Source organism: Peribacillus sp. Bi96 (assembly GCF_918698115.1).
Taxonomy (GTDB): Bacteria; Bacillota; Bacilli; order Bacillales; family DSM-1321; genus Peribacillus.
The window spans coordinates 1-99,161 of the sequence record NZ_CAKKLV010000020.1; the positions used below are offsets into that span (position 1 = coordinate 1).

The following is a 99,161-nucleotide window of genomic DNA, read 5'->3' on the forward strand; positions in this document are numbered from 1 at the left end:
TCAAGATGAGATTTCCCATGGCGCAAGCTAGTAAGATCCCTGAAAGATGATCAGGTTGATAGGTCAGAGGTGGAAGCGTGGCGACATGTGGAGCTGACTGATACTAATAGATCGAGGACTTAACCAACGCTTTTTAAAAAAATGAAATACCTTCTTATTATCTAGTTTTGAAGGAACAACGTTCCTGATATGTTTGGTGACGATAGCGAAGAGGTCACACCCGTTCCCATTCCGAACACGGCAGTTAAGCTCTTCAGCGCCGATGGTAGTTGGGGGTTTCCCCCTGTGAGAGTAGGACGCCGCCAAGCCATTTTAAAGATCAGCCATCCGGCTGGTCTTTTTTTTTGTCTCTTTGGTTTGATATGGGGATTAGTCGAGAATGAAAACTAATAACATTACGAAATAATGGTGAATAAGCATCTTATTCGTCCTAGACACGATAGAATTCGACAAACAGGCGAATTTTGTATGGAGTCACGAATGTTCGATGAACAAAAATATGTGATGTTCATACTTCCCCAAGGGGATGTCTCGGAACCTCAGGAAGCCATCCAACAAGTTTGGAAATTATATTTGGACAATGATTTCCGTATATGGGTTATATAAGCAATCAGGAGAAACCGAATGGCCGAAGAAAGTCGAGCTGAAAATGGAATTATGTACCGCAATCATAGAGAACAGAGCAGTGGTTTAGTTTGAAGAGGATTAAATGAATAAGAAGGGGCGGAGGTCGGGATATTGAATAAATGTACAGTGGATGATGATAGGGCCCTTTTTTTGCGGCAGAAGGGGCTGAATTAAGCGTTAATCACGTCTTTTTCTGTGAAGTATATGTATTAGGGACATACAAGGGAATTCGAATGGAAACATCTATTGAAATTGACCTTGCCTTTACTTGTTCTTTTCATTATACTAGGAAGAATTTATTAATGATTATATCCAAGTTGGGTGCTAAGGGAGAATGCAAACAATATAGAATTTTGGAAGGGATCGGTATTGTGAGTAAAAAGAGTAAGGAAAAGTTTGAAGTTATCGAGGGAGAGACCATCGATGCATGTTTAGATCGAATAAAAGCAGCAGGTTACTTCCCTGTAAGGCGAACGGAAGAGCCCATCTTTGCCGAGAGAATTGAGAATGGTAAAGTCCATTATGTGCCAGTTGATCGAAAAATTGTATTCGAAGCAAAGTTAATTGAGTAAAACACGAACGATTCATTAATATCATGTAAAAATATTCGATTTTAACTTGACATTAAAATAGCCGGAAGGTAAGATGAAGTTACATTAATACATCTCATATAATCATGGGGATATGGCCCAAAAGTTTCTACCTGATGACCGTAAATCATCGGACTATGAGAAAAGCATCTGACTAATTCGGAAACTAGCCAAGTCTTTTTGAGTTTTTTCTTCAAAAGGGCTTTCTTTTCCGGGCAGGTTGCTTTCTCGATGAGAAGCAATCTGTCCGGTTTTTTAATTTAAAATGTAATAGCTAATGATAAGCGTCCAGCTGCATACTCGGGACGCCATAATATGAGTGTTGGAGGGAATGATGATATGAAACCGCAAGTTGGGGTTATTATGGGAAGTGTCTCGGATTGGGAAACGATGAAATACGCTTGTGAATCATTGGAACAGCTTGAGATTCCCTATGAAAAAAGAGTCGTTTCCGCCCACAGGACGCCGGATTTACTATTTGAATATGCAGAGAGTGCAAAAGAGAGAGGCATTAAAGTGATCATCGCCGGGGCAGGCGGGGCGGCCCATCTTCCAGGTATGACAGCGGCCAAAACGATTGTCCCAGTGATTGGCGTGCCGATACAATCGAAGGCATTAAATGGAATGGATTCGTTATTATCGATTGTTCAAATGCCCGGTGGCGTACCGGTTGCGACGGTAGCAATCGGAAAATCGGGAGCAGTGAATGCCGGTTTGTTCGCGGCTCAAATATTAGCAGCTTTCGATTCCGAGATTGCTGATCGATTGGAAGCTTTACGAGACGAAACCAGAGAAAAGGTGTTAAGCAGCAGTGAACAACTTAAATAATACAATCATTTTACCGGGACAGACCATTGGAATTATCGGCGGTGGGCAATTGGGCAGGATGATGGCCTTATCGGCGAAGGCATCGGGATTTAGGATAGCTGTCCTTGAGCCGACGGCAGATGGTCCATGTGCGCAAGTAGCGGATATTGAAATCACTGGAGCTTATGATGATATAGATGCGTTGAAAAGGTTAGCTGAGGTCAGTGACGTCATAACTTATGAGTTTGAAAATATCAGTTCAGAAGCTTTGGATTGGTTAAAACAACATGCATTTCTTCCACAGGGTTCAAAATTATTAAAGCTTACACAGGATCGACTTACTGAAAAAAAAGCCATATCTGATGCAGGAGCTTCGGTTGCTCCATATCAGGAAATACAGGATATTTCAGAAATTCACCTTCATATAGAAAAATTAGGGTACCCTAGTGTGTTAAAAACGACCCGGGGCGGTTATGATGGAAAAGGGCAGTTGGTCATTAAGGAAGAAGCCGATATTAAAAAGGCTGAGACCCTGCTCAAAACAGGTGTATGTGTGCTGGAAGCCTGGATTCCTTTCTTAAAAGAAATCTCCATTATCGTGACGCGTAATGCAAATGGCGAGATAAGTCATTTTCCGATAGCGGAAAACATTCATATTGAAAACATTCTTCATAAAAGTATTGTTCCCGCCCGTATTAGTAAGCAAGCTGAGCGGAAGGCTATTACTGAGGCTTTACAGCTTGCAGAGAAACTTGATTTGGTGGGGACATTGGCAGTCGAGATGTTTTTAACGGCTCAGGATGAGATCATCATTAATGAATTGGCGCCAAGACCTCATAACTCAGGCCATTATACAATGGAAGCATGTGAGACATCACAGTTTGAACAGCATATAAGGGCTGTCTGCAATTGGCCGCTTGGAAATACGGCGTTATTGAAGCCTGTGGTAATGATTAATATCCTTGGTGAACATGTCGGGCCATTAATGGATGAAATTCCGACGCTTTCAGATTGGAAGGTTCACCTTTACGGTAAGAAAGAAGCCAAGATTAAGCGGAAAATGGGTCATGTGAATATTTTACGTCCAACGATTGAGGAAGCTCTTTTGGAAAGTGGTCGAAGCAAAATATGGAATCAACAGGTTGAAACGGAGGAAGTAAAATGATTGAACGTTATACCCGCCCAGAGATGGGGAACATTTGGACAGAAAAGAACCGCTTTAATGCGTGGTTGGAAGTTGAAATCTTAGCTTGTGAGGCATGGTCTGAACTAGGTGTCATTCCAAAAGAAGATGTGAAGCTACTTCGTGAAAATGCTACGTTCGATGTGGAGCGTATCAATGAAATCGAAAAAGATACTCGCCACGATGTTGTTGCGTTTACACGTGCGGTTTCTGAAACGTTAGGTGAAGAACGGAAATGGGTCCATTACGGATTGACCTCTACTGATGTGGTCGATACAGCTCTTTCATATGTGATTAAGCAAGCGAATGATATCCTTGCCAAGGATTTAAATAATTTCGTTGAGATCTTGAAAAATAAAGCGAAAGAACATAAATACACGGTTCAAATGGGACGTACACATGGTGTTCATGCGGAACCGACCACTTTTGGTTTGAAACTGGCACTTTGGTATCAAGAAATGAAACGCAATGTCGAGCGTTTTGAAGAAGCTAGAAAGAACATAGAGGTTGGGAAAATCTCTGGAGCTGTCGGAACTTACGCAAACATTGACCCGTTCGTTGAAAAATTCGTTTGTGAAAAGCTTGGCCTTGAAGCAGCACCAATTTCAACACAAACATTGCAACGCGATCGCCACGCACATTATATGAGCACATTGGCTTTAATTGCGACATCAATCGAAAAGTTCGCGGTGGAAATTCGCGGCTTACAAAAAAGCGAAACACGCGAAGTGGAAGAATTCTTTGCAAAAGGTCAAAAGGGATCTTCGGCAATGCCTCATAAACGGAATCCAATTGGTTCTGAAAATATGACGGGACTGGCTCGAGTAATCCGCGGTTACATGATGACAGCATATGAGAATGTGCCATTATGGCATGAACGTGACATTTCACATTCTTCTGCTGAGCGCATCATCTTGCCGGATGCAACGATCGCTTTAAACTACATGCTGAACCGTTTCAGTAACATAGTGAAGAACTTGACTGTTTATCCAGAAAATATGAAACGCAATATGGACCGTACGCTGGGATTGATTTTCTCACAACGTGTGCTGTTATCCCTTATCGATAAAGGACTTGTCCGTGAAGAAGCTTATGATACGGTTCAGCCGAAAGCGATGGAAGCATGGGAGCAACAGGTTCCATTCAGAAGCCTGATCGAAAAGGATGATAAAATCACAAGCTTGCTTACGAAAGAAGAACTTGATGATTGTTTCGATCCTACACATCACTTGAAAAATGTTGATGTAATCTTTGATCGTTTAGGTTTATAAAATGAAGGCGGCAAACATAGTACCATTAGCCGGTATTATGTTTGCCAAGCCTGACAAATGATAGGAAGATTCATAATATTCACAATGCGGGGGTCTGGACAGATGGAAAAACGAGAATTGTTGTATGAAGGAAAAGCGAAACAGATTTTTGCAACGGACAACAGTGAAATAGTATGGGTGGAATACAAGGATTCGGCAACGGCGTTTAATGGTGAGAAGAAGTCAGAGATTGCCGGAAAAGGTAAGTTGAATAATCAAATTACTAGCTTACTATTTTCAAAGCTTGCCCAAGAAAATATCCCATCCCATTTTATTGAACAGCTTTCCGACCGGGAGCAGCTAGTCAAGAAGGTATCTATCATTCCGCTTGAAGTCGTCGTTAGAAATACGGCTGCCGGCAGTTTCTCTAAAAGGACTGGCATTGAAGAAGGCCAGCCGCTCAAGAAAACGCTGATTGAGTTTTACTATAAAGATGACGAGCTCGGCGATCCTCTGTTAACGGAAGACCATATTGAAGAATTGGAACTTGCAAGCAAGGAAGATGTAGCCATTTTAAAAGAAAAGGCACAAGAAATAGGCAGCGTCTTAACTTCCTTCTTTAAAGAGTTGGACATTAAATTGATTGATTTTAAATTAGAGTTCGGTAAAACCTCGAATGGGGAAATTTTACTGGCTGATGAGATTTCACCTGATACCTGCCGATTATGGGATGTAAAAACGAACGAAAAGTTAGACAAAGATGTATTCCGTCGTAATTTAGGAAGTTTAACAGATGCTTACGAAAAAATTCTAGCAAAGTTGGAGGGTACTCAACATGTATAAGGTTAAGGTATATATCACACTACGCGAAAGTGTACTAGATCCACAGGGAGCAGCAGTTCAACAATCACTTCATAGTTTGACATATAACGAAGTAAGTGATGTTCGAGTGGGGAAATACATTGAACTTACAATTGAAGATACAGACCGTGATTTAGATCAACTTGTGAAAGAAATGTGTGAAAAACTATTGGCCAATACGGTAATTGAATCTTACCGTTATGATGTTGAGGAGGTTATCACCCAATGAAATTTGCTGTCATAGTTTTCCCTGGTTCCAATTGTGATGTCGATATGTACCATGCGATTAAGGATGCACTAGGGGAAGAAGTGGAGTATGTATGGCATTCCACAGACAATCTAGATCAGTATGATGGGATTCTCCTTCCTGGAGGCTTCTCTTATGGAGATTATTTACGCTCTGGAGCAATTGCCCGTTTTTCGAATGTAATGGCCGAAGTCGTAAAAGCGGCACAGGCAGGAAAGCCTGTTCTTGGAGTATGCAATGGTTTTCAGATTTTACTTGAAGCAGGACTTTTACCTGGAGCGATGCGCCGTAATGATGGCTTGAAATTCATTTGCCGTAATGTAGGATTGAAGGTTAAAAATAATCAATCGATGTTTACGACAGGCTATGAATTAGGTGAAACGATTACGATCCCGGTCGCCCATGGTGAAGGGAATTACTATTGTGATAATGAAACATTGGCTGAATTGAAACGAGATAACCGCATCTTGTTCACATATGATGGTGAAAATCCAAACGGAAGCTTGGAACAAATAGCGGGAATTACAAATGAACAAGGAAATGTCCTCGGAATGATGCCTCATCCCGAACGTGCTGTTGATTCACTGCTTGGCAGTAAAGACGGCTTAAAGATTTTTCAATCCATCGTAAAAAACTGGAGGGAATCACATGTTATTACAGCTTGAACCAAGTCCGGAAAAAATTAAATCGGATCGTTTATATGCAACTATGGGACTATCCGATGAAGAATTTGCAATGGTGGAGAAAATCTTAGGCAGACTGCCGAATTATACGGAAACAGGATTGTTTTCGGTTATGTGGTCAGAGCATTGTTCCTACAAAAATTCAAAACCCATCTTAAGGAAATTCCCGATTACAGGGGAGAAAGTGCTTCAAGGTCCTGGTGAAGGGGCAGGAATCGTTGATATCGGTGACGATCAGGCTGTCGTTTTTAAAATTGAAAGTCATAACCACCCATCGGCAATCGAACCTTATCAAGGTGCCGCTACTGGTGTCGGCGGAATTATCCGTGATGTTTTCTCCATGGGTGCCCGTCCGATTGCGATGTTGAACTCTCTTCGTTTCGGTGAGTTAGATAATGATCGTGTTAAATATTTATTTAAAGAAGTGGTAGCCGGGATTGCAGGATACGGGAATTGTATCGGAATTCCAACTGTCGGCGGTGAAATTCAATTTGATCCATCGTATGAAGGAAATCCTTTAGTCAATGCCATGTGTGTCGGTTTGATCGATCATAAGGACATTAAAAAAGGACAAGCGCATGGAGTGGGCAACACAGTGATGTATGTGGGTGCAAAAACTGGACGTGATGGTATTCATGGTGCAACATTTGCATCTGAAGAGCTATCAGAGTCTTCAGAAGAAAAGCGGCCTGCCGTACAAGTGGGCGATCCATTCATGGAGAAACTGCTTTTGGAAGCATGCCTTGAATTGATTCAAAATGACGCTCTTGTTGGCATTCAGGATATGGGAGCAGCGGGTCTTACAAGCTCATCTGCCGAAATGGCGAGTAAAGCGGGTTCAGGCATTAAAATGAACCTTGATTTGGTACCGCAGCGTGAAACGGGAATGACAGCTTATGAAATGATGCTTTCTGAATCACAGGAGCGGATGTTGATCGTAGTTACTAAAGGACGTGAACAAGAAATCGTTGACTTGTTTACGAAATACGATTTAGAGGCTGTATCTGTTGGGGTAGTAACGGATGATAAAAATCTAACACTTTCTCATCAAGGTGAAATCGTTGCTGAGGTTCCGGTTGATGCTTTGGCTGAAGAAGCTCCGATTTATAACAAGCCATCTGCAGAACCGCAATATTTCCGTGACTTCCAAAGCATGACGGCAGAAGTTCCAGTCATTGGGGATTATAAAGAAACACTAGTGTCACTATTGAAGCAACCGACAATTTCGAGTAAAGAATGGGTCTATGACCAATATGATTACATGGTCCGCACGAATACAGTTGTCTCACCTGGATCGGATGCAGCGGTAGTACGTGTCAGAGGCACGAATAAGGCTCTTGCGATGACGACGGATTGTAACTCCCGTTATATATATTTGGATCCTGAAACAGGAGGTAAAATCGCTGTCGCTGAAGCAGCTCGTAACATTATTTGCTCCGGTGCGGAACCTTTAGCGATTACGGATTGCTTGAATTTCGGGAATCCAGAAAAACCTGAAATATTTTGGCAATTGGAAAAAGCGGCAGACGGTATGAGTGAAGCTTGCAGAAGTTTAAGTACTCCTGTAATTGGAGGAAATGTGTCGCTTTACAATGAAACGAATGGTGAAGCGATTTACCCTACACCTGTAGTTGGGATGGTCGGCCTTATCAGTGATCTTCAACATATCACTACGCAATCGTTTAAAAATGAATCCGATTTGATTTATGTTGTCGGCGAAGCAAAGGTGGAATTTGGCGGCAGTGAATTACAAAAAATGCTCGAAGGAAAAATCTTTGGACGTGCACCAGAACTTGATTTGGCCGTTGAACAAAAACGTCAGCAGCAAATCCTTTCTGCGATCCAAACTGGACTTGTAGCATCAGCCCATGATCTTTCGGAAGGCGGTTTGGCAGTCGCTTTAGCAGAGTCTTTATTCGGGGCAAACAAGCTTGGGGCAAAAGTGAATATATCCGGCGAAGCGGTATCCGAACTATTCAGTGAAACGCAATCACGATTCCTGCTATCCATCAATCCTGATAATCAAGCAGCATTTGAAGCACTTGTTGAAGATGCGGTATGCATAGGCTCGGTAACTGAGGATAATAAATTGGTCGTGACGGCAGATAATGATGGCAAAGTATTGGAAGCGGCAGTCGAAGAGTTACAAACAGCTTGGAAGGGAGCTATACCATGCTTGCTGAAATAAGAAGTCTAAACGAAGAGTGTGGCGTAGTTGGAGTCTGGGGACATCCCGATGCAGCACAGCTTGCTTATTACGGTTTGCATAGCTTACAACATCGTGGTCAAGAAGGAGCGGGCATCGTCGTGACGGACGGTGAGCAAATGTCCATCTCTAAGGGTGAAGGTCTTGTTACAGAGATATTCACGGCTGAAAAAATGCAGGCTCTTTCCGGTACTGGAAGAGCTGCAATCGGCCATGTACGTTATACAACGGCAGGCGGCGGCGGGTATCAAAATGTACAGCCTTTCTTGTTCAATTCACATACAGGAGGGCTTGCCCTTGCCCATAATGGGAATATCGTCAATGCCCATCAGTTAAAAGCACAGCTTGAAGGACAAGGAAGCATTTTTCAAACGACTTCTGATACCGAAGTTCTGGCCCATCTGATTAAACGGTCCGGCTACTCAGATGTCAGAGATTCCGTGAAAAACAGTTTAAGCATGCTTAAGGGAGCTTACGCATTTGTCATCATGACAGAAAACCAAATGATCATGGCGAGAGATCCGCATGGTTTCCGTCCGCTTTCCTTGGGGAAAATAGGCGATGCATATTTCGCTGCATCCGAAACATGTGCACTTGATATTGTAGGTGCAGAATTCATTCGCGATATAGAGCCGGGTGAACTCGTTGTCATTAATGATGAGGGGATCACATCCGAATACTTTTCACTCTCAAGTCAACAGGCGATGTGCACGATGGAATATGTGTATTTTTCCCGTCCGGATAGCAACATTGATGGGATCAATGTTCATACTGCACGAAAGAACCTTGGCAAGCAAATGGCGCTGGAAGCTAAAATTGAAGCTGATGTCGTTACAGGCGTACCTGATTCCAGCATTTCAGCAGCGATAGGCTATGCTGAAGCGGCAGGCATTCCCTATGAAATGGGTCTAATTAAAAATCGTTATGTTGGACGGACATTCATTCAGCCATCACAGAGTCTTCGTGAACAAGGCGTGAAGATGAAACTTTCACCTGTAAGAGGTGTCGTAGAAGGTAAGCGGGTCATAATGGTTGATGATTCAATCGTCCGCGGGACAACGAGCAGAAGGATTGTCCGCATGTTAAAAGATGCAGGCGCTAAAGAAGTGCATGTTGTAATCAGCTCACCACCGATCAAGAATCCTTGTTTTTATGGCATAGACACGTCCAAAAAAGAAGAATTGATCGCAAGCTCAAAATCGGTGGAGGAAATAAGAGAAATCATTGGTGCTGATTCCTTAACTTTCCTAAGTGTCGAAGGTATGGTCGAAGCGATTGGCCGCCCGTTTCCTGGAGAAACGCGCGGGTCATGTCTAGCTTGTTTCACCGGAAATTATCCGACTGAAATTTTTGAATACGAACGAGAAAAAACAAAATGTTAATCATGTCGGAATTGAAGATTGATTTTCGGAGGGGGATTTCAAATGGCTAATGCATATAAACAGGCTGGTGTTGATATTGAGGCTGGTTATGAAGCGGTAAATCGGATGAAAAAACATGTGAAGCGGACATTTCGTCCAGAAGTAATGAATGGTCTGGGCGGTTTCGGGGGCATGTTTGATTTGTCTTCCTTGAACCTTAAAGAACCTGTGCTCATTTCAGGTACGGATGGAGTGGGTACGAAACTTTTGTTGGCGTTCATGATGGATAAGCACGATACAATTGGAGTGGATTGTGTAGCTATGTGCGTCAACGATGTTGTCGTTCAAGGTGCTGCACCTTTATACTTTTTAGATTATATTGCTTGCGGTAAAGCGGATCCAGAACGAATCGAAATGATTGTCAAAGGAATTGCAGATGGGTGTGAGCAGGCGGGTTGTGCATTAATCGGTGGAGAAACGGCGGAAATGCCAGGCATGTACGACACGGAAGAATACGATGTGGCAGGCTTCACTGTAGGTGCAGTTGAAAAATCACGTCTAATTACTGGTGAGGAAATCTCTGCTGGTGATGTTGTGATTGGACTTGCTTCAAGCGGCATCCACAGTAATGGATATTCTCTCGTTCGTAAAATTCTTCTTGAAGATTCAGGTATGGACCTTCATGAATTCGTACCGGAATTGGACTGCAAGTTAGGCGAGGAATTATTAAAACCGACAAAAATCTATGTGAAATCGATTTTATCTACATTGGAAAAATTTGAAATTAAGGGCCTTGCCCATATTACTGGTGGCGGGTTCATCGAAAATATCCCGCGTATTCTACCTGAAGGAGCCGGTGTGGAAATCGAGCTTGGAAGCTGGGGAATTCCGCCAATATTCTCATTCCTTGAAGAAAAAGGAAACCTTGTAAAAGAGGAAATGTTCAATATTTTCAATATGGGAATCGGAATGACGGCTGTCGTGAAAAAAGAAGAAGCATCAGCTGTGCTAGCCCATCTAAAGTCTTGCGGTGAAGAAGCATCGGTTATTGGAACGATTGTGGATGGAAATGGAGTGTCGTTTAAATAATGAAGCGCCTCGCTGTCTTCGCGTCAGGTAACGGTAGTAATTTCCAATCAATTACTGATGCAATTAAAAGTGGAACGTTGGAGGCTGAAATCTGTCTTGTCGTTTGCGATCGTGAAGATGCTTATGTACTTGAGAGAGCTAAGCTTGAGAATATCAATCTTTTCTCCTTTTCACCGAAGAATTACGCTAACAAGGCTGAGTTTGAAACGGAAATCCTGGAGAAACTTCGCCAACACGATGTAGATTTTATCATTCTGGCTGGATATATGCGTTTGATTGGTCCCACATTATTACAAAAGTACTCACAGAGGATTGTAAACATCCATCCTTCACTTCTGCCTAGTTTTCCAGGCAAGGATGCAATTGGCCAGGCTTTTGACGCCGGAGTGAAGGAAACAGGGGTCACGGTTCATTATGTTGATGATGGAATGGATACAGGACCGATCATTGCCCAAAAAACAGTGCCAATTCTTGATGGGGATACGAAAGATATTCTTCAAAAAAGGATTCAGGAAACGGAGCATGACATGTATCCGTCAGTTTTGCAGCAGCTATGCCAAAAGAAACTTACTTAATGGAGGGACCCACAACACATGAAGAAACGTGCTTTAATAAGTGTATCGGATAAAACAGGTATCGTAGAATTTGCTCAAGGACTAATTGAGACAGGTTTTGAAATTATTTCAACAGGCGGTACGAAAAAAACGCTGCAGGATAATGGCGTTGATGTGATCGGAATCAGTGATGTCACCGGTTTCCCGGAAATCTTGGATGGTCGCGTTAAAACGCTTCACCCGAATGTCCATGGGGCAGTGCTGGCAAAACATGATGACAAGGACCACGCAGCACAGCTTGCAGAGCATAATATTGAACCGATTCAACTTGTCTGTGTAAACCTATATCCATTCCAAGCGACTATTTCCAAACCGGAAGTCACTGTGGAAGATGCCATTGAAAACATCGATATCGGTGGACCGACAATGCTTCGTTCTTCTGCTAAAAACCATGAATATGTGACCGTTATCGTTGATTCCAATGATTACCCTACCGTATTGGCTGAGCTGAAAGAAAACGGCGGCGTATCAAAAACCACGAATCGCCGTCTGGCTGCAAAAGTCTTCCGCCATACAGCAGCATATGACGCTGTTATTTCGGAGTATATGACAGAGCTTGCCGATGAAGAAAATCCTGAATCATTGACTGTTACCTATGAATTGAAACAGTCGCTTCGTTATGGGGAAAATCCACATCAAAAAGCAGCATTCTATAAAAAACCGCTTGGTTCCGTTTTTTCAATTGCTGAAGCGAAGCAATTACATGGAAAAGAGCTTTCATACAACAACATTAATGATGCTGATGCAGCACTTCAAATTGTTAAGGAATTCAATGAGCCGGCCGCTGTTGCAGTCAAGCATATGAATCCTTGCGGCGTAGGTGTCGGAGAGACCATTTTAGAAGCATATGAAAAAGCTTATGAAGCAGATTCCACTTCCATTTTCGGTGGAATCATTGCTTTGAATCGTGAAGTCGATAAAGCGACTGCGGAAAAACTACATGAAATTTTCCTTGAAATCATCATTGCGCCTGGATTTACGGATGAGGCAGTGGAAGTATTAACAAGCAAGAAAAACCTTCGTTTATTAACGATCGATTTCGATGCGGTTAAAAAGCCTGAGCGTAAATTAACTTCCATTGAAGGCGGATTACTTATTCAAGATCGCGATGCACATAGCTTAAAGGATGCAGAAGTAAAGGTGGCAACGAAACGTGAGCCTACCCCTGAAGAGTGGAAAGCCTTGGAACTTGGCTGGAAAATCGTGAAGCATGTAAAGTCGAATGCAATAGTGGTAAGTAACAGCCAAATGACATTAGGTGTTGGCGCAGGCCAAATGAACCGTGTAGGAGCGGCAAAAATTGCTCTTGAACAAGCTGGGGAAAGAGCAGCAGGCAGTGCATTGGCATCGGATGCTTTCTTCCCAATGGATGATACAGTTGAGGCCGCAGCGAAAGCGGGCGTCACGGCAATCATTCAGCCTGGTGGCTCTGTTAAAGATCAAGATTCAATCAAGAAAGCTGATGAATATGGGATTGCGATGGTATTTACAGGAATTCGTCACTTTAAACATTAATCAAAAATGAGGTGCGATAATGAATGTTTTAGTAATTGGCCGGGGTGGCAGGGAGCATGCTATAGCCCGCAAACTATTTGAAAGTAAACGGGTTGGGAAGGTTTTTGTAGCACCAGGAAATCCAGGCATGGCTGATGTAGCGACCCTTGTTCCAATTGAAGAAAACAATCATGAGGAATTGGTTGCCTTCGCTAAGAAAAATGCCATTTCATTGACGGTGATTGGGCCTGAAACGCCATTATTGAACGGACTTGCTGATGACTTTACGGAGGCAGGCTTACAGGTATTCGGACCAAATGGCCGTGCCGCAGTCATCGAGGGAAGTAAATCCTTTGCAAAAGATTTAATGAAAAACTACAGCATACCGACTGCCGAATATGAAACGTTTTCTGATTATGATTCAGCAAAGGCATATATTGAAAAAATGGGTGCCCCTATCGTCATAAAAGCGGATGGCTTGGCTGCGGGGAAAGGTGTCGTTGTTGCGATGACAATGGAAGAGGCGCTAGACGCCATCCATGATATGCTCGTCGGAGCAAAGTTCGGGGAAGCTTCTGCCAAAGTCGTCATTGAGGAATTTCTTGATGGAGAGGAATTTTCTTTGATGGCATTCGTGAACGGGGAAAAAGTGTATCCGATGGTCATTGCCCAAGATCACAAGCGGGTTTTTGATGGAGATAAAGGTCCGAATACAGGTGGAATGGGTGCTTATTCACCGGTGCCGCAAATTTCCGATGAAATGGTTCAGACTGCAGTCGAAACCATTCTTCAGCCCACGGTGAATGCAATGATTTCAGAAAACAGGAGTTTTACAGGTATATTATATGCCGGATTAATCGCTACTGAAAAAGGCACAAAAGTCATTGAGTTCAATGCTCGTTTTGGAGACCCGGAAACGCAGGTTGTTTTACCGCGCCTAAAAACGGATTTCGTTGATACACTTGAAGCGGTCCTTTCTGGGGAGGATTTACAGCTTGAATGGCATGATGAAGCAGTTCTTGGAGTGGTCGTGGCAGCTGAAGGATATCCTGGGGATTATAAAAAGAATTCAATCATTAAAGGTTTGGACAAGATTGAATCGGATGCCCATATTTATCATGCTGGAACAGCTCTCAATAGTGAAGGGGACTTTATCTCGAGCGGCGGACGTGTTCTTTTGGTTGCTGCAAAAGGGAAAGATTTAGCCTCTGCCCAAGCTAAAGTATATAAAGAGTTGGGGCATGTTGAGAAAGACGGCTTATTCTGGCGAATGGATATTGGCTACCGTGCAATACAATAAAATTTTCCTGATAATATGAAAGAAGCTGACTCCAATCGGAGTCAGCTTCTTCTTTAGAAAAAAACTTAATAGGAATCAGAAGGATTGGAGTCATATTCTTGGTTTTGCTCTTTCTTCATAAAGGTCTGCCCATTCTCCATAGCATCCACGATTGGACAATAGCGAAGAATGCCCTCGCCTATTTTCATGGCAGAAATCATGACGACGACTAGATAAGATTGGTTTTTCCATGGTTTTTTAACCATCTTGGCCGTGGCCCATGTTAGAAAGGTAAAGCCACATGTAATTCGCATTAAGGCATTGATTATACTGATATTTTGTTTAAACTTCATTTAAAGTACATCCCTTCACAAAAATTTAACAATATTCTGGGTAACATTACTGTTCTATTGAGGCAAGTATGTTACTATGAAATAAAATTGGATTGAAAATGGTTTTTTTAAAACTTTGTTTCTAAAAAATTATGGGGGAATGTTTTATGCTTGAACAGCGCTATAGATGGAAAAATAAACATCTAAGAGAACATATAGATGTGCTGGATGGCAATAGGGCACCACACATTCTGCTTAAAAATACGACTTATTTAAATCAGGCTTTGCGAAAATGGGTGAAAGCGAATATATGGATATATGATGATCGCATCATCTATGTTGGCGAAAACCTTCCTGATAACATAGACAGCTGTGAAATTGTTGACTGCACAAACCAGTACTTGGTCCCGGGTTATATTGAGCCGCATTCACATCCTTCTCAATTATATAATCCCCTTTCTTTTTCACGTTATGCATCTCATTTTGGCACAACGACATTGATTAATGATAACTTGCCGTTTCTTTTGCAGTTAGATAAAAAGAAAGCGTTTTCTCTTTTGAAAGAATTACGTAACATTCCTGTTACAATGTACTGGTGGAGCCGTTTTGACGGCCAAACTGAATTGATCGATGAAGATGTGGTATTTTCCCATGGGGCCGTTAAATCCTGGCTGGAGCATGATGCCGTTTTACAGGGCGGGGAACTGACCGGCTGGCCTAAGCTTCTCGATGGGGATGACATGATGCTGCATTGGATTCAGGAAGCCAAGCGGATGAGGAAAAAAATAGAGGGACACTTTCCAGGTGCTTCAGAGAAGACTTTGGCAAAAATGACCCTGTTCGGCGCCGACTGTGATCATGAGGCAATGACAGGTGATGAAGTCATGTCCCGATTGCTGCAGGGCTATTATGTGTCGCTACGGCATTCTTCGATCCGGCCGGATCTTCCTAAGATGATATCTGAAATCCATGAACTCGGCATTGATCATTACGACAAATTCTTTTATACCACAGATGGATCGCCGCCTTCTTTTTATGAAGATGGATTCATAGACTGTTTAATAAAGATTGCAATAGAGCATGGCGTTCCGGTCATAGATGCTTACAATATGGCAACTATCAACATCGCACGATATTATAATATTGAATACCTTCATGGCAATATTGCTACTGGAAGGGTGGCGAACATCAACTTCCTAACCGATGTAAAGGAACCTGCACCGGTTTCGGTAATGGCAAAAGGGAAATGGGTGAAAAGGGATGGTGAAATCATTTCCGATTCACAGGAAATCGAATGGAGTGATTTTGATTTTAAACCACTTGATATTGATTGGGATCTTAGTTTAAAGGAAGATTTTGAATTCTCGATGCCGTTTGGAATTGAATTGGTCAATAACGTAATTACGAAGCCGTACTCCCTTGCCAATGATGTTGGTCATGAAGAGTTGAACTTTGAGGATGATGAGTGCTTTTTCATGCTCATTGATCGGGAAGGGAAATGGCGCATCAATACGATATTAAAGGGATTTGCAAATAAACTTTGTGGCTTTGCTGGCTCTTATACGAATACCGGAGACATCATACTGATCGGTAAACGGAAAAAGGATATGCATTTGGCATTTAACCGGTTGAAGGAAATTGGCGGTGGCATCATTTTAACCGAACACGGTAAGGTGATCCATGAACTTCCTCTAAAATTAAAAGGAGTCATGTCCACCAAGGAAGTACCTGAACTGATCGAAGAAGAGAATGAGTTGAAAAATTTGCTGCGTGAAAGGGGCTATCGCTTCGACGACCCTGTGTACACCATCTCGTTCTTTTCGACGACCCATCTGCCTTATATAAGGCTAACTCAGCGAGGAGTATATGATGTCATGAATAAAACTATACTCTTTCCTACTATAATGCGTTAAAATATAAGAGAAGAAATAGCTAATAAATCAGAGGAGTGGAAGGATGAATTTTAAGAGAATTCTTTTCATGATGATTTCTATTTTACTGCTGGCAGGCTGTTCGACGAAAGAAGAACCTGCAACGGATGACAGTAAGCCGAAAGACCAAGCTGTCATCAAAAATACAGATGTGAAAAATGAGCCTTCCAATAAGTTCCCACTTACTGGTATAGCCACCGATGAAAGCAGTGAGCAAAGGGCTGTTGCAGTGATGATTAATAATCATCCAAAGGCACGCCCACAATCGGGCCTATCTCAAGCCGACTTAGTCTACGAAATGCTCGCAGAAGGTGACATAACCAGATTTTTAGCTATCTTCCAAAGTGAAATGCCAAGCCAGATCGGTCCGATTCGGAGTGCAAGGGACTATTATATCGAACTGGCTAAAGGCCTGGATTGCATCTATGTGTGTCATGGGAATAGCCCAGAGGCAAAAAACATGCTGGACAAAGGGTATATTGATAACTTGAACGGATTATATTATGATGGAACTTTGTTTCAACGCTCGGCGGATCGAAAAGCACCGCATAATTCTTACATTTCTTTTGATGACATCCAAAAGGGTGCGAAGGAAAAGGGATATGACATGAACGGTGCACCTGAGCCATTTACTTTCCTTACTGAGGATGAGGAGGCTGGTCTTCAAGGGGAACCGGCACTGAAAACCAAGATATCCTACGGATCGGAAGAGTATGATGTAGAGTATGAATACGAGGCCACGGAAGAGAAATATAAACGTTATTCGAATGGTGAGCAAACAGTCGAACATAAATCGAATAAGCCTATTTTACTGGATAATATATTGATCATTGAGGCCACTCATCAAGTGATTGACGATAAAGGGCGTCGTAAAATCGATTTGAAGAATGGTGGAAAAGGTTATTTACTTCAAAAAGGAAAAGCGAATGAAGTAGAATGGGTTAATAAGGATGGTCGGATTATTCCAGTGAAAAACGATAAAGAGGTAGGGTTGATTCCAGGAAAAACCTGGGTCAATATAATTCCGAATCAACCTGGTTTAGTAGGGGACGTCTCATTTTGATACCCATGAAATTGAGGGGGAGTAACATGCAAATTGATAAGTTAAGAGGAAAAGAGACGGATCAGCTGTTTAAGTCGATTCTTTCCTTGCGCGATTTAGACGAATGTTATCGATTTTTTGATGATTTATGCACAGTTAATGAAATTTCCTCATTAGCTCAGCGACTTGAAGTAGCTCGGATGCTTGAAGAAGGTAAAACCTATCATAAGATCGAAACGGAAACGGGTGCAAGTACCGCTACGATTTCAAGGGTCAAGCGCTGTTTGAATTACGGAAATGACGCTTATTCCATGGCTCTTAACCGTATTAAAGAAAACGTTGAGGAAACAACTGAATCTTAATGCACAGGATTTTTATATGGTGAATGAGAAAAAGCCGAGGAATTCATTTCCCGGCTTTTTATTTTGATTTTTTTGCGCTTTCTTTGTCAGCTGTCTTTCAGTCGTATCCGTGTTATATTGGATTTTAGATTCAGTGGTTTCCAATTGGTAAACATTTTATCGATACTTCTCTTTTTTAATGAAAAATCTTAATGCTATAATGGTGTAATGGGAAGTGTGAATGGAGGATTATAATGTACGATTTTCGCGAGTGGAAACATGTTTTCAAACTCGATCCAAATAAAGAAATAAGTGATGAGGCTCTGGAAAAAGTCTGCGAATCCGGTACTGATGCAATCATGATCGGGGGAACGGATGGAATCACACTTGAAAATGTGCTTCATTTAATGGCACGGGTCAGACGTTACACCGTGCCATGTGTGATGGAAATTTCATCAGTTGAAACGGTGACGCCAGGTTTTGATTTATATTTTATTCCGAGTGTCCTGAATAGCACCAATCCGGATTGGATGATGAAGCTGCATCAGCAAGCAGTCAAAGAATACGGATATCTTTTGAATTGGGATGAAATTTTCGTTGAAGGCTACTGTATCCTGAATCCTGATTGTAAGGCGGCCGAATTGACAAAAGCAAATACGAGTTTGGATATGGATGATGTGGGAGCTTACGCGCTGATGGCAGAAAAGATGTTCAACCTGCCTATTTTTTATCTGGAATACAGCGGTGATTATGGCGATGTCCAGATGGTGGAAGCGGCCAAAGAGAGTTTGGAGAATACCGTGCTGTTTTATGGCGGTGGGATAAAGTCGGTTGAACAGGCCAAAGAAATGTCGGAGTTTGCAGATGTTATCGTTGTTGGTAATGTGATATATGAAGATTTGAAAGTGGCACTTGCAACAGTTCCGGCAGTTAAATGAAATCATGGAATAAATGTAGTATACTAAAACGGAAACGAATGTTCGTATAGGTGGTGTGATAATGCAATATTTAGCGGAAAAATTACTAATAGGTTTGAATGAACAGCAGCAAAAAGCAGTAAAATCGACTGATGGCCCACTTTTAATCATGGCTGGAGCGGGAAGTGGAAAGACGCGTGTGCTGACTCACCGTATAGCTTACTTGATGGTCGAAAAGGAAATAGCACCTTGGAACATCCTTGCCATCACGTTTACCAATAAAGCGTCACGTGAGATGAAGGAGAGGATTCGTGCCATACTTGGCGGTGCGTCCGAAGATATCTGGATTTCGACTTTCCACTCGATGTGTGTCCGCATTTTACGAAGAGATATTGATCGGATCGGAATTAATAGGAACTTCTCGATATTGGATACGACAGATCAGCAATCGGTCATTAAGCAAATCATGAAAGAGCGTAATATGGATACGAAGAAATATGATTACCGTGCCATTTTGGGCAGCATCAGTTCAGCAAAAAATGAATTGGTCAGTCCGGAAGAATACCTGAAGACGGCATCAGATTTTTTCACTAAAGTAACTGCCGATGTATATACGGAATACCAAAAACGGCTGCGGAAGAATTCAGCGCTCGATTTCGATGATTTGATCATGATGACGATTCAATTGTTCCAACTAGTACCGGAAGTGCTTGAATATTATCAGCGCAAGTTTCAATACATTCATGTGGATGAGTATCAAGATACGAACAGGGCTCAATATATGCTTGTGAAACTACTAGCTTCGCGTTTTCGTAATTTGTGTGTTGTTGGGGATTCAGATCAATCGATCTATCGTTGGCGAGGTGCGGATATTGCAAATATCCTTTCTTTTGAAAAAGATTACCCGAATGCTAACATGATATTCCTCGAACAGAATTACCGCTCGACGAAAAAGATTCTTGAAGCGGCGAATAAGGTCATCGATAACAATCAAAACCGGAAACCAAAGAATCTTTGGACTGAGAATGCAGATGGTAATAAGATATTCTATTATCGTGCAGACAATGAACAAGGGGAAGCGCAATTTGTTGCCGGAAAGATCAATGAGTTAGTTATGGACGGCAGTAGAAAATATGCCGATATAGCAATCCTTTACAGAACAAATGCACAATCCCGTGTCATGGAGGAAGTTCTGCTTAAATCCAATATTAACTATGCAATCGTCGGCGGCACTAAGTTCTATGACCGTAAAGAGATCAAGGACCTACTAGCTTATCTTCGCCTTATTGCGAATCCTGATGATGACATCAGTCTTCGCCGTGTAATCAATGTACCAAAACGCGGCATTGGTGCAACCTCAATGGACAAAGTGGCAGATTATGCAGTTCAGTATGATGTTTCCATTTATAAAGCACTTGAATCAGTGGAAATGGTAGGGATAAGCGGGAAGGCTACCAAAGCAGCTAGGGAATTCCATACGTTAATCACTAATTATACAAATCAGCAGGAGTACTTATCCGTGACTGAGCTGGTGGAAGAAGTCATTAAGAAAACTGGTTACCGTGAGATGCTGCAGGCAGAAAAAACGATTGAATCACAAAGCCGGCTTGAAAATATAGATGAGTTTTTATCTGTTACGAAAGCATTCGAAGAAAACAGCGAGGACAAATCATTGGTTGGCTTTTTAACTGACCTGGCATTGGTTGCAGATATAGATCAACTAGATGAGAATTCCGAAGAAGCTACAAACACGGTAACGCTGATGACACTTCATTCTGCGAAGGGACTAGAGTATCCGGTAGTCTTTTTACTGGGTCTTGAAGAAGGTGTTTTCCCTCATAGCCGCTCGCTCATGGATGAAGAGGAGATGGAAGAAGAACGCCGTCTGGCTTATGTGGGGATTACAAGGGCTGAAAATGAGCTATTCATAAGTAATGCCCAAATGAGGACATTGTATGGACGGACGAGCATGAATCCAGTTTCACGTTTCATCGGAGAAATACCAGAGGAACTTCTTGAAGATCTTAAACCAAAACCTGCTCCTAGAGCTAGGCAAACACCTTTCAGTTCTTCGTCGAGAAGCGGATCTCCTGCAGCACCTTCCGGAAGAAAAGTGCCGGCCTTTGGAAAAGCTGTTTCCGCACCATCTGCAACAGGCGGTGAAGAAATCGGCTGGGCTGTCGGTGATCGTGCATCCCATAAAAAATGGGGTATAGGAACCGTGGTGAGCGTAAAAGGGGAAGGCGAAGGAAAGGAACTGGATATTGCATTTCCTAGTCCAATCGGCATCAAACGCTTACTGGCGAAATTTGCACCAGTTGAAAAAGCTTAAGCTATTTTTATGCGTCTACTGGCAAAGAATAGGGATATCTGACTTTAGACACCGCTCTTCCATAGAAGTGCGGTGGAGTCTTCTTTAGAAAGGATTGAACGTATGGACTTACAAGCTGCAGAGAAGAAAGTACTAGAACTGCAAACATTATTGAACCAATACAGCTATGAATATTACGTGATGGACCAGCCATCAGTACCTGATGCTGAATATGATAGGCTACTCCGTGATCTTATTGAGTATGAGGAGAAATTTCCTGAACTGAAAACGGCGGACTCACCAACACAACGTGTCGGTGGCGCCATTTTGGATATGTTTGAAAAAGTGGAGCATACCTCACCGATGCTTAGCTTAGGCAATGCTTTCAATGAAAGTGACTTACGGGATTTCGACAGAAAGGTCCGGCAATCCGTAGGTGACGATTTTTCCTATGTATGTGAATTGAAAATAGATGGTCTTGCCGTCACGCTTCAATACGAGAATGGATATTTCGTAAGAGGGGCAACCCGTGGAGATGGAACGATCGGGGAGGATATTACAGCTAACCTGAAAACGATCAAGTCGATTCCATTGAAGGTGCGGGAGCCGGTTGCCATAGAAGTGCGCGGTGAGGCATTCATGCCAAAAAAATCATTCGAATCCTTAAATAAAGCTAAGGAAGAACGTGGTGAAGAACCTTTTGCAAACCCACGGAATGCTGCTGCTGGTTCCTTAAGGCAACTTGACCCAAAGCTTGCTGCGAAACGGAACTTGGACATTTTCCTTTATGCGATTGCTGATTTGGGCGAAACAGGGGTCCAATCCCATAGTGAGGGTCTTGATTTATTGGACCGACTGGGGTTTAAGACGAATAAGGAAAGAAAAACATGCACGAATATAGAGGAAGTACTGGCCTATATAGTAGAATGGACGGAACAACGTCCAAACTTAGCTTATGACATTGATGGAATTGTCGTAAAGGTGGATTCCCTTGAACAGCAGGATGAATTAGGTTTTACTGCAAAAAGTCCGCGATGGGCCATTGCTTATAAATTCCCAGCTGAAGAAGTCATTACAACCCTAAGGGATATCGAGCTGAATGTCGGCCGTACGGGTGTTTTGACCCCGACCGCCGTTTTGGATCCCGTCCGGGTAGCAGGTACGACTGTTCAGCGAGCTTCCCTGCATAACGAAGACTTAATCCGTGAAAAGGACATCAGAATCGGAGATCAAGTTGTCGTGAAAAAAGCGGGTGATATCATTCCAGAGGTGGTCAATGTACTGGCAGAGCGCCGTACAGGGGAAGAAATCGAATTCCAGATGCCGACTGAGTGCCCGGAATGCAGCAGTGAACTTGTTCGGCTAGACGGGGAGGTTGCTTTACGCTGCATAAACCCGAAATGTCCTGCACAAATACGGGAGGGCTTGATTCACTTTGTATCCCGGACGGCCATGAATATAGACAGTCTTGGTGAAAAAGTGATTAGCTTGTTGTTCAAAGAAAAACTCATACAAGACGTGGCTGATATTTATAAGCTTACATACGATCAACTGATTGCATTGGAGCGGATGGGGGATAAATCGGTCAATAAACTCCTTCAAGCAATTGAAGCTTCGAAAACCAATTCTTTGGAAAAATTACTATTTGGACTAGGTATTCGTCATGTTGGTTCGAAAGCGGCGAAAACGCTAGCACAAGAGTTTGGGACGATGGAAGCCTTAAGTAAGGCGAGCCGTGAAGAACTGACATCCATTAATGAAATAGGTGATAAGATGGCCGATTCCATCGTAGCGTATTTTGAATTGGAAGAGGTCCATGCGCTATTGAACGAGTTGGAAGCATACGGTGTGAATCTCACTTATAAAGGGCCAAGAGCTATTCCCATTGAAGACATTGATTCCTATTTTGCCGGTAAAACGGTCGTTTTAACAGGTAAATTGCATCAGCTAACACGTAATGAAGCAAAAGAAAAATTAGAGGCGCTAGGAGCTAACGTTGCTGGAAGTGTCAGCAAGAAAACCGATTTGGTCGTGGCTGGCGAAGATGCCGGTTCCAAACTGGAAAAAGCGGAAAGCTTAGGCGTATTGGTATGGGATGAAGAGAGACTGGTTGAGGAACTAAAAAAATAAGAGGTGTAGCTATGAGGAAACACTCTATTTTGGGGATGATTCTTATACTGCTTCTTGCTGGATGTGCACCTAGTTTTGAGGATAAGCAAGAGGTAGTTCAAGACTCCAAAAGCAAAAAAGAAACGGCAATAATTCCGAAGTATAAAATTTCGGATGAATATTATCAAACAATCCTTCCGTTTGAACCATCAAAAGCACGCGGGTTAGTCGTATCGAATTTAAATACCCGATATGATATTGAAGAATTCGAAAATGGTCTTATGCGGTTGGCACAAACACAATTTGATCCTGACGATTACCTATTTCAAGAAGGGCAAATGCTTAGTAGCTCCACGATATCTTCCTGGCTGAACAGAAAATATACCAAAAGTCAGTTGAAAGAAAAGGACATGAAAGCCTCGGAGAACCTTGGCTTGAATCCGGTTGATCCTGGTAAAGGTGACATCGATAAGCGGAATGAAGAAAATCCAATCTATCTTGCTCATATTTTAGAACATAATTATTTAGTAAAAACAAAAGATAATTCAGTGAGCCTTGGTGGAGTGGTAATAGGTCTTGCGATGAATTCAGTGCATTACTATCAAAAAGAGGCATATGGTGCCACATATGAACAGAAAATCGATAGTAATAAGATAAAGCAAGAAGGGGAGAAAATTGCTGCTGAAGTTTTAAAAAGGCTGCGTAACACAGACAAGCTGAAAAATGTTCCGATTACGATTGCCTTATTCGAGCAAAATGAAAAATCCTCTGTAGTGCCTGGGAATTTCATTTCCTATACGAATGTCGGACAAAATTCTGATAGTATTGGAAAATGGACAGACTTGGACGAAGAGTATTTCTTATTTCCTTCTGCTAGTGCTGAAAAAAAATATAGGGATGATGTCAATACTTTCACGAACTTTAAAGAAGATGTCGAAGAGTATTTCCCTAATTTTAACGGAGTCATCGGCAGGGCGTTTTATATGGATAAACAATTACAAAGTCTGAACATCGATATTCCCATTCAATTTTATGGGAACTCGGAAGCGCTTGGGTTTACCCAATATGTAGCTGGGCTTGTAATGGAACGCTTCCCTAACTATATTTCCGTACAAGTATCCATTACCTCTGTAAATGGGCCTGAAGCGCTCATTGTCCGTGAAGCAAATCAGGACGAACCAACCGTGCATATATATGAATGAAAAATGAAAAAGATGAAGCTTAACAGCTTCGTCTTTTTTTTGTATTCACCATCCGCTAAATGGTGAATGTTTAATCGATTCTTACACGAAACGAGCACGACATAAATTAAAAATGCATCGGAGTCACCTATGGACGCAATGAGTAAGTAAATAATCCTTAACATGCTTTTGCAATCATACCAAAGAGAGTAAAACCTTCCATATTAGGAAACGCTTCCTGATATTACAGACGATCTTTTGTCGAATTCTAGGGCCATCTTGTCATTTCCCCGGAAATTTCGGCAACTTCCCCATATTTCCCGGAAAATATCTCTTTTTCCTTATGAAATATTTGAATTTCGACAATGTATCTCTTGTTGCTTTACTGTGTAATAGTTTGATATGATTTAAACGATGATTTTATGGATAAAAGCGGCGAAATTCAGTCGATTTGGATATTTTTTCGGAGGTGAAGAGAATGTCACGTATTTCTATGGAACAAGTTAAACACGTTGCCCATTTGGCCCGTTTGGCAATTACGGAAGAGGAAGCACAACAGTTTCAACATCAGCTTGACCAAATGATTTCATTTGCGGAGCAGTTGAATGAGCTTGATACAGATCAAGTAAATCCGACTTCTCACGTTTTGGATATGAAAAATGTAATGCGCGAAGATGTCGCAAAGCCAGGATTACCAGTAGAAGAAGTAGTTAAAAATGCACCGGATAGCAAAGATGGATATATCCGTGTACCATCTATAATTGAATAAGGAGGGACAATGATGTCGTTGTTCGAACAAAAGGTTTCTGAGCTTCATGAACGCTTACATAAGAAAGAGATCAGTGTCACTGATCTTGTTAACGAATCATATGAGCGAATTGGACAGGTAGAAGACAAAGTAAAGGCATTTTTGACACTTGATGAAGAAAACGCTCGCAATCAAGCAAAACAATTGGATGACCAATTAGTAAAAGGCGAGAACGAGGGCTCTTTATTTGGTATGCCAATCGGAGTGAAAGATAATATTGTCACAAAAAATTTACGGACGACTTGTGGGAGCAAAATCTTGGAGAACTTTGATCCAATTTATGATGCAACCGTCGTTCAAAAGTTACAGCAGGCAGAAACGGTGACGATCGGAAAATTGAATATGGATGAATTTGCGATGGGTTCTTCAAATGAGAATTCCGCATATCAGGCAACACGCAATCCTTGGAATCTGGATTATGTACCAGGTGGTTCATCAGGCGGTTCTGCTGCATCTGTCGCTTCCGGTGAAGTCTTATTCTCTTTAGGCTCCGATACGGGTGGATCGATCCGCCAACCAGCGGCATATTGTGGAGTTGTCGGCTTAAAGCCTACATATGGACGGGTTTCCCGTTTCGGACTTGTAGCATTTGCGTCTTCATTAGACCAAATCGGTCCGGTTACTAGAACAGTAGAAGATAATGCCTACTTGCTTGGAGCGATATCTGGTTTAGATCCAATGGATTCCACTTCTGCTAACGTTGACGTACCGAATTTTGTGAATTCATTAACAGGCGATGTAAGAGGAATGAAAATTGCAGTCCCTAAAGAATATCTCGGTGAAGGCGTTGGCGAAGAAGCTCGTAATTCCGTTCTTGAAGCGTTAAAAGTATTAGAAGGACTTGGAGCTGAGTGGGAAGAGGTATCCTTGCCACATTCCAAATATGCCCTAGCTGCATATTATCTGCTTTCTTCATCGGAAGCTTCAGCTAACCTTTCCCGTTTTGACGGAGTGCGCTACGGACACCGTACAGATAATGCAGAAACACTTATAGAAATGTATAAGCAAACTCGTGCAGAAGGATTCGGTGACGAAGTGAAACGCCGTATCATGCTTGGAACTTTCTCCTTAAGTTCAGGTTATTATGATGCTTATTATAAAAAGGCTCAAAAAGTACGTACATTAATTAAAAAAGACTTTGAAGATGTCTTTGAAAAATATGATGTCATCGTTGGGCCTACTACACCTACGCCTGCATTTAAAATTGGTGAAAAAGTCGATGATCCATTAACGATGTATGCGAATGATATTTTAACGATTCCAGTCAATCTTGCTGGTGTACCAGGTATATCCGTCCCATGTGGATTTGCAGCTAATGGGCTCCCGCTTGGACTGCAAATGATTGGGAAGCATTTTGATGAAAGCACGATTTACCGCGCGGCTCACGCATTTGAGCAAGCAACAGATTTTCATAAACAATTTCCTAAGCTGTAAGGGGTGAAAAAAATGGACTTTGAAACGGTCATTGGTCTAGAAGTACACGTAGAATTAAAAACGGATTCAAAAATTTTCTCAGCGAGCCCGAATCATTTCGGTGCCGCTCCAAATAGTAACACGACTGTAATTGACCTAGGTTATCCAGGCGTATTGCCTGTCGTCAATAAAAAGGCTGTTGATTTTGCAATGAAGGCTGCAATTGCTTTGAATTGCGAAGTGGCTGAAATAACGAAATTCGACAGGAAAAACTATTTCTACCCGGACAATCCTAAAGCATTCCAAATTTCTCAGTTCGATCAACCGATCGGTGAGCATGGTTGGATTGAAATCGAAGTTGGCGGCAAGAAAAAGAAAATCGGCATTACCCGCATTCATATGGAAGAGGATGCAGGCAAGCTGACACATAAGGGGAACTATTCACTTTGCGATTATAACCGCCAGGGAACTCCTCTTGTCGAAATCGTATCTGAACCGGATATCACTTCTCCTGAAGAAGCATATGCTTATCTGGAAAAATTAAAATCCATCATTCAATACACGGGTGTTTCCGATTGTAAAATGGAGGAAGGCTCACTTCGCTGTGATGCTAACATTTCCTTGAAACCTGTCGGGCAAAAAGAATTCGGTACGAAAACCGAATTGAAAAACCTGAATTCATTCAACTTCGTTCGCAAAGGGTTGGAGCATGAAGAAATCCGGCAAGCGGAAATTTTGAATGAAGGCGGCATAATCGAGCAAGAAACACGCCGGTTTGACGAAGCTACAGGCAGAACGGTTCTAATGAGAATTAAGGAAGGTTCCGATGATTACCGTTACTTCCCGGAGCCGGACTTATTGACAATCCATATCGACGAAGAATGGAAAGCACGCATCGCTGCCGAGATTCCAGAACTTCCGGATGCCAGGAAAAAACGTTATGTCGAAGAATTTGGCTTACCGGAATATGATGCGGCCGTTTTAACAGTAACGAAAGAAAGTGCTGATTTCTTTGAAGCGACTGTTGCTGCAGGAGCGGATGCAAAACTTGCATCTAACTGGATCATGGGTGAGGTTTCCGCTTTCTTAAATGCAGAAGGAAAAGAACTGCATGATGTCGAATTGACTGCTGATTCATTGGCAGGAATGATCGAGCTGATTGAAGATGGCACGATTTCTTCTAAAATAGCTAAAAAGGTTTTCAAAGAATTGATTGAAAACGGTGGGGACGCAAAAACGATCGTCAAGGAGAAGGGACTTGTCCAAATTTCTGATGAAGGCGCGTTGCGTACTGCAGTTGAAGAGGCATTGAATAATAACCCGCAATCAATCGAAGACTTTAAGGCCGGTAAACAAAAAGCAATCGGCTTCCTTGTCGGGCAGATTATGAAAGCGACAAAAGGACAAGCTAATCCGCAACTTGTTAATAAAATCTTGGTGGAAGAAATCAATAAGCGTTAATCTGGACCGTATCACTTTTAAAGTGGTACGGTTTTCCCATGATTAAGAAGAGCGTTTTACGAGAAAAATAAACGAACCTGTGCAAGCGAATAAACTTTTTGATTTTTTTTGGAGTTATCTGTAGGGGTAGCTCCTTTTTGCGTCGTCTATTACATGAATGCTTAAAAGGGAAGGAGGAAGAGAAGTGACGGATGAGTTAGTTGAGAGGGTCAGGGCTGGGAATGATCATGCATTCCGAATATTGATTGAAACGTATAAACAGACGATTTTTAGAACCGTCTATTCCGTTTTACGCAATCAAAAGGATGCAGAAGATGTCACCCAGGAGGTCTTTATCAAAATCTATACTTCTCTTCCTCAATATAAGAATCAAGGTTTCAAAACTTGGATTACCCGTATTGCAGTCAATCATGCAATAGATTTAAAGAGAAAAAGGGAACGCCAAAAGGAAGAAACGCATGAGGAATATTCATCGGAAGCTAAATTGGGCTTATCTGATGATGTCGAGGCAGTATTTTTTCGGAATGAAAGAAGAAAGCAAGTATTACGAAAGCTGAATGAACTTCCGGAGGGGTATCGGGACGTTGTCTATGGCTTTTACATAAAGGAAAAGACATTCAAGCAAATTGCAGAGGAACAGCAGATTCAAGTTAAATCTGTGGAGGTAAAGCTATATCGGGCAAGAAATTGGATGAGAAAACATTGGAAAGAGGAGGATTTTTCATGAATCATGTTCCAGAAACAGGATGGGTTGCTTATTTGGCAGATGAAATAACTGAGGATTTAAAATTAGAATATGAAAATCATCTATACTCCTGTGACGAATGTTTATCAGCCTATATGAACGCGATGGAAAAAGAAGAATCCATTCTGGACGCTGAAGGATTGGATATTGCAGGTGCTGTCATGGACTCAATCAACCTCTTGAAAGGCGAATCTCTTGAAGAGACAAAGCAAATCCGAAAAGAGAAATCTCTTCGGACGATCACAAGACATTACCTGATCGCAGCCGGGTTCACGATCTTATTAATGGCAGGCGGAGTATTTCAATCATTGACAAAATACGTCGATTCTGTGGAATCCAGCAGTGTTAAGGAAACACAATCATTAACGGATGGCCTTATTGATAAAACATTTAATTGGATGGACTCTATTGAAAAGAAAAATAAGGAGGGGTTTAGAAATGAATAAAAGTCCGGTTTTAGCTTTCTTGTTATCGTTTCTGCCAGGTTTCGGACACTTTTACCTAGGAAGGAAATATAAAGGTTTATTTTATTTTCTTGCCACGGCTGGATTGGGGCTTGGAGGTCTTTTTCTAGCATTGATCAGTCAAACGGATTCTTTTCTGGTCATTTCCATGATTGGAATGGTTTTTTATCTCATCAGTATATTCGACTTGGTGGTCACCTCTCTAAGAAATCCTAAAAGTGAAACGGAAATAGAGGGAACGGCAGATCAGCCGGAAGCAGAAAGATTCTATGTTATCATCCTTTCATTCATTCCAGGGTTAGGGCATTTTCAGCTGGGGCTCATGAATCGGGGACTCATTTTTCTCATTGGCTTTTTAGGCCTTGGCATTATGGTGATATTCATCAGTGTGATGACACAAATGGAAGGTCTGTTAATATTTCTGGCTTTATTGCCGGTAATCTGGATTTACAGCTTTTTTGATTCTGTTCAACAGCTGAATAAGAAGCAAAGTGGTGAGGAGCTTATCGATCGGACCGTTTTGGAAGATTTCGAGGAGAGACGGGAATCCGGGAAAAAAAGTAAATCGGTCGCGTCTTTATTCGCGATTTTCCCCGGCGCTGGTCACTTATATTTAGGCCTGCAAAAACGCGGTATCCAATTGATGGCCGGCTTTTTATTCGCCATTTACATACTGGATTTACTTCGTTTAGGTTTCTTCTTTTTCCTTATTCCGATCATCTGGTTTTATAGTTTTTTTGATGGATTGCAAAAGGCCTCAAAAATGGAGGAGGGGCCTGTTGAAGATACGCCCATTATTTCAGGAATCGTCAATCAAGAAAAATGGGTAGGAATTGGTTTAGTGGGACTTGGTATCTATTTCTTGGCAAGTAATATAATCGTTCCGGCAATTGCTCCTTATTTAGATGACTGGATTGGCAACAACTTGGAATATTGGTTTAGAGATTATTTTCAAAAGGGACTGGTATGCATTCTGCTTATAGGTGGGGGAATCAAGTTGCTGGCAGGGAGCAAAAAAGCGCAAGTGAAGGAGGAGACAAAGTGAGAACATGGAGAGTCGGAACGATTTCAATGGGTGTCTCCCTCGTTGGTTTGGGTGTGGTTTTAATGGTTTCTCAAATTACCGAAATGAATTTGACGACGATTCTGCTATCTTGGTGGCCGTTGCTGTTCATAATTTTGGGAGCGGAGATTCTTTTCTATATTTATTTTTCCAGAAAAGAGAGTTCTTTTGTTAAGTATGATCTTCTTAGTATTCTTTTCGTGGGATTAATTGGCACGACGGGGATTGCTTTAGTTCTGCTAACATCAAGCGGATTGATGGATCAAGTCAGGGCAGCCGTGAAAAGTGAAGAAAAAACGGTCAATTTGCCTGGTTTCAATGAAAAGGCTGGGAAAGGCATACAGAGAGTTGTCCTGGATTCTGGATCATACCCATTGACGATTGAAAGTGGTGCTGATGCGGAAGTTTCCATTTTTGGAACATACGATGAGCGGGTAATGGAAGATACAAGTTCATTGTTGAAAAAGAAGGAAGATTATTTAATGGTTGAGAGAATTGGAGATACTCTTTATATCAGGTTCAAGGATTTACCGATTCAAAATGGACTTTTAGACAGCGGGACGATGAATCTTAAGGCCACTCTTATCATCCCTGCTGAATTGGCATTAGAGATAGAGGGACAAAATACCGACCTTGTCTTGAAGCCTAGGCAGCTTATGAATGATTGGAGTGTAAAGGATAGTGGGAATGTTAGTGTATTCCTTCAAAATGATAGTGATATCAAGATAGATGCAAGAGGGGTCGAAGAACTTGAAGGTCCCGAGAACAGTTGGAAGATGACTGAAGAAAAAGAAACAAGTGATACTGTAAAAAAGAATGGGATATTCAATATGGGAAAAGGGAATCATATTTTAACCGTCACAGATACGTTTAACGTGAAAGTTCATTATCCATGATTGAAATCATTTACTAGAATAAAATTGTAAAAAGCTTTATAATTTCCCTGATAAGATTTCTAGTAAAATGAATATAAAGAAATGGACCGAAATACGGTCTCTTTTTTTCGAATATTGCTTTTCATGTAATGAAGGATTAAGATGTAAATTATGGAATCAATATGTATAAGGATGATGGGAAATGAAAAGAGCAAGGTTGATTTACAACCCGACTTCGGGACGGGAAGCCATTAAGAAGAGCCTGCCAGGTGTGCTAGCCAAACTTGAAGAAGCTGGTTATGAGGCTTCTGCACATGCGACGACAGGTGCTGGCGATGCGACGAAAGCGGCTAAGATTGCGATTGAACGCGGCTATGATATTGTCATTGCTGCAGGGGGCGACGGAACGATTTATGAGGTTGTTAATGGACTGGCCACTGCAGAAAAGCGCCCGAAACTAGGAATCATTCCGACTGGAACGACTAATGATTTCGCGCGGGCACTGCATTTACCGAAGTCAATCGAAGGGGCAGCCGAAATTATTGCCAGTGGGCATACGATGCCGATAGACATTGGTAAAATGAACGATAAATATTTCATCAATATCGCTGGCGGTGGCCGATTGACTGAGTTGACCTACGACGTGCCAATCAAGCTTAAAACCATGCTAGGGCAGCTAGCGTACTATATTAAAGGAATTGAAATGCTGCCTTCCATTAAACCGACGGAAGTTTCCATTGAATATGATGGAAAGATTTTTGAAGGAGAGATCATGCTTTTCTTAGTGGCTAACACGAATTCGGTCGGAGGATTTGAGAAATTGGCTCCAGATGCATCTCTGAATGATGGTATGTTCACGTTGCTCATTTTGAAAAAAGCCAACCTAGCTGATATTGTCCGTGTCGCAACATTGGCAATGCGCGGTGAACATATTCATGATAAAAACGTCATTTATGAAAAAGCCAATCGAATTAAAGTACAGGCCAAAAACGACATGATGCTTAATTTGGACGGAGAGTTTGGCGGAATGGCCCCAGCTGAATTCGTAAATCAGTACCGCCATTTTGATGTATTCATTCCACAAGGATTACTGCCGGACGATCCGGCAAATAAATAGGAAAAAAAGGTCACAGAAATCGGGTGGCCTTTTCAGCTTAATTCAGTAAGGAGTATGTGTAAACATGTATATCAGGAGAGCGACACCGGAAGATGCGGAGAAGTGTGCTGTATTGACCCGGTTAGCGATTAAGGAAATTGCAGAGGCATTGACCGGCGAAACGGAAGAAGAAAGAGTACTTGCCGTTCTTGCCGAGTTGTTCAGGAAAAGTGGAAATCGGATCAGCCATGAAAATACGTTCGTCAGTGAACATGATGGACAAGTATCGGGATTAATCATTGCTTACCATGGCAAGGATGCTGAAAGCTTGGATGAACCAATCGTCAAACAATTAAGGTTGAAAATGAAAGACCCAAGCGTTACGCTCGATAAGGAAGCGGAAATGAGAGACTTCTATTTGGATACAGTAAGCGTTGACCCGACTTTTCAAGGAAAAGGAATTGGCAGTGCACTGATTCAATATGTTGAGGGATACGCTAAACATAAGGGATATCCAAGGGTTTCCTTAGTCGTTGAAAATGAAAATGAAGGGGCGAATCGTCTCTATAACAGATTAGGTTATAAAAAAATAAAAACGATTACGATTAGCGGTTTTGAATTTGGCTATATGGTAAAAGAAATGGAAGAACCCCCTGTTTGACAGGGGGTCCTTTTTTGTTTTTTTTGATATTTGACAATACCATGTTAATACGTTTTTTTGCTCGTGTAATTACATCTGCTGTCCGTTCATGGCAGCCCAATCAGCGTATTCTCCACTACCATTACAGCCGGGACAGTCGTGTATATCGGAAAAATGATATTCCGTTGGTACGAAGGAGCTGTATCCTCGCCCGTAACAATCCGGACAGAGGCCTTTTTCCTCCATACTTACACGATGTTTTTCTAACCTTGTTGCATTCCAGGCTGATATAGAGTTAAATAAACCCATTTCCTCACCTCATCTATTTTTCCTTATTTTTCTTATTTTGTTGAGTTTTTATACATGGAACTATGAAAAATCCGTAATTCCTTCCACTATATTTTATGAAAACAAAGGTAAATTGGTGAGTCGTTTTGTGGCAAGGCTCCTATTGTGGTAAAATACAGGCTAGCATAAAAAAGAAAAGAGAAGATGATATGAAAAAAACAGCACCTGTTGCTAAGAATGATATTATAGAGGTTTTATTCGAAGATTTAACACATGAAGGAGCTGGAGTGGCTAAAGTTGATGGCTACCCGATCTTTGTACAGAACGCCCTTCCTGGTGAAAAGGCAAAAATAAAAGTGATGAAGGCAAATAAAGGTTATGGCTTCGGACGGTTAATGGAAATTATAGAAAATAGTCCATACCGTGTTGAGGTCACCACTGAAGATTTCCATAAATACGGTGGTTGTCAGCTGCAGCATATGAGTTATGAAGGACAGTTGGAATTCAAGGAAAAGCAAGTACGTGAAGTGATGACGCGCATCGGAAAACTTGAGGATGTGAAGGTTCACCCGATCATAGGGATGGAGAATCCAACTCATTATCGCAATAAAGCTCAAGTACCTGTTGGCGAAAAGGATGGCAAGCTAATAGCGGGATTCTTTAAACCGCGGACACATGAAATCGTTGAAACGAAAGAAAGCATTATCCAAAACGAAGTGATCAGTGAAGCCGTTCAGGTTGTGAAAGAGATTTTCAGTAAACTTGGTATTCCTGCTTACAATGAGGAATCTCATAAAGGTGTATTGCGCCACATCATGGCCCGTTATGGCAAGCAAACAGGCGAATTAATGATTGTTCTCGTTACAAGAACAAATAGTATCCCTTTCATCGAAACTATCGTGAAGGAAATCGCTGAACGTCTTCCACAAGTGAAATCCATCGTTCAAAATGTGAATTCCAAGAAAACGAATGTTATCTTAGGTGATAACATGACAATCCTATGGGGCGACGAAGTGATCCATGATATGATCGGTGATGTGAAATTTGCCATTTCTGCAAAATCCTTTTATCAAATCAATCCAGACCAAACGAAGGTCCTTTATGATAAAGCCCTTGATTATGCAGGGCTTACGGGTGAAGAGACGGTAATAGATGCTTATTGCGGCATTGGTACCATTTCTTTATTCCTAGCTGGAAAAGCGAAAAAAGTCATCGGTGTCGAAGTGGTGTCAGAGGCGATCGAGGACGCACGCCGCAATGCTGAATTGAATGAAATCTCAAATGCAGAATTCATCGTTGGCGATGCAGGTAACGTTATTGCCGAATGGTATCAAAAGGGCAACACGGCAGATGTCATCGTCGTCGACCCACCTCGTAAAGGTTGTGAGGAATCCCTTCTGAACACAATCATCGAGATGAAACCGAACAAAGTCGTATATGTGTCATGCAACCCAGGCACTCTGGCGCGTGATCTTCATATCTTGGAAGAAGGCGGATATAAGGCCGTTGATATTCAACCTGTTGATATGTTCCCGATGACGACACATGTTGAAAATGTAGTGTTATTAGAGTTAAAATAATGTGAAAGAACTCAGGTCATTAGACCGGGTTCTTTTTTTGTTGAAAAGGAAATGAGCAAAATCTTTGTGTTCCCTTTTTTGGGTGGTTTAGCCGAAGAATAGTGGTAAGGGTCATTGCGAATTTTTTTTTTGCATGCATATTCTTGATGCTCCAACTTGGACATATATTATAGAAAATGGAATGGGAGGTAAGGTGATTTTATTAATTTTCAAAAAGCGGTGGCTGTAATTGTTGGTAGTTTTTTGGTGGGTATTGGAATCAATGCTTTTTTAGTTCCTCATCATTTAATAGATGGCGGCGTTATTGGAATTGCACTCATCCTTCATTATTTCTTTGGTTTTCAAACGGGGCTATCCATGTTAATTCTTAGTGTTCCTATATTTTTATATGCCTGGTACTATGAACGTCCCTTTTTCTATAGCAGCATCCACGGGTTACTTTTGACATCCCTTTTTATGGATTGGCTAAGTCCATTGAAAAGGGTCTTCTCCATTTCGATACTGACTAGCTCCTTGATTGGTGGGGCGATCATAGGAATGGGCATAGGGCTCATGCTTCGATATGAGACAAGCAGCGGGGGAACGGATATGTTAGCCAAAATCATTTCCAAATCTTCCACATTAGATATTGCTTTAGCCATTATTATTATAGATACACTTATCATTTCAGCCGCTGCCTTCACATTGGGTATGGAAATTTTCCTTTTTTCATGTGTGACGATCTTCATCATTGGACTGATCACTTCGGTTATGAAAGTGAGGGATTGAATTCACGGTCATCAGTTTTTCAAGATATGGGCTACATCATCTATTGCCTTTTGCAGTTTTTCGCTATTTTTACTATACATTTCTTTAGCTTCCTTTGATTCAGTTCCAAGGGCAAACAACTCTAGGTCCGCTTGGCATTTTTTCAAGGTTGCTAGCATTAAAGGCTTTTCTTGAGGAGAAGGAACTTTAAGTTTATCATCAAAAAGGTCCACAGTTAATTCACCGTTTGAATTCGCTTGACCAAGAAAAACATTCTCGAGGGTTACGCCCAACTTATCCAATTCAGTATGAAGCCAATTTCGGTTCAGTCCAATCGTGGAAAGTGGTTCATCAAGTATGCTGCCGTCCATAATGATAGTTTGTGGTTCCTTGACTGCAGCAACTGCCAAGTTAATGTCCTTAGCTGTTAAGGGTTGATTTTGCTTTTTTAGCATTACGGAAAAATCCCCGTTCGCTTCCAATAAGGCAAACTCGACTTCTGAGATATCGAAGACATCCTTTTTTCGGAGTAATGCCAACAATTCATCAATGGTATATTTCTCTTTTTTTAAATTGTCTTCCATGACTTTGCCATCTTTGATGAAAACCGATGCTTTTCCTTCCACAAGGTCACGGAACGTTTTACTTTTTAAAGATATAGAACCTGCAATGAAGGGTGCTAAGGCAAAGACGAGGATGGACAGTACTCCATGTATAACATTTCCTTCGACCTTCGTAGCTAATTCGGCCCCAACATTACCAATGGTTATCCCCGTTACATATTCAAAAAAGGAGAGCTGGGATAATTGTTTTTTACCTAACACTTTCGTGATTACAAAAAGAACGATTAAAAAGAATAGTGAACGCAAAATAATTTCTAACCAACCCGGCATTACTTCACACCTCCTGCATAGTCATTTTGTTATTAGAAACCTTTATATTGTGGTTCTTCCCGTTCTAACTCACCCACTCGCTTTTGTACTTCCTTCATCACTTCATTCACCTCCAGCATCGTTTCATGCAAGATGCGTTTCGATTCATCGTCTTGGGTCCGAAGTGCTAAGCTGGATAAACCTGCTTCAACTCCTTTAAGGCTAGAGACACATTGTTTCACTTCAGAAGCTATCGTCATGCTGCATCCTCCTTATCCTTTAGGTTTAAAAATAATGGCTCCTATCATTCCAAAAATGATCGCCGCTGAAATCCCGGCACTGGTCACTTCGAACATGCCTGAAATAACACCGATCAATCCATGCTTTTCCCCTTCTGCCAACGCTCCGTGTACAAGGGAATTTCCGAAACTCGTAATGGGTACCGTTGCTCCTGCACCTGCAAAATCAATGAATGGTTCATATAAACCAAAACCATCCAACAGTGCTCCCGCAACAACAAAGGTACATAAAGTATGAGCAGGCGTGAGTTTGAATACGTCAAACATGATCTGCCCGATTACACAAATTGTGCCCCCGACAACAAAAGCCCAAAAGTAGATCATGGTTGGGGCTCGCCGCCATATTCAATCGATACGGCATGGGCAATACATGGAATCGTTTCACTTTGTTGAAAGGATAGAGGAGATAACAAGGCACCGGTAGCTACGACAAGCATTCGTTTGATTTCTCCCTTTTTCATGCGGTTTAATAAATGACCGTAAACGACGGTTGCCGAACATCCGGCACCGCTTGCTCCTGATAGGACAGGTTGCCCATCCCGGTATATCATTAATCCGCAATCCCTATACTGCTCTTCCTTAACTGGAGTACCGTGCTTTTTTAATAATTCCAATGAAACTTCATGTCCGATCTTTCCTAAATCCCCAGTTACAATTAAATCATAATAGGAGGGGTCGAGGTTCCGTTCTCTTAAATGGGCTTCAATCGTATCAACAGCGGCCGGGGCCATGGCACCGCCCATATTGAAAGGGTCGGTCAATCCCATATCGATTACACGGCCTATTGTAGCTGAAGTGACCCTTGGGCCAGCCCCTGCATGGCTTAATAAGGCCACGCCGGCCCCCGTAACGGTCCATTGGGCAGTTGGAGGTTTTTGCCCGCCGTATTCAGTTGGGTAACGAAATTGCTTTTCAACGGCTGCGTTATGACTTGATGCACCTGTCAATAAGTAATCTGCCCCTTTGGTATTGACAAGGTATGCACCTAGAGCAAGTCCTTCCATGGAGGTAGAGCAAGCTCCAAATAAGCCAAGATAAGGAGTACCCAGCGTTCGGCAGGCAAAACTTGTAGGGGTTATTTGATTGATAAGGTCGCCCCCAAGGAAAAATTGAATCTGTTCTTTCTGAAGGCCAGCCTTTTCGATTGCTTTTGTACAAGCTTCTTCCAATAAAACTTTATGTGCTTTTTCATAGGTATCTTGATTTATCCATAAATCGGAATGAAGGAGATCGAAATCATCAGCGAGCAATCCGTTTGCTTCAAATGGTCCACCCACAGTTCCTGTGGAGATGATGACAGGCTTTTGGTCAAACACCCATGTGCGATGCCCGGTAAGCATTATAAACCACCCCATTGTATGAGTATTGTTTTTACCAGTGCTACGATAAATGCAGAAAATACGCCGAATAAAATAACGGAACCAGCCAATTTAAATATGTTGCCACCGACTCCTAAAACGAAACCTTCTGTTCGGTGTTCAATGGCTGCCGATATAACCGCGTTCCCGAATCCTGTCAGCGGCACAGCAGAACCTGCCCCTCCAAATTGGGCAATTCGGTCATACACTCCAAATCCTGTGAGGAGCATGGCGATGAATATTAAGGTACCAGCCGTTGGATTTCCAGCTGTCTGGTCCGTGAAGTCGAAGTAACGGATATAAAAATTTGAAATGCTTTGACCCAATAAGCAAATTATGCCGCCTGTCATAAAAGCTTTTAAGCAATTTAGCAGTACAGGTCTTTTGGTTTCCAATTGGGTTTGAAGCTGCTGATATTCCTGTTGGACAGGTGTCAGCTTTTTCTTTTTATTATTTGACATCTTCTTATCACTTCTTCCATTTGTTACGTTTTTTCATTCAACAAGGCTTTGAGTCTTTTGAAATCTTTTTCTAAAGATTCAACCTTGGTATGATCCGTTTCCACTTTTTGCTCGAGTTGATCAAGTTCTATAAACATCTTTTGATCTGTCGAGACCAGTATTTTATAATAGGGAAACGTATTTTCCAATTCGGTTTGCGCTTTCTTTTCAATCTTTTTTAAGCGAAGGCGATTGAAGTTATCCACCTTAAGGGCCACCAGCAATTCCTTATTGGAATTCACAGCTTTTACATTCGTGACTCCGTCCGCATTCGATAGCGTATCTTTAGCTTGATTGGCCACTGATTGGTCAATGGGATTATTGGTATGTACCTTTCTTATTTTCAAGTCCTGATCCTTGTTGTCGATTTGACTTGAGTTTGGCGAACATCCAGTTATAAGCAAAACGATGATAAGAGAAAAAATGGGAATGTAACATTTTAACTTATAGGGCAAGATAGCGTCTCCTTATAGATGAATTAAAGATATAAAAAAGGTTGGTTGTCCTCAACCAACCTTTTTTATATGAATAATCATTGTTTATATTGAGGTTCCTCACTTTGTATCTCATTAATGCGAGGGGTGATGCTGTCTACAATCGTTTGTGTTTGTTGGGCAGCTTGTTGATAAAGTTGTTTGGCTTGCTCATTATCTGTGGAAAGTGCAAAGGTTTCAAAGCTTGCTTGAGCACTTTTGAGTCCCGCTAAAGTTGTTTTGACATCATTGATTACTGTCATGAAGGGTACCTCCTTGTTTGTAACTGCCTTTTTAGAATAAGGAAAAAATGATTATATATACCTTCCAAATTTTATCTGGATAATTGAAGTTGTAAATTTGATCTATCTCTCCATTAATCAAACGTTTGATTAATGAAGAAAAAACAGGTAGGAAGGCATTGGTGACTTCCATTAAATACGATTCATTCGTTACGTTTTTGTTTGTGTGTAAATATTGACTGAATTCAGAATTATGCATATAATTATAGAAAATATAACGTGATTGCGTGAGGTGATATGACATATGATGATTGTGGATGATTTGTATAATAGAGTTGTTTTTGAAATTTCATCTTTAGAATTGATAAAAGGATTGCTATTCCTTAAAAGCAAACAAGAGTCGGAAATTGAATCGATCAAAAACAAAATTCATAAGTACGAGCAGAAACGAAGTGCTGAGGAAGCATGGTATCAATCTCTATCACCGTTTAAACGTTTTTTTACAGGGCGTGCTCCAAGTCATCACCAGGCCGTGGAGCAGTTGGTGAATGTTAAAGATAGATATAAAAAAATCGAGAAGATTAAACGTAAGGTCGCTTTATTAAATGAGGTGATCATTTTACTTGAAGCAGAACCGGAAAAACGAAAAATGAATTTACCATCAGACATCATTAAAGAGATAATGGCCTGGCAGAGAGAGGATGGACTACCAAGATGACAATCGAAACGTTAAACGCTGGCTTGGATACAATTTGGGTTGTCCTGACAGCAGCCATGATCCTATTGATGGAGGGCGGGTTTGCCTTATTGGAGGCAGGGTTCGTTCGTACAAAGAATAATGTGAACATCATCATGAAGGTTTTTGCTGATATCACGATTGGGACGCTTTGTTATTTTGTCGTTGGTTTTGGCTTAATGTATGGAACGGATATATTTGGCACTATCGGAGCAAGCGGCTTTCTGCTGAAAGGTAACCTGTCGCACATCGACCTTACGATTTCCATAGATGCATTTTGGTTATTTCAAGGGGCATTCGTCATTGCTGTCATTTCCATTGTTTCCGGAGCCGTTGCGGAACGGATTAATTTTCGTGCCTATCTTATTTTTGTCGTAATGATGACGGCATTCATCTATCCGATTGCCGGTCACTGGGTATGGGGGGGAGGCTGGTTAAGTGAGCTGGGCATGCAGGACTTCGCAGGCTCTGCGGTCATTCATGCGCTAGGCGGATTTTCGGCACTCGCAGCTGCCATTGTCATTGGGCCGAGAGCAGGTAAATTCACTTCACGAGGCACTAGTTCCATTTCGTTACCAAGTAATCTCCCGTTGGCATCTGTTGGGGCATTCCTCCTATGGTTTGGCTGGTTTGGGTTTAATGCAGGAAGCACTTTGCAGGCTACAGACGGACGGATTGGCCATATTGCCATTGTCACGATGCTCTCAGCGGCATCAGGGGGAGCTGCGACAATGCTTTATACACTGTTTAGGTATGGACGCTCGGATGCCCCTTCCGTCATCAATGGCTCACTTGCAGGCCTTGTCGGGATTACGGCAGGTTGTGCATTCGTCAGTGATCTGGTGGCAATCCTGATTGGAGCAGTATCTGGAATGCTCATGTTGGCTGCGACAAATTGGTTGGAATCAAGGAAGATCGATGATCCGGTGGGTGCCTTTCCTGTTCATGCGGTATCCGGCATGTGGGGTACGATAGCGGTAGGGCTTTTCTCCTCGGAAGACGGTTTGTTTACAGGCGGGGGATGGCATTTGCTTGGGGTTCAATTGTTAGGATTAATAGTGCTGTGCATTTGGGGCTTTTCATTGACATGGATCGTGTTTAAAGTTATGAACATTTGGGTGCCTATAAGATCGACTGATGAAGAAGAAGAACTTGGATTGGACATCAGTTATCACGGCATCATGGCCACACATACATCGCCGGAGTTCATTAAAGTAGAAGACTATTATAAGCAGGATGAAGAATTGAAAAGATAAGGACATATATATATACTAATGGCAAAGTTAAGTAAGAGGTGGAGTATAAATGGGTACATGCAATCTTAATCATTCACAGCAAGATGTCAGGCTGAAGTTTGAGAGTCAAAAGGCATTTTTACCAACGGAATTGGGTCAATCAATTAATCTTTTTTTAGAAAATGAGCATTCACAGGAAATGTTGAATGAACTTTTTCATCTGTTAAAGAAGTATGACTTGTCCTCCAAGGAAGAACAAGAATCTAGAAATGAAAAGTTGAATCAAATAATGTTGTGAATTTGAAAGAATGGGAGCGCAAGTATGGCTCCCGTTCTTTTTTGTTTTGCCTCGGACCATTCTTGGAATAGCCGACATTCAAACGATGCTAAAGGGAAGAAGGGTGTTCCCTTTATTTAAGGAGTGTTAATGATACTATCTCATGAAGTTTTTACATACTTATACAGTGGGTGAAGGGAAAGCTTACTCTATATTAGTAATCAAAAATATCAGAGAATCGATTTGAGGTGAGAAATTGAGAAAAGGACATTCAAATGCGCCTAAGAGAAGGTCTGAAGTACTTATTATTTCTGCATAATCCGATAAATGGAACATAAATTGTAGGCTTATATATTGTAATGAGTAAGAAAAGGGAGAGCGACATAAAAAATGAAAAAATGTAAATCATGCGCGCATCCTGTTAGCGAGAGTTCTCGATTTTGCACATTCTGTGGTGCGCCTATAGTTGGTGAAATAACTGAAGAGGAAAAGTCTTCTAAAAAGCATTTTAAGAAAAAAACGTTAATCATTACAGCAATATTGGCCTTTATCATGATTTTCAGTGCATCAGCTATTATTCTCCATAAAACCCCGAAAGAGCTGTATCTTCTTTCTGAATATAAAACGTACAAGAATGCGAAAGAAGGATGGGACGATAAGTTTGGCGATACAATGGAATTTCAAGAGAGAATGAAGAAGGAACCTTCAAGTTCAGAGGTGACGCTAAGCGGAAATGTCAAAATGGATTCATTAACGAATGATCCAGACATAGAGATGGTTCAAGAATTATTGACCCAAGCATCGTTCACTGCCAAAGCTGAACAGGATCCAATAAGCAATCAAGGTTATTACAAATTAGCCTTGAATGTTGATAAGGAAAAGGCAATGGATGTAGAAATGTTCCAAACTAAGGGGCGACTGGGTATGAAGGTGCCAAAGTTATATGAAAAATTCTTCTATCTAAATTTAAACGAATATGGTGAGTTTCTGCGGATGTTAAACCCATCATATTCTGGCCCTGAAACGTTGGAAGTATCTGACCTTGAATGGCAAGACTTGAAATTAACGGAGATAGAACAGGAATACATCCAAAAACGATATGGGGCATTTATGTTGGACCGGTTGAAAGAAAAAAACTTCAAGCTGAAAAAAGGCCTGGATTATAAACATGAAGGCGAAACGAGGAAAGTAAGGGAACTGACACTTAAACTATCTTCTTCCGAAACTAAAAAGCTTGTAAATGATTTTTTGGACCATTTAATTAAAGATGTAAAGCTTCATAGCATGATAGTTACTAGGGTACAAAAAGTATCAAACACCGGCACAATGACAGATGAAGCTAGGAGTTCTGATACTAAAGAAATAAAACGGCAATTGGTCGATGGTTTAAAACATGTAAAAAATGAAATCAAGGATAATAGTTTTCCTAAAGGATTTTCTTCCACATTGCTTATCGATAAAGATGAGCAAGTCATCGACCGTAAAGTAACGACGGCTTTTGGAAGTAACCATAACCAAGTCAACGTGGAAATGAAAAGCAAAAACGTTCCATATGGCAACAATCAAGTTTTCAAAGAATTTAGCGTGGCACTAGCTCTTGAAAAAGATGAGGAATCAAAGCTTATGTTCCTGGTTACGAATGATGTGGCTTATAAAAAAGATACACGGATTGAGAATCTTAAGGCTTTCCTTGAATTTGAAGAGTATGGGGAACATGAGGAAATCAAACTTTCGATGATTAGTGATATTGAAGGAGAAAACGGAGAAAAGCAGAAAATCAAAAGGAATTTCAATCTAAATTTCGTCAGTGGCCATATCTCTTATTTGCCATCCTCTTTTAAAGGGACAATGAAACAAACGAGTGATCTTAACTTAAAGAAGGACTATTCCTACGAGAAAGTCGAATTGAAGCTTGGGATAGAAGATGTGGACTCAGGTATGGTCACGGTCAAGTTGGATGCTAAAACGAAACTGAAAGATAAGCTGGAAATGGCGGACTTGAAAATTAACTCTGGTGAAGGCGTAAGCTTAGTAAACATTCCCGAAGATGAAATGGATGAAATTCAAGAAGAAATAGGAATGAATTTAATGGAGTTAGCCGTTAAATACGGAATTGTGCCAAAAGGTGTTTATCAGTTTGACGGCTATGATGAAGCTAGTTATGACGGCTATTATGAAATAGAAGATGAAGATTCTAAAGGGAAGTTCTAGCTTGGGTGTGTTTTTTATAAGAAACACGTTAGTTAAACGCCGCAGGGATGTAGCTGACTAAAGGTTACCGGGAACGGCCAACGGCTGAGCTAGCCCTACATGATATGGAAAGCTGCACAAAGCGGAATCCAATGCTCGAAATTAATCAATCGTTTGATTAATTTTCTTGTACAGTACTGATTATCAAGTATTTGCTCCATGAGGAAGGCACAAATTCACGAGTAAATAGTCGAAACTAATGAGGCAGGCACAAATTCACGAGTAAAGAGCCGAAACTAATGAGGCAGGCACAAATTCACGAGTAAAGAGCCGAAACTCACGAGTAAATGCACGAAACTCACGAGTAAACGGCCAAAACTCACGAGTAAATGCACAAAACTCACGAGTAAACGGCCGAAATTCACGAGTAAACGGACGAAATTCACGAGTAAATGCACGAAACTCACGAGTAAACAGCCGAAACTAATGAGGCAGACACAAACTCACGAGTAAATGCACAAAACTCACGAGTAAACGGCCGAAACTCACGAGTAAATGCACGAAACTCACGAGTAAATAGCCGAAACTAATGAGGAAAGCACAAACTCACGAGTAAATGCTCCCAATTCACGAGTAAACAGCCGAAACTCAAGAGAACGCACAAACAGCAAAGCAGATAAAAAAGCAGGGCTCATAATGAGCTCCTGCTTTTTTATTAAAAGCCATCATCTGTTGCGGTGAAGGGGATGTTTAGGTTTCGTTCAACGGCACGAAGTCTTTGATTTAGTCGATTCAGCCTATTCGTATGGCGTTGATCATTTTGATTCAGTCTGGTTATTTCCTGGTTTACACGGTTCACTTCTCGATTTATCCTTGTAATTTCTTGGTTCTGCCGAGTGAGTTCCCTCGATTGACGCTCGTTTTGACGTTCAAGTTCCCGGACTCTTCTTTCAAGTTGCTGAGTTTGCGGCTGTTGTCTATCTATATCTAACGGGTCGGACACTTGGGTGTATGAATTTTCTTGAACTTGCTGATAATCCCAATCTCTCTGATAATCCCAATCCTGCTGCGGGACATAATCAAATCGTTCCGGTTGTTGGAAATATGGGTTGTAATTAGGTTGAATGTACTGGTGATTTCCATTTTGTTGTGGAAAAGGATAAAATCCGTATGAATTCATAGTCAACTCTCCTTTTAAAATCGGGATGGTACGTTATAACTTATGTAAGTTCCAGATAAGTGACTAGGCGATAGCCCATATGAGCGAATCACGAGGTATGTTTTTTAAAGAAAAATTTCAATAAATTTGCAGAAATCATCCTGTTCCTATATCGTTTAGGGTAAGAGAAAATCTTTTTTTATCATGAAACCAATCAAAAGGATAATCCGTATATATAGAAAAGAGTGTAAGTCAGGAGTGTAATGATCATGAATCGATTTCTAGCTGGTTTTGTTCCGATATTGATTGGATTTCCAACGGTTTTACCAGTTTGGCTAATTAGCTATTTTGTATTGAATCAACCGTTTGTTTTGTCTGTTGCCATTTCCTTAGCGGGAGGGACGCTTGCATACTGGCTAAGTTCCGTTTATTTTTCCTCGCGCTTCCTCAAAAAACATGAATTGACGAGAAAAGAATATCAATATATAAAGAAAAATTTAAGTGAAGCAAAACCGAAAATATGGCGAGTGCAAAAGGCGCTAATCTCGGTCAGACATATCTCTTCTTTTAAACAGAGGAAGGATATGATTAAAATGATCAGAAAAATATATAGTCTGACTAAAAAAGAACCGAAGCGATTTTACCAGGCGGAACAATTTTATTATTCGCATCTGGATTCTGCCACGGAGCTTGCGGAGAAATATGTTTTTTTATCACAGCAGCCAAGAAAGAATAAGGAACTCGAACTATCTTTAACAGAAACCCGCAAAACCTTAAAGGAACTCACTAAAACGATAGAAAAAGATTTATACAAAGTGATTGCCGATGATATCGATCACCTTAACTTCGAATTGGACGTTGCAAAGCAATCGATTAAAACTAAAAAAGAGTCACAAGTAATTGATGAAAGCAGGAGGTTAAAATGAATAACAATGATCCAAACCTGTTGAATAAAACGAATAATGCCAATTTGATGGATGATCTTTTAGCCAATCCCTTTAATGAGGTGCAGGAGCTGGAGAAAGCGTCTCCCAAGGAAGCGAAGCCGGTTAAACTGATTGATGTCATTCCAGAAGAGAACCGGGCCAAGGCTTATCAGCTTGCTGAACAAATTGACCCAACGAATCATCAAGCGATGATATCCTATGGTACACCCGCCCAATCAAAGCTCCTGACTTTTTCGAATTCGATGCTTGAGCATGTACAGAAAAAAGATGTTGGTGAAGTAGGCGACATTATCAGTGATTTAATGAAGAAGTTAAACGAGCTGAGCCCTGATGAGCTTAAACCGGATAAGCCCTCATTTTTTGCGCGGATGTTCGGGAAGCTCTCGGGAACTGTACAGGAAGCGCTTTCCAAGTATCAAAAAACGGGTGCCCAGATTGATCGCATCAGTGTGAAGCTCGATCGGAGTAAGAATATCTTGTTATCGGATATCGTAATCCTTGAAAAGCTATATGAAACGAATAAGGAATATTTCCAGGCGTTGAATGTCTATATTGCGGCGGGGGAAATTAAACTCGAAGAAATTCATGAGAAAACGATTCCTGAGCTAAAGAAATCTGCGGAATTGAGCAATGATCAAATGCAGTTTCAAGAAGTCAATGATATGCGCCAATTTGCTGAACGGTTGGATAAAAGGCTGCATGACTTGAAATTGAGTCGTGAAATCACGATTCAAAGCGCACCGCAAATCAGGCTGATCCAAAACACGAATCAGGCGCTAGTCGAAAAAATACAATCTTCGATCATGACGGCGATTCCACTTTGGAAAAATCAGGTTGCGATTGCATTGACCCTAATCAGGCAGCGTCATGCTGTAGAAGCGCAAAAGCAGGTTTCCAAAACCACGAATGATTTGTTATTGAAGAACTCTGAAATGCTCAAAACAAATACCATTGAAACGGCTAAAGAAAATGAGCGGGGAATTGTCGATATTGAAACTCTAAAGAATACCCAAGCTAACTTGATTTCTACACTTGAAGAAACCATGCGGATCCAAGAGGAGGGCAGGCAAAAACGCCGACATGCCGAACAGGAATTGGCGTCCATGGAAAATGAGCTGAAACAAAAACTATTGGAGATTAAGGGATAAGGGGAGATAATATGGAAACTATCGAAGCTATAAAAACGAGAAGAAGCATTGGGATCGTTAAGCAAGATCCGGTACCTAAAGAAATGATTGAGCAAATTATTGAAGCTGGAACATATGCACCTAATCATCATCGGACGGAGCCTTGGCGTTTTTTTGTTTTGACTGGAGATGGAAGAAATAAACTTGGGCAGGTATTCGAAGAAATAACGCGAATTGAAAACGCGGATGATACTCCGGAAAATTTAATAAGTAAGCTTGAAAGGCAAAAAAAGAATCCCCTTAGGGCTCCGGTCATCATCGCCGTGGGCATAGAGCCTAGTGATAAGAATAATGTCCTCGAAACCGAAGAATATGCGGCAGTGAACAGTGCTATCCAAAATATGCTTCTTGCTGCACATTCCTTAGGGCTGGGGGCAGTGTGGAGAACGGGAAAAATAACTTATCATGAAAAGGTCCGGGAATTTTTCAATTTATCCTCAAAAGGAGAAATACTGGCATTCATTTACTTGGGCTACCCTGACATGGAGCCGAAGCCTGCTAAGAAAACACCGATTGATGAATTGACCACATGGATCGGATGATGGATAAAGGGGGCAGCTGCATCAGTGCAAACACACTGTTGCAGCTGTTTTTTATTGGATTGTTTTAATCCTTTTACCAAAAAGGGACTTATCCTAGTCACGCTTCGTTTCAAGTGACGATTGAGGATTTAGGTTGTACAATACATAGGAAGAATAAATTTTGATGAATTAGGATGTGTCTATAGATGAGAACGATTGATCCATTTGAGATACTTGATGGAAAAGCGATAAAGTATTTGGATGTTTTTGGCGTTGAGGATGGAATTGCTTTAAAGAGTAAGTACGAAGACAAAACGTATTGGATATATGATTACTATTGCATGCATCAGACATGTGATTGCCAGGAAGTATACCTTGAATTCGTTGAGGAGAGCAAGTCCAATAAACAGGCAGGACAGCATTTTGGAGTGAGGGTTTCTTTCGGGGATAATCAATTTACCCTAGAGGATTATAATATTTCCAAGCAAAAGGCAATGGATATTGCGGAGGACACGTTAAAATACAGTAAAGACGTAATGGATTTATTTAAACAGCGATATCAGCAAATGAAGGAAAAAGGCACGCAAATCATCATGGAAAGTGCAAAGGCAGCTAAAATGCCTCATGTTCATACGGAGCCGGTCATCGGCAGGAATGAACCATGTCCATGCGGAAGCGGAAAAAAATACAAAAAATGCTGCGGCGCAGCTTGATCATTCATGGAAGTTGACTCGATTAGGAGTCACTTCTTTTTTTTTGAAAATCGTAACGGTTGAAAACGAATTGTGTAATAAATAAAAAAAACATGGTGTTTTACGAACGTTTGTTCTATAATAAGAGTACCAGATAATAGCAGTAAAAGAAATAAAAAGTAGTCATTTAGATGGAATTTTCCGAAAACTTCTTTATTATTTTCAAAAATCTGGTATATATAAGGGAGAAGAGTTTTTTGATCTCATCTCTTTCAACGGTAGACGGCAGCCAGACGGGATGAAAATCCCTACAATGATGGCAGTTTAACTTTGAACGAAGGAAGGGGTAATCAAATGACAAGAGAAAAAAGATTAATACCGTACAAAGTTCTTGAAGTAATGGAGACTGTGAAAGAAAAGATTCCTGAGGGTGTCGAACTTGTGAAAGCCCCGGCAATTTGGGAAAAAAGCAATCATGGTGAGGGCGTGGTAGTTGCCGTCATCGATACAGGCATTGATAAGGGACATCCAGACCTCAAAGAAAGAATCATTGGTGGGAAGGATTTTACCAATACCGGTGATTATCAAGATGATAACGGGCATGGAACACATGTGAGTGGTACGGTTTTGGCGGCCATTAATAGTGTTGGTGTAGTGGGAGTGGCCCCGAAAGCGAGCATATTAGCGTTAAAGGCCTTAAATGGCCAAGGTCAAGGTGATATTAATTGGATCAATGGAGCTTTAGAGTATGCGATCAATTGGCGGGGACCGAATGAGGAAAAGGTTTCAGTTATTTCACTTTCACTTGGAGGTCCTGCGGATGAAGCAGAACATAAGCTCATTCAAAGGGCGCTTCAGGAAGATATCCTAGTTGTCTGCGCAGCTGGAAATAGCGGGGATGGGCGTCATGAAACGGACGAATTGGATTATCCGGGTGCATATCCAGAAGTGGTGGAAGTCGGTGCTGTGGATTTAAGCAGAAATTTAGCGGATTTTTCAAATACAAATGATGAAATAGACTTGGTGGCGCCAGGGGTTGATATTCTCTCTACGTATCCAGGAAATAAATATGCTAGGCTGAGCGGAACGTCAATGGCTACGCCTCATGTAAGCGGTGCAGCAGCTCTCTTGAAAGTGATTGCTGAAAAGGAGTTTGGCCGCACGCTAACTGAAGCGGAATTATATGCACAGCTAGTGAAAAGTACGGAAGATCTCGGAATAAGCAAAAAAGCACAAGGGAATGGACTGCTTAACTTAACTATAGCGGAACAAAGGGTTAATCAATCCATTAAGGTTTCACAGAAAACCTTCTAGTTCCCGAGTAAAACGATGGTTATGGAATAGTAGAAGTGAAAAAAGGTGTCCCAAGAAAATTGGGGCACCTTCCTTAATGATTATTTTTTCCTTAGAGCCGCAAAAAGCGCTACAATGGAGAGTATTAGTGATATGACAGAAAGGGTGATGATCAGCGTTTCATTGCTATCATCTTCTGTCTGTACCGTATCCTTTGAATTGTCAGTTGCCTTGGTATTATCCGTATCAGCTTCATCTTTGTGACCATGGTCCGTAGATTCTGCATCAGCCTTAGGAGCTAGTGAAATTTCCGTTACAGAATGCGGTAGATCTGAGCCTTCGTCACCGCTCCATTCAACAATTTCACCATCTTCGTAATATTGAAATGCATCCCAGGCCACATTCGTTTCTTCTTTAGGGTTTTGGGCAACGAATGAGAATTGCTGGAACTGTCCAGCTGCAATTCCTTCATCCGTTGCAGTCCAAGTTACCGTTTTAACATGCCCATTTTTGTCTTCGGTGGTTACTTTCCATCCTGGTACAGGCTGATAGCTTTCAAAAGTAACCCCTTCAGGTATTTTTAAGGTCACTTTTGTTGTGGCCGTTTCTTTTTCAACGGGCACTTTAATTGTATAAGTTTCCCACGCTTCAGGGGCAGATGAACTAGGCTTGACTGTAACGTGTGCATACGCCGAACCGGAGAAAATGAATAATGCAGCAAATGTAGAGATCAGTAGCTTTGAAAAGTTTTTCATTTTTATAAAATCCCTTCTGTTATGAATTTCCTATGAAAATTGTAAAATCAGCATTGATTGAATCGAGGCTTTCAGTTAATCCGTGAATATTGATTTTCCATTTTCCTGGCATGGTTAATAAAGACTTTGATGTAAATGTACCTGTAGTTTTTTCTTGCATTTGCAGCTTTAGTTCACCGCCAGGCGTATCGATTGGCTGCATCGTGATTGTAAGCTGTTCTATTTCAGCAATTGGCTTGCCTTCATTGGATAAATCAACTTGAATCAGATTGTCCCCAACTTCATTTGGAGTCACCAATAATGTAACCTCATTTTTTTCTTCCGTCATTACCGTTTTCTCAATTGGCCCAGGGGAAGACATCGCAGTTTGGACATTTGTCAATAGAGCCGCAACAAGGAGTACGACGATCCCTAAACCAAATTCCATTCCCACACTAAAACCAAGTTTTTTCGCTTGCGTTTTCCCCCTGAAAAAATGAAAGGCTCCTAAACCGATCATGACTAACATAAGACCGATTTTCGCAAGTAATAATTGTCCATATGTTGTGTTTAACAATGAATGGAAAGTCGGTACATGTTGAAAGCTGCTATATATCCCGCTAATGATCAGTATGATTACAAATAAAAACGCCCATCTGGAAAACCTATGAATGATCGACCAGTAAAATGTTTTCTTATCTTTTTGGACTGCCTGTCGATTGGCAAGCCCAGGCAAAATAACCAATAAGGCCATAAGGCCGCCAAGCCATAAAGCCATGGACAGTAAGTGGAGGAAATCCATTACAACAGCCAGAATGTGATTAGGAACAGCAGCTGTATGTCCTGTGAATGCCTTACAGACCATCAAAATGGCTATAATGATAAAAGAAAAGATGGGTAATGATTTAATCAAGGAGTTCTCGAGCATGAAATAAATAGCTAAAAATAGAAGGAGCAACATTAGAATTTCAATGACCCAGATGTTTCCGAAGTTTGTAGCATTCAATACTTCTTTTATATAAGTCACATTAAACGCATCCGTCCACCCTACACCAGCGTCAATCGTCACTTTTAAAGGCAGACTGCAGAAGACGGAAAGTGCCAAGCTTGCATATGACACCCAAAGGTATAGACGTGCTCTCCTGCTAGCTTGAAAAAGGTTGGTATCCTTCGTTAAAGATAATTGGAAAAAAAGGACGCCTGAAAGAGCTGCGAAGCTTATGTATTGTAGACTTTGTAGGAAAATGATGATGGAATTCGGAAAACCTGCGTTCACTTCAGAAATGTCTTGATCTGATAGGGCGGTCGAGTTTCCGAATTGAAAGGGGATTGTCCCTTCGATGGGGTGGCCATCACTCGAAACCACTCTCCATTTTATGTAGTAAATCCCTTCATCGATTTTGCCTTTCCACTTAGCTTCCAGTATTGTTTCACTTTGTTCCGAAATTTTACTGTCTTGAATTTGAATTTTGTCCCCATTCTGGCTGAATACTTCAAGCGAATGGAAAGCTGGTTGTATATTCTCACTGAATTGAATGCTGATCTTTTCAGGCAGATTTTCCATCGCTTCATTTGGGCTAGGGTTAGAGCCTATTACTGTAGCGTGACCAGAAGCCATTGCCGGGTATAAAAGTAAACTGAATAAGCTTACTACCACCCATAAATAATTCTTCATCTTGGTGTGCCATCACCCTTTCATTAGCTTATGTAAGATTATTATAAGAGCAAAATGTGAAAAAACAGTGAAATTAAATGAATGATCTAAAGGCAGTTTGAGATTCAAAAGAAAAGGGATAACGATATGAATAGAATAGCCTACCTCCCAACATTATAGACATGTAAATAATCAAAAGGAAATATTGGTTTGGAATTCCTTTGCATGATGTTGTTGATCATTAGGGGTTGGATAGTTAGTGCAACAGCCCATTAAGAAATAATTAAGGTTTCTTTGTTACTATGACCCTATCGTGTTTGCAGGAATTATAGGGGGGATAGGCTTTGCTAAAGAAGGGGTTAAAAGAAAAAAGCGTGAAGGTGGTCTTGGTTTGTTCTCTTGCGGGGATAGGAATATCATTTTATATGCCTGCCGCATACGCTGAGGAGGGGACAGCCGTCATTCAGGAAGATGACCGAACGGTGAATAGTCTTTCGAAGCTAGAAATAAAAGATATTGCATTGGATCAAAAATTTGCAGAAGATGTACTCGACTATAGTGCAACAGTGGCGAATGAAGTTGAAAAGATCACCTTGCTTGCTGAGAGTATCAATGAGAATGCCACCATATCCGTGAATGGCGTCAAACTGACAAATGGGAAGGCCAAGGACCTAGCTCTTCAAACTGGCATCAATACATTCAAGATCACAGTCAGCGATGGAATAAATGAAACGATGACCTATACCGTCAAAGTTGAAAAACTTGAAAGTGATGACAACCTTTTAACTTCGATTGGATTATCAAGCGGCTCGTTACCGTTTGATTCTAAAGTGACGGCTTATAATGTTTCTGTGGAGAATGAAATCAAGACAATTACTGTGTCTCCGACATTGAGTGATAGTACTGCAAATGTAAAGGTGAACGGAACGGCTGCAACGAGTGGAGGTGTAAAGGTACCCCTTCGAATTGGTAAGACAATGGTGAAGATTATCGTTACTGCAGAAAATGGGGATGAAAAAACATATACGCTAACGATTACACGGGCTGCAGCTAAGAAAACGGAATCGAAGGATAAGGATGCCGAATCTAAAGAGGATACAGTTCAAAAGGAACCTATTACTGGGGCGAATAAAACTCAGCCATCCGCGTCTAAAGGAGATAAACCATCTTCCACCCCTGTTGATTCATTTAATAATGTAAAAACAAGCAATGGCAGCAAAGTATCGAAGGTACAACAGAATGAAAACATTTCAACACAAAAAACGAAATCAATTCCTGTAGAGGAGGTAGTATCTGCTGATTCTTTAGGTGAAGAAGGTAAAACCCCGCCATTTTTGAACAATCTGACAGTATCAACTGGAGTATGGAACAAGCCTTTTGATTCGAATGAGCATACCTATCATGTCAAAGTCGATAATGATATTACCTCAGTCGAAATGAATGCTGCTTCAAGTGCTAGTGGAGCCACGGTTGAATATGAAGGTGAGAGCAGTAGGAATGTAAAGATCAAGGATAAAGCGAAGACGGCCATTTCAGTTACGGTTTCAAAAGATGGGAACCGGCGTACTTACGTTATTGTTTTCGAAAAGGATATGGATGTGGAAATGGATGAAGAAGAAACCGTGGACGATATCAAAACAAATGAAACAGAAGTTGAGGCAACGCAAATGAGTACAGCTGGTAAAACGGAGACTGTTCCATCGAATGACAAAGTCGTGCAGGGGATGTTGAATGGGAATGAGCCTGCAGCGGCGGGGTCATTCTGGGGGAAGGTCAAGGCGTTCTTCACTTCCCTTTTTTAAATGCACCAAAAGTTATTTTCGATCATGCAAAAAAGGACAAGTACTAACACTTGTCCTACGCTTTATATGGGCAAAATGATTTGAACTTCGGTTCCTTGGTTTAGCTCGCTGTTAAAATGGACCTTTCCCCGATGTGCCTCAATGATTCGGCAACTGACTGTCAATCCTAAACCGGTTCCTCTTTCTTTAGAAGAATAAAAAGGTTCCCCAAGATGCTTTAACCGATTTTTTTCTATTCCGCTGCCATTATCTTTGATGGTAATGGAAAGGTTTTTGTCCATATGCTCGAAATCAATCCAAATGTGATCGGCAGATGCTTCCATGGAATTTTTGAGCATGTTTATGAATACTTGCTTTAGTTGGTTTGCCTCACATGAAAGCAGGGGGATTTCATTTTTTACGGATATTGATATTTGGGTTGGATAAGAGTCTGCCTCCGGTTTCAATAAGGTCTTGACTTCATTCATCAGTCCGATGATTTGATGTTTGCTGAATGGAAGTTCCTGTGGTTTTGCCAGAACGAGTAACTCGCTTACAATAAGATTGATCCGGTCCAATTCGCTTAACATGATTGTATAGTATTGTTCAAATGGATGATCGTTCTTTTTAAGCAGCTGGACGAATCCTTTTAACGAAGTTAACGGGTTACGGACTTCGTGGGCTACACTGGCGGCAAGTTCGCCGACTATCGATAATTTTTCCGTTCTTCTTAATCGTGCTTCCGTTTCTCGTATTTGAGTGACCTCTTTAGCATAAGTAATGATTCCGACTAATTCCTCACCAATCATCATCGGGACAAACGTACAGGAAAGCAAGATGGACTTCCCGTATTTCGTAAGGAATTCAATATCTTTCCCTTTCTTGATCCCTTTATGGTTTTCCACGACATATTGGCAAGAGGTACGGATCAGTTCTTCATCCTCCTCTGAAAAGTTCAACTGTATGAATGAGGCGCCATGGATTTCTTCTTGTTGAAACCCTGTTACCGTTTCAAACCTAGGGTTTACGGTAGTGATCATACCGTTTAAATCAAGCATGAGCATCGGATATGGGTTGTGTTCAAACAATGATTTATAGCGTTGTTCACTATCGAATAATTGATTCTCTGCGACAACTCTTTGAGATATATCCCTGCCTATTACGACTAAGCCTTTTCGGGAACCATCCTCAAAGAACAATGGGACTTTGATCGTATCAAAGGTTTTGTGATTGCCATCGGGAAGAGGGATGATTTCCTCACACCTTGTGATTTCCCCTTTAATCCATGTTTCTTCATCGGAAACTTCACAGTAGATCAACGACTCTTTATAAAATTCGGTGTATTCTGCGAGCTCGCTGTCTTTTTTGCCCTTATAGTCTACATGCTCCAATTGAAATAATTGCAGTCCGAAGGCATTGGATTCAAGCCAACGGCCTTCACCATCCTTGAAGTTAACGAAATCCACCATTGAATTAATGAGTGTACGCCGACGTTGTTCCGCTTCTTTTAATTGTTTGAATTCTTCCCTTTTAGCTAAATAAAGGTATAGGACCAAGCCTATTGATAAAAGAAAGACAATGCCTTCCGCTCTTTGAAGTTGAATGAAAACCACTTTGTTGTGGATATTTGTAGTTAAAAAATAGTCGAACACGACTAATGTAAAAATCCCGGAAAGGATATATATTGCTAAGATGGAGCGTTTGGACATGGAGATTCTCCCTGATTTTAAGACATTTCTAAGGTAAAATTACATACACATTTTAACAAACTATCGGAGAAAAATATATGCAGAATCATAAATAAAAAACAGGGACCAATGCGGTCACCTGTTTTTCCTGAAGATGGTTAGGGCTTTTTTCTTTTTTAAACGTTTATAGATAATGATAAATAGTAAGAAGAGGATTGCGAGTGCAGCTACCGTGTACAGGTTCATTTCAACAGATAGGAGTCCATATGAGATTAGCGATAGAAAGAAAAAGTATATAAGGTTTCCCAGTGCTGTCGCAAATAAAAAATCCTTGAAAGTGACGGTACTGACTCCAGCAGCCAAGTTAATTAAACTCGTTGGGATAAGCGGGAAAATCCTCCCTGTAAATACGTACATAAAGCCATGCTCCACAACGGTTTCTTGCCATTTTTCGCCCATCTTCTTTAAGAGTGGTTCCTGAAACCAGTTTCTTGCTGCATAAAAAATCAATCCGGACGCAACAACACTTGTAAACCAACTCCATAGATAGCCATATATGAACTCGAATATCGTGACATTGATAGTAAGGAGCAAAATTAAGGGGATGATTGTAAATGAATTCTGGATAAACATCAATACGAATGTCACGAAAAAAGTGAGCAAAAGGTTTTCCTTCAATATGTTAATGACTGAATCAAGATCACTTTTCCAAACCAAAGTAAACAATTCCGCATTAGAATAAATGAATATTGCGATTACCAGAAGACCGATTAAGGTCAGGACTTTTTTCAAAGGGTCACCACCATTCTTACTAATAGTTTATCATTTTCAGGCTCATTGGTGAAAAAAAGAGCTGTCGCATGATGCACACAGCTCTTTTACATTATAGTGGGTTTACGAAGCGAAGATTCCTTTAAAGCCACTTTTCAAACTGAATTCTTTTGTTCATTCCATAAATAATTGGCGCACCAATCAAGAGGACAACGAACTCACCGACAGCCGTGGTCATCCAGCTAAACCAGAATGGTAAGCCAAAGGCAAGGTTCAGTTCAATTGCAATCAAAAACATAGTGAATGTGAAAAAGATAATCGTTGCGATCATCCGCCCTTTAATGCTTTTTATGAACCGCGATACAAAAATGACCAGCAATAAGGCGAGCACGGATTGCCCCACCCCAAAAATCAAATCATACGGAACCATCGGTGAAAAGAGCAGATTCGATATGAAGACTCCGCCGACGATACCGTAGATATACTTTTTATTGAATACAATCAGATGATTCAACATTTCCGGAACTCGAAATTGGAACATCTCAAAAGCGATTGGTTTAAACACCAATGAGACCGCCACATACAAGGCAGCCAATAACCCGTTTATCACGAGTGTACGAACATTCATTTTATTCTCTCCCTAGTTTTTTATCGTGGGATGGTTACGAACCACGTTTAGGCTTTTTCCCGAAGATTAATAGTAGCCCATATATGCTTGTTGCGTCAATTTGTAAAGAATGGTTTTTAAATGATAACTCATCATGCAGTGAAAGTCTAAAAGGATTTTGATTTATTGCAATGAAGGATGATATTATTTTTATATGTACTTCAAAGGAGTGAATATAATATGTCGATCGAGAGTGTCAAAAGCCATTTTAAACAATGGGACCGGGAAGGCGATGTAATGGAGTTCGAAACATCAAGTGCTACGGTGAGTGAGGCAGCAGAAACCATCGGCGTCATCCCTGCTCGGATTGCTAAGACTCTTTCTTTTAAGGGGGAAGGTGAAAATGCGATTTTGGTTGTAGCAGCTGGGGATGCAAAAGTGGATAATAAGAAGTTTCGCCAGATGTTCGGATACAAGGCACGAATGCTGTCACCTGAGGAGGTGCTTGAACAGACCGGACATGCAATCGGGGGAGTTTGCCCATTTGGACTTGCAAACGACCTAGATGTTTTTCTTGATGTATCAATGAAGCGTTTTGAGTCATTGTTCCCGGCATGCGGCAGTGCGAACTCAGCAATAGAACTTACAACCACGGAATTATTTGAATATTCGAACGCCGAGGATTGGGTGGATGTTTGTAAGGCTTGGGAAGAAGAAGGGAATGAGGAAACGGCGGTAGGCAATGCAGTAGATTCGCAATAAATAAAGTCCACTTTGTGTGGACTTTATTTATTGATGACCGTTTCTACTTTGTTCCACTTCTTTTGAAATAGCTACACCAGATGCAAATTAACGGTCTATAATTGGTGGTAGGCAATCGCGGAGAAAGTTTATAAGTGGAGGGTGAAAGATGTTAAAGGGAAGCGATAAAAAAAACAATAGCAGCTATCTTAGTCTTAAAACTCTTTATGAAGAAAACATCACGGTTAAGAGCATAGCCCAGGAACTTGAGTTTTGCCATAAAAATGATGAAGCAACTGACATACAAAAAGCGTTGGAAAAAAAGAATTTCGATATAATGGCAGTGCAAGATCAAGGGGAAATCATCGGATATATCGAAAGGCAAGAACTTGGTGAAGGGATCATCTCGGAATACTTGAAAAGTTTTTCACCTAGGGAAATGGTTTCGGATTCAACCCCTTTGATACAACTTCTTCGTATTTTTAAGAATAAAACAAGGGTGTTTGTGTTAGAGAATAATTCTATAAAAAGCTTAATTACGCATGCCGACCTTCAAAAGCCCCCAATCAGGATGCTGATATTCGGATATATTACCCTATTGGAAATGAGGATGAGCGATATCATCATGCATAGGTTCGGTGATGGCATCTGGTATCCAATGATCAGCGAGGACCGTTTAGAAAAGGCAAACGAATTATATAGGAGGAGAATCGATAAAAATGAAGATATCAATTTAATAGAATGCCTGCAAATCAGTGATAAATTCGATATCATTCATAAAGATAAGGAATTGAGGGGGTTCTTCCAAATTCCTTCGAAAAGCAAGGGGAAGAGGGAGGCAAATGCCATCCGGAAATTAAGGGATAAGATTTCCCATGCTAATGAACTGGGGCTGGACATGTCGTGGATGGAAATCATTGAGGTGGTCGAATCCTGTGGCCAACTTCTTGAAATCTCTGAATCCTATCAGTATGAATAATAAGGATCCGGCTATCATGCTGGGTCCTTTCTCCGCGTTTTTGATCCAAAAGAAAAAAACTGCCCATTTCAGGCAGCTCCCTCAAAAAGTCAAAATTCCGGTAGTTGATCCAAGTTATTTTCTTTTATCCCATCGGGCTCACTTCGCAATATATCACGTCCATATTTATGGAAGACGTCGACATTGGCAAGGTTGCCTGCTTTTGCTTCGGAAAGGGCAGTGGGGTAGTCTAGTTCGCGACCAGAGTTCGTCTTGATTGCGATAATATTGTCCTCTTCATTTTTCCTTACTGCTATGATTTCTTCTTTTCCAGATGAATCAATTTGGTTTGCTTGCGGTGTACCCTGCTGTTTATAGGTTTCATAGGCTTTTTCAAATTGGTCCATGTTTTGGACACCTCCTATTTATAGGGTGAGCCATTTGTTCTGCAATATACAAACCGAATTTCGTCTAACTTGAGCCGTTACTTTGTCAGGATGTGCCGATTTATCGGCACGCTTCATGAGCGAAGCCTGTCTTCTTGTCCTTTTTGCTCTGGCATGGCACTTGAATAAGTGGAAGTGTGAAACTATATCCACTTAATAAAGGGAGGAATATGAATCCAAATCATAAAAAAGGGAAAAAGGTGAAAGCTCCGCATTTAATTGACGAAAAAGAATTCAGATCATGCATAAAAAAAGAGGAGGAAGCCTGTTTCTTTTTTTATGTTTAAAAATGGAAATTCAGGGGTAGAAAGTCTAATTCGGAATTGGTTTTGATGAGAAGAATTTCCTAAATACCTAGCGTAAATAGCTTATTTATCCCTATTTAACTGTAAGACTATAATCCTTATAATAAAAATTATGAAAAATATGACAGTCTACATAATGAGATCTTTGAGGTGATTTTTTAAGTGTATGCAAATTCATTGAGTGAAATTCACTCAGCCCTCTCCAGTAAAACGTCCGATGTGAATGAAAAAATCAATCGTTTGGAGCAGGCAAAAAGACAAATCAAAGAAGAACAGAATGCTTGTCTTGGGGAAATCGCTAAAATTAAAAATCCGGATTTGGAAAAAAGCTGGACGGGAAACCGTGCAGAGGATTTTCAAGATGCCCGCAGTGATGCATATAAGGCTATGTCCACGATCATTCATGATGATTATGACGACTACCAAGAGAAAATCGAGGGAAAGATCACGATACTGAATATAGAGAAAATAGCTCTGAGTGCAGCAGGCGCGATAGCGCATGAAGCGGATGTCCTTTTAGGTAAAGGGGAAGCCGTCATACATCAATTGGAAAGTAAAATATCGTATTTAAAAGGGTGGTTGTTTTAATGACGACAATCAAACTGAATCATCCTGCCGTAACGAAGCAAGTCGATCAGGTGAAAACGGCGCTTGGTACAGTCGCGTTTGGAAATCTGCCGGCAGGTGAGCTTGGAAAAAATAAATTACAATTCACCTCAAAATGGATCGACCGGGAAACGAACCTCGAGAAGGTCTTTGAGCAATATATTAAAATCGTCCAGAAAAATGTGGAAGATACCCGTGCCAACATTGACTTATTAAAAGAACAGGATGAAGCCATCGCCCATACGTCTTCACATGGGTATCCTACGCGATGAAAATATATGAAGCCAAGACATTGACGGCCGCAACCAAGTCGCGTGCCAAGCAATATGAAGAACTAAAGAAGGAAGTCACAGCCCTGAAAAAGGAATTTCAGGGTATTGTCGGCCTGGAAAACGAGTTTCAGGGAGCCGGTGCAGCTGCCATCAAAAGCTTCTATGAAGCGCAAATCGAGGTGGCGGACGCCTGGATGGAACTATTCACTACCCAGATCAGTTTTTTGGAGGGTATTCCGGCCAGTCTGGAAGAGGCGGACCTCTCCGGAAATACGGTGGTCGAGGTTCCCTTTTTAGATGGCGAAGTCTCAAATGGCATAAACCAAGCAAAGTCCCTTGTCGATGAACAAGCGAACGATCTTCAAAGGATCCTCGACAGCATTGATGATATCCTGCCTCTTGATACGTTCGACCAAAAAGACTTTAATGAAAAAATCACGCTGGCCGGCCAGAGACTGGATGACACCGTGACAAAGGTCGAGAATGTCGACAGGCAATTGGTCGAGGAATATGATGTATCCGTCGGCCAGGAAAACGTGGCCGTTGGCCTTTTCCGCGCCTTACTAGATGCCACCAAACAGGATGGCAATGTTTCGCCGATAACGTTCAACCAAACGGCCTTTAAGAATAGTGACATCTATCGAGTGAAGGATGAAGTCGCCGGTCAGATGAAAGACTATCAGACCTTTAAAAAGCAGCAAGCCGATGCACGGAAAATCGAACGCGAAATGGAAGAGCTCGAAAACCGCCCATGGTATGAAAAAGCCTGGGATACGACAAAAACCTTTACAGGGGAATTCACCGGATATTATGATTCTATCAGGGCAACGACCGGAGTCGATCCAATAACGGGCCGCAAGCTGTCCGATGCCGAAAGAATCGCAGCAGGAGCCATGGCCGCAGCCGGATTCATCCCCGTCGTCGGCTGGGCTGGCCGGGCCATCAAGGGCGGAAGCGCCATCTACAAAACGGCCAAAGGACTCAACGCAGCGAATCACGCGCTCGATGCCTATAAAACGACAAAAGGCTTTAGCCTCCTCCAAAAAACCGAATACGGGATATACGGACTCCTCGCAGCCAACGGCCTTGGCGAAGCAGTTACAGGCAAGGACATGTTCGGCAACCAGCTAACCGAGGAACAGCGCCAGAACGGGCTGTTGATGGCACTTGGAATCGGCGGTGTGGCTGGTGCTGCTAAGTATGTGGATAGTCGACAGCTTAAAAATATTAGTGAACAAACAACTAACGGTAGAAAAGTTAAAACCCAATTTGACTCAAAAAAATTAAAGGACCTACAAGGCTTTAATAGTAAAATAGATGATGTACTCAAAAATGTGGGCATGACCACTTCAGAGTTTAAAGACTTAAAATTAAAATCGCATGATGAGTTAACGGATTTGGAAGTAGAAAAATTAAAAACAATTAGAGAAGCTGTTCCACCTATTAAAAGGACCACTATTTTACAGAAAACCATTCCAGGTCAGGATATAGAAAAATACTTAGATGGCACATATTCTGAAATTGGAGGTTACGTTGCAAAAGCCGAAGATGTACATGATATAAAGCTTTATGACGATTTCGTTGAAAGTTTGAGGCTAGATTATACGGATTGGAATGGAAAAAGACCATTTCCAGAAGGAGGAAGTACCTACGGTGTTATAAAATTTATGACACAAAAAGTAGATAATGTATATGTTCCGTATGGGGAGAAATTTGGGGGCTTAAATACAGATGGTCCTCCATGTACACTAAACGGCTTTACGGGGGCTAGAAATGATAAAGTAATACCTGAATTTAAATTTGAAGGTAGATTCCTACCAAGAAATGGCGCAGAATTATATAAAGTTGAAAATGGCGAAGAAATATTAGTCGGGATTTTTGAAGGTAGAGAGAAGAAGTTTGTATCTGTAATATAAAACTAAGTAATGGAGGATATAAATGATAAGAAAAGGTGAGTATACTTTATATAATGGGAAAGAATACAGGTTTATAGAATCTGATAAAGTGGAGTTCATTGAATTAATAAGCAATGATAAAAAGGATATGGACAATGGATTTACTCATTATAAGAATAATATTTACACAAAATTGGTTCATATAAATCAGGTTAATGATTTATTTTCTATAAATCCTTATGCCAAATATAAGGGGGAGTTATTTCCTGCATCTGAAGATGGGAAAACAGGTAAAGTGCTGTTGGATACAACTAACACTGAACTTGCCAAAAAAATGGATTTTGAAAGAACAGATAAATATATGTACTCCAAATATGTAGAATGGGATGAAGTTGAGATAATTGAGGAGAGGAAGCCCTATTCATTAGATTAACTTCCTCGCTTCAAACGCCTATAATATTTATTGAGCTGTTTCCCTAATATGCACAATAGAAAAGCCCCTTATTAGGGGCTTTTCTATATCTTATAACTTTTATAATTATTTTTTTAACTCCACTTTGCAGCCAGCTAACCGAGGAACAGCGCCAGAACGGGCTGTTGATGGCACTCGGAATCGGCGGTGTGGCTAAGTATGTGGATCATTTACAGGCAAAGAATCCAGCATTAATAAATAAAGGAACAACATCACTAGATAAAGCAGGTCAAGGGGGACTTGGAGATAACTATAAGTATAATATGATAGAGAATCCAGGACCTTTAGCAGACATTAATCCGGGAGCTGCATCTACCTTTAGAAGTGGAAAGTATAATGTGGAAGTACTTAAGCAAGATTTGATTTTATATAGAACGGGAAAAGCAGGTGGTGGGAGAAATGCTTTAGGCCAATATTTTACAAGAGAACCTTCAACTAGAATAGAAGGAAGAATTGATTTGGCTGTAAAGGCACAATGGATTGATCCAAACCAGGTTCACTAACTGGTTCATCGCCACTAGATAGTGTTTATACACTGAAAATCCCTAAAGGAACTACTATATTTGAGGGGCCGGCGGGCCATCAAGCTGGAATCTATTCAGGTGGAGGAAATCAAATTTTTGTGTCAGAACCATGGGAAATTAAGGATTTAGAAGTGATTAATGAAATTCCAATAAAATAATTGTAATATGGGGGATAAACTTGGAGCAAACATTATTAGTTATTAAAGGTGCTTATGTTCGTTTGGTGAAAATATTGACAAAGGAAAAGAATGATTTAGAATTTATAATAAGACAAGCTAAAGCCTCAATTGAGTTTATTGATTCATGCTTATTGGGTTGTGAATCAGCAGAACCATATCGTAAAACTATGATGGAATTGAGTAGCATCTATCGTGATATAAATAAACCTAGAGTGGGTTTATCTGATTATTTTATTTGGCATGATAACTATGACAAGAGAATTGTTGCTAATAACGAATTAGATGAAATAAAAGATATTTTATTAAAAGAATTTAAAAGAGACATTTGATTTTATCAAAAGTATTTCTTGCTAATAGAAGGACCTTAACATAAGTTGTTAAGGTCCTTTTATAATAATGAATGAAGGACTTTTGCCTCCTCCAGAAAACCGAATACGGAATATACGGACTACTCGCAGCCAACGGCAGTAAGCTGCTGTTACCAAATCACCCGCCGGGACCAGAATTATATCAGCCTAAGTAGAGCCTGTATACCTGTTAGGAGTATCCCGATTATAAAGCCACAAACCGCTCCGTTCACACGAATCCATTGTAAATCTTTTCCTACACCATTTTCCATCATATCAATCAGCGTTTCATTGTCTAGCTTGTCTAAATTTTCTTGTACAAGATTGCCGATCTGCGTATGATTATTTTCAATGAGAACAGAAATTTGTTTCTGTATCCAAAGATCAATGTGGGTGCTATTTTCTTTAATATTGTCTAGTATGTGATGAATCATAGGTGCCAGATAAGTATCCATGAAATGTTCATTCTCGACGAAATCCAATGCTTCTTGTTGAATTTGTTGTAAACTTCCCGTTATTGTTGCCTCAGGCTCCCATTTTGTTAGAAGTTGTTCTTTCCATTTTTCAACTCCTTCTAACAGTTCCCGGTTATGGTTAATGCCTTGAATCTCTTTCCTGATATATAAGATTAAAGCCTCTCTATTTGGTTCGTCCTCGTTTTGTAAATTATTTACGACACTTAATAATAGATTTTGTATGATATTCCCAAGTTTCTCTTCGTTAAGCAGACTTTGAATGGATTTAACGGCAAACTGAAGCATGCCTTCCAGTTCAATCTTGCTGAGTACATCCATGGAAACAGTACCTAGGCGGTGACTGGTTTGTTTTTTTCCTAACCAATCTTCAGCTTTTTTCAAAACATGATCCAAAGCCTTCTTATCAAACTCTTCGTTAAGTAACTGTGAACTTACTAAATGTAGAATTTTACTCATGTCTATGTTAGAAAGCGATGCTTTAATTTTTTTTGCAACGAAAGGTGTTATCTTTTCTATATCTATATAACAAATCATTTGCTTGATAAGTTTAATCAGGACTTTTCTAAACGTATCACTTTGCATCTCTTTTACTAAAATGGGGATCAGTTTTTCTGTAAAAGGAACATGTTTGACTTTGTCTTGAATGCTTTCCTTAGAAAGCCAGTCATTTTTTAACATCGAAACGAGTGCATTTGTCATTCTTTTCCGATTGTTGGGCAAAAGAGCTGTATGAGGGATTGGTAATCCAAGTGGATGGCGGAATAAAGCAGTGACTGCAAACCAATCCGCCAATCCTCCAACTAGACCTGCTTCAAACCCTCCATGTAATAAGTCCAACGGTAAAGAACCTTGAAATGGAGTGGTTGCAATATAGCCTGCCCCCATGATCATTAGTGAATATCTAGCGATTTTTCGTGACGATTTTATTTTTGCTGACATTATATTCCCTCATCCTTAAAATGAAATTCAATGACTATTAACGAATCATCTGTATGTTTTTATATCTTACTTTTATCTAGTAGTATAGCAGGTAGTTCAAAAAAATACTCCCAACAAAGGCAGTAAGTTTACTTATTGGGGAATGGATTTCTATATGAATCGAAACCACAATCTATGATGTTTTCCTTTGAATTTCAAAGTTGCCGATGGTTGATTCACAAAAAAAAGCCGATTTATTCAATCGGCTTCAGCTTTTTTGAGGGTTGTAAAATTCAAACGTTGATTTCCACTGCAGGCACTCGCTTTTCCCGTAGGAGTCTCGCACACCCGTTCCAATCAACTTTGTTTTAACATGTAGATAGAACCCCTTTGTCTACAGTCATTTCGGTTAATAAAAATGAAAAGTGTTAGTGGTTCATCTCCAACATTATGATACGTCTGTTTTTATCGAATTATTTTTAACGGTTCCTACATTTTTTTTATCTTTCATGCGACTGAAGATAAAGGCTAGAACGGAGCCAGATATATTATGCCAAACACTGAAAATGGCACTAGGTACAGCGGCCAAAGGAGAGAAATGGGCCGTTGCTATAGCTACACCCAAGCCAGAGTTCTGCATTCCAACCTCCATAGCGACTGCTTTCTGCTTAGCTAAATCCATCCCGCATAAACGAGCAAAGAAAAAGCCGAGAATAAAACCAAGAACATTATGAAGAACGACTACTGCAAAAATCAGCAAACCTGTTTTAGCCAGCTGGGCTTGGCTGCCTGCTACGACAGCGGATACGATCAGGACAATGGAAATAACAGATACCAGAGGCAAAGCCTTTGCACCGGCCTCTGCCTGTTTACCGAAAAACTTTTTAACAATAAATCCAAGCATTAGTGGGATGATTACCACTTGAATGATGGAAATAAATAATGACCCAATACTAATATTAACCCATTTACTTGCCAAGAGCAGAATAAGCAGGGGTGTTACGATAGGTGCTAGAATGGTGGAAACAGAAGCAATGGCAACGGCAAGTGCAACATTCCCTCTTGCCAGAAACACCATGACATTTGACGCTGTCCCACTAGGGCAGCATCCAACCAAAATAACCCCAACAGCCACCTCTTTCGGTAAATCGAACCCTATTGCTAATGCAAACGCTAATAATGGCATAATGATAAAGTGTCCAGCCACCCCTAGTGCCACTTCTTTCGGTCGACGGAAAACTTCTTTAAAATCCGCTGCTGATAGTGTAAGTCCCATGCCAAACATGACAATTCCTAATAAAGGAACAATATATGCACCAATCCATATAAAATGATTAGGTAAGATATACGCAATTACTGCAAATATAATGACCCATAATGTAAATGTTTTACCAGCAAATCCGCTGATTTTCTCTACTAAACCCATAGTGACCTCCTAGATGTTTTAAAATAAATCAATTATAGTTTATATTCAGAATATTTAAAACCCTTTTAGGCAATAAAAATTCAAACGCGTTTCTAACAAGCCGTTTGGGAATCAATTTATTACTCCATTATGTTTATAAGGAAGCTGGTTATTGGTAGTTTCATTATGGTCATTCATATTGGAAAAAGATGATTTTTGGAACTGTAATTCTCTTGCGCTGAACTAGTATGAATATGACGATTTACTATAGGAAAAAAGCGGACAGGTTTTTTTAGAAATTCTGTTCGCTTTTTTTTTTTCTTTATATTTTAATAAAAAATAAGAGGGACCTGTATATTAGTGGCAAACTAATTTATAAGGAACTGGAGATGGAATTAGTATTTGTTGTTTTCCGAGCTTAATTATTGCTATTGTAGGTTTAGCTAGGGCTATAAAAGAAGTGGAGATGTGGTTTCTTTGATACATATATTAATTGCGGATGATGATCGGCATATTCGGGAGTTGCTTAAATTTCACATGGAAAAGGAAGGGTACATGGTATCAGAAGCGAAGGACGGGAATGAGGCTTCGTTGATACTGGAGAAGGAACGGATCCATCTGGCGGTTGTCGATATTATGATGCCGTTTAAAAACGGACTGGATCTTTGTAAGGAAATCCGGGATCAATATGATCTGCCGGTCATTTTATTGACAGCTAAAGATCAACTTATCGATAAGGAAAAGGGGTATTTTGCGGGTACGGATGATTACCTCGTAAAGCCGTTTGAGCCACGGGAACTTCTATTCCGGATAAAAGCTCTATTGCGAAGGTACCGTATGGTGAATTCTAAATCCATCTCATTGAATCAAACGGTCATTGACCGTAAAAGTTATGAAGTTCGAATAATGGGGAATACGCTGCTCCTGCCGCTAAAGGAATTCGAGCTGCTGGCTCAGCTGGGGAGCTTTCCTGATCAGGTCTTTACGCGTGAGCAGCTTATTGAATTGGTATGGGGTACTGATTTTGAAGGGGACGATCGGACGGTTGATGTCCATATTAAAAGGTTAAGGGAACGTTTTGCCGGGCGAACCGATGATTTTGTTATCACGACTGTCCGTGGCTTAGGTTATAAACTGGAGGTCAACAAGAAGTGAAAACACTCTATTTCAGGATTGTTATTCAAACCATTTTGATCATGGTGCTTGCCAGTGTCATCGCTTTTTTAATTTCCAATGTCTATTATCATCAGGTTCAAAAACCCAACAATGGTGAGAAGATAAAGAAAGTCGCAAGTGATATCGTCTCCTTATATGAGGAAAATCCTGATCAGGATATTGATGCGTATTTAAATCATATTGCAGGATTGCACTATCAAATGTATCTATTTAATGAGCAGGGTGAAGGAACTTTATATGGTGAGCCGTTTCGGGAAACGGCATTGGACACAGATACGATTTCTGGAGTTTTGAACGGGAAGACCTATCAAGGGATCGCCAATTATAATAATGGGTTATTTATTACCGGATTTTTTGAAGATGTATTGATTAATAGCATTGGGGTCCCGTTGAACGTCAATGGCGAAAAGCATGCATTGTTTGTAAGGCCGAATATAGAGCTGCAGTTTGGAGAGTTCCGCTTTTACCTTTCTGTTTTGCTCGTACTTACGCTCCTACTCAGCTTTTTATTTGTAATTATTAACACGCGTTTCATCGTTAAGCCGATTACGAAATTAACGGAAGCTACAAAGAGGATTGCTGATGGGGATTATAGTAGTGAATTGAATGTTACCCGCAGTGATGAAATTGGATATCTGGCTCAAAATTTCTCGAAAATGACTCATAGCATACAGCGGTTAGATGATATGAGGCAGGAGTTCGTATCGAATGTATCTCATGAAATTCAATCTCCGCTTGCATCCATCCAAGGTTTTTCCCAAACCCTCCAATCGGAGGAATTAACAAAAGAACAAAGAAATCAGTACTTGTCCATTATTGAAAAAGAAAGCAGGCGCATGTCGTTGTTAAGCAAACAGCTGCTCATGCTTGCTTCGTTGGATAAAGTAGATGATCCGCTGCAACGGTCCAATTTCGATTTAGCGCAACAAATACGGCAAGTGTTGTTCATGCTGGAATGGAATTGGCGGGAAAAAGATATGGTAATCGAAATGGATTTGCCTTCAACCGTCATTTCTGCAGATGAGAAACTTTTAAATCAAGTATGGACGAATTTGATAACCAATAGCATTAAATACTCGGAAAGCGGCAGTTCAATCAATATTCGGATTAAAAAAATAGGCAGTACTGTTGAAGTGATGATCGCGGATACGGGCATAGGAATTCCAGAAGAAGACCTCCCTTATATCCTTGATCGGTTTTATAAAGTCGACAAAGTGAGAAACAGGAGTGAAACAGGCAGCGGATTAGGACTTTCGATTACGAAGAAGACGGTTGAACTTCATGGGGGAACGATCGAAGTTCAAAGCGAACTCGGTAAAGGGACCACTTTTTATATACGGTTGCCCCTTATGTAATCAGCTGTTCATCTTCCATTCATATTGAACGTTTACAATCGGGTCATACCGAATAAAGTAGGACCCGATCGGTAAACAAAAGGAATGGGGGATGAAATAATGTTTTTGGCAATACGTGAACTAAAGCATTCAAAGTTACGTTATCTGCTGATTGGACTGATCATGGTATTGGTCGCTTTGCTTGTCTTTATCATTTCAGGATTAGCTAATGGACTTTCTTCGGATAATGCTTCATCCATACAAAACATGAAGGCCGACTATTTCGTAATGGAGCATGACTCCAAAAATAAATTGAACCGATCGATCATATCCATGGAGAAGCTGGATGAAATCCGGGCTTCAGCGGATGTTAAAGCAGCCGAAGGTCTGGGGCAAATGATGATCACATTGAATAAAATCGGCTCATCGGAGAAAACGGATGTCACCATTTTTGCGACCGATGCCAGTGGTATTTTAGCACCGAAGGTCATTGAAGGAACGAACTATGACAATAAGAAACAAGGTGAAGTCGTAGCAGATCGTTCTTTAAAAGAAGTGGGTTATAAATTGGGTGATTCACTTAAAGATGACCTATCAGATAAGGTTTTCACCATTGTTGGTTTTACTGAAAAGCAGTCTTACAGCCACTCACCGGTAGTTTACATGAACGTTAAGGGGTGGCAGGAGATTAATCCTGCATTGAAAAATCAAGAGAAAGATTCAATCAGCACAATAGCCGTGCAAATGGATTCGAAGGCAGAAGAAAATGTACGTGAATCATTGCCTGAAGGCGTAACGCTCATTTCGAAAGAAGAATCACTTCAGAGTATACCAGGCTACAAAGAGGAACAGGGTACGTTGAAGATGATGATTGCCTTCTTGTTTGTCATAGCGGGTTTCGTTTTGGCTGTATTCTTTTATGTGATTACCTTGCAGAAGACGAATCAATTTGGAGTCCTTAAAGCACTCGGAGCCAATACGGGCTACCTGGCAAAAAGTATCGTTGGTCAAGTAATGCTGCTTGCCGTGACATGCATAGCCATCAGTGTTGCACTGACATATGGCGTCACTTTAATCATGCCAGAAGGAATGCCATTTGAATTGAGTGCCGATTTGGTCATTAAATATTCCGTGTTACTTTTGGTTGTATCCGTATTGGGCTCGCTGCTATCACTATACCGAGTAGCGAAGATAGACGCGATCGAAGCAATTGGGAGGGTATCATGATGGGGGAAAAACTATTATTTGAAAACGTCAGTAAGATTTATGGGGAAGGCGATAATAAAGTGATTGCCCTTGATAATATTTCCCTGAATGTGAAAGCGGGGGAATTCGTCGCCATCGTGGGTCCTTCAGGCTCAGGAAAAAGTACATTTCTTTCAATAGCAGGTGCGTTACTTTCCCCGAGCAAAGGTCGCTTACTGCTGGATGATGAAGATATAACAACATTATCTCCAAAGGAATTGACTCGAGTGCGCCTTGAAAAGATCGGTTTTGTATTTCAATCGTCGAATCTAGTGCCATATCTAACTGTACGAGATCAGCTTCTGCTACTTTCTGAACTGCTTGGCAAACAGGATAAAAAAACTGTGAAAAAAGCAGACGAATTGCTTAGCCATCTTGGACTTGGACATCGGGCAAATCACTTGCCGGAAGCACTGTCGGGCGGTGAGCGGCAGCGTGTAGCCATCGCCCGTTCGCTGATGAATGATCCAGAAATCATTTTAGCGGATGAACCAACGGCAAGTCTTGATTCCAAAAGAGGCAGGGATGTTGTTGAAATGCTTGCACATGAAGTGAAATCAAGAAATAAAGCGGCCATCATGGTAACGCACGATGAAAGAATGTTAGATTTATGTGATCGAGTGGTCAATATTACAGATGGCAAGGTATTTGGATGAAGTTATACACGATCTCATGAGTTGAGACATTTTAAGCGGTAAATAGGCCGCCGATTCTCCAAAGGAATTAGGAGAGGCGGCGGCCTGAATCGCGCTTGAATTGAACCTGGTTAATCGACAGTAAGCAGCTGAAATGCTAGATTGAACTAGTAGTCGTTACTTACGGCCTTGTATCCCAGACGGTTATCTTTTCGGATTAATCATGTTTTTTTATCTTAAAGAACAAACAATGATAGGTTGCCTTCACACCTGATTCATTTCGGTATTCTCTGTCGTATATGTCGATCAACTCTCGAAAAAGGGAAGGGCGCTGGCAGTAGTTTTCTTTGTTGCTGTTGGCTGCGCCAATCTTTTTAATTGAAGTGAAAAATTCACGTACTGTCTGAAAGTACTCCAGTTCAAGTTTTTCCATTTTTGTTATCTCTAATGGAAATGCTTGTAAAGAAGGAATTGCTTCTTCACAAACTTTGGATAATTCATCTAGAGTATAAAACATTTGGCCTGGTGAGCTATCAATGGCAAGTTGAAGCTTTTCTTTCGCATATTCATAGGACATATGTAGCTCTTGAAAGGTTTTATTTCCAAAGGTTGAAAATATCAGGGTTCCTCCAGACGTTAATCGTGTTAACAATTTTTCAAGGGTTGCGGGAAGATTATTCAGCCATTGAAACGTTGCATTCGAGATAACCAAATCATAATTTCCATTAAGCGTCATGTCCTCAATATCCCCACATAAAAAAGTAACACTGACTTCCTTTGTCATTCCTTTTGCGACTTCAACCATTCCTGGTGCCAAATCAACAGCCGTAATTGCGGCATTAGGAAATGTTTTAACGAGTAGCCGGGTTAAGTAACCAGTGCCGCAGCCAATTTCAAGAATGTTAATTTTTTGATTGCTGTTTTTTTGAGGAAGTAATTCAACTAATTGTTTTGCCATGCTTTTTTGAACATTGGCATATGCATCATATGTTTTCGCATGTTCACTGAACCGCTTACTTAACAATCGTTTATCAATCATGAACGTACTCCTTTTGAATAAATGTTTTCATAAGCTGTATACATTCCTGTGGTTTTGTGAAAAATGGAATATGACCTGCACCTTCCATAATATGAAACTCGGCTTTCCCACCCAGATTTTCTTTAATGAAAGATGAGGCTTCGATTGAACAAATTTTGTCTTCCCTCCCATGAATCAATAAAAGGGGGGAATCAATCTGTTCGAGCTTTACTCTAACATCTTTCTGAAGTAAATAATCCAAACCTAAAAGGAGCGAAAACACATCATCTCCATGAAACTCGCGTTGAATTGTCGCGGTAAATTGATGATAAAAACCTTCTTCTTTTTCAGATTCGGAAAACATTGCTTCATAAAAAGAAGTCAAAGTCTTCTCTTTATTACGCTGCAGCTGTTTCTTCATGCGCTCGACAATGCGGGGGTCCCAGCCAAATGAATAGTTTTCACTTGTGGTAAACCGGCTTGTAGCCCCAATTAGTATAAATCCTTTTATTTTTTCTCGATACGAACTTGCCAGTTCAAGTGATAATAGAGATCCTAATGACCAGCCAAGTAAAAAAACAGGACCGTCAATGGAAGCGAATACGTCCATGACTCGTTCTTCAAAGTCATTTAGTGTTTTCATATCTCTCCATTCTATAAATGAAAGATGAAATGCTTCAGAAAGAGGTTTGAATAACGGTTGAAACGCTCCTTTTTCCATTCCCCAGCCAGGAAGCATGACTAAATTCAGCTGTTTCATTCAATAACACCCATTTCTTTTCCAATAATCGAAACTTTTTCAATGGCCCAATCAAGATCTTTTTTATCGTGGAGAGCTGTTACGGTAAACCGGATTCTCGCCTCATTTTCAGGAACGGTAGGCGGTCTGACAGCAATACCTGCAATTCCTTCTTTCTGCAAACGTGTGGCAAATCCCATCGCTTTTTCGTTTTCCCCGATGACGATAGGAACAATTTGTGATTGGCTTCCACAAATATTAAAGCCGTAATTTGTGAGTTCTTTTCTAAAGTACTCTGAATGTGTTTGGAGCAGTGTACGGCGTTCTGGTTCTTCTTGCACAAGTTCAATCGCTGTTTTTATGCTACTAAGAATGGCCGGCGGGAGTGCAGTTGAATAAATGAATCCACGCATGCGATTTTTTAAATAGTCGATAAGCCACTTTTTCCCGACAACATAAGCCCCGAATGAACCGAGAGCTTTACTAAAAGTACCCATTTGAATATCTACTTTATTTTGAAGGCCGAGATGATAGGCATAACCTTCACCATTTTTTCCATAGATGCCGCTTCCGTGTGCTTCATCTGTCATTAATATTGCGTTATAGCGTTCTTTTAACCAGACAAGGTCTTCTAGAAAAGCAAAGTCACCGTCCATGCTGAAGACAGTATCCGTTACGATTAACTTATTTGATTCAATTGATGCATTTTTTAATAATGCTTCTAGATGAGTTAAATCATTATGTCGATAGCGCTTATGCTTCGCACGGCTCAAAAGAGCTCCATCGACAATGCTTGCATGATTCAGCTTATCGCTAAAAATAAAATCGTTACGAGACAGCAGGGTGGAGATGATTCCTAGGTTTGCCGTATAACCACTGTTGATGATAAGTCCTGCCTCGGCGTTCTTCCAATTGACAAGCACTTGTTCTGCTTGCTCGTAAAGTGGATGGTTACCAATAATTAAACGAGACGCTGTTGCTCCTGCACCATATGTATGTACTGCATCAATCATAGCCTTTTTCAATCGTTCATCTCCGGCATATCCTAAATAGTTATTAGAAGCAAGATTTAACATCCTACGCCCGTCAATCATGAGCCATGGCTGCTCGGCAAATTTTGTTGTAACGAGCTGCCGTTTTTGAGATATCTCTTCTAAGTTAGCCAGTTCAGTCTTTATTTTTTTTTCCCAGGGTAATTGTTCTTCACTGTGCATAGCCATTCTCCCTTTATTATATGTTAACTATAATTAATTTAGGTTGACATATAAAATATCTAATCATGACTCTATGAAACTGTCAAGCTTTGACAAGGAACGGGATAAATAGGTGATATTGGTCATTGTAATCCATAAATTAGGGAAAACTCGTGGAACGAAAGAAGACAACTATCATCTGCGTGCTGGTTGGTTCTATTAAACCATCAGGCTAGAAATAGGATTACACTTTAGCCATTATCGGAAAAAGGCTACTGTCGAATTTGAATACCGTTGTTTTAGGCATCTTCTTGGGAGAGTCTTTTTATAATTCCTGCAAATCTTTGAAGGAATAAGTGGAATTCCATGTTACTATAGAGCAGTGAAATTACCCATTTTCTTTCACATTAACAATACTTAAAGGCAGGTAATAATTATGAAAAAGATTTCTTTAGATGTTTTCTTTATATTAATAGGAGCTTTTATTTTCGCTTTGGCAATAAATCTGTTTGTTATTCCTAATGAACTCGGTGAGGGAGGAGTCACGGGGATAACGATTATTTTATTTTATCTATTTGAATGGTCACCAGGGCTGTTAAGCTTGATCATTAATGCTTTCCTGCTTATTGTCGGCTATAAATATTTGTCGAAAATGACGACGATTTATACAATCGTTGCCGTTGCATTCAATTCGCTTTTCCTCCATTTAACCGAAAGTTGGACTATATCTTCAAATGAATTGGTCATCAATGCAATATTTGGCGGGGTTTTTGCCGGTGCCGGAATTGGGATAATCATTCGAGTTGGTGGTACGACTGCCGGTACAACAATCCTAGCCCGAATTACGAATAAATATTTGGGATGGAGCTTAAGTTATGGACTTCTGTTTTTCGATTTAATCGTTGCGTTCTCATCTTATTTCATCATTGGTGCAGAAGGTCTCATGCTTACGATCCTTATGCTTTATATTGGAACGAAAACGATGGAGTTCATCATTGAAGGATTGAATCCGAAAAAAGCGATTACCATCATTTCAAAAGAAGCGGATCAGATTGCAAAACAAGTAACCGTATTGATGGACCGAGGGGTCACTGTATTTAGCGGTCATGGATACTATACAAAAGAATCCAAGGAAATTTTATATATTGTTATAAGTAAGCAAGAGGTACTCAAGTTAAAAAGAATTGTGAAGTCAACGGATAGCAATGCTTTTATAGCCATTCATGATGTTCGGGATGTATTTGGTGAAGGATTCCTGGATATTTCGAAGTCATGATGTGATTTATAAGATGCCGGATTGATTTAGTAAATGAAGAAGCCTATGGGCTTTTTTATTTTGCACAATGAAAAAAATCTGTTAATTCAGAATAATTTGTTATATTATGTAAGTGAGATACCACACCCTGAGGAGTGCAGCCATTAAATATGGAGGTGTCCAAGATGATCCTTTTAAAAGTGGATGACAGGAAGTTTGGGAAAAGCAATATCAAGTACAGTGTAGTTGATAAAGAAACGGATGAATTGATCATTAGCGGTGTGTTTGAAGAGTTTGGACAAGCAAGCGATAAATATTACGAATTGAAGGATGAATATGGTTCATCCAATGTGAAGATGGTATTGAAATGAAATGAGGGGGACCGTGGGGTTTCCCTCTTTTCGTTCGTAACTTTAGGCATGAAAAAAGGCCAGTACGATAAATTTAATTTTATGATCGGATATAGGAATAATAAAAGGTTTCTGAATCATATAATTAGGTTGAGAAGGTTCTTAATAACCTTTTTTTACAATATACTACAATTTTATTGTAAAGTTTGGAATTTGGTGGTAACATTAAGCGCATAAATGTAAACGTTTGCAAAAATCTTTGGTGAGGAGGTGATGTAAAAGAGAAGGGATAGACTATGAATATAATAGATTGAAAGCTTTTATTTTATTATTTTATGCAAACGTTTTCTTAAAATTGCATGAATCTTATGAAAAAGGGAGAGTCGGTAGGCATGAAGCGTAAAAAATGGTACGGGGGAATCTTTTCTGTTTTATTAATTTTTAGTGTTATTTTGGCTGGATGCTCTTCTTCTACTGGTGGAGACGGCGACTCTAAGGATAAAGTGACGCTGGATATATTTCAATTCAAGGTAGAATTCAAGTCGCAATTCGAGACTTTGGCAAAACAATATGAAAAAGAAAATCCGGATGTGAAGATCAAGGTATCGACAGTCGGCGGTGGAAATGATTATAAATCAGCCATTACGGCAAAGTTTGCATCCGGTGAGGAACCAGCGGTTTTTAACATTGGCGGACCTGTTGATGTTAAACAATATAAAGATAGATTATTAGATTTAAAGGACACGAAGGCAGCGAAATCTGCACTTGATGGTACTTTGGATGGCGTGGAAGAGGACGGGCAGGTACTTGGACTTCCTTTTAACCAAGAGGGCTACGGCTTGATTTATAACAAACGGATTTTTAAAGAAGCCGGAATCAATCCAGAAGAAATCACTAGTTATTCAACTCTAGAAGCGGCCGTCAAGAAAATGGATTCACAGAAAGATAAATTGAAAATCGATGCAGTATTCGCTTATCCAGTTAAGGAGAAGTGGGTGACAGGAAACCATTTATCCAATGTGTTTTTAGCTCCAGAGTTTGATGGGAATGTGTTAGAAGCAAGTAAGTCTCCAACGATTAAATTTACTGATGGTGACAAGTTTAAGCAACTGGTCGATATCCAAAATAAATATTCCGTCCAGCCGACAGCAAGTCTTGATTACTCGCAACAAGTGGAAGAGCTGTTCTCACTTGAAAAGGTTGCCATCATTCAGCAAGGGAACTGGGTGTATAACACAGTGTATGATATGGATCCTGAGTTAGCTGAAAAAGGCATCGGAATCATCCCAATTCCTAATGGAGAAACTGCTACAGGCATGCCAGTCGGCGTACCGAACTATTGGGCAGTAAACAAGAAATCGGATGAAAAGGTACAGGAAGAAGCGAAGAAGTTCCTCGACTGGCTGTATACATCTGAAGAAGGAAAAAAAGCTGTTTTGGAAGACTTCAAATTCATTCCTGCTTATGAAGGATATGATGTAGAAAAAATTGCCGATCCAATTTCAAAAGAAATTTATAAGTACTCCCAGGAAGGAAACACGACTGGCTGGGTGTTTAATGGATATCCTGTTGGTTGGAACGATGATCTTGGAGCAAGTGTCCAAAAATATGTAACTGGTAAGTTGACATGGGAGGAACTTGTTCAACAAAATATTGAAAATTGGGAAAAGATTCATAGCAAATAATTGTTCGGAATGGAAAATGACCAATCGGCATGAAAAGTGTGTCGATTGGTTGTTCCTTAATTATAAGAAATTCGCTAGGGGAATTGTCCCGAATAACACATTCTCATTTTGCAAACCTAGTCATCATCGATGATTATAAAGCTGTTCACTAAATTATTTTTTTCAAAAGGAGGTCGGTTTCGTTGAGAAATCGGGATGCCGCATATTGGCTGTTTTTGACACCTGTTCTTGCTGCACTCATTTTGGTGGTGATCATACCACTCATCTACGGTTTTTATTATTCCTTTACGAATTGGAACGGTCTTGGGACTCCAGACTTCATCGGACTTAAGCATTATTTGGACTTGTTTACGGATAAAGGGTTCCTGGATACGTTTTGGTTCACCATTAAATTTTCCGTAGCTGCCATTGTGGTAATCAATATCATCGGATTAAGTTTGGCTCTTATCGTGACATCGAAAATTAAATCAAGCAACATACTTCGCACGGTTTTCTTTATGCCCAATTTAATTGGCGGTTTGATTCTCGGTTTTATTTGGCAGTTCATTTTCATTAAGGTCTTCGGTGCAATTGGTGATTTAACAGGCATAGAAGCATTTAATGGATGGTTATCAACGACGGATACAGGTTTTTGGGGATTGATCATCTTAACGTCTTGGCAAATGGCCGGATATATCATGATCATCTATATTGCTTATCTGCAGGCTGTTCCAGAAGACTTGATTGAAGCAGCAAAAATTGATGGCGCCAACAGCTTTCAACGTTTTCGTCATATTACTTTCCCGCTTGTGGCACCGGCTTTCACCGTCAGTTTGTTTTTGACGTTGTCCCACTCGTTCAAGATCTATGATCAAAATCTTTCTTTAACGAACGGAGCTCCCTATAATTCAACTGAAATGGTCGCGATGAATATCGTAAAATCCGCTTTTACCGAAAATGATATGGCATATGCGCAGGCAAAAGCCGTTATATTTTTCGTCATTGTGGCGGTAGTTTCACTAACACAAGTGTATATCAATAAGAAACGGGAGGTTGAGCTGTAATGAGGGACAAATGGAAATTGTGGCTGATTGGATTCATCGGATTCATTTTGGCTATATTATGGCTCACTCCGTTTTATTTAATGATTGTCAATGCTTTCAAAATGAAGCGGGATATATTTGCCGATACACTGGGACTGCCTGAAACCTGGACATTCGAAAACTTCATTCAAGCGTTCGAGCAATTGGATTTCCTCCGGACTTTATTCAATTCCTTATTGATTTCGGGCGTGAGTGTAGTCATCATCATCATCTTTTCTGCGATGGCAGCATATGCTCTTTCACGAAACAAAAGTAAAATAAGTTCCTTGCTTTTCTTTGTGTTTGTGGCAGCCATGTTGATTCCGTTTCAGTCTGTGATGATACCTCTTGTTGCCCAATTCGGAAAGCTTGGCATGCTGAACAAGGCCGGACTGATTTTCATGTATTTAGGCTTTGGCTGCAGCCTTTCCATATTCTTATACCATGGAACCTTAAAAGGGATTCCCATCTCGCTCGATGAAGCGGCAAAAATTGATGGTGCTAATCGGTTTCAAGTATTTTGGTATATCATCTTTCCATTACTAAAACCGATGTCCATTACAGTGGGGATCTTAAATGTCATTTGGATTTGGAATGACTACTTGCTGCCATCCCTTGTTATTGGTGGCGCGGGATCTGAGACCATTCCGCTTAAATTATTCTTCTTCTTCGGGCAATATACGAAACAATGGCATCTAGCCTTGGCTGGACTTACTTTATCCATCATTCCAGTCATCATTGCGTATTTTTTTGCTCAAAGGCAAATTATCAAAGGAATTGCAGATGGAGCCGTTAAATAACTATTTAAATATAGGGAATATTAAACCATGTGCGGTTAAAGAGGGTGATGAATATGTCTGTTACAATAAAGGACGTTGCCAAAAAAGCGAATGTCGCTCCATCAACGGTATCGCGTGTAATCCATAACAGCCCGACAATCAGTGAAAAGACAAAGCGTAAGGTTCGCAAGGTATTGAAGGAAATGGGCTATCATATGAACGAAAATGCCCGGAATTTAGTCACGAAATCCACTAAGGCCATTGGAATCGTCATGAAAAGTTCAGCAAGGGAATCGCTTTACAATCCCTTTTTTCCAGAAGTGATCCGAGGCATCGGGGATTTTTGCAATAAAGAGGGGTACAGTCTTTCTCTGACAACCGGTGAAACGGAGGATGCCATCTTTGAGGATGTAGTGAAAATGGTCCAGGGCAGAAGAGTGGACGGAATGATTGTTTTGTACTCGAAAAAGGACGATAAAGTGGTGCCGTATTTATTAAAGCACGGCTTTCCATTTGTTTTGATAGGGAAGCCAAGTACGAACATGAGCGGCATCACATTCATAGATAATGATAATGTTCAAGCCGCCAGGGAATTATCGGAGTTTGTAATCAGTCTTGGACATCAGCGAATCGCCTTTTTAGGAGGCAGTCCTGAGTTTGAGGTGATTTCTGACCGCTTGACGGGGTTTCAACAAGCGATGGAACAGGCCGGGTTAGAGGTGCCTCAGGAATATATCAAATTAATCCCTTTAAATCGAACAGATGGAATAAAGGCCATTGACGATTTGCTGGAATTAAGGGAGGCCCCGACCGCTTTTTTGGTTATGGATCTATTATTGGGTGTTCTTTTGCTCGGAGTGTTAGCGGAAAAGAACCTGAAAGTACCACAGCAAATAAGCGTCGTCTGTTTTAATCATTCAGAATTCATAGAGTTCTTAAGTACGCCGCTGACAACCGTTGATATCCACACGTATCAGTTAGGATATGAGGCTGCAAAATGCGTATTCGATTTAATTGCAAATCCCGAAATGATGGAAAAAAGCATTATGATCCCTACCAAAATCATCAAGCGGGAGTCGCATTTTGCTGCTAAAAAGGAAATTAAATGAAAATTGTAGAAATGTTTTACTAATTAAAGCTTGATTTTTGCTAACATAAATTTACAATAAAGATTATCACTATTCTTTTTAAACATTCATACTTTTATGAAGTCATTAAGTATGTTCTTATAAACGACTGGAATTTGATCATTCCTAACGCAAACGTTTGCGTTTAGGATAAAGAGGGATTAGTTAAATATACAGAGCAAGTAGCCTACAACTTAATATGGAGGAGATTGTTCATGAGGGTTCTAGTATGGAATGAGTTTCGCCACGAGAAAAAAAAACCTGAGGTTGCCGAATTATATCCAGAAGGAATCCATGTGGCCATTGCCGGCTTTTTACAAAGTGAAAAGGTTGTGGTGAAGACGGCCACTCTCGACGAAGAAGAGCATGGGCTGACGGAAGAAGTACTGAAAGAAACCGATGTACTTCTTTGGTGGGGTCATGTGGCACATGATGAAGTTCAGGATGAAATCGTTACAAGGGTTCACAAGCGAGTACTCGAGGGAATGGGTCTCATCGTCCTCCATTCTGGTCATTTCTCAAAAATCTTCAAACAATTAATGGGCACGACTTGTGATTTAAAATGGCGGGTGGCGGATGAAAAGGAACGGCTCTGGGTTGTCGATCCCAGTCACCCGATCGTTGAAGGTATTGGAGAATATATAGAGCTTGAAAAGGAAGAGATGTACGGGGAACATTTCGATATCCCTGCACCAGATCAATTATTATTCGTCAGTTGGTTTGAAGGCGGGGAGATATTCAGAAGCGGTTGCACGTATCAACGAGGAAAAGGAAGGATTTTCTATTTCCGTCCCGGTCATGAAACATATCCTACTTACCATAATCCGGAGATACAACGGGTAATCAAGAATGCCGTTGATTGGGTCAAGCCGAAATTCGGAATGGTAACGACGAACTATGGGAAAGCCGAACCGTTGGAATCCATCTCAGGTAAAGAGCTGAAGTGAAGGAGAGAGCAGAATGGGCAAAGTGAAGGTAGGAGTCATTGGATGCGGTAGCATTGCAAAAAATAGGCATTTTCCGGAGTATGATGCACATCAGGAAACAGAGATCATTGCTGTATGTGATATTGTGCCAGACCGGGCGAATGCAGCAGCACAAAGGTATGGAGCGCAAGCATATACTGATTATATAGAACTTTTGAAGAATGAGGAGATTGAAGCGATCAGTGTATGTACACCGAATTACTTGCATGCACGCATCACAATTGCGGCCTTGGAAGCAGGTAAGCACGTACTTTGTGAAAAACCAATGGCTACTTCTTTAGATGACGCTGAAAAAATGAATGAAGCCGCAGTGAAAAGCGGCAAAATCTTGATGATAGGTCATAATCAGCGTTTTGTTCCCTCACATCAAAAAGCGAAACAGCTTATTGAGAGTGGGGAGCTAGGAAAGATCTATAGCTTCCGGACGGCGTTTGGACATTCCGGACCAGAAACCTGGAGCATAGACGGACGGGAAAGCTGGTTTTTTAAAAAGGATCAGGCAGTCATTGGTGCAATGGGCGATTTAGGCGTTCATAAAGCTGATTTGTTAAGGTATATCCTTGGAGAGGAATTTGTTGAAGTGGGAGCCTTTGTGGAAACGACTGCCAAGAAAAATACAGACGTTGATGATAGTGCAGCCTGTATCCTCCGAACGGAGAGCGGTATCATTGGTACTCTTACCGCCAGCTGGTCTTATGCAAAAGAAGACAATGCGACGGTCATTTATGCGGAAAAAGCCGTATTGCGCCTTGAAGACGATCCAACATACTCTCTAATCGTCCATCATGATAATGGAAAGACAGAAACCATCCAATTAGGAAGCATCCAGACAAATGACTCTGATGGACAGCATGACTCCGAAGTGATCAGCCACTTTGTAAAATGTGTGTTGGACAATGAGGAGCCTCTTGTCTCAGGAGTTGAAGGATTAAAATCATTAAAAGTCATTCTTGGCGCGATGGAATCAAATGCATCCCGAAAAATCATCCGCTTATAAAGGGGTTAATAATCATCATGTACAAAATAAAAATGGGTATTATCGGTGCTGGCGGAATTGCCCAAAAAAGGCATATTCCAGCTTTTCAAAAATTTCAAGATAAGGTTGTTTTATACGCCATCCAGGATATAGATGAACTGAAGGCAAGAGAAGTTGCACGTGAATTTCATATCGAGAAGGTTTTCACCAATTATGAAGAGATGTTTGCTGAAGTGGATGCTGTTACGATTGCAACGCCAAACAAGTTCCATGCGGAGATTTCCATTGCTGCGCTTCAAGCGGGTGTACATGTGCTATGCGAAAAGCCAATGGCCATTACAACCGAGGAATGTAAGGCAATTACCGAGGCTGCAAACCTATCGGGTAAAGTGCTATCGACTGCGTATCATTACCGCTTCATGAAGGAAGCACAGGCTGCAAAGAAAATGATTCAGGCCGGTGAAATCGGTGAGCCTTATGTAGCGCGTGTACAGGCAATCAGACGCCGAAAAGTCCCTGGATGGGGAGTGTTTACAAGTAAGGAATTGCAAGGCGGGGGAAGCGTAATCGATTACGGCTGCCATTTGCTTGATTTGGCTTTATGGCTGATGGATGATCCAGAACCGATTGAAATCGTAGGTTCGACATATAATTATGTCAGTAAGGGTGTCGATCAGGTCAATCTATGGGGTAATTTCGATGCCTCGGTATTTGAAGTGGATGATCATGCCACCGCATATATCAAATTTGCCAATGGAGCCTCTTTATTATTCGAAACATCCTGGGCCGCGAATATCCGTGAAGAAGCAACGGTTTTGAGTTTATCCGGAACGCAGGGCGGACTTGATGTGTTCCCATTAGTCTTGAATCAGGCTAAGCACGGCATGCTTTTAAATAGTGAGGCAGTATGGATGCCAGGGGAGGATACACCAGACCTGCAACAAGCAGAGAACTTTATTAATAGCTGCCTAGGGTTGGCAGAACCATTAGTAAAACCATCGGAGGCCATGAAAGTTTCGAAAATAATCGAAGCCATTTATCAAAGCTCTGCAAGTGGGAAGGTCATGAGTATAAATTAAAGAAAAGAAAAGGTGAGGTGGGGCTTGTGAAATTAGGGATATTTACAGTGCTATTCGCTCAAAAATCGTTCGAGGATATGCTTGATTATGTGGCTGATTCTGGTTTAAAAACAGTTGAAATCGGTACAGGCGGGTATCCAGGCAATATTCACTGTCCACTCGATGAACTGCTGGAAAGCGAAGAAAAACGCCAAAAATACTTGGAATCCGTTGAATCAAGAGGATTGACGATCAGTGCATTCAGTTGCCATGGCAATCCAATCTCTCCAGATGAAGCATTCGCTAAAGAAAGTGACGAAACACTCATTAAAACAATCAAGCTTGCATCCTTACTGAAGGTCCCGGTCGTCAATACCTTTTCCGGTACAGCTGGTGATCACGAAGGAGCTAAATATCCAAATTGGCCTGTCGCCCCATGGCCGAATGAGTATACAGAAGTGCTTAAATGGCAATGGGAGGAAAAATTGATTCCTTATTGGAAAAACGTAGCGGCCACTGCTGATGCACACAATATAAAAATTGGACTTGAACTGCACGGGGGCTTTCTCGTTCACACACCTTACACCTTGCTGAAACTGCGGGAAGCTACATCGGATGCAATAGGTGCTAACCTTGATCCAAGCCATCTTTGGTGGCAGGGAATCGAGCCGGTCGGAGCCATCAAGATTCTAGGGAAAGCGGGAGCAATCTACCACTTCCATGCTAAAGACACATATCTGGACCAGGATAACATCAATATGTATGGATTGACCGACATGCAGCCATATGGAAATATCCAAAGCCGTGCCTGGAACTTTCGCTCAGTAGGATGCGGCCACAGCCTGCAAGAGTGGTCCGACATCATGAGCGCCCTTCGCACATACGGTTATGATTACGTCGTCAGTATCGAACACGAAGATCCGCTGATGTCAGTTGAAGAAGGATTCCTACGTGCAGTAACCAATTTAAAAACAGTCCTCATCAACGAAAGCCCGACTGACTTATGGTGGGTATAATATAGCCGATAACGAGCAGCCTATTGAAGGTTGCTTTTTATTTTTAGTACTTACACATGAAATCGTGAAATTCACGAGTAAAGTGGTGAAACTCACGAGTAAATCAACGAAATTCACGAGTAAATGATCAAAACTCACGAGTAAAGGCAATATTCGGCTGAAATAAAGCGGAAATGGTTGGTAGGATCCGCAAACTATCGGGAAAATAATGAAAATGAAGAGGGTTTTATAAAAAAAGCGTAACCAAATAAGCAAAATGAAGGGGTTTGAGCTTATTCACGAGTAAAAGTGCAAAATTCACGAGTAAAGTGGTGAAACTCACGAGTAAATCAACGAAATTCACGAGTAAATGATCAAAACTCACGAGTAAAGGCAATATTCGGCTGAAATAAAGCGGAAATGGTTGGTAGGATCCGCAAACTATCGGCAAAATGATGAAAATGAAGAGGGTTTTATAAAAAAGCGTAACCAAATAAGCAAAATGAAGGGGTTTGAGCTTACTCACGAGTAAAAACGCGAAACTCACGAGTAAAGTGGTGGAATTCACGAGTAAAAACGCGAAACTCACGAGTAAAGTGGTGAAATTCACGAGTAAATGATCAAAACTCACGAGTAAAGGCAATATTCGGCTGAAATAAAGCGGAAATGGTTGGTAGGATCCGCAAACTATCAGAAAAATTATGAAAATGAAGAGGGTTTTATAAAAAAAGCGTAACCAAATAAGCAAAAGGAGGGGGTTTGAGCTTATTCACGAGTAAAAGTGCAAAACTCACGAGTAAAGTGGTGGAACTCACGAGTAAATCAACGAAATTCACGAGTAAATGATCAAAACTTACGAGTAAAGGCAATATTCGGCTGAAATAAAGCGGAAATGGTTGGTAGGATCCGTAAACTATCGGCAAAATGATGAAAATGAAGAGGGTTTTATAAAAAACGTAACCAAATAAGCAAAATGAAGGGGTTTGAGCTTACTCACGAGTAAAAACGCGAAACTCACGAGTAAATCAACGAAATTCACGAGTAAATGATCAAAACTCACGAGTAAAGGCAATATTCGGCTGAAATAAAGCAGAAATGGTTGGTAGGATTCGCAAACTATCGGCAAAATGATGAAAATGAAGAGGGTTTTATAAAAGAGGCGTAACCAAATAGGCAAAATGGCGGGGTTTGAGCTTATTCACGAGTAAAAACGCGAAATTCACGAGTAAAGGCATAATGATCGCAAAAAAGATGCCCCCTATATAGGGGGCATCTCATTAATCATCTCTGCCTAGGGGGATAATTCAATTCCGTAAATAGTTCGGTCAATTCATCCTTGGTAAGATCGCGCCATTGTCCGAGTGCCAGTCCGTCCAAATGGATGTTCATGATCCGGATTCGATGCAAATCACGGACTTCATAACCTAGCGCGGAGCACATACGGCGAATTTGTCTGTTCAGACCTTGCATCAAAGTGATGTTAAAAGTATATTTGTTCAGCTGCTTAACCTTGCAAGGAAGTGTTTTCGTATCCAGAATCTCCACGCCGGTTGACATGTCTTGAATGAAAGAGGCGGTAAGAGGCTTATCCACTGTTACGATATATTCCTTTTCATGCTTGTTCTCTGCGCGAAGGATTTCATTTACGATATCACCATCATTAGTAAGCAAAATCAGACCGCTTGAGTCTTTGTCCAGCCGGCCGATATGAAAAATGCGGAGCGGATGATTTACAAAATCAACAATATTTCCTTTAATATGTTTTTCCGTCGTACTAGTGATCCCGATTGGTTTATTCAGGGCAATATATACATTTTGCTGTTCCACTTTTATCGGCTTGCCATCTACACGAACATCATCGCCGGGTTCAGCTTGACTGCCAAGCTCAGCTACAGTGCCATTAATCGTCACACGGCCCTCGGCTATCCATTTATCGGCGCCTCGTCTCGAGGTAATTCCGGATTCACTGATATATTTATTGATCCTCAACTAAAGCACACCTTTACATTCAGATTTTCTTCTTTAAAGGATAACGTAAATCATGCTGCATAGACAAGGGGAAAAGACAAGAAAGCCCTCGGTGATAGATTTCAGGACATTTTTTTCATGGTCTTCGTGACTGCAGGATATTCCTTTTTCTTTTTACTTGTCAGATAGACGCCAGTGAAGACAAGGAGACCGCCCAGGATTTGGACAATGGTAATCGATTGACCTAGAATTAAACTTAGAATGGCGGTAAAGACAGCAATCAAATTCAGAAAAATGCCAGCCTGGCTTGCATTGATGTGACGAAGGGAAATATTCCAGAAAATAAAGGAACCGACGGACGGGAAGATTCCAATATATAAGAGACCTATGATCGCTTGACTGCTTAAATCAAAGCTCAGTCCCGAGCCAATGGCAAATGGAGTGACGAGAATCAATCCGAGAAATACAGAAACGGCTGTGGCTGAAATGATCGGAATGCTTTTCAATTTTTTGCCGATTATCGAATAGAAGGTCCAAACGAGAATCGCCAGGATCATCAATAGGTCGCCTTTATTATAAGTGAGCTGAAAAATTTCCAGAAGATGGCCCTTCGTTAACACCAATAAAACGCCGATTAAAGAAATGATAAGGCCGAGTGCATGATAGGATGTAATTTTCTCCTTTAACAGTAAGGCGGAAAAAAGTACAATTAAAGCAGGGTTAATGGAATTGACAAGAGCTGCATTCATGGAAGTTGTATAGGTCAAAGCCCAATAAAGGAAAAAATTATAACAAATGATACCGAGTACACCCATGACTAATAGTAATTTCCAGGCTTTCCATACACTCCTCCATTGTGGTTTCTCAATCCATTGTGCTAGAGGGAATAATAAGAAAACGGCAATTAGCCATCGGATGAATGTTAGTTGAATCGGGGAAAGCTCGGTCACAACGTATTTTCCGAAAATGTAATTACCGGCCCAGAACAAATTGGCCAATATTAGAAATAAGATGATAGTGGATTTTTTCATGAGGCAGCCTCTTTCCTAATTGATGGAATATTCACTAAATATATCAAAGTTGAAGAACGTAAGCAAAGTACCAAAGGAAGACTTTAATGTTAATAGCCTTTGGGTTAGCACATTTTAAAAAAGGTTCAGGATGACATAGAAAAAAAGGAAAAAGCTGTTCAACTTGAGCTGAACAGCCTTTCCCTATCTACTTTTAAGCGAAAATGGCGCTGATTTCAGCGATTTCATCCATGGTTAGGTGGACATCCAATGCTTTAAAGTTGCGTGTGACTTGTTCTGGCTTTTTCGCTCCGGGAATCAGGACATCTATCGAGTGTCGAGTTAAGTACCAAGCTAGCACCACATCGGCGACATCGGCATTCTTCCTGTTGGCGATCGCTCTTACTTCTTCCACTTTTTGCAGGTTGCTTACGAAGGCCTGTCCTTGGAAAAGCGGACTTTTTGCACGTCCGTCCTCGAATGTGGACTCTTGATTATATTTGCCGCCAAGCAGGCCTGAAGCAAGGGGAAAATAGGGAATGAAGGAGATGTTATTTTCGGCCGTATATGGCAGTAAGTCTTGTTCCGCCCCTCGTTTGAATAAATTGTATTCAGATTGCAGGACATCGACATAGCCGTCTTTATTTGCTTCTTTTAATTGCTCGAATGAAAAGTTGGAAACACCGATTGACTTGATTTTACCTGCATCTTTCAATTCCTTTAAGGCACCTACCGCTTCATCCTTTGGTGTATCTTCATCAGGGAAATGGATGTAGAATAAATCGATGTAATCGGTTTGAAGTCTTCTTAGACTTGAGTCCACTGCGTCTTTCAAAAAAGCGGGAGAGTTATCAAAGACGATATTGCCATCAACGAATTTATGGGCTCCTTTAGTGGCAAGGATTATATCCTCACGTTTGCCGGTCTCTTTTAGGATTTCACCGATAAGTTCTTCGGAACGCTCAGGACCGTAAATGAAAGCTGTATCCCAAAAGTTAATTCCCTGTTCCAATGCCGTTCTTAAAACATTTCTTCCTGTATCCTCGCTTAGATTAGGGAATAGATTATGTCCGCCAATGGCATTCGTGCCAAGGCCAATCGGATTTACATACAAATCTGTTTTACCAATACGGGTTTGCTTAGACATATTACTTCTCATCTCCTTTAACCACATCATAACAAAAAGTGGAAGGTGTTTTCCAAAATAAAGCAATGCAGGACATGCAAAAAGTAAGCAGATGATCTGTAAAATCATCTGCTCACTTCATTATCATCAGGTTTCGATTTCCAACTCCTCTGCAGGAGCTGTTTGTCCGATTTGACTGGACAGAAGGCCAAATGCAGTGCCTGCGAGTGCATGGATGATCCATTCCATACCATAGGCAGAAAAGGGAAGTGCATCACTCATTGCTTGCAAGGGTTCTAAACGTAAGCCGAATGCATTCAGGCCACCTATCAAAGCAAAATACTCCTGTAAAGGTCATTGCACTCCGGTATACCTTTTTTGGGGGGCTGAATCGACGGCTGAGGAATGTCAGGACAATCGTTAATGGAAAAGCCATCACAAGGAATAGTACCGATACTTTTAAAATTTGATTCAGACCCATGAAAGAATGAAACCAACGATTATTACAATCAGAATGACGGTTAGTCAATATAATTTATTATTATTCCTTTTTAAAGAGCAGGAAATTAGTCCCCTGTTGACGAAACTTCCTTTATCCAGGGTGTTTTTTGAATGGGAATCGGATATAACTCCCTATTATCTTTCTAACCGCAACTATATTATAATAGAAGGCAGAACACTAAAGGAGATAACAGTATGTCTGAAAATAAAAAGTTAAGCCTGGCGGATGCAGTCAAACAAAAACTGGCTCAAAAGCAAGCGGGATCAAGTAAAGATAAATTGGAAACGGGCGTTGTGAAGAAAACGAAACAACTTAAAAGCCAGTTGACCAAAAAGCCGAATAACCAACGTAAGCGTACAGGGGTATAATCCTAATTTGTCAAAGGACAACGACTGTTCGGAGCTTATCAGAGAGCAGTTACCTTCTTTGAATGAGGGTACTGCTTTTTTCTATGAACGCAAAAATGGGGATTTAGTAATGGACGAAGTAGATAGTTAACGGGCTGGCTTCTGGGAATTTAGAGGGGGAAAGAATGGTTCGCTCACCTCTATCTGATATGGATAAAAGCAGAAAAAACATATTTTCTCGAATATGGAAATGACATCTCTGTATCGGTTTATTAAAAACATTACATTTCTATTTGTTTCTGTTTTAAAATTGTAAGAGTGTTGACATGTTGTTACCATATTGTTTTGTTAAAATAATATTTTAAGGTTTTATAAATAATTTTCTTAACTAAAGGAAGCTATAAATTGGATGTAAGGTCTTTTAGAAGGCTTATCAAATCAGTGATTATCCTTTAATTGAAAATATGAAATATATCGGGGGAATAAAGATGGACGAACGTCTGATCGGAAAAAAATATTATGAAACGATGATTGAGGATTCCAGGAAGCACCCCATTCAAGCTTTGGGTGAAATGTTTCTCGTGGAACAAAAAAAGGAAAGAGCAGATTTAACGGCAATTCGATTTGCTCAGGGGGAAGTATATTTTCAGCACCACGACTATGAAGCAGCCATTTTTAAATGGGAAAACATAGAAGGGGAACTTGGTTCATGGGCAAAGAAAAACATCGCTGATGCTTATTTTGAACTGGAAATGTATTCAACCGCAGAGGATATCTATAAATCCGTCGATACGAGTGAAACGGTCTTGAAAACAGAAGTTCTTTTGCAACTGTTTTCACTGTACATAGTAGAATCCAGAAATGATCTGGCTTCCAAAGTGGTGAAAGAAGCAGTCGAGTTTCAACCGGACTACCCGAATGTCACGGAAATTGCACGCGCCTTTTTTGAAGAACAAAAGGATTGGAACAGTGCGGTGGTATTGGCGGCGAATGAAAGTATCCGTACAGAATCAATGGGATGGTTCGATGTGCTGAAAACGTATATCCAGCAGGGTGTTGCCCAATCGATGGATCCGGATTATTTTTCAACGGTCCTAGGCTCGCTATACACACTCGACCAGGGGCGTTTCGAAAAGGTGACGGTTGCCCTTTGGAAAAATTATAAATATACGGATTCTTATTTCGAATGGCTAAGAGTGATTAATAACTTGATAGATACCATCGAATTAAACACCGCAGATGTATGGGATGAGCTATCCGTCTATTACCGGGATGCTTATGCAGGTCTGCTTGAAGGAACGCACCTAATCAAAGATTTAAGTCCTGTCGTGCCAAGATTGCTGGAAAACTGGCTGAAAATCGCAGATGGGGAGCTATCGCTGTTTGCAGCGGCATCCGCGTTGTCCTGGAATGAAATCTTCCCGGATACGATCAATGCGCTGGTCATTCAGGATGCAGAAAGTCTGTTAGTGAAATCCCCTAAATTGGGAGGCGGACTGGAAGCGGGGGAAAAATTATTCAATTCCATTATCCAGTGGGCTGATGAGAATGATTTAAGGGTTGGCAATAAGCTTAATTGGATGGTCGAGGGGCTTAAGGATACCGGAAATTTCAATCTTCTACTTGTGGGAAGTACAGGAAATGGCAAGACATCCTTTATTCAGTCAATTGTTGGTGAAAGTATTGCTGCCGAAGATCATTCGTCCCTAGTGAGTGTCAAAGACGGGGATGACTTGGAAATCCTCGAAATTACCGATACAGATCGCAAAGCTGTCATGGAGTTAACTGAATTGGATGAAACACGCCGTCAGCGCGGGACGATTGTCGATGTTACCCTTATCAGTGACTACCTGAGAAATAATCGTCTGCGATTATTGGATACACCGGGGTTCAATGGGGAAATAAGCGTAGAATCCGACTTCCAAAGCTATTTGCATGGCAGTGATGGCCTGATGTTCGTTCTTGATGCCCGGGCGCCATTCACCGGAAGTGAACGGGACCTGTTATTGGAAATTCAAATGATGGCCCCGAAACTTCCGATTCATTTCTTATTAAATAAAATGGATACGATATACAGTGATCAAGTCGCAGTTAGAATGGAAGACGAAACGTGGGATAAAGTGAATGCATACTTCCCAAATGCGAAAGTATTCGCTTTCTCCAAACTTTATGACAGCAAGCAGCAATTGAAGGACCTTTCAGTTTTCCTTCAATCGAATTATCAAGATGATAATTGGAAAGAAAAAAGGTCTGAAAAAATCCTTGCTTTCATCCGTAAAACGTTATCTAACCTGTTAGAAAAACGGGCAGCTAATGAGCGTAAATGTGAGCACTCCATTTCTTGGAATGAACAGATGGAAATCAAACTGAATGGAGCGGTCAATCAACTGGCTGATTTGGAAAAAGAAAAAAGTGAGAATATCATAAGGTCATATCGTTCGCTTAAAGATGAAGTGAAAAATCAACTTTATTCCAAAATTCCTGAATTACTGAGGGATTGTTCTAAATCGTTAACGGAGAGCAGTGATTTCAGTCAGGTCCATATACAGTTAAACCAGGAAATGAATGATCGGATCCAAGCATTCATATCTGATAAAATCATGCCGCAGTATTACCGTTCTCTTCAAGATTGGATTGCCAGTTCCCAAATGGAATTCACACAAAGCCAACAATTTATGGATGAGATGAGTGCTGGTTTCAATGAATTATACAAAGAAGAACGAATTACGCTTGCAGGTGACTTCAGAGTATTGGATGATTGGCGTCGTGATGCCGATCGGATGACAAGCAGTATCCGCATCGATGACGTTAATATCCTTATGCGCAGGACTCCATCACAATTGCTGCTTAAAGGAGCAGGAAAGCTGTTTGGGGCGATACCGCAAAATAAAGCCAATATGTACAATCGTTATAAGAAATACCTGGAAAGTGAAGATTACCTGGATGTTGCTGAGATGATCACGGAACGTTTCCTTACCCAATTCGGGTTGTTTGAAAAATCCCTGGATCGTGACATTTCACTTTTCTATCGCAGTTCATTTGCCTTACTTCAAAAAACAATTGAACAAACGCAGACTGAAATTAAAGACTACCAGGCAGCATTGGAGCATATGAAAGAAAATCCGGAAGTTTACCGTGACCCGATCACTTTGTATGAAGTGAAGTTACGTCAGTTGGAGAGACTTGAAAAAATTGAGAAAAAACGTCTAGCCCAACTGCAAAGAAAATAAAAAATAAACAGAAACATTTCAAATATTCAAAAATCTATTGACTTTATGACTATATCCCGATAAAGTGATAATTACAAAAAACGTATCACAATATATTCTCTTATCAAGAGTGGCGGAGGGACTGGCCCTAAGATGCCCAGCAACCGTTCCATTAGGAATTGGTGCTAAATCCTGCAAAACAGAAATGTTTTGACAGATAAGAGAGGGACAAGTCTGCAAATCAGCTGATTAAACCTCTCTATACTAGAGAGGTTTTTATTTTAGGATTTACACCAACTAGATTGATGCGAATAATAAGATATTTTAGGGGGAAACAAGATGAGAAGGTCTATAAAAGGGGTATTCGTTTCAGCCATCGCTTCAGCTTTGCTATTAACGGGGTGCTCAACAGGGCAGAGTTCTACAGAAGCGAAGAAAGAAGAAAAGGTATCATTTGAAAATGTACCGGAAAGATTTGCTGAAGGGGAAGGAGCCAAAATCAAAGTGATCCGTAAAATTGGCGGAGATGATCATACGGCTCAATACTTAGCTGGAGCGAAGGAAGAAGGAGAAGATTTAGGATTTCAAGTGGATACATATACAGCCAATGGAGATACGGCTAAATTCCATGATGCCATCGCCCAGGCTTTGGAGGAAGATTATGACGGCTATATCATCTCCCATGGGGATGATGCAGCGACAGTGAATGACGTTCAAAAGTTGGTTGATGCAGGTAAAAGCGTTGTCACCTTCGATTCTATTAGTGATCTATCCAAAATAGACGGTGTGACATTAACATCACAGGATGATGAAGCACTGGCAACACTCGCTTTTGATAAATTGATAGAAGAACAAAAAGGTAAAGCTTCAATTGCCTATCTTTGGGTGGATGGTTTCCCTCCAATGGTAAGACGAAACGCAGTCTATCAGGAAAAATTAAAAGAAAATCCTGGGATTAAAGAAGTCGAAAGATTCGGAGTGGCATCAGCTGATACTTCCGTTCAGACACAGAATGCAGTAGCTGCAATGCTGAATAAATACCCTAAAGGAAAATTGGATGCAATATTTGCAACATGGGATGCCTTTGCTATCGGAGCGGCTCGGGCTATTAAAGAAGCAGGCCGGGATGAAGTGAAGATATATGGAATTGATGTATCAAATGCAGATCTTCAGGAAATCCAATCAGCTGAGAGCTCATGGGCCTACACGGCAGCAGTCGATCCCAAATTGATCGGTGCAGTGAATATGAGGTTATTGGCAAAAAAATTAGCGGGAGAAGAAACGCCGCAAACATATGACTTAAAGGCTTCACTAATTTCACAAAAGCAAATCCAAGCTTCAAAAGAAGCGGTAAACATGTCCAATCTATCTGGTATTGTCGATGGCTGGGGTGTATCAGCGGAATTTGAAGAGGATTGGATGAAAGTTTTGAAAGACCATTATAAAAAGTAAAAAGAGGCACTCTCTTTCAGTAGAAGGGAGTGTCTGTTCAATAGGGGGGATGGACATGGGCACACAACTAGAAATGAAGAAGATCTCGATTGAGTTTCCGGGAGTAAAGGCGCTAAGTGAAGTTGATTTTTCTGTACAATCAGGTACAGCACATGCATTGGTCGGTGCAAACGGAGCAGGGAAATCGACGTTAATGAAAGTTTTATCAGGAGCTCATGTTCATTATTCAGGTGATATTTTTTTGAATGGGATGAAGCAGGATATCCGTTCGCCAAAGAAGGCGCAGGAACAAGGCATTCAAATTGTGCATCAGGAAGTAGATACCGCACTGATCCCTAATTTAACGGTTGGGGAAAATGTAATGCTGAATGATATGGTCCAAAACATGGGCAAAAAACAGATGGTCCATTGGAAAGAGCTGCACAACAAAGCCTCTTATATTCTTGATGATATGAAAATTCGTGTCTCTTCGAAAAAGCTGGTAAGAGACCTTACCTTGGCTGAAAAACAGATGGTCCTGATAGCGCGGGCCGTTTCGACAGAATGCAAATTCTTGATTCTCGATGAACCAACTGCTCCGTTAAGTCATACGGAGACGACAGAACTTTTTCGAATTGTAAATGAATTAAAGCAAAAAGATGTGGGAATCATTTTCATTTCCCATCGTCTCCCTGAGATATTTGAAATCTGTGAGGAAATTACGATCATGAGAAATGGAGAGCGTGTCACTTGTCGAAAAATGGAGGAAATCACCCGAACCGAAGTGGTCGAGAGTATGCTCGGGAAAACCATGGATGAGCAGTTCCCTGAAGTGAATTCTTCGATTGGACAGGTTGTACTGGAAGTGAAGGGATTGTCAGATGCAGCGAAAGTTAAAAATGTTAGCCTTCATCTAAAGGCAGGCGAGATAATCGGCTTGGCAGGGCTGGTCGGGGCTGGGAAAACGGAGCTGTGTAAAGCCCTTTTCGGTCATACTTCGATCACAGCGGGTGAAGTCGTCCTGAATGGCCGAAAACTTACTTTGAAATCGCCGCATCATGCAGTGAAAAGCGGACTAGCACTAGTACCGGAGGAACGCAGGAAAGAAGGGGTCCTTGTTCAGGAAACGGTCACGGCAAACTTGACTGCAGCCAGTATCGGCAAATTCTGCAAGTCATTCAGCTTCGTGGATCGTAAGGCCGAAAAAGAAAAAGCGAAAGAACTGATTGCGAGCCTCGGCATTAAAACTCCTTCAGGGGAAGTGAGAGTCGAAAACCTTTCAGGTGGTAACCAGCAAAAAGTTGCCATTGGAAAGTGGCTATTAGCCGATGCGGATGTATATATATTCGATGAACCCACAAAAGGGGTCGATGTTGGAGCTAAGAAGGATATATTCGAATTGATTTCACAGCTTGCGAGAAATGGGAAAGTCATCATATATGCATCATCCGAACTTTCCGAAATCATGGGCATTACCAATCGGACATATGTGTTATATGACGGGAGCACTGTCATCGAATTAGAAACGAGCAAAACCAGCGAAGAAGAACTATTATTCTATTCTACAGGAGGAAAATAGGATGAGCGCACCCATTCCTGTTACACAGACAGCGAAGGCAAAGAAAAAAGTGGACTTGTTCGACTTTTTCTATAAATACGGCACAATATTGACAATCATCATTTTGATTGGAATCTTTACCCTGTCCAATCCATCTTTCATTCAAACTAATAACCTGATTAACATTCTACGTTCCATATCAATCGTTACCATCATTGCGATCGGTATTACGATATCCTTAACGGTGGATGGCTTCGACCTTTCCGTCGGTTCTGTCGCATCATTGGCAAATGCTATCGTTATATCAATGTTCGTCTGGTTGTCTCAGGATACATTGATTGCCATTTTAGCCGCAATCGGTGCTTCAATTGTCGTAGGGGCCTTGAATTCATTCATGATCGTTAAATTGAGAATCCCTGATATGCTGATGACATTGGCTACTATGTTCATTATCCAGGGCATTGCCCTTACCTATACAAAAGGGGCGACGGTTTCGCAAAATATGGTCATGCCCGATGGAACATTTGCAACTGGACTAATCAGCCCGCTTTTCGCGAAAATTGGGCAGGTACCATGGATCATATTGATCATGGCAATCATTGTGATAACGACCCATATCTTTTTGACTTATATGAAGCATGGTCGCTATATGTACATTATTGGGGGAAATAAGGAAGCGGCGAGACTTTCCGGGATATCGGTAAATAAATACAAAGTGCTTGCCTATCTGCTTTCAGCACTACTTGCGGCAATTGGGGGAATTGTCCTTGCTTCAAGGGTCATGACATCAGAAATCAATTCAGGATCCCCCTATTTAATGGATGCTGTTGCAGCAGCCTTCATTGGTTCCTCCGTTTTAGGAGCGGGAAAACCAAATGCCTTTGGAACATTTGTTGGTGCAGTTCTTATCGGAATCCTTCAAAATGGGCTGATCATGATGTCTGTGCCCTATTATGCGATGGATATCGTCAAAGGTACAGTGCTGGCACTTGCGCTCGCGGTAACCTATTACAAACAAAAACACTGAAAATGAATTCGTGACGTTTATACAAAGATTCCTATATGCATGCAATCAAAATAAAAGAGAATCGTGTAATTGTGAATTTCGAATAAATATTGATGGAAATCCTGTTGGACATACAACAGGATTTTTCCTTTTTCAATTAAAGGGGCGGGAGATGGATATATGGTCATCATAACTCATTTAATCCATTGAGGCAGTTGAGTATATCAAAAATGCTTGAAACTTACAGTTATTTATCACGTTATATAGGTAAGAAAGGGTGTGGAATAAAGAGTTTATGGAAGGGATTTTTGTTTTAATTGTGATGATTTTAACTTTAAGGATAATCCTCTTCCTCTTTACTTACATTTTGAATAAATTCTTTAAGCCTTGTTAAGTTCTCTATAAGAACGGGCAGTTTTCTATACTAAAGAAGGAGACGCGATTATTAGTGATATAACATTTAATGCAGAAACGCTGGGAGCGACGAGTGACACGACAAGAGACGAATATGGAGGTAATTCAATTAAACACATCAGTGCAAAACTATCGAAGTGATTAAGAATGAGAACAACCAAGATGAGTATGTTTTAACAGGATGTTCTGGCTACGATATACCTTACTATTTAGGAGCAGAGTCTTCTTATATTATCAATTGCGATCGTTCTTTGTCGTTCAGCTCTTTTTCTTATGGAATTAAAGGGAACGGTTAGTTGCATAAGATTTTTTTTGCTTTATAATTAGTACCAACTATTAATATCAAGTATAAAAATGATGCGAATCATAACACGAGGTGGTTATTCTATGTTCAAATCCAAAGCACGTATTACTGCAATAGGTTCGTATGTTCCAGAAAAAAGGTTAACAAATAAAGACTTAGAAAAAATGGTTGAAACCAATGATGAATGGATTGTTAAACGTACTGGTATTAAAGAACGAAGAATTGCACATGAAGAAGAGTTTACTAGTGATATAAGTTATAAAGCTGTACAGGATTTAATGGAACGGTATGATAAATCTGTCGAAGACGTTGATATGATTATTGTCTGTACCTTTACACCAGATTTCAACACTCCAAGTGTAGCGTCTTTAGTCCAAGCAAAGCTAGGAATTAAGAATACTGGAGCTATTGATTTAAATGCTGCTTGTGCAGGATTTACTTATGGGTTGCATGTAGCTAATGGATTAGTAACATCTGGTTTAAACAAGAAAATTCTTGTTATTGGAGCTGATACTTTATCTAAAATTATGGACTATGAAGATCGGGCCACTTGTATTTTATTTGGAGATGGTGGAGGAGCAGTTCTTGTAGAATACGATGAACAACAACCAAGTTTTATTTCTTCACATTTATATTCGGAAGGAGAAGGCGGAAAAAATTTATATAGTACAAACCTTTCGACACGTATAAATGGTGAAGACTTAAATAATAGTGGTAACCTTGTACAAAATGGACGTGAGGTTTATAAATGGGCTGTTACTACTGTTCCAAAAGGAATGCAAACTGTGATGAAAAATACTGAAATTCATTTGAATGATGTTGATTGGTTTGTTCCGCATAGTGCAAATTTAAGAATGATTGAGTCAATATGTGATAGAAGTGGTTTTCCAATAGAGCGTACATTAAATAGCTTAGTGGAGTATGGAAATACTTCCTCAGCAACCATACCATTATCCTTAGATAAAGGAGTAATTGAAGGAAAACTCAGTAATGGTGAGAAGATTTTATTATATGGTTTCGGTGGTGGTTTAGCTCAAGCTGGATTGCTTATCAATTGGACTCTATAACGCTTTTTCTTCAACTATGGCTGAGTTTAAAGTATAATGCAAAGAAACTTTAGACAAATTATGAGGAAATGATTTCTTCTATAAAGAACCGTTTGTGCTATGCTTTGATTCTCAAATTTATACTCACGGAATCATCCTGAAGAATGGTCAAAGGTCAAAAGCAAAAAATGCTTCGTGAATTTAAACAAGCGGGGATTACACCGATAAAAAAAAGCCTTGTCTATACAAGGCTTTTTTTATTAAAGTCAATTGGTTAATTCTTGATATATGTGTTAGTAAGATGGTTTATTGGATTAAAAAATTATATGATTAAGTAGCTGCTTACATAGCTGCTTTTTTTGTTATATCCAAAGTCTTGGCCACTTTTTTGATGACTGGCTGCAACTTCTTTTTTAGTTTTAACTTTCTACAGCAGTTCCGGAAAATTAAACGGATACCCTTGTTATATCAAGGTTTTCCTCGGTGTCACTCATAAGTTGCATAGTAATGCACTTATTACTATCTTTACTTTGCATAATTCATCTCACAATACTAGGAGTAAGGAAAGGCGATGAACTCACAATGAATTTTAGCGAACGATTAAAAAAAGAACGAGAAAAAAGAAATTGGTCACAAACTGATCTTGCAGAGAAGATTCATGTGAGTCGCCAATCTGTGTCCAAATGGGAAACAGGAAAAAACTATCCAAGTATTGAAGTACTCATTAATTTAAGTGATTTATTTCATATTACGATAGATGAATTATTAAGGAGTGATGAGGAATTGAAAGAAAAAATAATACGAGAAAGTAAGCAGTTAGCATTTCCAAAAAGGAAATTTTTTTTTGATACCGTGTTATTACTAGGAGCATTTTTGTTAGTGTCTAAATTAATTATTTTTGGTCTTAACAAATTTGTTGGCACAGATATTACAATTTTGGAAAGTATGCCAGCTGTGTCGAATTTTTTACCATTAGCTTTGATGGTCATTGGTGGTATTGGTTCAGAATATTTGAAAGATAAATATGTAGATTGAAGGACTTTACCTACGAACATTTCATATATATTCCTTTTAGGAGTCTTATCATAAAAGAACAGAACCTTAGAATTGAAGTGAACCCAAAAAGTTAGACACTTTATTTAATTAGGCAGCCTTGAGGGCATGAATCCGGTAATCTACCGGGCTCATGCCTTTTAATTTTACCTTGATTCGTTGATGATTGTAGTAATGGAT

General features: G+C 40.6%; 100 protein-coding genes, 2 rRNA genes, 1 pseudogene and 3 riboswitches. Of the genes and pseudogenes, 74 read left to right on the top strand and 29 right to left on the bottom strand.

The features are described 5' to 3' along the window. The 16 genes from LQ203_RS20395 to purD all read left to right on the top strand — a co-directional run. Window positions 1-127: ribosomal RNA gene (locus LQ203_RS20395) — 23S ribosomal RNA — on the top strand; the annotation flags it as partial. 65 nt (window positions 128-192) lie between these two features. Further along, window positions 193-308 (top strand): 5S ribosomal RNA (rrf, locus tag LQ203_RS20400). Between the two features lie 160 nt (window positions 309-468). Continuing rightward, on the top strand, window positions 469-606 hold the full coding sequence (locus LQ203_RS20405) for a hypothetical protein (RefSeq protein ID WP_230160792.1): 138 nt from the start codon (window positions 469-471) through the stop codon (window positions 604-606). A gap of 392 nt (window positions 607-998) precedes the next feature. After that, window positions 999-1,199 carry an NETI motif-containing protein gene (locus tag LQ203_RS20410; RefSeq protein WP_095390347.1) on the top strand — a complete coding sequence of 67 codons (201 nt, stop codon included), beginning with the start codon at window positions 999-1,001 and terminating at the stop codon, window positions 1,197-1,199. Window positions 1,200-1,273: 74 nt separating this feature from the next. Further along, a riboswitch (purine riboswitch) is annotated at window positions 1,274-1,375 on the top strand. 181 nt (window positions 1,376-1,556) lie between these two features. After that, on the top strand, window positions 1,557-2,045 hold the full coding sequence (purE, locus tag LQ203_RS20415) for a 5-(carboxyamino)imidazole ribonucleotide mutase (RefSeq protein WP_230160967.1): 489 nt from the start codon (window positions 1,557-1,559) through the stop codon (window positions 2,043-2,045). Further along, the gene (gene purK / locus LQ203_RS20420) at window positions 2,029-3,189 is read left to right on the top strand and encodes a 5-(carboxyamino)imidazole ribonucleotide synthase (RefSeq protein ID WP_230160794.1); all 1,161 of its coding nucleotides are present in this window, start codon (window positions 2,029-2,031) and stop codon (window positions 3,187-3,189) included. The genes purE and purK overlap by 17 nt, the downstream gene beginning before the upstream one ends. Next, window positions 3,186-4,478, top strand: a complete 1,293-nt coding sequence (purB, locus tag LQ203_RS20425; RefSeq protein WP_230160796.1) for an adenylosuccinate lyase — start codon at window positions 3,186-3,188, stop codon at window positions 4,476-4,478. Before purK ends, purB begins: the two co-directional genes overlap by 4 nt. Window positions 4,479-4,580: 102 nt before the next feature. Then, complete coding sequence (gene purC / locus LQ203_RS20430; RefSeq protein WP_230160798.1) at window positions 4,581-5,300, top strand: phosphoribosylaminoimidazolesuccinocarboxamide synthase; 720 nt, start codon at window positions 4,581-4,583, stop codon at window positions 5,298-5,300. Next, window positions 5,293-5,547 (top strand): phosphoribosylformylglycinamidine synthase subunit PurS, encoded by a 255-nt coding sequence (gene purS, locus LQ203_RS20435; protein WP_098177030.1) that lies wholly within the window; start codon window positions 5,293-5,295, stop codon window positions 5,545-5,547. The genes purC and purS overlap by 8 nt, the downstream gene beginning before the upstream one ends. Next, window positions 5,544-6,230 carry a phosphoribosylformylglycinamidine synthase subunit PurQ gene (purQ, locus tag LQ203_RS20440; RefSeq protein ID WP_230160800.1) on the top strand — a complete coding sequence of 229 codons (687 nt, stop codon included), beginning with the start codon at window positions 5,544-5,546 and terminating at the stop codon, window positions 6,228-6,230. The genes purS and purQ overlap by 4 nt, the downstream gene beginning before the upstream one ends. Beyond that, window positions 6,214-8,436 (top strand): phosphoribosylformylglycinamidine synthase subunit PurL, encoded by a 2,223-nt coding sequence (gene purL, locus LQ203_RS20445; RefSeq protein WP_230160801.1) that lies wholly within the window; start codon window positions 6,214-6,216, stop codon window positions 8,434-8,436. The genes purQ and purL overlap by 17 nt, the downstream gene beginning before the upstream one ends. Further along, window positions 8,421-9,836, top strand: coding sequence for an amidophosphoribosyltransferase (gene purF / locus LQ203_RS20450; RefSeq protein WP_230160803.1), 1,416 nt, complete (start codon window positions 8,421-8,423; stop codon window positions 9,834-9,836). Before purL ends, purF begins: the two co-directional genes overlap by 16 nt. 42 nt (window positions 9,837-9,878) lie before the next feature. Beyond that, the gene (gene purM / locus LQ203_RS20455) at window positions 9,879-10,904 is read left to right on the top strand and encodes a phosphoribosylformylglycinamidine cyclo-ligase (protein WP_230160805.1); all 1,026 of its coding nucleotides are present in this window, start codon (window positions 9,879-9,881) and stop codon (window positions 10,902-10,904) included. Continuing rightward, complete coding sequence (gene purN, locus LQ203_RS20460) at window positions 10,904-11,479, top strand: phosphoribosylglycinamide formyltransferase (RefSeq protein WP_230160807.1); 576 nt, start codon at window positions 10,904-10,906, stop codon at window positions 11,477-11,479. The genes purM and purN overlap by 1 nt, the downstream gene beginning before the upstream one ends. An 18-nt stretch (window positions 11,480-11,497) precedes the next feature. Continuing rightward, on the top strand, window positions 11,498-13,033 hold the full coding sequence (gene purH / locus LQ203_RS20465) for a bifunctional phosphoribosylaminoimidazolecarboxamide formyltransferase/IMP cyclohydrolase (RefSeq protein ID WP_230160809.1): 1,536 nt from the start codon (window positions 11,498-11,500) through the stop codon (window positions 13,031-13,033). Between the two features lie 19 nt (window positions 13,034-13,052). Continuing rightward, window positions 13,053-14,312 carry a phosphoribosylamine--glycine ligase gene (gene purD / locus LQ203_RS20470; RefSeq protein ID WP_230160811.1) on the top strand — a complete coding sequence of 420 codons (1,260 nt, stop codon included), beginning with the start codon at window positions 13,053-13,055 and terminating at the stop codon, window positions 14,310-14,312. A 65-nt stretch (window positions 14,313-14,377) separates the two neighbouring features. Here purD and LQ203_RS20475 read toward each other — a convergent pair whose 3' ends face one another. Beyond that, window positions 14,378-14,644 (bottom strand): YgaP-like transmembrane domain, encoded by a 267-nt coding sequence (locus LQ203_RS20475; RefSeq protein WP_230160813.1) that lies wholly within the window; start codon window positions 14,642-14,644, stop codon window positions 14,378-14,380. Window positions 14,645-14,790: 146 nt separating this feature from the next. Here LQ203_RS20475 and LQ203_RS20480 point away from each other — a divergent pair, with 146 nt between their 5' ends. The 18 genes from LQ203_RS20480 (at window position 14,791) to LQ203_RS20565 (ending at window position 35,656) form a co-directional block, all read left to right on the top strand. Beyond that, window positions 14,791-16,536: an adenine deaminase C-terminal domain-containing protein gene (locus LQ203_RS20480; RefSeq protein ID WP_230160815.1), complete on the top strand. Its 1,746-nt coding sequence runs from the start codon at window positions 14,791-14,793 to the stop codon at window positions 16,534-16,536. A gap of 43 nt (window positions 16,537-16,579) precedes the next feature. Continuing rightward, on the top strand, window positions 16,580-17,617 hold the full coding sequence (locus tag LQ203_RS20485) for a DUF3048 domain-containing protein (RefSeq protein ID WP_230160818.1): 1,038 nt from the start codon (window positions 16,580-16,582) through the stop codon (window positions 17,615-17,617). Between the two features lie 26 nt (window positions 17,618-17,643). Continuing rightward, window positions 17,644-17,958, top strand: coding sequence for a YerC/YecD family TrpR-related protein (locus LQ203_RS20490; RefSeq protein ID WP_061461279.1), 315 nt, complete (start codon window positions 17,644-17,646; stop codon window positions 17,956-17,958). Between the two features lie 233 nt (window positions 17,959-18,191). Further along, window positions 18,192-18,875 carry a heptaprenylglyceryl phosphate synthase gene (locus tag LQ203_RS20495; RefSeq protein WP_230160819.1) on the top strand — a complete coding sequence of 228 codons (684 nt, stop codon included), beginning with the start codon at window positions 18,192-18,194 and terminating at the stop codon, window positions 18,873-18,875. A gap of 61 nt (window positions 18,876-18,936) precedes the next feature. Next, window positions 18,937-21,186 carry a DNA helicase PcrA gene (pcrA, locus tag LQ203_RS20500; RefSeq protein ID WP_230160821.1) on the top strand — a complete coding sequence of 750 codons (2,250 nt, stop codon included), beginning with the start codon at window positions 18,937-18,939 and terminating at the stop codon, window positions 21,184-21,186. A 102-nt stretch (window positions 21,187-21,288) separates the two neighbouring features. Continuing rightward, window positions 21,289-23,295, top strand: coding sequence for an NAD-dependent DNA ligase LigA (gene ligA / locus LQ203_RS20505; protein ID WP_230160822.1), 2,007 nt, complete (start codon window positions 21,289-21,291; stop codon window positions 23,293-23,295). Window positions 23,296-23,306: 11 nt separating this feature from the next. Continuing rightward, complete coding sequence (locus LQ203_RS20510; protein ID WP_230160824.1) at window positions 23,307-24,476, top strand: CamS family sex pheromone protein; 1,170 nt, start codon at window positions 23,307-23,309, stop codon at window positions 24,474-24,476. A gap of 457 nt (window positions 24,477-24,933) precedes the next feature. Next, window positions 24,934-25,224 carry an Asp-tRNA(Asn)/Glu-tRNA(Gln) amidotransferase subunit GatC gene (gene gatC, locus LQ203_RS20515; RefSeq protein WP_137018236.1) on the top strand — a complete coding sequence of 97 codons (291 nt, stop codon included), beginning with the start codon at window positions 24,934-24,936 and terminating at the stop codon, window positions 25,222-25,224. 12 nt (window positions 25,225-25,236) lie between these two features. Further along, the gene (gatA, locus tag LQ203_RS20520) at window positions 25,237-26,697 is read left to right on the top strand and encodes an Asp-tRNA(Asn)/Glu-tRNA(Gln) amidotransferase subunit GatA (RefSeq protein ID WP_230160826.1); all 1,461 of its coding nucleotides are present in this window, start codon (window positions 25,237-25,239) and stop codon (window positions 26,695-26,697) included. A gap of 12 nt (window positions 26,698-26,709) precedes the next feature. Then, window positions 26,710-28,137, top strand: coding sequence for an Asp-tRNA(Asn)/Glu-tRNA(Gln) amidotransferase subunit GatB (gatB, locus tag LQ203_RS20525; RefSeq protein ID WP_230160828.1), 1,428 nt, complete (start codon window positions 26,710-26,712; stop codon window positions 28,135-28,137). A gap of 184 nt (window positions 28,138-28,321) precedes the next feature. After that, window positions 28,322-28,864, top strand: coding sequence for a sigma-70 family RNA polymerase sigma factor (locus LQ203_RS20530; protein ID WP_230160830.1), 543 nt, complete (start codon window positions 28,322-28,324; stop codon window positions 28,862-28,864). After that, complete coding sequence (locus tag LQ203_RS20535; RefSeq protein WP_230160832.1) at window positions 28,861-29,328, top strand: hypothetical protein; 468 nt, start codon at window positions 28,861-28,863, stop codon at window positions 29,326-29,328. The genes LQ203_RS20530 and LQ203_RS20535 overlap by 4 nt, the downstream gene beginning before the upstream one ends. Next, window positions 29,321-30,391 carry a hypothetical protein gene (locus LQ203_RS20540; RefSeq protein WP_230160834.1) on the top strand — a complete coding sequence of 357 codons (1,071 nt, stop codon included), beginning with the start codon at window positions 29,321-29,323 and terminating at the stop codon, window positions 30,389-30,391. The genes LQ203_RS20535 and LQ203_RS20540 overlap by 8 nt, the downstream gene beginning before the upstream one ends. Further along, window positions 30,388-31,305 carry a hypothetical protein gene (locus LQ203_RS20545; protein ID WP_230160836.1) on the top strand — a complete coding sequence of 306 codons (918 nt, stop codon included), beginning with the start codon at window positions 30,388-30,390 and terminating at the stop codon, window positions 31,303-31,305. Before LQ203_RS20540 ends, LQ203_RS20545 begins: the two co-directional genes overlap by 4 nt. A 181-nt stretch (window positions 31,306-31,486) precedes the next feature. Continuing rightward, a complete protein-coding gene (locus LQ203_RS20550) occupies window positions 31,487-32,401 on the top strand; it encodes a diacylglycerol kinase (protein ID WP_230160838.1) in 915 nt (304 codons plus the stop codon). A gap of 64 nt (window positions 32,402-32,465) precedes the next feature. After that, the gene (locus tag LQ203_RS20555; RefSeq protein WP_230160840.1) at window positions 32,466-33,041 is read left to right on the top strand and encodes a GNAT family N-acetyltransferase; all 576 of its coding nucleotides are present in this window, start codon (window positions 32,466-32,468) and stop codon (window positions 33,039-33,041) included. Between the two features lie 476 nt (window positions 33,042-33,517). Further along, window positions 33,518-34,888, top strand: coding sequence for a 23S rRNA (uracil(1939)-C(5))-methyltransferase RlmD (gene rlmD, locus LQ203_RS20560; RefSeq protein WP_230160842.1), 1,371 nt, complete (start codon window positions 33,518-33,520; stop codon window positions 34,886-34,888). 219 nt (window positions 34,889-35,107) lie between these two features. Continuing rightward, window positions 35,108-35,656, top strand: a complete 549-nt coding sequence (locus LQ203_RS20565) for a YitT family protein (protein WP_356714944.1) — start codon at window positions 35,108-35,110, stop codon at window positions 35,654-35,656. Window positions 35,657-35,667: 11 nt separating this feature from the next. Here LQ203_RS20565 and LQ203_RS20570 read toward each other — a convergent pair whose 3' ends face one another. The 7 genes from LQ203_RS20570 to LQ203_RS20600 all read right to left on the bottom strand — a co-directional run bounded on the left by LQ203_RS20570 (window position 35,668) and on the right by LQ203_RS20600 (window position 39,400). Next, the gene (locus tag LQ203_RS20570) at window positions 35,668-36,528 is read right to left on the bottom strand and encodes a DUF421 domain-containing protein (protein WP_230160845.1); all 861 of its coding nucleotides are present in this window, start codon (window positions 36,526-36,528) and stop codon (window positions 35,668-35,670) included. Between the two features lie 32 nt (window positions 36,529-36,560). Then, complete coding sequence (locus tag LQ203_RS20575) at window positions 36,561-36,767, bottom strand: DUF1657 domain-containing protein (RefSeq protein ID WP_230160847.1); 207 nt, start codon at window positions 36,765-36,767, stop codon at window positions 36,561-36,563. Window positions 36,768-36,779: 12 nt separating this feature from the next. Further along, window positions 36,780-37,130: a stage V sporulation protein AE gene (gene spoVAE, locus LQ203_RS20580; RefSeq protein ID WP_230160849.1), complete on the bottom strand. Its 351-nt coding sequence runs from the start codon at window positions 37,128-37,130 to the stop codon at window positions 36,780-36,782. After that, window positions 37,127-38,146, bottom strand: a complete 1,020-nt coding sequence (gene spoVAD / locus LQ203_RS20585; RefSeq protein ID WP_230160850.1) for a stage V sporulation protein AD — start codon at window positions 38,144-38,146, stop codon at window positions 37,127-37,129. Before spoVAD ends, spoVAE begins: the two co-directional genes overlap by 4 nt. Next, window positions 38,146-38,625, bottom strand: a complete 480-nt coding sequence (gene spoVAC, locus LQ203_RS20590) for a stage V sporulation protein AC (protein ID WP_230160852.1) — start codon at window positions 38,623-38,625, stop codon at window positions 38,146-38,148. Before spoVAC ends, spoVAD begins: the two co-directional genes overlap by 1 nt. Before the next feature lie 23 nt (window positions 38,626-38,648). Next, window positions 38,649-39,119: a YhcN/YlaJ family sporulation lipoprotein gene (locus LQ203_RS20595; protein WP_230160854.1), complete on the bottom strand. Its 471-nt coding sequence runs from the start codon at window positions 39,117-39,119 to the stop codon at window positions 38,649-38,651. Between the two features lie 77 nt (window positions 39,120-39,196). Further along, on the bottom strand, window positions 39,197-39,400 hold the full coding sequence (locus LQ203_RS20600; protein WP_230160856.1) for a DUF1657 domain-containing protein: 204 nt from the start codon (window positions 39,398-39,400) through the stop codon (window positions 39,197-39,199). 283 nt (window positions 39,401-39,683) lie between these two features. On the opposite strand from LQ203_RS20600, the gene LQ203_RS20605 reads away from it, so the two are divergent. The 4 genes from LQ203_RS20605 to LQ203_RS20620 all read left to right on the top strand — a co-directional run bounded on the left by LQ203_RS20605 (window position 39,684) and on the right by LQ203_RS20620 (window position 43,838). Next, a complete protein-coding gene (locus tag LQ203_RS20605; RefSeq protein ID WP_230160858.1) occupies window positions 39,684-40,097 on the top strand; it encodes a hypothetical protein in 414 nt (137 codons plus the stop codon). Beyond that, a complete protein-coding gene (locus tag LQ203_RS20610; RefSeq protein WP_230160860.1) occupies window positions 40,094-41,371 on the top strand; it encodes an ammonium transporter in 1,278 nt (425 codons plus the stop codon). The genes LQ203_RS20605 and LQ203_RS20610 overlap by 4 nt, the downstream gene beginning before the upstream one ends. 49 nt (window positions 41,372-41,420) lie before the next feature. Beyond that, entirely contained in the window at window positions 41,421-41,648 is a 228-nt protein-coding gene (locus LQ203_RS20615) for a group-specific protein (RefSeq protein WP_230160862.1), read from the top strand. Between the two features lie 369 nt (window positions 41,649-42,017). Next, a complete protein-coding gene (locus LQ203_RS20620) occupies window positions 42,018-43,838 on the top strand; it encodes a zinc ribbon domain-containing protein (protein WP_230160864.1) in 1,821 nt (606 codons plus the stop codon). A 275-nt stretch (window positions 43,839-44,113) separates the two neighbouring features. Here LQ203_RS20620 and LQ203_RS20625 read toward each other — a convergent pair whose 3' ends face one another. The 3 genes from LQ203_RS20625 to LQ203_RS27570 all read right to left on the bottom strand — a co-directional run bounded on the left by LQ203_RS20625 (window position 44,114) and on the right by LQ203_RS27570 (window position 44,997). Then, window positions 44,114-44,284, bottom strand: coding sequence for a hypothetical protein (locus LQ203_RS20625; protein WP_230160865.1), 171 nt, complete (start codon window positions 44,282-44,284; stop codon window positions 44,114-44,116). A gap of 99 nt (window positions 44,285-44,383) precedes the next feature. After that, entirely contained in the window at window positions 44,384-44,512 is a 129-nt protein-coding gene (locus LQ203_RS27565; RefSeq protein WP_290370622.1) for a hypothetical protein, read from the bottom strand. A gap of 20 nt (window positions 44,513-44,532) precedes the next feature. Then, complete coding sequence (locus tag LQ203_RS27570) at window positions 44,533-44,997, bottom strand: hypothetical protein (RefSeq protein WP_290370623.1); 465 nt, start codon at window positions 44,995-44,997, stop codon at window positions 44,533-44,535. A gap of 248 nt (window positions 44,998-45,245) precedes the next feature. Here LQ203_RS27570 and LQ203_RS20635 point away from each other — a divergent pair, with 248 nt between their 5' ends. The 5 genes from LQ203_RS20635 (at window position 45,246) to LQ203_RS20655 (ending at window position 49,637) form a co-directional block, all read left to right on the top strand. Next, window positions 45,246-45,902, top strand: coding sequence for a 5-bromo-4-chloroindolyl phosphate hydrolysis family protein (locus LQ203_RS20635; protein ID WP_230160867.1), 657 nt, complete (start codon window positions 45,246-45,248; stop codon window positions 45,900-45,902). Then, window positions 45,899-47,071, top strand: a complete 1,173-nt coding sequence (locus LQ203_RS20640; protein WP_230160869.1) for a toxic anion resistance protein — start codon at window positions 45,899-45,901, stop codon at window positions 47,069-47,071. The genes LQ203_RS20635 and LQ203_RS20640 overlap by 4 nt, the downstream gene beginning before the upstream one ends. 11 nt (window positions 47,072-47,082) lie before the next feature. Continuing rightward, window positions 47,083-47,652, top strand: a complete 570-nt coding sequence (locus LQ203_RS20645; RefSeq protein ID WP_230160872.1) for a nitroreductase — start codon at window positions 47,083-47,085, stop codon at window positions 47,650-47,652. Between the two features lie 185 nt (window positions 47,653-47,837). Next, window positions 47,838-48,344, top strand: a complete 507-nt coding sequence (locus LQ203_RS20650; protein WP_230160874.1) for an SEC-C metal-binding domain-containing protein — start codon at window positions 47,838-47,840, stop codon at window positions 48,342-48,344. A 333-nt stretch (window positions 48,345-48,677) separates the two neighbouring features. Continuing rightward, window positions 48,678-49,637, top strand: a complete 960-nt coding sequence (locus tag LQ203_RS20655; RefSeq protein WP_230160876.1) for a S8 family peptidase — start codon at window positions 48,678-48,680, stop codon at window positions 49,635-49,637. A gap of 80 nt (window positions 49,638-49,717) precedes the next feature. On the opposite strand, the gene LQ203_RS20660 is transcribed toward LQ203_RS20655, so the two are convergent. Both LQ203_RS20660 and LQ203_RS20665 read right to left on the bottom strand, forming a co-directional pair. Further along, on the bottom strand, window positions 49,718-50,371 hold the full coding sequence (locus LQ203_RS20660) for a DUF1775 domain-containing protein (protein ID WP_230160878.1): 654 nt from the start codon (window positions 50,369-50,371) through the stop codon (window positions 49,718-49,720). 19 nt (window positions 50,372-50,390) lie between these two features. Further along, window positions 50,391-52,025 carry a copper resistance protein CopC gene (locus tag LQ203_RS20665; protein ID WP_230160880.1) on the bottom strand — a complete coding sequence of 545 codons (1,635 nt, stop codon included), beginning with the start codon at window positions 52,023-52,025 and terminating at the stop codon, window positions 50,391-50,393. Window positions 52,026-52,348: 323 nt separating this feature from the next. Between LQ203_RS20665 and LQ203_RS20670 the strand changes: the two genes are divergently transcribed. Then, a complete protein-coding gene (locus LQ203_RS20670) occupies window positions 52,349-53,806 on the top strand; it encodes a cadherin-like beta sandwich domain-containing protein (RefSeq protein ID WP_230160882.1) in 1,458 nt (485 codons plus the stop codon). A 62-nt stretch (window positions 53,807-53,868) separates the two neighbouring features. On the opposite strand, the gene LQ203_RS20675 is transcribed toward LQ203_RS20670, so the two are convergent. From LQ203_RS20675 to LQ203_RS20685, 3 genes are all read right to left on the bottom strand, one after another. Beyond that, on the bottom strand, window positions 53,869-55,494 hold the full coding sequence (locus LQ203_RS20675) for a PAS domain-containing sensor histidine kinase (RefSeq protein ID WP_230160884.1): 1,626 nt from the start codon (window positions 55,492-55,494) through the stop codon (window positions 53,869-53,871). 114 nt (window positions 55,495-55,608) lie between these two features. After that, on the bottom strand, window positions 55,609-56,265 hold the full coding sequence (locus tag LQ203_RS20680; RefSeq protein ID WP_230160886.1) for a VTT domain-containing protein: 657 nt from the start codon (window positions 56,263-56,265) through the stop codon (window positions 55,609-55,611). A gap of 121 nt (window positions 56,266-56,386) precedes the next feature. Continuing rightward, entirely contained in the window at window positions 56,387-56,872 is a 486-nt protein-coding gene (locus tag LQ203_RS20685; protein WP_230160889.1) for a QueT transporter family protein, read from the bottom strand. A 6-nt stretch (window positions 56,873-56,878) separates the two neighbouring features. Beyond that, window positions 56,879-56,923: riboswitch (PreQ1 riboswitch) on the bottom strand. 168 nt (window positions 56,924-57,091) lie between these two features. Between LQ203_RS20685 and LQ203_RS20690 the strand changes: the two genes are divergently transcribed. Continuing rightward, a complete protein-coding gene (locus LQ203_RS20690) occupies window positions 57,092-57,613 on the top strand; it encodes a YbaK/EbsC family protein (RefSeq protein WP_230160891.1) in 522 nt (173 codons plus the stop codon). A 148-nt stretch (window positions 57,614-57,761) separates the two neighbouring features. Further along, the gene (locus tag LQ203_RS20695) at window positions 57,762-58,571 is read left to right on the top strand and encodes a hypothetical protein (RefSeq protein WP_230160893.1); all 810 of its coding nucleotides are present in this window, start codon (window positions 57,762-57,764) and stop codon (window positions 58,569-58,571) included. A gap of 89 nt (window positions 58,572-58,660) precedes the next feature. On the opposite strand, the gene LQ203_RS20700 is transcribed toward LQ203_RS20695, so the two are convergent. Next, a complete protein-coding gene (locus tag LQ203_RS20700) occupies window positions 58,661-58,957 on the bottom strand; it encodes a DUF3892 domain-containing protein (protein ID WP_230160895.1) in 297 nt (98 codons plus the stop codon). Between the two features lie 506 nt (window positions 58,958-59,463). Here LQ203_RS20700 and LQ203_RS20705 point away from each other — a divergent pair. The 6 genes from LQ203_RS20705 (at window position 59,464) to LQ203_RS20730 (ending at window position 63,578) form a co-directional block, all read left to right on the top strand. Then, complete coding sequence (locus tag LQ203_RS20705) at window positions 59,464-59,889, top strand: DUF5082 family protein (protein ID WP_230160897.1); 426 nt, start codon at window positions 59,464-59,466, stop codon at window positions 59,887-59,889. Continuing rightward, window positions 59,889-60,179, top strand: coding sequence for a YwqI/YxiC family protein (locus LQ203_RS20710; protein WP_230160899.1), 291 nt, complete (start codon window positions 59,889-59,891; stop codon window positions 60,177-60,179). Before LQ203_RS20705 ends, LQ203_RS20710 begins: the two co-directional genes overlap by 1 nt. Then, entirely contained in the window at window positions 60,176-62,095 is a 1,920-nt protein-coding gene (locus LQ203_RS20715) for a T7SS effector LXG polymorphic toxin (protein WP_230160901.1), read from the top strand. Before LQ203_RS20710 ends, LQ203_RS20715 begins: the two co-directional genes overlap by 4 nt. Before the next feature lie 22 nt (window positions 62,096-62,117). After that, window positions 62,118-62,507, top strand: coding sequence for a hypothetical protein (locus LQ203_RS20720; RefSeq protein WP_230160903.1), 390 nt, complete (start codon window positions 62,118-62,120; stop codon window positions 62,505-62,507). 167 nt (window positions 62,508-62,674) lie between these two features. Next, a complete protein-coding gene (locus LQ203_RS20725) occupies window positions 62,675-63,049 on the top strand; it encodes a hypothetical protein (protein WP_230160904.1) in 375 nt (124 codons plus the stop codon). A gap of 199 nt (window positions 63,050-63,248) precedes the next feature. After that, window positions 63,249-63,578 (top strand): hypothetical protein, encoded by a 330-nt coding sequence (locus tag LQ203_RS20730; protein WP_230160906.1) that lies wholly within the window; start codon window positions 63,249-63,251, stop codon window positions 63,576-63,578. 176 nt (window positions 63,579-63,754) lie between these two features. Here the strand turns inward: LQ203_RS20730 and LQ203_RS20735 are convergent, their stop codons facing one another. Both LQ203_RS20735 and LQ203_RS20740 read right to left on the bottom strand, forming a co-directional pair. After that, window positions 63,755-65,011: a DUF445 domain-containing protein gene (locus LQ203_RS20735; protein WP_230160908.1), complete on the bottom strand. Its 1,257-nt coding sequence runs from the start codon at window positions 65,009-65,011 to the stop codon at window positions 63,755-63,757. 427 nt (window positions 65,012-65,438) lie between these two features. Then, entirely contained in the window at window positions 65,439-66,416 is a 978-nt protein-coding gene (locus LQ203_RS20740) for a bile acid:sodium symporter family protein (protein WP_230160910.1), read from the bottom strand. 456 nt (window positions 66,417-66,872) lie between these two features. Here LQ203_RS20740 and LQ203_RS20745 point away from each other — a divergent pair, with 456 nt between their 5' ends. From LQ203_RS20745 to LQ203_RS20760, 4 genes are all read left to right on the top strand, one after another. Next, window positions 66,873-67,550: a response regulator transcription factor gene (locus LQ203_RS20745; RefSeq protein ID WP_230160912.1), complete on the top strand. Its 678-nt coding sequence runs from the start codon at window positions 66,873-66,875 to the stop codon at window positions 67,548-67,550. Further along, complete coding sequence (locus LQ203_RS20750; protein WP_230160914.1) at window positions 67,547-68,926, top strand: HAMP domain-containing sensor histidine kinase; 1,380 nt, start codon at window positions 67,547-67,549, stop codon at window positions 68,924-68,926. The genes LQ203_RS20745 and LQ203_RS20750 overlap by 4 nt, the downstream gene beginning before the upstream one ends. A gap of 99 nt (window positions 68,927-69,025) precedes the next feature. Next, a complete protein-coding gene (locus tag LQ203_RS20755; RefSeq protein ID WP_230160915.1) occupies window positions 69,026-70,132 on the top strand; it encodes an ABC transporter permease in 1,107 nt (368 codons plus the stop codon). Beyond that, window positions 70,129-70,806, top strand: coding sequence for an ABC transporter ATP-binding protein (locus LQ203_RS20760; RefSeq protein WP_230160918.1), 678 nt, complete (start codon window positions 70,129-70,131; stop codon window positions 70,804-70,806). The genes LQ203_RS20755 and LQ203_RS20760 overlap by 4 nt, the downstream gene beginning before the upstream one ends. 196 nt (window positions 70,807-71,002) lie before the next feature. On the opposite strand, the gene bioC is transcribed toward LQ203_RS20760, so the two are convergent. The 3 genes from bioC to bioF are packed head-to-tail and all read right to left on the bottom strand — an operon-like array spanning window position 71,003 to window position 73,756. After that, window positions 71,003-71,824 (bottom strand): malonyl-ACP O-methyltransferase BioC, encoded by an 822-nt coding sequence (bioC, locus tag LQ203_RS20765; RefSeq protein WP_230160920.1) that lies wholly within the window; start codon window positions 71,822-71,824, stop codon window positions 71,003-71,005. Beyond that, a complete protein-coding gene (locus tag LQ203_RS20770; RefSeq protein WP_230160922.1) occupies window positions 71,817-72,563 on the bottom strand; it encodes an alpha/beta hydrolase in 747 nt (248 codons plus the stop codon). The genes bioC and LQ203_RS20770 overlap by 8 nt, the downstream gene beginning before the upstream one ends. Beyond that, window positions 72,560-73,756: an 8-amino-7-oxononanoate synthase gene (bioF, locus tag LQ203_RS20775; RefSeq protein WP_230160924.1), complete on the bottom strand. Its 1,197-nt coding sequence runs from the start codon at window positions 73,754-73,756 to the stop codon at window positions 72,560-72,562. The genes LQ203_RS20770 and bioF overlap by 4 nt, the downstream gene beginning before the upstream one ends. 415 nt (window positions 73,757-74,171) lie before the next feature. Here bioF and LQ203_RS20780 point away from each other — a divergent pair, with 415 nt between their 5' ends. The 10 genes from LQ203_RS20780 (at window position 74,172) to LQ203_RS20825 (ending at window position 84,028) form a co-directional block, all read left to right on the top strand. Beyond that, on the top strand, window positions 74,172-75,011 hold the full coding sequence (locus LQ203_RS20780) for a YitT family protein (protein ID WP_230160927.1): 840 nt from the start codon (window positions 74,172-74,174) through the stop codon (window positions 75,009-75,011). 164 nt (window positions 75,012-75,175) lie between these two features. Next, window positions 75,176-75,361 carry a hypothetical protein gene (locus tag LQ203_RS20785; protein ID WP_230160929.1) on the top strand — a complete coding sequence of 62 codons (186 nt, stop codon included), beginning with the start codon at window positions 75,176-75,178 and terminating at the stop codon, window positions 75,359-75,361. 371 nt (window positions 75,362-75,732) lie between these two features. Next, window positions 75,733-77,025 (top strand): extracellular solute-binding protein, encoded by a 1,293-nt coding sequence (locus tag LQ203_RS20790; RefSeq protein WP_230160931.1) that lies wholly within the window; start codon window positions 75,733-75,735, stop codon window positions 77,023-77,025. 182 nt (window positions 77,026-77,207) lie between these two features. Next, window positions 77,208-78,068: a sugar ABC transporter permease gene (locus LQ203_RS20795; protein ID WP_230160933.1), complete on the top strand. Its 861-nt coding sequence runs from the start codon at window positions 77,208-77,210 to the stop codon at window positions 78,066-78,068. Beyond that, entirely contained in the window at window positions 78,068-78,886 is an 819-nt protein-coding gene (locus LQ203_RS20800; protein WP_230160935.1) for a carbohydrate ABC transporter permease, read from the top strand. The genes LQ203_RS20795 and LQ203_RS20800 overlap by 1 nt, the downstream gene beginning before the upstream one ends. 53 nt (window positions 78,887-78,939) lie before the next feature. Continuing rightward, complete coding sequence (locus LQ203_RS20805; protein ID WP_230160937.1) at window positions 78,940-79,974, top strand: LacI family DNA-binding transcriptional regulator; 1,035 nt, start codon at window positions 78,940-78,942, stop codon at window positions 79,972-79,974. Between the two features lie 233 nt (window positions 79,975-80,207). Continuing rightward, the gene (locus LQ203_RS20810; RefSeq protein ID WP_230160939.1) at window positions 80,208-80,939 is read left to right on the top strand and encodes a ThuA domain-containing protein; all 732 of its coding nucleotides are present in this window, start codon (window positions 80,208-80,210) and stop codon (window positions 80,937-80,939) included. A gap of 13 nt (window positions 80,940-80,952) precedes the next feature. Beyond that, a complete protein-coding gene (locus LQ203_RS20815; protein ID WP_230160942.1) occupies window positions 80,953-81,975 on the top strand; it encodes a Gfo/Idh/MocA family oxidoreductase in 1,023 nt (340 codons plus the stop codon). Between the two features lie 17 nt (window positions 81,976-81,992). After that, a complete protein-coding gene (locus LQ203_RS20820) occupies window positions 81,993-83,033 on the top strand; it encodes a Gfo/Idh/MocA family oxidoreductase (protein ID WP_230160943.1) in 1,041 nt (346 codons plus the stop codon). A gap of 26 nt (window positions 83,034-83,059) precedes the next feature. Continuing rightward, on the top strand, window positions 83,060-84,028 hold the full coding sequence (locus LQ203_RS20825) for a sugar phosphate isomerase/epimerase (protein WP_230160945.1): 969 nt from the start codon (window positions 83,060-83,062) through the stop codon (window positions 84,026-84,028). A gap of 226 nt (window positions 84,029-84,254) precedes the next feature. Here the strand turns inward: LQ203_RS20825 and LQ203_RS20830 are convergent, their stop codons facing one another. The 6 genes from LQ203_RS20830 to LQ203_RS20855 form a co-directional block, all read right to left on the bottom strand. Beyond that, complete coding sequence (locus tag LQ203_RS20830) at window positions 84,255-84,638, bottom strand: hypothetical protein (protein ID WP_230160947.1); 384 nt, start codon at window positions 84,636-84,638, stop codon at window positions 84,255-84,257. 650 nt (window positions 84,639-85,288) lie between these two features. Further along, window positions 85,289-85,996, bottom strand: coding sequence for a 23S rRNA pseudouridine(2604) synthase RluF (gene rluF, locus LQ203_RS20835; RefSeq protein ID WP_230160949.1), 708 nt, complete (start codon window positions 85,994-85,996; stop codon window positions 85,289-85,291). A 101-nt stretch (window positions 85,997-86,097) separates the two neighbouring features. Continuing rightward, entirely contained in the window at window positions 86,098-87,006 is a 909-nt protein-coding gene (locus LQ203_RS20840) for a DMT family transporter (RefSeq protein ID WP_230160951.1), read from the bottom strand. 193 nt (window positions 87,007-87,199) lie between these two features. Then, window positions 87,200-88,132 (bottom strand): aldo/keto reductase, encoded by a 933-nt coding sequence (locus tag LQ203_RS20845; RefSeq protein WP_230160953.1) that lies wholly within the window; start codon window positions 88,130-88,132, stop codon window positions 87,200-87,202. Between the two features lie 126 nt (window positions 88,133-88,258). Further along, window positions 88,259-88,444, bottom strand: a complete 186-nt coding sequence (locus LQ203_RS20850; RefSeq protein WP_230160971.1) for a hypothetical protein — start codon at window positions 88,442-88,444, stop codon at window positions 88,259-88,261. Next, window positions 88,386-88,592, bottom strand: a complete 207-nt coding sequence (locus LQ203_RS20855) for a branched-chain amino acid transport system II carrier protein (protein WP_356714977.1) — start codon at window positions 88,590-88,592, stop codon at window positions 88,386-88,388. Before LQ203_RS20855 ends, LQ203_RS20850 begins: the two co-directional genes overlap by 59 nt. A gap of 215 nt (window positions 88,593-88,807) precedes the next feature. Between LQ203_RS20855 and LQ203_RS20860 the strand changes: the two genes are divergently transcribed. From LQ203_RS20860 to LQ203_RS20890, 8 genes and pseudogenes are all read left to right on the top strand, one after another. Next, window positions 88,808-88,981 (top strand): hypothetical protein, encoded by a 174-nt coding sequence (locus LQ203_RS20860; RefSeq protein ID WP_164468807.1) that lies wholly within the window; start codon window positions 88,808-88,810, stop codon window positions 88,979-88,981. Window positions 88,982-89,448: 467 nt separating this feature from the next. Next, on the top strand, window positions 89,449-92,190 hold the full coding sequence (locus tag LQ203_RS20865; RefSeq protein WP_230160955.1) for a GTPase domain-containing protein: 2,742 nt from the start codon (window positions 89,449-89,451) through the stop codon (window positions 92,188-92,190). A 97-nt stretch (window positions 92,191-92,287) separates the two neighbouring features. Then, a riboswitch (SAM riboswitch) is annotated at window positions 92,288-92,393 on the top strand. 115 nt (window positions 92,394-92,508) lie between these two features. Then, window positions 92,509-93,621, top strand: coding sequence for a sugar ABC transporter substrate-binding protein (locus tag LQ203_RS20870; RefSeq protein WP_230160957.1), 1,113 nt, complete (start codon window positions 92,509-92,511; stop codon window positions 93,619-93,621). 55 nt (window positions 93,622-93,676) lie between these two features. Beyond that, on the top strand, window positions 93,677-95,179 hold the full coding sequence (locus LQ203_RS20875; protein ID WP_230160959.1) for a sugar ABC transporter ATP-binding protein: 1,503 nt from the start codon (window positions 93,677-93,679) through the stop codon (window positions 95,177-95,179). A gap of 1 nt (window position 95,180) precedes the next feature. Then, window positions 95,181-96,185, top strand: a complete 1,005-nt coding sequence (locus LQ203_RS20880) for an ABC transporter permease (RefSeq protein ID WP_230160961.1) — start codon at window positions 95,181-95,183, stop codon at window positions 96,183-96,185. Between the two features lie 399 nt (window positions 96,186-96,584). Next, window positions 96,585-96,719, top strand: a pseudogene (locus LQ203_RS27725) (hypothetical protein); the annotation flags it as partial. A gap of 246 nt (window positions 96,720-96,965) precedes the next feature. Further along, complete coding sequence (locus LQ203_RS20885; protein ID WP_230160963.1) at window positions 96,966-97,949, top strand: ketoacyl-ACP synthase III; 984 nt, start codon at window positions 96,966-96,968, stop codon at window positions 97,947-97,949. A 561-nt stretch (window positions 97,950-98,510) separates the two neighbouring features. Beyond that, window positions 98,511-98,963 (top strand): helix-turn-helix transcriptional regulator, encoded by a 453-nt coding sequence (locus tag LQ203_RS20890; protein ID WP_230160965.1) that lies wholly within the window; start codon window positions 98,511-98,513, stop codon window positions 98,961-98,963. A 108-nt stretch (window positions 98,964-99,071) separates the two neighbouring features. Here the strand turns inward: LQ203_RS20890 and LQ203_RS20895 are convergent. Continuing rightward, on the bottom strand, window positions 99,072-99,161 hold a 90-nt coding region (locus LQ203_RS20895; protein ID WP_230156708.1), incomplete at its 5' end, for an IS3 family transposase.

What these genes read in the sequence shown, in the direction of transcription:
- LQ203_RS20405 (WP_230160792.1), top strand. Translation starts at nt 469, where the DNA reads ATGGAGTCACGAATGTTCGATGAACAAAAATATGTGATGTTCATACTT.
- purE (WP_230160967.1), top strand. Translation starts at nt 1,557, where the DNA reads ATGAAACCGCAAGTTGGGGTTATTATGGGAAGTGTCTCGGATTGGGAA.
- purB (WP_230160796.1), top strand. Translation starts at nt 3,186, where the DNA reads ATGATTGAACGTTATACCCGCCCAGAGATGGGGAACATTTGGACAGAA.
- purC (WP_230160798.1), top strand. Translation starts at nt 4,581, where the DNA reads ATGGAAAAACGAGAATTGTTGTATGAAGGAAAAGCGAAACAGATTTTT.
- purS (WP_098177030.1), top strand. Translation starts at nt 5,293, where the DNA reads ATGTATAAGGTTAAGGTATATATCACACTACGCGAAAGTGTACTAGAT.
- purQ (WP_230160800.1), top strand. Translation starts at nt 5,544, where the DNA reads ATGAAATTTGCTGTCATAGTTTTCCCTGGTTCCAATTGTGATGTCGAT.
- purL (WP_230160801.1), top strand. Translation starts at nt 6,214, where the DNA reads ATGTTATTACAGCTTGAACCAAGTCCGGAAAAAATTAAATCGGATCGT.
- purF (WP_230160803.1), top strand. Translation starts at nt 8,421, where the DNA reads ATGCTTGCTGAAATAAGAAGTCTAAACGAAGAGTGTGGCGTAGTTGGA.
- purM (WP_230160805.1), top strand. Translation starts at nt 9,879, where the DNA reads ATGGCTAATGCATATAAACAGGCTGGTGTTGATATTGAGGCTGGTTAT.
- purN (WP_230160807.1), top strand. Translation starts at nt 10,904, where the DNA reads ATGAAGCGCCTCGCTGTCTTCGCGTCAGGTAACGGTAGTAATTTCCAA.
- purH (WP_230160809.1), top strand. Translation starts at nt 11,498, where the DNA reads ATGAAGAAACGTGCTTTAATAAGTGTATCGGATAAAACAGGTATCGTA.
- purD (WP_230160811.1), top strand. Translation starts at nt 13,053, where the DNA reads ATGAATGTTTTAGTAATTGGCCGGGGTGGCAGGGAGCATGCTATAGCC.
- LQ203_RS20475 (WP_230160813.1), bottom strand. Translation starts at nt 14,644, where the DNA reads ATGAAGTTTAAACAAAATATCAGTATAATCAATGCCTTAATGCGAATT.
- LQ203_RS20480 (WP_230160815.1), top strand. Translation starts at nt 14,791, where the DNA reads ATGCTTGAACAGCGCTATAGATGGAAAAATAAACATCTAAGAGAACAT.
- LQ203_RS20485 (WP_230160818.1), top strand. Translation starts at nt 16,580, where the DNA reads ATGAATTTTAAGAGAATTCTTTTCATGATGATTTCTATTTTACTGCTG.
- LQ203_RS20490 (WP_061461279.1), top strand. Translation starts at nt 17,644, where the DNA reads ATGCAAATTGATAAGTTAAGAGGAAAAGAGACGGATCAGCTGTTTAAG.
- LQ203_RS20495 (WP_230160819.1), top strand. Translation starts at nt 18,192, where the DNA reads ATGTACGATTTTCGCGAGTGGAAACATGTTTTCAAACTCGATCCAAAT.
- pcrA (WP_230160821.1), top strand. Translation starts at nt 18,937, where the DNA reads ATGCAATATTTAGCGGAAAAATTACTAATAGGTTTGAATGAACAGCAG.
- ligA (WP_230160822.1), top strand. Translation starts at nt 21,289, where the DNA reads ATGGACTTACAAGCTGCAGAGAAGAAAGTACTAGAACTGCAAACATTA.
- LQ203_RS20510 (WP_230160824.1), top strand. Translation starts at nt 23,307, where the DNA reads ATGAGGAAACACTCTATTTTGGGGATGATTCTTATACTGCTTCTTGCT.
- gatC (WP_137018236.1), top strand. Translation starts at nt 24,934, where the DNA reads ATGTCACGTATTTCTATGGAACAAGTTAAACACGTTGCCCATTTGGCC.
- gatA (WP_230160826.1), top strand. Translation starts at nt 25,237, where the DNA reads ATGTCGTTGTTCGAACAAAAGGTTTCTGAGCTTCATGAACGCTTACAT.
- gatB (WP_230160828.1), top strand. Translation starts at nt 26,710, where the DNA reads ATGGACTTTGAAACGGTCATTGGTCTAGAAGTACACGTAGAATTAAAA.
- LQ203_RS20535 (WP_230160832.1), top strand. Translation starts at nt 28,861, where the DNA reads ATGAATCATGTTCCAGAAACAGGATGGGTTGCTTATTTGGCAGATGAA.
- LQ203_RS20540 (WP_230160834.1), top strand. Translation starts at nt 29,321, where the DNA reads ATGAATAAAAGTCCGGTTTTAGCTTTCTTGTTATCGTTTCTGCCAGGT.
- LQ203_RS20550 (WP_230160838.1), top strand. Translation starts at nt 31,487, where the DNA reads ATGAAAAGAGCAAGGTTGATTTACAACCCGACTTCGGGACGGGAAGCC.
- LQ203_RS20555 (WP_230160840.1), top strand. Translation starts at nt 32,466, where the DNA reads ATGTATATCAGGAGAGCGACACCGGAAGATGCGGAGAAGTGTGCTGTA.
- rlmD (WP_230160842.1), top strand. Translation starts at nt 33,518, where the DNA reads ATGAAAAAAACAGCACCTGTTGCTAAGAATGATATTATAGAGGTTTTA.
- LQ203_RS20570 (WP_230160845.1), bottom strand. Translation starts at nt 36,528, where the DNA reads ATGCCGGGTTGGTTAGAAATTATTTTGCGTTCACTATTCTTTTTAATC.
- LQ203_RS20575 (WP_230160847.1), bottom strand. Translation starts at nt 36,767, where the DNA reads ATGACGATAGCTTCTGAAGTGAAACAATGTGTCTCTAGCCTTAAAGGA.
- spoVAE (WP_230160849.1), bottom strand. Translation starts at nt 37,130, where the DNA reads ATGATCTACTTTTGGGCTTTTGTTGTCGGGGGCACAATTTGTGTAATC.
- spoVAD (WP_230160850.1), bottom strand. Translation starts at nt 38,146, where the DNA reads ATGCTTACCGGGCATCGCACATGGGTGTTTGACCAAAAGCCTGTCATC.
- spoVAC (WP_230160852.1), bottom strand. Translation starts at nt 38,625, where the DNA reads ATGTCAAATAATAAAAAGAAAAAGCTGACACCTGTCCAACAGGAATAT.
- LQ203_RS20600 (WP_230160856.1), bottom strand. Translation starts at nt 39,400, where the DNA reads ATGACAGTAATCAATGATGTCAAAACAACTTTAGCGGGACTCAAAAGT.
- LQ203_RS20605 (WP_230160858.1), top strand. Translation starts at nt 39,684, where the DNA reads ATGATGATTGTGGATGATTTGTATAATAGAGTTGTTTTTGAAATTTCA.
- LQ203_RS20610 (WP_230160860.1), top strand. Translation starts at nt 40,094, where the DNA reads ATGACAATCGAAACGTTAAACGCTGGCTTGGATACAATTTGGGTTGTC.
- LQ203_RS20615 (WP_230160862.1), top strand. Translation starts at nt 41,421, where the DNA reads ATGGGTACATGCAATCTTAATCATTCACAGCAAGATGTCAGGCTGAAG.
- LQ203_RS20620 (WP_230160864.1), top strand. Translation starts at nt 42,018, where the DNA reads ATGAAAAAATGTAAATCATGCGCGCATCCTGTTAGCGAGAGTTCTCGA.
- LQ203_RS27565 (WP_290370622.1), bottom strand. Translation starts at nt 44,512, where the DNA reads ATGAGCCCTGCTTTTTTATCTGCTTTGCTGTTTGTGCGTTCTCTTGAG.
- LQ203_RS27570 (WP_290370623.1), bottom strand. Translation starts at nt 44,997, where the DNA reads ATGAATTCATACGGATTTTATCCTTTTCCACAACAAAATGGAAATCAC.
- LQ203_RS20635 (WP_230160867.1), top strand. Translation starts at nt 45,246, where the DNA reads ATGAATCGATTTCTAGCTGGTTTTGTTCCGATATTGATTGGATTTCCA.
- LQ203_RS20640 (WP_230160869.1), top strand. Translation starts at nt 45,899, where the DNA reads ATGAATAACAATGATCCAAACCTGTTGAATAAAACGAATAATGCCAAT.
- LQ203_RS20645 (WP_230160872.1), top strand. Translation starts at nt 47,083, where the DNA reads ATGGAAACTATCGAAGCTATAAAAACGAGAAGAAGCATTGGGATCGTT.
- LQ203_RS20650 (WP_230160874.1), top strand. Translation starts at nt 47,838, where the DNA reads ATGAGAACGATTGATCCATTTGAGATACTTGATGGAAAAGCGATAAAG.
- LQ203_RS20655 (WP_230160876.1), top strand. Translation starts at nt 48,678, where the DNA reads ATGACAAGAGAAAAAAGATTAATACCGTACAAAGTTCTTGAAGTAATG.
- LQ203_RS20660 (WP_230160878.1), bottom strand. Translation starts at nt 50,371, where the DNA reads ATGAAAAACTTTTCAAAGCTACTGATCTCTACATTTGCTGCATTATTC.
- LQ203_RS20665 (WP_230160880.1), bottom strand. Translation starts at nt 52,025, where the DNA reads ATGAAGAATTATTTATGGGTGGTAGTAAGCTTATTCAGTTTACTTTTA.
- LQ203_RS20675 (WP_230160884.1), bottom strand. Translation starts at nt 55,494, where the DNA reads ATGTCCAAACGCTCCATCTTAGCAATATATATCCTTTCCGGGATTTTT.
- LQ203_RS20685 (WP_230160889.1), bottom strand. Translation starts at nt 56,872, where the DNA reads ATGAATGTTCGTACACTCGTGATAAACGGGTTATTGGCTGCCTTGTAT.
- LQ203_RS20690 (WP_230160891.1), top strand. Translation starts at nt 57,092, where the DNA reads ATGTCGATCGAGAGTGTCAAAAGCCATTTTAAACAATGGGACCGGGAA.
- LQ203_RS20695 (WP_230160893.1), top strand. Translation starts at nt 57,762, where the DNA reads ATGTTAAAGGGAAGCGATAAAAAAAACAATAGCAGCTATCTTAGTCTT.
- LQ203_RS20700 (WP_230160895.1), bottom strand. Translation starts at nt 58,957, where the DNA reads ATGGACCAATTTGAAAAAGCCTATGAAACCTATAAACAGCAGGGTACA.
- LQ203_RS20710 (WP_230160899.1), top strand. Translation starts at nt 59,889, where the DNA reads ATGACGACAATCAAACTGAATCATCCTGCCGTAACGAAGCAAGTCGAT.
- LQ203_RS20715 (WP_230160901.1), top strand. Translation starts at nt 60,176, where the DNA reads ATGAAAATATATGAAGCCAAGACATTGACGGCCGCAACCAAGTCGCGT.
- LQ203_RS20720 (WP_230160903.1), top strand. Translation starts at nt 62,118, where the DNA reads ATGATAAGAAAAGGTGAGTATACTTTATATAATGGGAAAGAATACAGG.
- LQ203_RS20725 (WP_230160904.1), top strand. Translation starts at nt 62,675, where the DNA reads ATGGCACTCGGAATCGGCGGTGTGGCTAAGTATGTGGATCATTTACAG.
- LQ203_RS20735 (WP_230160908.1), bottom strand. Translation starts at nt 65,011, where the DNA reads ATGTCAGCAAAAATAAAATCGTCACGAAAAATCGCTAGATATTCACTA.
- LQ203_RS20740 (WP_230160910.1), bottom strand. Translation starts at nt 66,416, where the DNA reads ATGGGTTTAGTAGAGAAAATCAGCGGATTTGCTGGTAAAACATTTACA.
- LQ203_RS20755 (WP_230160915.1), top strand. Translation starts at nt 69,026, where the DNA reads ATGTTTTTGGCAATACGTGAACTAAAGCATTCAAAGTTACGTTATCTG.
- LQ203_RS20760 (WP_230160918.1), top strand. Translation starts at nt 70,129, where the DNA reads ATGATGGGGGAAAAACTATTATTTGAAAACGTCAGTAAGATTTATGGG.
- bioC (WP_230160920.1), bottom strand. Translation starts at nt 71,824, where the DNA reads ATGATTGATAAACGATTGTTAAGTAAGCGGTTCAGTGAACATGCGAAA.
- LQ203_RS20770 (WP_230160922.1), bottom strand. Translation starts at nt 72,563, where the DNA reads ATGAAACAGCTGAATTTAGTCATGCTTCCTGGCTGGGGAATGGAAAAA.
- bioF (WP_230160924.1), bottom strand. Translation starts at nt 73,756, where the DNA reads ATGCACAGTGAAGAACAATTACCCTGGGAAAAAAAAATAAAGACTGAA.
- LQ203_RS20780 (WP_230160927.1), top strand. Translation starts at nt 74,172, where the DNA reads ATGAAAAAGATTTCTTTAGATGTTTTCTTTATATTAATAGGAGCTTTT.
- LQ203_RS20785 (WP_230160929.1), top strand. Translation starts at nt 75,176, where the DNA reads ATGATCCTTTTAAAAGTGGATGACAGGAAGTTTGGGAAAAGCAATATC.
- LQ203_RS20790 (WP_230160931.1), top strand. Translation starts at nt 75,733, where the DNA reads ATGAAGCGTAAAAAATGGTACGGGGGAATCTTTTCTGTTTTATTAATT.
- LQ203_RS20800 (WP_230160935.1), top strand. Translation starts at nt 78,068, where the DNA reads ATGAGGGACAAATGGAAATTGTGGCTGATTGGATTCATCGGATTCATT.
- LQ203_RS20805 (WP_230160937.1), top strand. Translation starts at nt 78,940, where the DNA reads ATGTCTGTTACAATAAAGGACGTTGCCAAAAAAGCGAATGTCGCTCCA.
- LQ203_RS20810 (WP_230160939.1), top strand. Translation starts at nt 80,208, where the DNA reads ATGAGGGTTCTAGTATGGAATGAGTTTCGCCACGAGAAAAAAAAACCT.
- LQ203_RS20815 (WP_230160942.1), top strand. Translation starts at nt 80,953, where the DNA reads ATGGGCAAAGTGAAGGTAGGAGTCATTGGATGCGGTAGCATTGCAAAA.
- LQ203_RS20820 (WP_230160943.1), top strand. Translation starts at nt 81,993, where the DNA reads ATGTACAAAATAAAAATGGGTATTATCGGTGCTGGCGGAATTGCCCAA.
- LQ203_RS20840 (WP_230160951.1), bottom strand. Translation starts at nt 87,006, where the DNA reads ATGAAAAAATCCACTATCATCTTATTTCTAATATTGGCCAATTTGTTC.
- LQ203_RS20845 (WP_230160953.1), bottom strand. Translation starts at nt 88,132, where the DNA reads ATGTCTAAGCAAACCCGTATTGGTAAAACAGATTTGTATGTAAATCCG.
- LQ203_RS20855 (WP_356714977.1), bottom strand. Translation starts at nt 88,592, where the DNA reads ATGGGTCTGAATCAAATTTTAAAAGTATCGGTACTATTCCTTGTGATG.
- LQ203_RS20860 (WP_164468807.1), top strand. Translation starts at nt 88,808, where the DNA reads ATGTCTGAAAATAAAAAGTTAAGCCTGGCGGATGCAGTCAAACAAAAA.
- LQ203_RS20865 (WP_230160955.1), top strand. Translation starts at nt 89,449, where the DNA reads ATGGACGAACGTCTGATCGGAAAAAAATATTATGAAACGATGATTGAG.
- LQ203_RS20870 (WP_230160957.1), top strand. Translation starts at nt 92,509, where the DNA reads ATGAGAAGGTCTATAAAAGGGGTATTCGTTTCAGCCATCGCTTCAGCT.
- LQ203_RS20875 (WP_230160959.1), top strand. Translation starts at nt 93,677, where the DNA reads ATGGGCACACAACTAGAAATGAAGAAGATCTCGATTGAGTTTCCGGGA.
- LQ203_RS20880 (WP_230160961.1), top strand. Translation starts at nt 95,181, where the DNA reads ATGAGCGCACCCATTCCTGTTACACAGACAGCGAAGGCAAAGAAAAAA.
- LQ203_RS20885 (WP_230160963.1), top strand. Translation starts at nt 96,966, where the DNA reads ATGTTCAAATCCAAAGCACGTATTACTGCAATAGGTTCGTATGTTCCA.
- LQ203_RS20890 (WP_230160965.1), top strand. Translation starts at nt 98,511, where the DNA reads ATGAATTTTAGCGAACGATTAAAAAAAGAACGAGAAAAAAGAAATTGG.